Source organism: Streptomyces sp. NPDC021356, from assembly GCF_040641015.1.
Taxonomy (GTDB): Bacteria; Actinomycetota; Actinomycetes; order Streptomycetales; family Streptomycetaceae; genus Streptomyces.
The window spans coordinates 1-115,343 of record NZ_JBFACU010000006.1 but is presented as its reverse complement, the minus strand read 5'-3'; the positions used below and the strand labels follow the sequence as shown (position 1 = coordinate 115,343).

At 72.9% G+C, this 115,343-nt stretch carries 89 protein-coding genes, 4 pseudogenes and 1 riboswitch (1 of these 94 running past the window's edge); of the genes and pseudogenes, 45 read left to right on the top strand and 48 right to left on the bottom strand.

Annotated features, from left to right (window positions below; genetic code table 11):
- Positions 1 to 219: the 3' portion of a bacterial proteasome activator family protein gene (locus AB0G56_RS09835; RefSeq protein ID WP_360966320.1), read on the top strand. Its footprint begins 321 nt before the window's first position; only the last 219 of its 540 coding nucleotides appear in the window; its start codon lies beyond the left edge, outside the window; the stop codon is at positions 217 to 219.
- Between the two features lie 94 nt (positions 220 to 313).
- On the opposite strand, the gene AB0G56_RS09830 is transcribed toward AB0G56_RS09835, so the two are convergent.
- Positions 314 to 2,026 (bottom strand): protein kinase, encoded by a 1,713-nt coding sequence (locus AB0G56_RS09830; RefSeq protein WP_360966317.1) that lies wholly within the window; start codon positions 2,024 to 2,026, stop codon positions 314 to 316.
- Positions 2,027 to 2,435: 409 nt separating this feature from the next.
- Here AB0G56_RS09830 and AB0G56_RS09825 point away from each other — a divergent pair, with 409 nt between their 5' ends.
- Positions 2,436 to 4,082, top strand: a complete 1,647-nt coding sequence (locus AB0G56_RS09825; RefSeq protein WP_360966314.1) for a protein kinase — start codon at positions 2,436 to 2,438, stop codon at positions 4,080 to 4,082.
- Positions 4,083 to 4,219: 137 nt separating this feature from the next.
- Here AB0G56_RS09825 and AB0G56_RS09820 read toward each other — a convergent pair whose 3' ends face one another.
- Positions 4,220 to 5,236 carry a phosphotransferase gene (locus tag AB0G56_RS09820; protein ID WP_360966311.1) on the bottom strand — a complete coding sequence of 339 codons (1,017 nt, stop codon included), beginning with the start codon at positions 5,234 to 5,236 and terminating at the stop codon, positions 4,220 to 4,222.
- A 558-nt stretch (positions 5,237 to 5,794) separates the two neighbouring features.
- Here AB0G56_RS09820 and pdhA point away from each other — a divergent pair.
- The 3 genes from pdhA to AB0G56_RS09805 are packed head-to-tail and all read left to right on the top strand — an operon-like array spanning position 5,795 to position 9,464.
- On the top strand, positions 5,795 to 7,054 hold the full coding sequence (gene pdhA, locus AB0G56_RS09815) for a pyruvate dehydrogenase (acetyl-transferring) E1 component subunit alpha (protein WP_360966308.1): 1,260 nt from the start codon (positions 5,795 to 5,797) through the stop codon (positions 7,052 to 7,054).
- Positions 7,054 to 8,031, top strand: coding sequence for an alpha-ketoacid dehydrogenase subunit beta (locus AB0G56_RS09810; RefSeq protein WP_360966304.1), 978 nt, complete (start codon positions 7,054 to 7,056; stop codon positions 8,029 to 8,031). The genes pdhA and AB0G56_RS09810 overlap by 1 nt, the downstream gene beginning before the upstream one ends.
- Positions 8,032 to 8,051: 20 nt before the next feature.
- The gene (locus tag AB0G56_RS09805; RefSeq protein WP_360966838.1) at positions 8,052 to 9,464 is read left to right on the top strand and encodes a dihydrolipoamide acetyltransferase family protein; all 1,413 of its coding nucleotides are present in this window, start codon (positions 8,052 to 8,054) and stop codon (positions 9,462 to 9,464) included.
- An 83-nt stretch (positions 9,465 to 9,547) separates the two neighbouring features.
- Here the strand turns inward: AB0G56_RS09805 and AB0G56_RS09800 are convergent, their stop codons facing one another.
- Together AB0G56_RS09800 and AB0G56_RS09795 are read right to left on the bottom strand one after the other, a co-directional pair.
- Positions 9,548 to 10,522 carry a Bro-N domain-containing protein gene (locus tag AB0G56_RS09800; protein WP_360966301.1) on the bottom strand — a complete coding sequence of 325 codons (975 nt, stop codon included), beginning with the start codon at positions 10,520 to 10,522 and terminating at the stop codon, positions 9,548 to 9,550.
- A 189-nt stretch (positions 10,523 to 10,711) separates the two neighbouring features.
- On the bottom strand, positions 10,712 to 11,614 hold the full coding sequence (locus tag AB0G56_RS09795) for a D-alanyl-D-alanine carboxypeptidase (RefSeq protein WP_360966298.1): 903 nt from the start codon (positions 11,612 to 11,614) through the stop codon (positions 10,712 to 10,714).
- A gap of 196 nt (positions 11,615 to 11,810) precedes the next feature.
- Here AB0G56_RS09795 and AB0G56_RS09790 point away from each other — a divergent pair, with 196 nt between their 5' ends.
- Complete coding sequence (locus tag AB0G56_RS09790; protein WP_360966295.1) at positions 11,811 to 12,461, top strand: GntR family transcriptional regulator; 651 nt, start codon at positions 11,811 to 11,813, stop codon at positions 12,459 to 12,461.
- Positions 12,458 to 13,774: an MFS transporter gene (locus AB0G56_RS09785; RefSeq protein ID WP_360966292.1), complete on the top strand. Its 1,317-nt coding sequence runs from the start codon at positions 12,458 to 12,460 to the stop codon at positions 13,772 to 13,774. Before AB0G56_RS09790 ends, AB0G56_RS09785 begins: the two co-directional genes overlap by 4 nt.
- A gap of 37 nt (positions 13,775 to 13,811) precedes the next feature.
- Here AB0G56_RS09785 and AB0G56_RS09780 read toward each other — a convergent pair whose 3' ends face one another.
- Positions 13,812 to 14,636: a maleylpyruvate isomerase family mycothiol-dependent enzyme gene (locus AB0G56_RS09780; RefSeq protein WP_360966289.1), complete on the bottom strand. Its 825-nt coding sequence runs from the start codon at positions 14,634 to 14,636 to the stop codon at positions 13,812 to 13,814.
- A gap of 220 nt (positions 14,637 to 14,856) precedes the next feature.
- Here AB0G56_RS09780 and AB0G56_RS09775 point away from each other — a divergent pair, with 220 nt between their 5' ends.
- Positions 14,857 to 15,630, top strand: a complete 774-nt coding sequence (locus tag AB0G56_RS09775) for a carbon-nitrogen family hydrolase (protein ID WP_360966286.1) — start codon at positions 14,857 to 14,859, stop codon at positions 15,628 to 15,630.
- A 7-nt stretch (positions 15,631 to 15,637) separates the two neighbouring features.
- Here AB0G56_RS09775 and AB0G56_RS09770 read toward each other — a convergent pair whose 3' ends face one another.
- From AB0G56_RS09770 to AB0G56_RS09755, 4 genes are all read right to left on the bottom strand, one after another.
- Positions 15,638 to 16,132 carry an LURP-one-related family protein gene (locus AB0G56_RS09770; RefSeq protein ID WP_360966283.1) on the bottom strand — a complete coding sequence of 165 codons (495 nt, stop codon included), beginning with the start codon at positions 16,130 to 16,132 and terminating at the stop codon, positions 15,638 to 15,640.
- A gap of 176 nt (positions 16,133 to 16,308) precedes the next feature.
- Positions 16,309 to 16,563, bottom strand: coding sequence for a DUF6458 family protein (locus AB0G56_RS09765; protein WP_360966280.1), 255 nt, complete (start codon positions 16,561 to 16,563; stop codon positions 16,309 to 16,311).
- A gap of 124 nt (positions 16,564 to 16,687) precedes the next feature.
- Positions 16,688 to 17,986: a M18 family aminopeptidase gene (locus tag AB0G56_RS09760; protein ID WP_360966277.1), complete on the bottom strand. Its 1,299-nt coding sequence runs from the start codon at positions 17,984 to 17,986 to the stop codon at positions 16,688 to 16,690.
- 95 nt (positions 17,987 to 18,081) lie between these two features.
- The gene (locus AB0G56_RS09755; RefSeq protein WP_360966274.1) at positions 18,082 to 19,908 is read right to left on the bottom strand and encodes an acyl-CoA dehydrogenase; all 1,827 of its coding nucleotides are present in this window, start codon (positions 19,906 to 19,908) and stop codon (positions 18,082 to 18,084) included.
- A gap of 144 nt (positions 19,909 to 20,052) precedes the next feature.
- On the opposite strand from AB0G56_RS09755, the gene AB0G56_RS09750 reads away from it, so the two are divergent.
- From AB0G56_RS09750 to AB0G56_RS09735, 4 genes are all read left to right on the top strand, one after another.
- The gene (locus AB0G56_RS09750) at positions 20,053 to 20,532 is read left to right on the top strand and encodes an SseB family protein (protein WP_360966271.1); all 480 of its coding nucleotides are present in this window, start codon (positions 20,053 to 20,055) and stop codon (positions 20,530 to 20,532) included.
- A gap of 355 nt (positions 20,533 to 20,887) precedes the next feature.
- Complete coding sequence (locus AB0G56_RS09745; protein ID WP_360966269.1) at positions 20,888 to 21,427, top strand: hypothetical protein; 540 nt, start codon at positions 20,888 to 20,890, stop codon at positions 21,425 to 21,427.
- A 107-nt stretch (positions 21,428 to 21,534) separates the two neighbouring features.
- Positions 21,535 to 22,512 (top strand): pirin family protein, encoded by a 978-nt coding sequence (locus tag AB0G56_RS09740; protein ID WP_360966266.1) that lies wholly within the window; start codon positions 21,535 to 21,537, stop codon positions 22,510 to 22,512.
- Positions 22,513 to 22,595: 83 nt separating this feature from the next.
- On the top strand, positions 22,596 to 23,621 hold the full coding sequence (locus AB0G56_RS09735) for an AI-2E family transporter (RefSeq protein ID WP_360966263.1): 1,026 nt from the start codon (positions 22,596 to 22,598) through the stop codon (positions 23,619 to 23,621).
- 46 nt (positions 23,622 to 23,667) lie between these two features.
- Here the strand turns inward: AB0G56_RS09735 and AB0G56_RS09730 are convergent, their stop codons facing one another.
- Positions 23,668 to 25,833, bottom strand: coding sequence for a SpoIIE family protein phosphatase (locus tag AB0G56_RS09730; protein ID WP_360966261.1), 2,166 nt, complete (start codon positions 25,831 to 25,833; stop codon positions 23,668 to 23,670).
- Between the two features lie 221 nt (positions 25,834 to 26,054).
- On the opposite strand from AB0G56_RS09730, the gene aspS reads away from it, so the two are divergent.
- A complete protein-coding gene (gene aspS / locus AB0G56_RS09725; protein WP_360966258.1) occupies positions 26,055 to 27,818 on the top strand; it encodes an aspartate--tRNA ligase in 1,764 nt (587 codons plus the stop codon).
- Positions 27,819 to 27,906: 88 nt separating this feature from the next.
- Here aspS and metG read toward each other — a convergent pair whose 3' ends face one another.
- The 4 genes from metG to AB0G56_RS09705 form a co-directional block, all read right to left on the bottom strand.
- Entirely contained in the window at positions 27,907 to 29,622 is a 1,716-nt protein-coding gene (gene metG, locus AB0G56_RS09720; protein WP_360966255.1) for a methionine--tRNA ligase, read from the bottom strand.
- A gap of 169 nt (positions 29,623 to 29,791) precedes the next feature.
- Entirely contained in the window at positions 29,792 to 31,309 is a 1,518-nt protein-coding gene (locus tag AB0G56_RS09715) for a VWA domain-containing protein (RefSeq protein ID WP_360966252.1), read from the bottom strand.
- Between the two features lie 170 nt (positions 31,310 to 31,479).
- Positions 31,480 to 32,487, bottom strand: a complete 1,008-nt coding sequence (locus tag AB0G56_RS09710; RefSeq protein WP_360966249.1) for a hypothetical protein — start codon at positions 32,485 to 32,487, stop codon at positions 31,480 to 31,482.
- A gap of 230 nt (positions 32,488 to 32,717) precedes the next feature.
- Positions 32,718 to 33,170 (bottom strand): hypothetical protein, encoded by a 453-nt coding sequence (locus AB0G56_RS09705; protein WP_360966246.1) that lies wholly within the window; start codon positions 33,168 to 33,170, stop codon positions 32,718 to 32,720.
- 188 nt (positions 33,171 to 33,358) lie between these two features.
- Here AB0G56_RS09705 and AB0G56_RS09700 point away from each other — a divergent pair, with 188 nt between their 5' ends.
- The 4 genes from AB0G56_RS09700 to AB0G56_RS09685 all read left to right on the top strand — a co-directional run bounded on the left by AB0G56_RS09700 (position 33,359) and on the right by AB0G56_RS09685 (position 39,377).
- Entirely contained in the window at positions 33,359 to 34,453 is a 1,095-nt protein-coding gene (locus tag AB0G56_RS09700) for a hypothetical protein (protein ID WP_360966243.1), read from the top strand.
- A 118-nt stretch (positions 34,454 to 34,571) separates the two neighbouring features.
- Positions 34,572 to 34,934, top strand: coding sequence for a hypothetical protein (locus AB0G56_RS09695; protein WP_360966240.1), 363 nt, complete (start codon positions 34,572 to 34,574; stop codon positions 34,932 to 34,934).
- A 4-nt stretch (positions 34,935 to 34,938) separates the two neighbouring features.
- Positions 34,939 to 37,839 (top strand): substrate-binding domain-containing protein, encoded by a 2,901-nt coding sequence (locus tag AB0G56_RS09690; protein WP_360966237.1) that lies wholly within the window; start codon positions 34,939 to 34,941, stop codon positions 37,837 to 37,839.
- A gap of 155 nt (positions 37,840 to 37,994) precedes the next feature.
- Complete coding sequence (locus AB0G56_RS09685; protein ID WP_360966234.1) at positions 37,995 to 39,377, top strand: extracellular solute-binding protein; 1,383 nt, start codon at positions 37,995 to 37,997, stop codon at positions 39,375 to 39,377.
- A 294-nt stretch (positions 39,378 to 39,671) separates the two neighbouring features.
- On the opposite strand, the gene AB0G56_RS09680 is transcribed toward AB0G56_RS09685, so the two are convergent.
- On the bottom strand, positions 39,672 to 39,839 hold the full coding sequence (locus AB0G56_RS09680) for a hypothetical protein (RefSeq protein WP_360966231.1): 168 nt from the start codon (positions 39,837 to 39,839) through the stop codon (positions 39,672 to 39,674).
- Positions 39,840 to 40,083: 244 nt separating this feature from the next.
- Between AB0G56_RS09680 and AB0G56_RS09675 the strand changes: the two genes are divergently transcribed.
- Positions 40,084 to 41,427: a helix-turn-helix transcriptional regulator gene (locus AB0G56_RS09675; protein WP_360966228.1), complete on the top strand. Its 1,344-nt coding sequence runs from the start codon at positions 40,084 to 40,086 to the stop codon at positions 41,425 to 41,427.
- Positions 41,428 to 41,492: 65 nt separating this feature from the next.
- On the opposite strand, the gene AB0G56_RS09670 is transcribed toward AB0G56_RS09675, so the two are convergent.
- Positions 41,493 to 42,332, bottom strand: coding sequence for a hypothetical protein (locus AB0G56_RS09670; RefSeq protein WP_360966225.1), 840 nt, complete (start codon positions 42,330 to 42,332; stop codon positions 41,493 to 41,495).
- 195 nt (positions 42,333 to 42,527) lie between these two features.
- On the opposite strand from AB0G56_RS09670, the gene AB0G56_RS09665 reads away from it, so the two are divergent.
- The gene (locus AB0G56_RS09665) at positions 42,528 to 43,511 is read left to right on the top strand and encodes a nucleoside hydrolase (protein ID WP_360966222.1); all 984 of its coding nucleotides are present in this window, start codon (positions 42,528 to 42,530) and stop codon (positions 43,509 to 43,511) included.
- 30 nt (positions 43,512 to 43,541) lie between these two features.
- Here the strand turns inward: AB0G56_RS09665 and AB0G56_RS09660 are convergent, their stop codons facing one another.
- Positions 43,542 to 44,681, bottom strand: a complete 1,140-nt coding sequence (locus AB0G56_RS09660) for a HoxN/HupN/NixA family nickel/cobalt transporter (RefSeq protein ID WP_360966219.1) — start codon at positions 44,679 to 44,681, stop codon at positions 43,542 to 43,544.
- 29 nt (positions 44,682 to 44,710) lie between these two features.
- Positions 44,711 to 44,895: riboswitch (cobalamin riboswitch) on the bottom strand.
- An 80-nt stretch (positions 44,896 to 44,975) separates the two neighbouring features.
- On the opposite strand from AB0G56_RS09660, the gene AB0G56_RS09655 reads away from it, so the two are divergent.
- Both AB0G56_RS09655 and AB0G56_RS09650 read left to right on the top strand, forming a co-directional pair.
- Complete coding sequence (locus tag AB0G56_RS09655; protein WP_360966216.1) at positions 44,976 to 45,335, top strand: metalloregulator ArsR/SmtB family transcription factor; 360 nt, start codon at positions 44,976 to 44,978, stop codon at positions 45,333 to 45,335.
- 128 nt (positions 45,336 to 45,463) lie between these two features.
- Positions 45,464 to 47,131 carry a glycoside hydrolase family 13 protein gene (locus tag AB0G56_RS09650; protein WP_360966213.1) on the top strand — a complete coding sequence of 556 codons (1,668 nt, stop codon included), beginning with the start codon at positions 45,464 to 45,466 and terminating at the stop codon, positions 47,129 to 47,131.
- A gap of 15 nt (positions 47,132 to 47,146) precedes the next feature.
- Here the strand turns inward: AB0G56_RS09650 and AB0G56_RS09645 are convergent.
- Both AB0G56_RS09645 and AB0G56_RS09640 read right to left on the bottom strand, forming a co-directional pair.
- A pseudogene (locus AB0G56_RS09645) lies at positions 47,147 to 47,702 on the bottom strand (DUF4142 domain-containing protein); the annotation flags it as partial.
- A gap of 37 nt (positions 47,703 to 47,739) precedes the next feature.
- Positions 47,740 to 49,758, bottom strand: coding sequence for an APC family permease (locus AB0G56_RS09640; protein WP_360966210.1), 2,019 nt, complete (start codon positions 49,756 to 49,758; stop codon positions 47,740 to 47,742).
- Between the two features lie 116 nt (positions 49,759 to 49,874).
- Here AB0G56_RS09640 and AB0G56_RS09635 point away from each other — a divergent pair, with 116 nt between their 5' ends.
- Positions 49,875 to 50,774, top strand: coding sequence for an NAD(P)-dependent oxidoreductase (locus tag AB0G56_RS09635; protein ID WP_360966207.1), 900 nt, complete (start codon positions 49,875 to 49,877; stop codon positions 50,772 to 50,774).
- A gap of 7 nt (positions 50,775 to 50,781) precedes the next feature.
- On the opposite strand, the gene AB0G56_RS09630 is transcribed toward AB0G56_RS09635, so the two are convergent.
- A complete protein-coding gene (locus AB0G56_RS09630; protein WP_360966204.1) occupies positions 50,782 to 51,750 on the bottom strand; it encodes a hypothetical protein in 969 nt (322 codons plus the stop codon).
- A 189-nt stretch (positions 51,751 to 51,939) separates the two neighbouring features.
- Between AB0G56_RS09630 and AB0G56_RS09625 the strand changes: the two genes are divergently transcribed.
- The gene (locus AB0G56_RS09625; protein WP_360966201.1) at positions 51,940 to 53,232 is read left to right on the top strand and encodes a serine hydrolase domain-containing protein; all 1,293 of its coding nucleotides are present in this window, start codon (positions 51,940 to 51,942) and stop codon (positions 53,230 to 53,232) included.
- A 56-nt stretch (positions 53,233 to 53,288) separates the two neighbouring features.
- Positions 53,289 to 54,527: a hypothetical protein gene (locus AB0G56_RS09620; RefSeq protein WP_360966198.1), complete on the top strand. Its 1,239-nt coding sequence runs from the start codon at positions 53,289 to 53,291 to the stop codon at positions 54,525 to 54,527.
- On the opposite strand, the gene AB0G56_RS09615 is transcribed toward AB0G56_RS09620, so the two are convergent.
- The 8 genes and pseudogenes from AB0G56_RS09615 to AB0G56_RS09580 form a co-directional block, all read right to left on the bottom strand.
- Positions 54,497 to 54,862 carry a hypothetical protein gene (locus AB0G56_RS09615; RefSeq protein ID WP_360966195.1) on the bottom strand — a complete coding sequence of 122 codons (366 nt, stop codon included), beginning with the start codon at positions 54,860 to 54,862 and terminating at the stop codon, positions 54,497 to 54,499. The genes AB0G56_RS09620 and AB0G56_RS09615 overlap by 31 nt on opposite strands.
- Complete coding sequence (locus tag AB0G56_RS09610) at positions 54,859 to 55,734, bottom strand: hypothetical protein (RefSeq protein WP_360966192.1); 876 nt, start codon at positions 55,732 to 55,734, stop codon at positions 54,859 to 54,861. Before AB0G56_RS09610 ends, AB0G56_RS09615 begins: the two co-directional genes overlap by 4 nt.
- 143 nt (positions 55,735 to 55,877) lie before the next feature.
- On the bottom strand, positions 55,878 to 56,630 hold the full coding sequence (gene narI, locus AB0G56_RS09605; RefSeq protein WP_360966189.1) for a respiratory nitrate reductase subunit gamma: 753 nt from the start codon (positions 56,628 to 56,630) through the stop codon (positions 55,878 to 55,880).
- On the bottom strand, positions 56,630 to 57,268 hold the full coding sequence (narJ, locus tag AB0G56_RS09600; RefSeq protein WP_360966186.1) for a nitrate reductase molybdenum cofactor assembly chaperone: 639 nt from the start codon (positions 57,266 to 57,268) through the stop codon (positions 56,630 to 56,632). The genes narI and narJ overlap by 1 nt, the downstream gene beginning before the upstream one ends.
- Complete coding sequence (gene narH / locus AB0G56_RS09595) at positions 57,265 to 58,896, bottom strand: nitrate reductase subunit beta (protein ID WP_360966183.1); 1,632 nt, start codon at positions 58,894 to 58,896, stop codon at positions 57,265 to 57,267. The genes narJ and narH overlap by 4 nt, the downstream gene beginning before the upstream one ends.
- A gap of 1 nt (position 58,897) precedes the next feature.
- Positions 58,898 to 62,572 (bottom strand): nitrate reductase subunit alpha, encoded by a 3,675-nt coding sequence (locus tag AB0G56_RS09590; protein ID WP_360966180.1) that lies wholly within the window; start codon positions 62,570 to 62,572, stop codon positions 58,898 to 58,900.
- Positions 62,573 to 62,909: 337 nt separating this feature from the next.
- On the bottom strand, positions 62,910 to 63,608 hold the full coding sequence (locus AB0G56_RS09585; protein ID WP_360966835.1) for a response regulator transcription factor: 699 nt from the start codon (positions 63,606 to 63,608) through the stop codon (positions 62,910 to 62,912).
- Between the two features lie 311 nt (positions 63,609 to 63,919).
- A pseudogene (locus AB0G56_RS09580) lies at positions 63,920 to 64,807 on the bottom strand (HAMP domain-containing sensor histidine kinase); the annotation flags it as partial.
- A gap of 406 nt (positions 64,808 to 65,213) precedes the next feature.
- Here AB0G56_RS09580 and AB0G56_RS09575 point away from each other — a divergent pair.
- From AB0G56_RS09575 to AB0G56_RS09560, 4 genes are all read left to right on the top strand, one after another.
- Positions 65,214 to 65,540: a TraR/DksA C4-type zinc finger protein gene (locus tag AB0G56_RS09575; protein ID WP_360966177.1), complete on the top strand. Its 327-nt coding sequence runs from the start codon at positions 65,214 to 65,216 to the stop codon at positions 65,538 to 65,540.
- 116 nt (positions 65,541 to 65,656) lie between these two features.
- Positions 65,657 to 65,992 carry a TraR/DksA C4-type zinc finger protein gene (locus tag AB0G56_RS09570; protein WP_360966832.1) on the top strand — a complete coding sequence of 112 codons (336 nt, stop codon included), beginning with the start codon at positions 65,657 to 65,659 and terminating at the stop codon, positions 65,990 to 65,992.
- Entirely contained in the window at positions 65,989 to 66,837 is an 849-nt protein-coding gene (locus AB0G56_RS09565) for a rod shape-determining protein (protein WP_360966174.1), read from the top strand. The genes AB0G56_RS09570 and AB0G56_RS09565 overlap by 4 nt, the downstream gene beginning before the upstream one ends.
- 34 nt (positions 66,838 to 66,871) lie before the next feature.
- Positions 66,872 to 67,513, top strand: a complete 642-nt coding sequence (locus AB0G56_RS09560; RefSeq protein WP_360966171.1) for a hypothetical protein — start codon at positions 66,872 to 66,874, stop codon at positions 67,511 to 67,513.
- 45 nt (positions 67,514 to 67,558) lie between these two features.
- Here the strand turns inward: AB0G56_RS09560 and AB0G56_RS09555 are convergent.
- Positions 67,559 to 67,672: pseudogene (locus tag AB0G56_RS09555) on the bottom strand (FAD-dependent monooxygenase); the annotation flags it as partial.
- Between AB0G56_RS09555 and AB0G56_RS09550 the strand changes: the two are divergent.
- Positions 67,665 to 67,914, top strand: a pseudogene (locus AB0G56_RS09550) (TetR/AcrR family transcriptional regulator C-terminal domain-containing protein); the annotation flags it as partial. The pseudogenes AB0G56_RS09555 and AB0G56_RS09550 overlap by 8 nt on opposite strands.
- A 48-nt stretch (positions 67,915 to 67,962) precedes the next feature.
- On the opposite strand, the gene AB0G56_RS09545 reads toward AB0G56_RS09550, so the two are convergent.
- The 4 genes from AB0G56_RS09545 to AB0G56_RS09530 all read right to left on the bottom strand — a co-directional run bounded on the left by AB0G56_RS09545 (position 67,963) and on the right by AB0G56_RS09530 (position 72,121).
- Positions 67,963 to 68,943: a hypothetical protein gene (locus tag AB0G56_RS09545; RefSeq protein ID WP_360966168.1), complete on the bottom strand. Its 981-nt coding sequence runs from the start codon at positions 68,941 to 68,943 to the stop codon at positions 67,963 to 67,965.
- Between the two features lie 30 nt (positions 68,944 to 68,973).
- Positions 68,974 to 69,237: a hypothetical protein gene (locus tag AB0G56_RS09540; protein ID WP_360966165.1), complete on the bottom strand. Its 264-nt coding sequence runs from the start codon at positions 69,235 to 69,237 to the stop codon at positions 68,974 to 68,976.
- 469 nt (positions 69,238 to 69,706) lie between these two features.
- A complete protein-coding gene (locus AB0G56_RS09535) occupies positions 69,707 to 70,432 on the bottom strand; it encodes a PaeR7I family type II restriction endonuclease (RefSeq protein WP_360966162.1) in 726 nt (241 codons plus the stop codon).
- A 12-nt stretch (positions 70,433 to 70,444) separates the two neighbouring features.
- Positions 70,445 to 72,121 carry an Eco57I restriction-modification methylase domain-containing protein gene (locus AB0G56_RS09530; RefSeq protein WP_360966159.1) on the bottom strand — a complete coding sequence of 559 codons (1,677 nt, stop codon included), beginning with the start codon at positions 72,119 to 72,121 and terminating at the stop codon, positions 70,445 to 70,447.
- A gap of 269 nt (positions 72,122 to 72,390) precedes the next feature.
- On the opposite strand from AB0G56_RS09530, the gene gltX reads away from it, so the two are divergent.
- On the top strand, positions 72,391 to 73,764 hold the full coding sequence (gltX, locus tag AB0G56_RS09525) for a glutamate--tRNA ligase (RefSeq protein WP_360966829.1): 1,374 nt from the start codon (positions 72,391 to 72,393) through the stop codon (positions 73,762 to 73,764).
- A 7-nt stretch (positions 73,765 to 73,771) separates the two neighbouring features.
- Here the strand turns inward: gltX and AB0G56_RS09520 are convergent, their stop codons facing one another.
- From AB0G56_RS09520 to AB0G56_RS09480, 9 genes are read right to left on the bottom strand one after another with little or no spacing between them, the layout of a single operon-like run.
- Positions 73,772 to 74,758: a glycosyltransferase gene (locus tag AB0G56_RS09520; protein WP_360966156.1), complete on the bottom strand. Its 987-nt coding sequence runs from the start codon at positions 74,756 to 74,758 to the stop codon at positions 73,772 to 73,774.
- Positions 74,755 to 75,369: an HD domain-containing protein gene (locus tag AB0G56_RS09515; RefSeq protein WP_360966153.1), complete on the bottom strand. Its 615-nt coding sequence runs from the start codon at positions 75,367 to 75,369 to the stop codon at positions 74,755 to 74,757. Before AB0G56_RS09515 ends, AB0G56_RS09520 begins: the two co-directional genes overlap by 4 nt.
- A gap of 5 nt (positions 75,370 to 75,374) precedes the next feature.
- A complete protein-coding gene (locus tag AB0G56_RS09510; protein ID WP_360966150.1) occupies positions 75,375 to 77,090 on the bottom strand; it encodes a carbamoyltransferase C-terminal domain-containing protein in 1,716 nt (571 codons plus the stop codon).
- Positions 77,091 to 77,107: 17 nt separating this feature from the next.
- On the bottom strand, positions 77,108 to 77,899 hold the full coding sequence (locus AB0G56_RS09505; protein WP_360966147.1) for a radical SAM protein: 792 nt from the start codon (positions 77,897 to 77,899) through the stop codon (positions 77,108 to 77,110).
- A gap of 17 nt (positions 77,900 to 77,916) precedes the next feature.
- Positions 77,917 to 79,035, bottom strand: a complete 1,119-nt coding sequence (locus AB0G56_RS09500; RefSeq protein WP_360966144.1) for a hypothetical protein — start codon at positions 79,033 to 79,035, stop codon at positions 77,917 to 77,919.
- Positions 79,035 to 80,144 carry a radical SAM protein gene (locus AB0G56_RS09495; RefSeq protein WP_360966142.1) on the bottom strand — a complete coding sequence of 370 codons (1,110 nt, stop codon included), beginning with the start codon at positions 80,142 to 80,144 and terminating at the stop codon, positions 79,035 to 79,037. The genes AB0G56_RS09500 and AB0G56_RS09495 overlap by 1 nt, the downstream gene beginning before the upstream one ends.
- Before the next feature lie 3 nt (positions 80,145 to 80,147).
- Complete coding sequence (locus AB0G56_RS09490; RefSeq protein WP_360966139.1) at positions 80,148 to 81,146, bottom strand: D-2-hydroxyacid dehydrogenase; 999 nt, start codon at positions 81,144 to 81,146, stop codon at positions 80,148 to 80,150.
- The gene (locus tag AB0G56_RS09485; RefSeq protein WP_360966137.1) at positions 81,143 to 82,453 is read right to left on the bottom strand and encodes a glycosyltransferase family 4 protein; all 1,311 of its coding nucleotides are present in this window, start codon (positions 82,451 to 82,453) and stop codon (positions 81,143 to 81,145) included. The genes AB0G56_RS09490 and AB0G56_RS09485 overlap by 4 nt, the downstream gene beginning before the upstream one ends.
- A 44-nt stretch (positions 82,454 to 82,497) precedes the next feature.
- Complete coding sequence (locus AB0G56_RS09480) at positions 82,498 to 82,851, bottom strand: ATP-binding protein (protein ID WP_360966134.1); 354 nt, start codon at positions 82,849 to 82,851, stop codon at positions 82,498 to 82,500.
- Positions 82,852 to 83,225: 374 nt separating this feature from the next.
- On the opposite strand from AB0G56_RS09480, the gene AB0G56_RS09475 reads away from it, so the two are divergent.
- The 4 genes from AB0G56_RS09475 (at position 83,226) to AB0G56_RS09460 (ending at position 93,817) form a co-directional block, all read left to right on the top strand.
- Complete coding sequence (locus AB0G56_RS09475; RefSeq protein WP_360966131.1) at positions 83,226 to 84,671, top strand: carph-isopro domain-containing protein; 1,446 nt, start codon at positions 83,226 to 83,228, stop codon at positions 84,669 to 84,671.
- A gap of 9 nt (positions 84,672 to 84,680) precedes the next feature.
- Positions 84,681 to 85,646, top strand: a complete 966-nt coding sequence (locus AB0G56_RS09470) for an FAD-dependent oxidoreductase (protein ID WP_360966128.1) — start codon at positions 84,681 to 84,683, stop codon at positions 85,644 to 85,646.
- Between the two features lie 611 nt (positions 85,647 to 86,257).
- Positions 86,258 to 88,363, top strand: a complete 2,106-nt coding sequence (locus AB0G56_RS09465; RefSeq protein ID WP_360966125.1) for a flotillin family protein — start codon at positions 86,258 to 86,260, stop codon at positions 88,361 to 88,363.
- 102 nt (positions 88,364 to 88,465) lie between these two features.
- Positions 88,466 to 93,817, top strand: coding sequence for a DNA repair ATPase (locus AB0G56_RS09460; RefSeq protein ID WP_360966122.1), 5,352 nt, complete (start codon positions 88,466 to 88,468; stop codon positions 93,815 to 93,817).
- On the opposite strand, the gene AB0G56_RS09455 is transcribed toward AB0G56_RS09460, so the two are convergent.
- Together AB0G56_RS09455 and AB0G56_RS09450 are read right to left on the bottom strand one after the other, a co-directional pair.
- Positions 93,805 to 94,434, bottom strand: a complete 630-nt coding sequence (locus AB0G56_RS09455) for a phosphatase PAP2 family protein (protein WP_360966119.1) — start codon at positions 94,432 to 94,434, stop codon at positions 93,805 to 93,807. The genes AB0G56_RS09460 and AB0G56_RS09455 overlap by 13 nt on opposite strands.
- A 124-nt stretch (positions 94,435 to 94,558) precedes the next feature.
- On the bottom strand, positions 94,559 to 94,960 hold the full coding sequence (locus tag AB0G56_RS09450) for a MerR family transcriptional regulator (protein ID WP_360966116.1): 402 nt from the start codon (positions 94,958 to 94,960) through the stop codon (positions 94,559 to 94,561).
- A 65-nt stretch (positions 94,961 to 95,025) separates the two neighbouring features.
- Between AB0G56_RS09450 and AB0G56_RS09445 the strand changes: the two genes are divergently transcribed.
- Entirely contained in the window at positions 95,026 to 96,276 is a 1,251-nt protein-coding gene (locus AB0G56_RS09445; RefSeq protein ID WP_360966114.1) for an MFS transporter, read from the top strand.
- Between the two features lie 83 nt (positions 96,277 to 96,359).
- Here the strand turns inward: AB0G56_RS09445 and AB0G56_RS09440 are convergent, their stop codons facing one another.
- Together AB0G56_RS09440 and AB0G56_RS09435 are read right to left on the bottom strand one after the other, a co-directional pair.
- Positions 96,360 to 97,724, bottom strand: coding sequence for an alkaline phosphatase (locus AB0G56_RS09440; RefSeq protein ID WP_360966111.1), 1,365 nt, complete (start codon positions 97,722 to 97,724; stop codon positions 96,360 to 96,362).
- Between the two features lie 162 nt (positions 97,725 to 97,886).
- A complete protein-coding gene (locus AB0G56_RS09435; RefSeq protein WP_360966108.1) occupies positions 97,887 to 99,419 on the bottom strand; it encodes a hypothetical protein in 1,533 nt (510 codons plus the stop codon).
- Positions 99,420 to 99,437: 18 nt separating this feature from the next.
- Here AB0G56_RS09435 and AB0G56_RS09430 point away from each other — a divergent pair, with 18 nt between their 5' ends.
- The 4 genes from AB0G56_RS09430 to AB0G56_RS09415 all read left to right on the top strand — a co-directional run bounded on the left by AB0G56_RS09430 (position 99,438) and on the right by AB0G56_RS09415 (position 106,554).
- Entirely contained in the window at positions 99,438 to 101,930 is a 2,493-nt protein-coding gene (locus AB0G56_RS09430; protein WP_360966105.1) for an AAA family ATPase, read from the top strand.
- Positions 101,923 to 104,331: a benzoate transporter gene (locus tag AB0G56_RS09425; RefSeq protein WP_360966102.1), complete on the top strand. Its 2,409-nt coding sequence runs from the start codon at positions 101,923 to 101,925 to the stop codon at positions 104,329 to 104,331. The genes AB0G56_RS09430 and AB0G56_RS09425 overlap by 8 nt, the downstream gene beginning before the upstream one ends.
- A 432-nt stretch (positions 104,332 to 104,763) precedes the next feature.
- Positions 104,764 to 105,456, top strand: coding sequence for an RES domain-containing protein (locus AB0G56_RS09420; RefSeq protein WP_360966827.1), 693 nt, complete (start codon positions 104,764 to 104,766; stop codon positions 105,454 to 105,456).
- A 696-nt stretch (positions 105,457 to 106,152) separates the two neighbouring features.
- Positions 106,153 to 106,554 carry an XRE family transcriptional regulator gene (locus AB0G56_RS09415; RefSeq protein WP_360966100.1) on the top strand — a complete coding sequence of 134 codons (402 nt, stop codon included), beginning with the start codon at positions 106,153 to 106,155 and terminating at the stop codon, positions 106,552 to 106,554.
- An 85-nt stretch (positions 106,555 to 106,639) separates the two neighbouring features.
- On the opposite strand, the gene AB0G56_RS09410 is transcribed toward AB0G56_RS09415, so the two are convergent.
- A complete protein-coding gene (locus tag AB0G56_RS09410; protein ID WP_360966097.1) occupies positions 106,640 to 108,523 on the bottom strand; it encodes a glycoside hydrolase family 2 TIM barrel-domain containing protein in 1,884 nt (627 codons plus the stop codon).
- 201 nt (positions 108,524 to 108,724) lie between these two features.
- Here AB0G56_RS09410 and AB0G56_RS09405 point away from each other — a divergent pair, with 201 nt between their 5' ends.
- The 6 genes from AB0G56_RS09405 (at position 108,725) to AB0G56_RS09380 (ending at position 114,393) form a co-directional block, all read left to right on the top strand.
- Entirely contained in the window at positions 108,725 to 109,810 is a 1,086-nt protein-coding gene (locus AB0G56_RS09405) for a LacI family DNA-binding transcriptional regulator (RefSeq protein WP_360966094.1), read from the top strand.
- A gap of 132 nt (positions 109,811 to 109,942) precedes the next feature.
- Complete coding sequence (locus AB0G56_RS09400) at positions 109,943 to 110,314, top strand: antibiotic biosynthesis monooxygenase (protein WP_360966091.1); 372 nt, start codon at positions 109,943 to 109,945, stop codon at positions 110,312 to 110,314.
- A 443-nt stretch (positions 110,315 to 110,757) separates the two neighbouring features.
- Entirely contained in the window at positions 110,758 to 112,101 is a 1,344-nt protein-coding gene (locus AB0G56_RS09395) for an extracellular solute-binding protein (RefSeq protein WP_360966088.1), read from the top strand.
- Positions 112,102 to 112,113: 12 nt separating this feature from the next.
- Entirely contained in the window at positions 112,114 to 113,061 is a 948-nt protein-coding gene (locus tag AB0G56_RS09390; protein WP_360966085.1) for a sugar ABC transporter permease, read from the top strand.
- 12 nt (positions 113,062 to 113,073) lie between these two features.
- A complete protein-coding gene (locus tag AB0G56_RS09385) occupies positions 113,074 to 113,946 on the top strand; it encodes a carbohydrate ABC transporter permease (protein ID WP_360966083.1) in 873 nt (290 codons plus the stop codon).
- A 72-nt stretch (positions 113,947 to 114,018) separates the two neighbouring features.
- On the top strand, positions 114,019 to 114,393 hold the full coding sequence (locus AB0G56_RS09380) for a hypothetical protein (RefSeq protein WP_360966080.1): 375 nt from the start codon (positions 114,019 to 114,021) through the stop codon (positions 114,391 to 114,393).
- A 60-nt stretch (positions 114,394 to 114,453) separates the two neighbouring features.
- Here the strand turns inward: AB0G56_RS09380 and AB0G56_RS09375 are convergent.
- The coding region (locus AB0G56_RS09375; protein WP_360966077.1) for a C-terminal helicase domain-containing protein at positions 114,454 to 115,343 on the bottom strand (890 nt) is incomplete at its 5' end.

Here is a 115,343-nt window from a genome sequence, read left to right as displayed (position 1 = left end):
GAGGGAACCCCGAGCGACGCGGAACTGCGCATCGCCCAGGCGCAGTTGGTGGGCTGGCTGGAAGGACTCTTCCACGGGATCCAGACGACGCTGTTCGCGCAGCAGATGGCCGCCCGCGCCCAGCTGGAGCAGATGCGCCGCGCCCTGCCGCCGGGAGTCGGCCACGAGGGCGGCGACGACCCCCACCTGGGCGGCCGGTCCGGGGGGCCGTACCTGTAGACCGTACGCACCACCGCATCGGGCGAGGGCCCGGCAGCTCGGCTGCCGGGCCCTCGCCCGTCGGGAACCGCGGCCGGTCCGGCCGGTCCGGCGGTCAGGACGAGGCCGGGTCGCCCGTCGACACGTTGAGCTGGATCACCGGCATCTTCTTCGGGTCGACGTCCGTGTCGGCCGCGGGGAACTGGCTCATGACCGTGCCCTGGCCGTACGTGTTCTCGTCCTGGTCGATCACCTTCAGCTGCCAGCCCGCGGCCTGGAGGCACTCCTTGACCGAACCGATGTACTTGAACTGGAAGTCCGGCACCCTGATCAGCTTCGGGTCGTTGTAGGACTCCTGCGGCTCCTTGCACGCGTTCACGTCGATCGTCTTCGACGTGTCGGGGCCGCGGTGGCCCTCGACGGCCGCCGAGGAGGAACCGGGGCTCGCGGTGGTGCTGCCGCCGCCGCCTCCGGCGGTGTCGCTGCCGCCGTCCTTGTTCAGCAGGAGCGCGGCGACCAGGCCGACGACCGCGATCACGGCGACGGCCGCCGACGCGATGATCACCGCCTTGTTGCTCCTGCCGCCGCCCGGCGAACGGTCCGGCACGCCGCCCACCGACTGCGGCGGGACGCCGTACGGCGGCGGGGTCGACGCCTGCTGCGGGGCGTACGGCGAGGCGGCGTGCGGGGGCTGGTACCCGGCGTGCTGCCCGGCCTGCTGCTGCGGATAGCCGTACGCCGGCGAGGGGGCGGCCGGACCCGGGGCCGGGGTGCCGTACGGGTTCGGAGCCGGGGCCGGCTGGTACGGCGTCTGCACGCTGCCCTGGACCGGCGGGGCGGTGTCGACCGGCGGGAACACCGCGGAGCCGACCCCCGCGCCGCTCGGCGCGTGGGCGCCCGGGACGATGCTGGGCGGGGCAGCCTGGAAGGACGCCGCCACGCGCAGGCACTCGTCGCGCATGGACTCGGCGCTCGGGAAGCGTTCGTTGGGGTTCTTCTTCAGCGCGCGGGCGACCAGCGCGTCCACCGCCGGGGGCAGCGAACGGTTGACCGAGGAGGGCGCGACCGGCACCTCCTGCACATGCGCGTACGCGATGGCCAGCGGCGAGTCCGCGTCGAACGGCAGCCGCCCGGTGACCAGCTGGAACAGCATGATGCCGACCGAGTACAGGTCGGAGCGGGCGTCCACGCCCCGGCCCAGCGCCTGCTCGGGCGAGAGGTACTGCGGGGTGCCGACGACCATGCCCGTCTGGGTCATCGAGGTGACGCCGGACTGCATGGCACGGGCGATGCCGAAGTCCATGACCTTGACGACGCCGCGCTTGGTCACCATCACGTTGCCCGGCTTGATGTCGCGGTGGACCAGGCCCATCTCGTGGCTGATCTCCAGCGCGGCGAGCACGTCCGCGGTGACCTTCAGGGCCTGGTCGGCGGGCATCGCGCCCTGCCGGCGCACGTCCTCGTCGAGCACCGAGCCCAGCGGCCGGCCCTCGACGTACTCCATGACGATGTACGGCATCGGCGTGCCGTCCCCCGCGGTGGAGCCGTCGGCGGCCAGCGTGTCCTCGCCGGTGTCGAAGACCGAGACGATGTTCGTGTGCGTGAGTTTCGCCACTGCCTGGGCCTCGCGGCGGAACCGCTCGCGGAACGCCGGTTCCCGGCCCAGTTCGGTGTGGAGCGTCTTGATCGCGACCTGGCGGTCGAGCACGGAGTCGTAGGCGAGGTGCACCGAGGCCATGCCGCCCTCGCCGAGCAAGTCGCGCAGCTGGTAGCGGCCGCCGGCCAGCGCCCGCCCCGCGAACCGGCCTTGCGCGCCGTCCTGGCTCATCTTCTGCGTCCCCCATGTGCGCGGCTGTGCGCGACGCCGGCGGCTGCCGCGTCCGCGCGGTCGGCTGTCCGTCGACGGTCCCGGGACCGGACCTGACCTGACCGCATGTCCGGATCTCGATGATCGAAAGTGTTATTCCCGGCCAAGTCTGCCCCAGGGCACCGACACGTCAAGCTCGGTGCCCGTTCCGTGACCGTACGCGAAGGAAGCGTCGCGGAAGCGTTACAGCGGACGTACGACCGGCACAAGGAATTTGCACGACGGCGGCCGATCGCGGTTTGATGGCCGGTCCGTCCCGGACCGGTGCCCGCGGCGAACCCGGACCGTCGGCTTGCGCCGAGCCTGTAGCGTGGCCGACGGAGACCGTGACAACACCGCGCACCGCGGGCAGAAACGACGGCGAGGACTGATGGCACAGACGCAGCGCGCCCAGGGCCCGTCCGACCCCGAGGCGTCTGGCGGCGGCGGTATGTCGGACGCGCCGGAGTTGTGGGGCAACGGCGGCCTGGTCGGCGACGGCCGCTACCGGCTGACGCGCAGGCTCGGCCGCGGCGGCATGGCCGAGGTGTTCGCGGCCGAGGACGTGCGCCTGGGGCGCACCGTCGCGGTCAAGCTGCTCCGCGCGGACCTGGCCGAGGACCCGGTCTCCAAGGCCCGCTTCACGCGCGAGGCCCAGTCGGTCGCCGGCCTCAACCACCATGCGATCGTGGCCGTCTACGACTCCGGCGAGGACCTCGTCGGCGGTCAGTCGGTGCCGTACATCGTGATGGAGCTGGTCGAGGGCCGCACCATCCGCGACCTGCTGCTCAACGCGGAGGCGCCGGGCCCCGAGCAGGCACTGATCATCGTCTCCGGTGTCCTGGAGGCCCTCGCCTACTCGCACCAGCACGGCATCGTGCACCGCGACATCAAGCCCGCCAACGTCATCATCACCGACAACGGTGCCGTGAAGGTGATGGACTTCGGCATCGCGCGCGCCCTGCACGGGGCGTCCACGACGATGACGCAGACCGGCATGGTCATGGGCACCCCGCAGTACCTCTCCCCCGAACAGGCGCTCGGCAAGGCCGTCGACCACCGGTCCGACCTGTACGCCACCGGCTGCCTGCTGTACGAACTCCTCGCGCTGCGGCCCCCCTTCACCGGCGAGACCCCCCTGTCGGTGGTCTACCAGCACGTCCAGGACCTGCCGGTGCCGCCGTCGACGACCTCGCAGGGCGCCTGCCCGCCCGAACTCGACGGCCTGGTCATGCGGTCGCTCGCCAAGGAGCCCGACGACCGTTTCCAGACGGCCGAAGAGATGCGCGGAATGGTCCAGTACGCGCTCCAGATGCTCTACGACCAGGGCGGCCACACCGGCACCTGGAACACCGGCCCGGTGGCCGCGCCCGACGGCCGGCACACCCCGGCGGCCGGTTTCGCCGGCACGACGGTGATGCCGCACCACGGCGACGGCCAGGCCGGCACCACGCAGATCCCGCAGCCGATCCTGCCCGCGGGCTACGGCAACGGCGACGACGGCGGCTTCGAGGGACACGGCAACCAGGGCAGTGGCCGGGGCAAGCTGTGGATCCTCGCCGTGCTGGCCGTGATCGCCATCGCGGCGGGCGTGGCGCTGGCCCTGCAGAGGAGCGGCGACAAGGGCGGTGGCGGCGGCACCGGCACGACCCAGTCGCCCTCGGCCACCCAGTCCGCCGAGGACCAGCAGCCCAGTTCCTCCGCGACCGGCGAGCCGACCGGCCGGCCCTCGGACCACTCGGCGGACACCGGCTCGGGTTCGGGCGGCTCCGGGTGGGACTACACGCCGTCGCACCGGCCGTCGTGGACACCGTCCCAGACGCCGTCGGACGACACGTCCGACCAGCCGTCGGGCGAGCCCAGCTCGCACGAGGTGTCCAGCCCGCCCCCGCAGACGCAGTCCCCGGGCAACGGCGGCAGCCAGGGCGGCAACGGCACGCCGAGCGAGGGAACCGACCAGGGCACCAGCAGCGGCAGCGGCGACACCAACGGGACGTCGGACGGGGCCGCCGGCCCCGGGGGCGACAACAACGGCTGACCGACCCTCACGCGCGCGTGGAGCCTCGACGGGGCGCCACGCGCGCGTGGCGTATCAGCGGGCCGTAGCAACACCCCGCCCCGCCCGCGCCCCCTCCCCGCGCACTGTGCTCGCCGCGTTCACCCCGCTCCCCGCGCTCACTCCGCGAAGGCCCCGCACACCGCGTCGTACTCCCGTGTCCACCACACCACCAGGGCCGACGCGGCCGGGAACTGGGGATCGGCGCGGGTGTCGCCGCGCTCGTAGTGCCAGCGCAGCATCCAGAAGTCGTTCAGGCGTTCCCACCACACGCGGTGCACCGCGGCGGCCAGCTCGGCAGGCGTGGCCCCGGCCGCGCGCCGGTACGCGCGCGCGTACGCCGCGATCTTCGCCAGGTCCAGGGTGCCGCCCGGCCGGACGAAGAAGATCGCGGCCGCCCGTACCGCCTCCTCCGCGCGGGGCTGTACGCCGAGCCGGTCCCAGTCGACGATCGCGGCGGGGGCGTCCCCCTGGTAGAGCACGTTGTAGGGGTGGAAGTCGCCGTGCACCCAGCCCACCGGGCCGCCGGGGGGCGGCCGGCGGTCGGCGTGCTGCTCGAGGAGCGTGCGGCGCTCCAGGAGCCGGTGCCGGGCCAGTTCGTCGAAGGCGTCCGGCGGCCGGTGGCGGTGGACGTGGCCGAGCAGGTCGTCGATCAGGGCGAGCGTGTCGGCCGGGTCCGCGCTGCGGACGGGGTGCGGGCTCGTGGCGGGGCGGGTGCGTCCCTTCGGGGGCATCACGCGCTCCAGGCAGGCGTGCACGGCGCCCAGGAGCGCACCGAGGCGGGCGCACTGGCCGGTGGTGAGCTGGCCGCCGTGCCGGTGCCGGCCGTCGATCCACGGGTAGAGGGCGTAGGCGTGGCCGCCGATGACGGCGACCGTGCGGCCGTCCCGGCCCGCCAGCGCCGGTGCCACCGGGACCCCGAGATCGGCGAGGCGCTGGGTGGCGCGGTGCCGGCGGGCGATCGACGCCGGGTCGGCGGTGTCGGGGTCGAAGTGGTGCTTGAGGAAGTAGCGGCCACGGGTCGTGCACAGGCGGTAGCCGCGGTTGAGCAGCCCCTGGTCGACCGGCTCGCAGGTGACGGCGGAACCGGCGGCGTACTGGCGCAGCAGGGCACTCAGAGGGGGCGCGTGGGGCACAGAGGGTGGTACACATGAGCGCGGCACGCGGCAGATGCTAGGGCAACGGACGGGGCTGTGAGCTGGGGCTTGTCACAGACAGTCGTCAGTAGTCGCTTTCGGTCACAGGAGATCACGGTGCGGTTCTCCCTTCGTCCCGGTTTCAGGGCCCTCGGCCGCCCGGCGGCGTCCTTCGTCAAGAGCGGTTCCGGCCACTCGTGAACTCTTCCCGACTACGGGGTGACCGGGATAACGTGCCGGTGTTCCGGCCCCCTGCAAGGCTGTGACCAGCGGCTGCCCCGAACGCCCGGCGAGGTACTTGGACGTCCAAGCGAAAGTACTTGGAAATCCAAGGAAACACGCAGGTCAGGAGGGGTTTCCCAGAAATGTGGAGCACTGGGTAACGTGACTGTTGCAGGGCGCTCGCCGGGGCACCTGTCACGCCTGTTCCCGGCCGAGTGGCACCCACCCCGTGCCCCGTGGTCCAAAACAGGTGAGCCTCCCCCAAGCTCTGACGAGCAGCGGGGACCCCCAGGCCCACCGGCAACCCCGGGGGGCCGGACCGACGGAGGAGTACACGTGACCGAGGAGAGCACTGCCGCGCGTACACCGCGACGCAGCGCCGGGAGCAAGGCCGGGACGTCCGGCACGAAGGCGTCCGGCACCACGGCCGGCACCACCGGCACCAAGCGCACGACCCGCACCACCAGCACCACCCGCACGACCGCCAAGAAGGGCACGCGAGCCGCGGACGGCGCCGAGCCCGGCCTCGTGCAGCTGCTGACGCCCGAGGGCAGGCGCGTCAAGAACGCCGAGTACGACCGGTACGTCGCCGGCATCACCGCCGAGGAACTGCGCGGGCTGTACCGCGACATGGTGCTCACCCGGCGCTTCGACGCCGAGGCCACCGCCCTGCAGCGCCAGGGCGAGCTGGGCCTGTGGGCCTCGCTGCTCGGCCAGGAGGCCGCCCAGATCGGCTCCGGCCGCGCCCTGCACGACGACGACTACGTCTTCCCGACCTACCGCGAGCACGGCGTCGCCTGGTGCCGCGGCGTCGACCCGGCCAACCTGCTGGGCATGTTCCGCGGCGTGAACAACGGCGGCTGGGACCCCAACAGCAACAACTTCCACCTGTACACGATCGTCATCGGCTCGCAGACGCTGCACGCCACCGGCTACGCGATGGGCGTCGCCAAGGACGGCGCGGACTCGGCGGTCATCGCCTACTTCGGCGACGGCGCCTCCAGCCAGGGCGACGTCGCGGAGTCCTTCACCTTCTCCGCGGTCTACAACGCCCCGGTGGTCTTCTTCTGCCAGAACAACCAGTGGGCGATCTCCGAGCCGACCGAGAAGCAGACCCGGGTGCCGCTCTACCAGCGAGCGCAGGGCTACGGCTTCCCCGGCGTGCGCGTCGACGGCAACGACGTGCTGGCCTGCCTCGCGGTCACCAAGTGGGCGCTGGAGCGCGCCCGCGCCGGAGAGGGCCCGACCCTGGTCGAGGCGTACACGTACCGCATGGGCGCCCACACCACCTCCGACGACCCCACCCGCTACCGCCACGACGACGAGCGGGCCGCCTGGGAGGCGAAGGATCCGATCCTGCGTCTTCGCCGCCACCTGGAGTCCGCAAACCACGCGGACGAGGGATTCTTCGCGGAACTCGACGCGGAGAGCGAGGCGTTGGGAAGACGAGTGCGCGAAGCGGTCCGCGGCATGCCCGACCCGGACCACTTCGCCATCTTCGAGAACGTGTACGCGGACGGGCACGCGCTCGTCGACGAGGAGCGCGCCCAGTTCGCCGCCTACCAGGCGTCGTTCGCGGATGAAGGGGGTCACTGATGGCCGAGAAGATGGCGATGGCCAAGGCCATCAACGAGTCGCTGCGCCACGCCCTGGAGGCGGACCCCAAGGTCCTCGTCATGGGCGAGGACGTGGGCAAGCTCGGCGGCGTGTTCCGGGTGACGGACGGCCTGCAGAAGGACTTCGGCGAGAGCCGCGTCATCGACACCCCGCTCGCCGAGTCCGGCATCGTCGGCACGGCGATCGGCCTGGCCCTGCGCGGCTACCGCCCGGTGGTCGAAATCCAGTTCGACGGTTTCGTCTTCCCGGCCTACGACCAGATCGTCACCCAGCTGGCGAAGATGCACGCCCGCTCGCTGGGCAAGGTCAAGATGCCGGTCGTCGTCCGCATCCCCTACGGCGGCGGCATCGGCGCGGTGGAGCACCACTCGGAGTCGCCCGAGGCCCTCTTCGCCCACGTGGCGGGCCTGAAGATCGTCTCCCCGTCCAACGCGTCGGACGCGTACTGGATGATGCAGCAGGCCATCCAGAGCGACGACCCGGTGATCTACTTCGAGCCCAAGCGGCGCTACTGGGACAAGGCCGAGGTCGACGCCGAGGCCATTCCCGCCCCGCTGCACAAGGCGCAGGTCGTCCGCGAGGGCACCGACCTCACCCTGGCGGCGTACGGCCCGATGGTGAAGCTCTGCCAGGAGGCCGCCGCCGCGGCGGCCGAGGAGGGCAAGTCCCTGGAGGTGCTGGACCTGCGGTCGGTCTCCCCGCTGGACTTCGACTCGATCCAGGCGTCGGTGGAGAAGACCGGCCGCCTGGTCGTGGTCCACGAGGCCCCGGTGTTCTTCGGCTCCGGCGCGGAGATCGCCGCCCGCCTCACCGAGCGCTGCTTCTACCACCTGGAGGCCCCCGTCCTGCGGGTCGGCGGCTACCACGCGCCGTACCCGCCGGCGCGCCTGGAGGAGTCCTACCTGCCGGACCTGGACCGCGTGCTCGACGCCGTCGACCGCTCGCTGGCGTACTGAGGGAGAGGGTCGTGACGACGATGACGGATGGTGCGTCCGTACGCGAGTTCAAGATGCCGGACGTCGGCGAGGGGCTGACCGAGGCCGAGATCCTCAAGTGGTACGTCCAGCCCGGTGACACCGTCACCGACGGCCAGGTCGTCTGCGAGGTCGAGACGGCCAAGGCGGCCGTGGAACTGCCCATCCCCTACGACGGCGTGGTCCACGAGCTGCGCTTTTCCGAGGGGACCACGGTGGACGTGGGCACGGCCATCATCGCGGTGGCCGTCGGCGCCGGTGCGGCCGCCTCCGCACCGGCCCAGGCCGAGGTACCGGCCCAGGCCGCGCCCGAGGAGGAGCCGGAGGCGCAGCCGCAGGGCCGCCAGCCCGTCCTGGTGGGCTACGGCGTCTCGACGTCCGCCACCAAGCGCCGCCCGCGCAAGGGCGCGGCGGCCCCGGCGGACCAGGCGGCCGGCGCGCTCCAGGCCGAGCTGAACGGCCACGGCGCGCAGCCCGCCCCGGCTGTGCCGGCCCGGCCGCTGGCGAAGCCGCCGGTGCGCAAGCTGGCCAAGGACCTCGGCGTCGACCTGGCGACCGTGGTCCCCTCGGGTCCGGACGGTGTCATCACCCGCGAGGACGTCCACGCGGCGGCGGCACCGGCACGGCCGAGGACACCGGAACCGGCCCCGCCCCAGGCCCCGGTTGCTCCGGCGGCCCGGCCCGCCGCGGCACCGGTGCCGTCGTACGACACGGGCCGGGAGACCCGCACGCCGGTCAAGGGGGTCCGCAAGGCCACGGCGGCGGCGATGGTCGGCTCCGCGTTCACCGCCCCGCACGTCACGGAGTTCGTGACGGTGGACGTGACGCGCACCATGAAGCTGGTCGAGGAGCTGAAGCAGGACAAGGAGTTCACGGGCCTGCGCGTGAACCCGCTGCTGCTGATCGCCAAGGCCCTCCTGGTCGCCGTCAAGCGCAACCCGGACATCAACGCGTCCTGGGACGAGGCGAACCAGGAGATCGTGCTCAAGCACTACGTCAACCTGGGCATCGCCGCGGCCACCCCCCGGGGCCTGATCGTCCCCAACATCAAGGACGCCCACGCCCGGACGCTCCCGCAGCTGGCCGCGTCCCTGGGCGAGCTGGTCTCCACGGCCCGCGAGGGCAAGACCTCCCCGGCGGCGATGCAGGGCGGCACGATCACGATCACCAACGTCGGCGTCTTCGGCGTCGACACGGGCACGCCGATCCTCAACCCCGGCGAGTCCGCGATCCTCGCGATCGGCGCGATCAAGCTCCAGCCCTGGGTCCACAAGGGGAAGGTCAAGCCCCGTCAGGTCACCACCCTCGCCCTCTCCTTCGACCACCGGTTGGTCGACGGGGAGCTGGGCTCCAAGGTCCTGGCGGACGTGGCCGCGATCCTGGAACAGCCTAAGCGGTTGATCACCTGGGCCTGACGGCTCCGATCGGCTAGTCTCAGCGACCTGGAGGGGTCGGCCGCAACTATGTCTTGCGACCGGCCCCTCCGCTCGTGTCCGGCTCAGGCCCGGCCGAGCACGTACACGGGAGCGCCGTCCTTCGCCGCGCCGCGCGAACGGATGCAGGCGTGCTTGCGCAGCATCCGCAGGCATTCGTCGACCCGGCGCACCGGCAGGCCCGTGCGGGCCGCGATCGATTCGAGCGGCCGGCGCAGTTCGCCCTCCTCGACGAGCACCGGCGCGATCACCACGGCCACCGTCCACACGTCCTCGGTGACGGACAACCGCTGTCGCCAGTCGGCCAGTACGGACTCGGTGGTGGGGCTGGTGGGGCTGGTAGGGCCTACGCCGGTGGTGCGCGCCGGCGCGGGCGACTGGAGGGCCAGGGTGTCGAGCCGGTCCGCGATGCGTCCCATGGCCTGGGCGATGGCCTGCTGGGCGGCGAGCGTGGCGTGCTGCGCGGCCAGCATCTCCTTCTGCACCGCGAGCGATTCACGCTGTGCGGACGCAATCTCCTCGTCGACCTGGAGGTTGTGCGCCTCCAGCCGGACGATGGCGTCGGCGACCTGCTCCGGCATGGCGTACGCGATCGGCGCCCCGGGGGCGGCGGGCTGCACCTCGGCTTCCGCCAGGGTGTAGGACCCCTCGCGCTGAACGGCCTCGATCACCTCGGCGACCCACTGTTTGAAGGGCGCGCAGGCGGCTTTCGTGCAGGCGTTGACGAGGAGGACCAGACCTTGGAGATCGATGAGATTCAGGTCTCGACGCCACTCTCTGCCTGCGGGAACGCTGAGACCGTAAGCTCCGGTGACGGTCTCGAGAATCTCTCGGTGCTCATCGGGGACATGATCGGAGAGCGCCTGCCTGGAGTTGCTGTGACCCAACCGCTTGCAGACGTCCACCGCCGGGAACCAGTGGGTGCCGTCCGGCATCGTGAGCCGGCGGATCCTCGACCCCGTGGCCGCGTACACGAAGTCACTGATGTCGATCGCCCCGTGCCGCTGGGCCGGCTGGGGCTTCTTGCTGGGTTCGTTCATGTGAACCACCTCCGCTGCGGAAGGTAGAGCGCGCAAATCCGCATATGCGAGCGGAGATCGTGATGTTCACGATTGCGAGGGGAGTTCCCCGATTCCGCTGCGGGGGAGGGCCGGAGTGTGCCTGGCCGGGACGCGAAAGGGGCCCGTCGCTGTTCCGCAGCGGCGGGCCCCCTTTGGTGCGCGGCCTGCTCAGCCGAGGCGCGCGAAGCCGTAGTTCAGGATCCTGGTCGCGTCCGTCGCACGCTGGTTGACGGAGGTGGAGGCCAGGACCGTGCCGATGACGGTCTTGTTGCCCTTGGTGGCGGCGAAGACGAGGCAGTACTTGGCCTCGGGGCCGGAGCCGGTCTTCACGCCGATGGCGCCGCGGTAGCTGCCGAGCAGGGTGTTGGTGTTCGTCCACGTCGCCATCGAGCGGGTGCTGCCCGTCCTGGTGATGGTCTTGGCGCGGTACGACTTGGTCTTGACGATCGAGCGGAACGTGGAGTTGCGCATCGCGCTGCTCGCGATCTTCGTCAGGTCGCGGGGCGTCGAGTAGTTCTTGCCCCGGCCGATGCCGTCGAACGAGTCGAAGTGCGTGTTCTTCAGCTTGAGGTCGTTCGCGGCGGAGTTCATCTTGCCGATGAAGGACTTGACCCGGGCGTCACGGGTCTTGCCGGAGCCGAACTTGTCGGCCAGCGCGTAGGCGGCGTCGCAGCCCGAGGGCAGCATCAGCCCGTACAGGAGCTGACGGACGGTCACCTTGTCGCCGACGATCAGGTGGGCCTGGGAGGCGTTGTTGCGCACGACGTAGTCGCTGTACGCCTTCTGGATGGTGACCTTGGCGTTGAGGTCGAGGTTCCGCTGGGCCAGCACGACCTTGGCGGTCATGATCTTCGTCGTGGAGCCGGTGGACAGCCGGGTGTCGGCCTTCTTCGCGTACAGCGTCGAGCCGTTCGCGTTGTTCATCGCGTAGCCGCCCTTCGCCGCGATCGACGGCGTGGCGACGGCCTGGGCGGGCGCGGCGGTCAAGGCGCCCGCGGCGAGCACGGCCCCGGTGGTCAGGGCGACGGCTGCGGCTCTGCGGAAGCGGTTGGCCTGGATGCCGGTTTTCAAGTGAGATACCCCGATTATGTCGAATGCCCCTATGGTGCGGCCGAGTTGAATGCCCATAAAGGGGGGCCGCGTCTATAGGACACGTAACTAGCACAGTTGGTTGTCCCCGGGACGGGGGAAATTCCGTGAAGTCCGCGGACGGTCCGCATGGTGGACGGCGCACGCCATGCGTACGTGTTGTATCTATGCTGTCGGCATGAGCCTGGCAGTGAAACAGCCTCCCGCCGCCGACCGCGTGTACACCCACGTCAAGCAAGCCGTCCTCGACCGCCGCTACGAGGGCGGCACCCTGCTGACCGAGGGCGAGCTGGCCGAGGCCGTCGGCGTGTCGCGCACCCCGGTCCGCGAGGCGCTGCTGCGGCTGGAGGCCGAAGGCCTCCTCAAGCTCTACCCGAAGAAGGGAGCGCTCGTCCTGCCGGTCTCCGCCCAGGAGATCGCGGACGTCGTCGAGACCCGGCAGCTGGTCGAGGAGCACGCGGCCCGCAAGGCCGTGCCCGCCCCGGCCGGGCTCATCGAGCGGCTGGAGGAGCTGCTGGAGCAGCAGAAGGCGCAGGCCGCCGCCGGCGACCTCACCGCCGCCTCCGTCACCGACCGCTGCTTCCACGCGGAGATCGTCCGCAGCGGCGGCAACGAGATCATCTCCCGCCTCTACGACCAGCTGCGCGACCGCCAACTGCGCATGGGGGTGGCCGTCATGCACTCCCACCCCGACCGGATCGCCAAGACGCTCGCCGAGCACGAGGAGATCCTGGACGCGCTGCGCTCGGGCGACGCGGAGGCGGCCGTCGACGTCGTCCACCGGCACGTCAGCTGGTTCTCCCACCTGGCACGGGGTGAGGTCCGATGAGTTCCACGTCGCACACGACGGCCGCCGTCTCCCTGCCCGGCGACCCGCCGGGCGGCCGGCGGGCCGTGGCCGTGTGGTGCACGGGCGTCGCCGTCTACTTCGTCGCGGTCGTCTTCCGCACCTCGCTGGGCGTCGCCGGACTCGACGCGGCGGACCGCTTCCACGTGGGCGCCTCCGCGCTGTCCACCTTCTCGATCCTCCAGCTCCTCGTCTACGCGGGCATGCAGATACCCGTCGGCCTGCTCGTCGACCGGCTCGGCACCAAGAAGGTGCTGGGCATCGGCGTGGTGCTGTTCACGGCCGGTCAGCTCGGCTTCGCCTTCTCGCCCTCGTACGGCACCGCGCTCGCCTCCCGGGCGCTGCTCGGCTGCGGTGACGCCATGACCTTCATCAGCGTGCTGCGGCTGGGCACCCGGTGGTTCCCCGCCCGGCGCGGGCCGCTGGTCGCCCAGCTCGCCGGACTCGTCGGCATGGCGGGCAACCTGGTCTCCACGCTGGTGCTGGCCCGGCTGCTGCACGGGCTCGGCTGGACGCAGGCCTTCGCGGGCAGCGCGCTGGCCGGCGTGGTGGTGCTGGTGCTGCTGGTCCTCTTCCTGAGGGACCACCCCGAGGGCCACGAACCGGCGCCCCTGCCGCACCAGGGCGCCGCCTACGTCCGCGGGCAGATCGCCGCCTCCTGGCGCGAGCCGGGCACCCGGCTCGGGATGTGGGTGCACTTCACCACCCAGTTCCCGGCGATGGTGTTCCTGCTGCTGTGGGGCCTGCCTTTCCTGGTGGAGGCGCAGGGCCTGTCCCGCGGGACGGCGGGGGAGCTGCTCACGCTCGTCGTCCTGTCGAACATGGCCGTCGGCCTCGTCTACGGGCAGATCGTCGCCCGGCACCACGCGGCGCGGCTGCCGTTGGCGCTCGGCACGGTCGCGGCGACGGCGGCGATGTGGGCGGCGACGCTGCTGTACCCCGGTGAGCGGGCGCCGATGTGGCTCCTCGTGGTGCTGTGCGCGGTGCTCGGCGCGTGCGGACCCGCCTCGATGATCGGGTTCGACTTCGCCCGGCCGGCGAACCCGGCCGAGCGGCAGGGGACCGCGTCCGGCATCACCAACATGGGTGGTTTCATCGCCTCGATGACGACGCTGCTGGCGATCGGTGTGCTGCTGGACGCCACGGGGGACGACTACACGGTCGCCTTCTCCGCCGTGTTCGTGCTCCAGGCGCTCGGCGTCAGCCAGATCCTGAGGCTGCGCGGGCGCGCGGCGCGCAGGGAACGGGAGCGCCTGGTGGCGAGCCGGGTCGAGACCGTGCACGTGCCCGCCTGAGGCGCGGGCCGGCCCGGGCGGCGGTTCCCCGGCGTCCTCAGCGTGTCACCGCGAAGTTCCGCAGGATCGCCGCCGTCAGCTCCGGGTCGCCCTCCGTCTTCACCCGGTCCGTCACCGCCTCCGGTGTGACACGGCCGCAGGCCAGGCGGACGTACGTCTCCCAGTCGAGGGTGAGGGTCGCGGCCGGGCCCAGCGCGGGAGCGGTCTCCAGGGTGCCGCGGCCCTGGATGTCGACGCGGATCGTCCGCAGGAACTCCACCGGCCCGTGCACGTCGAAGACGATCGCCGAACTGCGCGGCGCGTCCGCCCTGACCGCGACGACGTCCGGCAGGGCGTCGAGCAGGTGGTCGCGGGCCACGTACGCGCCGGGCGAGTCGAGGTTTCCGGGGCGTCCGAGGGCGGCGCGCAGGTCCTGCTCGTGCACCCAGATGTCGAACGCCCGGTAGCGCATCGACTCCTCCAGGGTGATCTCCGCGCCCAGCGGGCCGCGCACCTTGGTCCCCGGGTCGCGCGACTCGCCCCGCAGCTGGCGGTTGCGGCGGATGACCGTGTACTCCAGCTCGGACGTCATCTCCGGCGCCGTGTGGTGGCGGCGGACGTCGACCTGCATCTCCATGTAGCGCTGGTGCTCGTCGGTGACGTGGAACAGGTCGCGCGGCAGGGAGTGGATGGGGCGGGGATCGCCGAGCGCCTCGCAGTCCAACCCGATGACGTGCGAGACGACGTCGCGCACGGACCAGCCGGGGCATGGGGTCCGCCGGTTCCACTCGCCCTCCACGAGCGGCTGCACCAGCTCGGATATCGCCTCGACGGAGTGGGTCCAGGCATCGGCGTAGGGCTGGAGGGTGGGATGCAGACTCACGGAACGGGACCCCTCGGCGGTCGGTACACGGTCAGGTTGTGGCGGCATTGCCAGTGGGGAGTGGCGGCGGTCGGCGGGCGGCTCGGACTCCCCCGAACTCTCGCTCCGCTTCGAGCAGGGGGGGATCCCCAAGTTACGCTGCTGTGAGGCACCCCGGCAGTGCTTTCGTGTGACGATCGTAGGCCCGCCGGGACAACTCGATTGCCAGGACGGTGGTAGTGTGCGCGCCTCGCTGATCCAGATCGCCGTGGACGAGGGCGAATCGGTCGTTTCGCGGCGGCGGCGGGCGGCCGCCCTGGTGCGCGAGCAGGCGGGAGCCGACCTCGTCGTCCTGCCTGAGCTGTGGACCACCGGGGCCTTCGCCTTCGAGGCGTTCGCCGGTGAGGCCGAGCCGCTGGACGGGCCGACGCACGAGGCCATGGGGCAGGCGGCACGCGACGCGGGCGTGTGGCTGCACGCGGGCTCCATCCCGGAACGGGACACCGACGGCACCCTCTACAACACCTCCCTCGTCTTCTCCCCCTGCGGTGACCTGGCCGCCGCCTACCGCAAGATCCACCGCTTCGGCTTCGACAAGGGCGAGGCGGTGCTGATGGGCGCCGGGCGCGAGCTGGTGACGGTCGCGCTGCCGGAGACGACCCTGGGCGTGGCGACCTGCTACGACCTCCGCTTCCCCGAACTGTTCCGCGGCCTCGTGGACGCGGGCGCCGAGACCCTGGTGGTCCCGGCGGGCTGGCCGGAGCGCCGCCGGGCGCACTGGACGCTGCTGGCCCGCGCGCGGGCGGTGGAGAACCAGGCGTTCGTGCTCGCCTGCGGAACGGCCGGGACCCACGCGGGAGTTCCGCAGGCCGGTCACTCGATCGTGGTGGACCCGTGGGGCGAGGTGCTGGCGGAGGCCGGGGCGGACGAGGAGGTCCTGAGCGTCGAGATCGACCCCGGCCGGGTCGCCGCGACCCGGGAACAGTTCCCCGCCCTCAAGGACAGGGTCCTCTGAGCCGCCCTCAGGCCTCGTCCCGCTCCTTCTCCGCCAGGTGGATCACGCACACCGCCACCGCGATCAGCAGCGCCGGGTCCGCGTCGTCCCGTACGACGTCGACGCCGTAGGTCTCCACGACGCTCAGCCACCGCCGGGAGATCACCGCCAGCAGCTCCCCGTCGTACTCGACGGCGAACTCCCGGTCGAGGATCTTGCCGCTGACGTCCAGCTCCGTGCCGTCGACCAGGGCGACCCGGTAGTGGTTGCGCAGCAGCGACAGCCGCTTGCGCCGGATCTTCGCCAGCGCCTCCCCGCCCCGCTCGATCACCATCGTCTCCCGCAGGGAGAACATCTTCTGGTGGATGTCGATCAGGACCCGGCCGCGGGCGTCCTTCAGCTCGAAGGTGTCCCGCAGCCGCATGGCCTTGCCGTCGACGAGGAAGACCTTGTCTCCGTGCTCGTCCTCGATCCAGTAGTCGTCACCGATGCCGAGGATCCGGTCGCGTACGAGGAATCTCATGCCCTTACCGCTTCCCCGGCCGGGCCCGGGCGTACCGCAGGGCCTGCGTATACCGCCCGGGGCGGCTCAGGCGTATCGCCCGGTGCGGTTCACCGGTCTCTTGCGAGGAGGCCCCGGCGTTCACGCCGGGGAGGGCGCGCAAGGGATCCCTTCCCTCCCTTCAGGGAGGGGGGCATTCAAACGCCGTAGCCGTCGGTGTAGCCGTCCCGGGGCCCGTGGTGGTGGCGTTCCTCCTCGACGACCGTTGTGGAGGGCGGGACCATCACGCGGCGGCGCCGGGCGATGCTGCTGAACGTCGTGACGCCGATCACGCCCACGATCATCAGGATGACGCCGACCATGTGCAGGTTGACCCCCTGCATGTGCCAGTCGGTCGCGAACGTGAGGATGGCTCCCACGGCGATGAGGATGATGCACCCGCCGAGGCCCATGACTGTCGCCTCCTACTCCGGTGTCAGGTCCGGTGGTTCCGGCCCGTCCGGTCCCTTCCGGTCAACTCCGGGTACCCGCAAGCCGGGTGAGCATGCGGCGGCGACTGCCCATGGGCCCTCGCGCTCAGCCCTCCAGGAACGCCACCAGCGCGTTGGCCAGCAGGAACGGGTCGTCGGCCGCGCACAGTTCGCGGGCGCTGTGCATGGAGAGGATGGCCACGCCGATGTCGACGGTCCTGATGCCGTGCCGGGCCGCGGTGATCGGGCCGATCGTCGTGCCGCACGGCATGGAGTTGTTGGAGACGAAGGACTGGAAGGGGACGCCCGCCTTCTCGCAGGCCGCCGCGAACACCGCCCGGCCCGAACCGTCGGTGGCGTAGCGGTTGTTGACGTTGACCTTCAGGATCGGGCCGCCGCCCGCGCGCGGGTGGTGCGTCGGGTCGTGGCGCTCGGCGTAGTTGGGGTGCACGGCGTGGCCCGTGTCGGAGGACAGGCAGACGGTGCCCGCGAAGGCGCGCGCCCGGTCCTCGTACGACCCGCCGCGGGCGAACACCGAGCGCTCCAGGACCGACCCGAGCAGCGGGCCGTCCGCGCCCGTGTCGGACTGGGAGCCGTTCTCCTCGTGGTCGAAGGCGGCCAGGACCGGGATGCAGGGCAGGTCCTGGCCGCTGGTCGCCACCGCGGCCAGGGCGGCGGTGCCGGCGTGCACGGAGAGCAGGTTGTCCATGCGCGGCCCGGCCATCAGCTCGCGGTCGCGGCCCAGGTAGGCGGGGGCCTCCACGGAGTGGGTCATCAGGTCCCAGCCGGTGACCTCGCCGGCCGGCAGGCCCGCCTCCCGCTCCAGGAAGGCGATGAGGTCGCCGTCGCGGACGTCGTCGCCGAGGCCCCACACCGGCTGGAGGTGGCGCTGCTTGTCCAGCTTGAGTCCCTCGGTGGACACCGAGCGGTCCAGGTGGATGGCGAGCTGGGGGACGCGCAGCAGCGGGCGGTCGACGTTCACCAGGCGGGTGGAGCCGTCGCGGAGGGTGAGCCGCCCGGCCAGGCCCAGGTCGCGGTCGAGCCAGGAGTTCATCAGCGGGCCGCCGTAGATCTCCACGGCGATCTGGCGCCAGCCGTGCGCCCCGGTGTCGGGCAGCGGCTTGACGCGCAGGTTGGGCGAGTCGGTGTGCGCGCCGACGATGCGGAACGGGGTGTGCGGGGCGGCGTCCTCGGGCACGTACCAGGCGATGACCGCGCCGCCGCGCAGCACGAACTTCCCGCCCTTCGTGCCGTCCCACGCGTCCGTCTCGGCGACCTGCCGGAAGCCGGCCTTCTCCAGCCGCTCGGCGGCGTTCGCCACGGCGTGGTACGGCGACGGGCTCGCCGCCAGGAAGGACATCAGGTCGTCGGTGTGGCCGCGGTCGAAGGGCCGGTTCGTACTCATGGGTTCACCTTAACCACGCCGAGGGGCCCGCTCCCGGCGGAGGGAGCGGACCCCTCGGCGGGACCCTCGGCGAAGCCGTGGCGGGGCGACGGTGCCTAGAACGCGGCCTCGTCCAGCTCCATCAGGTCCAGGTCGACGTTCTGGGCCAGCTTGCGGGCCAGGGTGACGCCGGGCAGGACGTTGGCCGCGAAGAACTTCGCCGCCGCGATCTTGCCGGTGTAGAAGGCCCGGTCCTTGGCGGAGGCGGTCTCGAGCTTCTCGGCGGCGATCGCGGCGCCCTTGAGCAGCAGGTAGCCGACGACCACGTCACCGGAGGCCAGCAGCAGGCGGGTGGTGTTCAGGCCCACCTTGTAGATGTTCTTGACGTCCTGCTCGGTGGCGGCGAGGTCGGTCAGCAGCAGGCCGACGACGGCCTCCAGCTCGACGGCGGCCTTGGCCAGGTGCTCACGGGAGCCCGCCAGCTCCTCGCCGCCGGTGGCCAGGGCCAGGAACTGCTTGATGTCCTCGGCGAGCGAGTTCAGCGCGGCGCCCTGGTTGCGGACGATCTTCCGGAAGAAGAAGTCCTGCCCCTGGATCGCGGTGGTGCCCTCGTACAGGGTGTCGATCTTGGCGTCGCGGATGTACTGCTCGATCGGGTACTCCTGCAGGAAGCCGGAGCCGCCGAAGATCTGCAGGGACTGGGCGAGCTGCTCGTAGCCCTTCTCGGAGCCGTAGCCCTTGACGATGGGCAGGAGCAGGTCGTTCAGCGCGTGCTCGGCCTTGGCGTCCTCGCCGTTCGCCTCCTTGACCGCGATCGCGTCCTGGACCGAGGCGGTGTAGAGGACGAGGGCGCGCATGCCCTCCGCGTACGCCTTCTGCGTCATCAGCGAGCGGCGCACGTCGGGGTGGTGGGTGATGGTGACCTTGGGCGCCGTCTTGTCCATGAAGTCGGCGAGGTCCGGGCCCTGGACGCGCTCCTTGGCGTACTCCAGCGCGTTGAGGTAGCCGGTCGACAGGGTGGAGATCGCCTTCGTGCCGACCATCATGCGGGCGAACTCGATGATGCGGAACATCTGGCGGATGCCGTCGTGCTTGTCGCCGATCAGCCAGCCCTTGGCGGGGTGGCGGTCGCCGAAGGTCATCTCGCAGGTGTTGGAGGCCTTCAGGCCCATCTTGTGCTCGACGTTGGTGGCGTAGACGCCGTTGCGCTCGCCCAGCTCGCCGGTCTCGAAGTCGAAGAGGTACTTCGGGACCAGGAAGAGGGACAGGCCCTTGGTACCGGGTCCCGCGCCCTCGGGGCGGGCGAGGACGTAGTGGAGGATGTTCTCCTCCATGTCGTGCTCACCGGAGGTGATGAAGCGCTTCACGCCCTCGATGTGCCAGGAGCCGTCCTCCTGCTGGACGGCCTTGGTGCGGCCGGCGCCCACGTCGGAGCCCGCGTCGGGCTCGGTGAGCACCATCGTGGAGCCCCAGGTCCTCTCGACCGCGACCTTGGCGGCCTTCTTCTGCTCCTCGGTGCCCTCCTCGAAGAGGATGCGGGCGAACGCCGGGCCGGAGGAGTACATCCAGACGGCCGGGTTGGCGCCGAGGATCAGCTCCGCGTAGGCCCAGATCAGGGACGGCGGTGCGGTGGTGCCGCCGATCTCCTCGGGCAGGCCGAGACGCCAGTACTCCGAGTCCATGAAGGCCTTGTAGCTCTTCTTGAAGCTCGCCGGGACCGGCGCGGTGCTGGTCTGCGGGTCGAAGACCGGCGGGTTGCGGTCGGCGTCCGCGAAGGACTCCGCCAGCTCGTTCTCCGCGAGGCGGGTCAGCTCCGCCAGGACGGACTTGGCGGTCTCGGTGTCCATCTCCTCGAACGGGCCGCTGCCGTACAGCTTGTCGCGCCCGAGCACTTCGAAGAGGTTGAACTCGATGTCACGGAGATTCGACTTGTAGTGCCCCATGGCCACGGCTCCCGTTGAGGACTCGGCGAGGCACTGGCTCCTCGCATCCGGTTCACGTACCAACTAGTAACACCGATGATGCTACCCGTCGGTAATAAGAAGCAACCCCGAGCGGGCCATCTGTGACTCAGTACTCTTGCGTCCATGTACGGCTACGACCAGAGCGCGGGCGCGGGCGCACAGCAGGGATACGTCCCGCCGCAGCAGCAGATGCCCGGAGGCGTCGGCGGGTACGGGCAGCAGCCGCCGCTGTATCCGGAGCCGTCCCCTCCGTCGCTGGCCGACGCGGTGCGCGCCTTCACCACCGGGCAGATGGCCGCCGAGGACTTCCAGCAGATCTTCGCCACCTCCAAGGTGTACTGCCCGCGCGGCGACACCCCCGGCTTCCTCGCGCTGCACAACACCCAGCAGCCGGTGATCCCGATGTTCACCTCGCTCAAGGAACTGCGCCGCTACGCCGGCAAGGAGTCCAAGTACTTCGTGATCACTGGCGCGGAGGTGATCGACCTGCTGCCCACCGGGTACGGCTTCGTGCTCGACATGGAGGGCGAGCACCGGATGGTCTTCGACGCGAAGGCGGTCGAGCAGATGGTCGACTTCGCGATGCGCCGCATGTACGGCTGAACCGCTCGTTCCGCCCGGGGGCGCTCCTGGGGTGCCCCCGTGACCTGCTTCGACACCGCGCCGCCGGTCCTGCACGGACGGCGGCGCAGCGCTGCCCGGCTGTGCCCGGGTGAGCTGCTGCTCGACGCCCGGCTGCTGCGCCGCCGCATACCCGTGGCGGCGATCGAACGCGTGCTCGTCGGCGGGGCCGGCGGGCGCACGCTGACCGTCGTGCTGACCGCCGCCGGTGCCGAGCCGCCGGCCGCGTACTCCCTCACCTGCCGCGACGCCGCCGCCGTGCGCGCCTTCGCCGACGCCCTCGGCCGGGAGCTGCCCGCGCGCGAGCGGTGCTCCCCGCCCGGACGGGCCGGAGCAGGTGCGCGAGGAGCGGCTGGAGCGGTGGGCGCCCGTGCCGCGCCGGGGAGCGGGACGGGCCGCCGGGGCGGTCTACGTGCTCGTGGCCGCCGCCCTCCTGGTGAAGGGGGCCGGGGCCGGGGCCGTCTTCGGCTGGCTGGCGGCGCCGCTGGTGATCGCGCCCGCCGTCGTCGCCGTGGCGGGCGGGGCGGGGCTGGTCCGGCGGGTCCGGGTGCTGCGGGTGCGCGGGATCGCGGCGCCGGCCCGGCTGAGGCGCTCCTACGCCGTGCACGGGGGCGACGAGCCGTCCGAGCACCACGTCTACACGTACGTCGACGCCGACGGGCTGACCCGGGAGTGGCGCGGGGCGGGGAACGGGGCCGAAAGGGCGGAGATCCTCTACGACCCCGCGGACCCGGAGGTCGCGGTGTTCGGCCGTGACACCACCGGCCGTCCGGTCGGCGGGACGGCCTTCGCGGTGGGCGTCGGGGGCGTGCTGCTCTTCATCGGCGTGATGCTGGTGGCGCCCGCGGCGGGCGCGCTGACCGGCTGGGGGCGCTGAGCGGCAGAACCGCGTCGTGAGTCCGGGAATGCCCCGGGGCCGTCCTCCGTTGTGGCTGGCAGAAAGTTGAACGCTCAACTAGAGTGAGCGCACAAGGAGGTACCGACATGCCTGCAGTGACCGTCGAGAACCCGCTGGCGCTGCCCCGTGTGGCCGCGCCGGCCGACGCCGTGGCACGCCCCGTGCTCGCCGTCACGACCGCGCCGAGCGGTTTCGAGGGCGAGGGCTTCCCGGTGCGCCGGGCGTTCGCCGGGATCAACTACCGCCATCTCGACCCGTTCATCATGATGGACCAGATGGGTGAGGTGGAGTACGCGCCCGGCGAGCCCAAGGGCACCCCCTGGCACCCGCACCGCGGCTTCGAGACCGTCACCTACATCATCGACGGCGTCTTCGACCACCAGGACTCCAACGGCGGTGGCGGCACCATCACCAACGGTGACACCCAGTGGATGACGGCGGGCAGCGGACTGCTGCACATCGAGGCGCCGCCGGAGTCCCTGGTCATGTCCGGCGGCCTCTTCCACGGCCTCCAGCTGTGGGTGAACCTGCCGGCCAAGGACAAGATGATGGCCCCGAGGTACCAGGACATCCGCGGGGGCAACGTCCAACTGCTCACCTCCCCCGACGGCGGGGCGCTGCTGCGGGTCATCGCCGGTGAGCTGGACGGCCACCAGGGTCCCGGCGTCACGCACACGCCGATCACCATGATCCACGCGACGCTCGCGCCGGGCGCGGAGGTCACCCTGCCCTGGCGGGAGGACTTCAACGGGCTGGCCTACGTCCTCGCCGGGCGCGGCACGGTGGGCGCCGAGCGCCGGCCGGTCCAGGTCGGTCAGACCGCCGTCTTCGGCGCCGGCGGTTCGCTGACCGTCCGCGCGGACGAGAAGCAGGACTCCCGTACGCCGGACCTGGAGGTCGTCCTGCTGGGCGGGCAGCCGATCCGTGAGCCGATGGCGCACTACGGCCCGTTCGTCATGAACACCAGGGAAGAACTCCAGCAGGCCTTCGAGGACTTCCAGAAGGGGCGGCTGGGCTCCGTCCCGGCCGTGCACGGCATGACCGGCAGCGGCCCGCAGGACTGAGCCGCCGCCCCGCGCGGGCGCGAGGTCACCCGGGCGGGCCGTCCGTGCAGGACAGCCCGCCCGGCGCGTGGTCCGCTGGTGGGGTGCGACTGCTGCCCGAGCCCGTCCGGCGCCTCGCTGCCTGGTGCGCCGTCGCGCTGCTCGTCTCCGGCGTGGTGTGGATCGTGGTGCGGCTGTGCGTGGCCTTCCGTACGACGGTCACGCCGGTGCTGCTCGCGCTGCTCGGGACCGCGCTGCTGCGGCCCCTGTTCCGGCGGCTGGTGCGGGCGAAGGTCAACCGCTCGCTGGCGGCCGGGATCACGTGTGCCGCCGTCCTGGTCGTCGTCGGCGGCGTCGGCTACATCGTGGCGCTCGCGCTGATCGACAGCGGGCCGCAGATCGTCTCCTCCCTGGAGAGCGCGGCGAAGTCGCTCGCCTCGCACTTCGGGGCGGCCGGCACCTCGCTCGACGACCTCGCCGGCCATGCCAGGCAGCTGCTGTCCAAGTTCGGCGGGACGGCGGTCTCCAACGTGATCAGCGGGGTCAGCGTGGTCGCCGAGTACATGGCGATGGCGGTGCTGGCGCTGCTGCTCGTCTTCTTCTTCCTGCGTGACTCGGGCCGGGCGCTCGACGCGCTGCGTTCGCTGGCGCCGGGCGGGAGCGCGGACACGGCGGAGGCGATGGCCCGGCGGGCGTTCGCCGCCGTCGAGGGCTTCATGCGCGGGACCACGCTGATCGCGTTCATCGACGCCGTGTGCATCACCGTCGGGCTGCTGCTGCTCGACGTGCCGGGCGCCGTCGGACTGGGCGCGCTGGTCTTCGTCGGGGCCTACATCCCCTACCTGGGGGCGTTCATCTCCGGGGCGGTGTCCGTGCTGGTCGCGCTCGCCGACCGGGGGTTCGCCGTCGCGCTGTGGGCGCTCGGCGTGGTGCTGGCCGTGCAGGTCCTGGAGGGGCACGTGCTGCAGCCGGTGATCCAGAGCCGGACCGTGCAGCTGCATCCGGCGGCGGTGCTGCTGGCCATCACCGCGGGGGCGTCGGTCGCGGGAATCGTCGGGATGCTGCTGGCGGTGCCGCTGACGGCGGCGGCGTCCGGGGTCGCGCACGAACTGCGGCAGCGGTTCTCGTAGCGGCGGCCCGAGGGCCGCCGCGGCCCGGCCCGGGTGCCGGCCGGTCTCACAGCTTGGGGTGCGGGGGCTCGTACAGCTCGAACCAGATGCTCTTGCCCACCCCCCGCGGCTCGACCCCCCAGGCGTCCGCGAGCAGTTCGATCAGGACCAGGCCCCGCCCGGAGGAGGCCAGCTCGCCCGGCCTGCGCTTGTGCGGGAGGTCGTCGCCGGCGTCGGTGACCTCCACCCGCATCCGCCGCTCGCCCCGTTCGCCGCTCACCTCGGCCAGCAGCAGCGCGTCGGTGTCGGTGTGCACGAGCACGTTGGTCAGCGTCTCGGACAGCAGCAGCACCGCCGAGTCCACCTGGTCGGCGGACGACCAGTCGTGCAGCAGCTCCCGCAGCTGCTGGCGGGCCAGCGCGATCCGCTCCGGCTCGGCCTGCGCCACGGTCAGCAGGGTGCGCCGGATCTCCGGCCGGGCGGTGACGGCGCCGCCGTGGCCGCCCGGGAGCCGGCTCAGCAGCAGGACGGCGATGTCGTCCTCGCGGCGGTCGGCGAGCGGGCCGGTGGTGTGGTGCGAGGACGGCCCGTGCACCGCCTGGACGAGCGCGTCGGCCAGCTCCTCGGTGTCGCCGTCGTGCTGCTCCAGGATGGCGCGGATGCGCTGCCAGCCGGTGTCCAGGTCGTGGCCGCCGGTCTCGATCAGGCCGTCGGTGCAGAGCATCATGGTCTCGCCCGGTTCCAGGACGAACCGGGTGGTGGGGTAGTCGGCGTCCGGGTCGACGCCCAGCGGCAGCCCGCCCGCCGTCGGGCGCAGCAGCACCGTGCCGTCCGCCATGCGGATCACCGGGTCGGGGTGCCCGGCGCGGGCGACCTCCAGGATGCCGGTGCGGGGGTCGACCTCGGCGTACAGGCAGGTCGCGAAGCGCAGGTCGGCGAGGTCGTCGTCGGCGCTGTCGGCGCCCTCGTCGATGATGCCGTGCAGGAAGCGGGAGGCGCGGGTGAGGACCGCGTCCGGGCGGTGGCCCTCGGAGGCGTAGGCGCGCAGCGCGATGCGCAGCTGGCCCATCAGGCCGGCGGCGCGTACGTCGTGGCCCTGTACGTCCCCCATGACCAGGGCGAACCGTCCCGCGCCGGCCTTCGTACGGGTCCGGGAGGGGCCGCCGGGCAGCGGGATCACGTCGTACCAGTCGCCGCCGACCTGGAGGCCGCCGCCGGTGGGGACGTAGCGGGCCGCCACGTCCATGCCGGGGACGGCGGGGCCGGTCGTGGGCATCATCGAGCGCTGCAGGCCCTCGCTCAGCGCCCGCTCGGTCTCGGCCGTCCCGGCGCGGGAGAGGGCCTGGGCGAGCATGCGGGCCACCGTGGTCAGCACCGAGCGTTCGTCGGGCGTGAAGGCGACCGGATAGGTGAAGGCGGCCATCCAGGCGCCCATGGTGTGGCCCGAGGCGGTCAGCGGCAGGAACGCCCAGGAGCGGCGCTCGAAGCGCTGGGCCAGTTTCCAGGTGAGCGGGTAGCGGGCCTGGTACTCCTCGGGGGAGGCCAGGTAGACGGCCCGTCCGGTGCGGACCACCTCGGCGGCCGGGTAGTCGGTCTCCAGGGCCATGTGCACGAAGGGGACCTCGTCGCCCTCCTGCTGCCCGTGGTGGCCGATGATCGTCAGGTGGTCGGCCTCCACGCCGAAGACGGCCAGGCCGTCCGGTGAGAAGCCGGGCATCGACAGGCCGGCCGCGACCCGCAGCACCTCCGCGGTGGAGCGCGCCTCGGCCAGGGCGCGGCCCGCGTCCAGCAGGAACGCCTCCCGTGAGCGCCGCCAGTCGCCGGTGACCGCGCTGCGCCCGGCCGGGGAGCCGGGCGTGGGTTCGGTGACCTCCTGGAGGGTGCCGATCAGTTCGTAGGCCTTCTTGCGGGAGTCGTAGGCGGGGCGGGAGCGGCTGCGGACCACGCGGATGATCCGGCCCCGCTCGTCCATGATCCGGATGCGCACCTCGGCGAGGGTGCCTTCGGCGGCGGCGAGCCGGACCACGCCGGTGATCTCGTTCCAGTCGACCGGGTGCAGGCGGGCGCGCACCTGGGCCTCGGTGAGGGTGGCGTCCTCGGCGGGCAGCCCGAGCAGCCGTGCCGCCTCGGCGTCGACCGCGACCAGCCCGGTGGAGGTGTCCCAGTGCCACAGCCCGGTCGCGAGGGCGGCCAGGACGTCCCCCACGGCGGGCAGGGGCTCACCAGTGCGCATTGCCCCACTGTAAGAAGAGGCTCTCGAACACTGCCACCGAAGACGTACGGGCGTGCGGGCCCGGGGCGGCCGCGAACGGGCCGGTGGGGACGCCGGGATCACGGTCGGCGGCGTGGGCCGTGATATGGGGGAGAGGCGATCTCCCCTCGGCCGGTAGGCTGGGTGGGTCCGGGCCGTGCCCGCCCGGTGATCCCCGATCCGCGAAGACTGGATGAACGACGATGCATCGGTACAGGTCCCACACCTGCGGCGAGCTCCGCGCCTCTGACGTCGGCACCGACGTCCGGCTGAGTGGCTGGCTGCACAATCGGCGCGACCTGGGCGGCATCCTCTTCATCGATCTGCGCGACCACCACGGCATCACGCAGCTCGTCGCCCGTCCCGGCACGCCCGCGTACGAGGCGCTGGACAAGCTGTCCAAGGAGACGGTCGTCCGGGTCGACGGCGGCGTTGTTTCACGTGGAACCGAGAACGTGAACACCGACCTGCCCACCGGCGAGGTCGAGGTCGAGGTCGGTGAGGTCGAGGTGCTCGGCGCCGCCGCCCCGCTGCCCTTCACGATCAACGCGGAGGACGGGGTCAACGAGGAGCGGCGCCTGGAGTACCGCTTCCTGGACCTGCGCCGCGAGCGCATGCACCGCAACATCATGCTGCGGACGGCCGTGATCTCCGCGATCCGGCACAAGATGGTCGCGCTCGGCTTCAACGAGATGGCGACGCCGATCCTGACGGCGACCTCCCCCGAGGGCGCCCGTGACTTCGTCGTGCCCTCGCGTCTGCACGCCGGCCGGTTCTACGCCCTGCCGCAGGCGCCGCAGCAGTTCAAGCAGCTGCTGATGATCTCCGGCTTCGACCGGTACTTCCAGATCGCGCCCTGCTTCCGCGACGAGGACGCCCGCGCGGACCGTTCGCCGGGCGAGTTCTACCAGCTCGACGTCGAGATGAGCTTCGTCGAGCAGGAGGATGTGTTCCGTCCCATCGAGCAGCTGATGACCGAGCTGTTCGAGGAGTTCGGCGGCGGCCGTCACGTCACCTCCCCCTTCCCGCGCATCCCGTTCCGCGAGGCGATGCTCAAGTACGGCTCCGACAAGCCGGACCTGCGCGCCAAGCTGGAGCTGGTGGACATCACCGACGTCTTCGCGGGCTCGGAGTTCAAGGCGTTCGCCGGCAAGCACGTGCGTGCGCTGCCGGTGCCGGCGGTCCAGGACCAGCCGCGCAAGTTCTTCGACCAGCTGGGTGACTACGCGGTGTCGCTGGGCGCCAAGGGCCTGGCCTGGGTGCGGGTGGCCGAGGACGGTTCGCTGACCGGCCCCATCGCGAAGTTCCTCACCGAGGAGAACGTCGCCGAGCTGACCAAGCGACTGTCGCTGGCCGCCGGGCACGCGGTGTTCTTCGGCGCGGGCGAGTTCGACGAGGTCTCGAAGATCATGGGCGCGGTGCGGGTCGAGGCCGCCAAGCGCGCCGGGCACTTCGAGGAGGACGTCTTCCGCTTCTGCTGGATCGTCGACTTCCCGATGTACGAGAAGGACGAGGAGACCGGGAAGATCGACTTCTCGCACAACCCGTTCTCGATGCCGCAGGGCGGTCTGGACGCCCTGGAGAACCAGGACCCGCTGGACGTCCTGGCCTGGCAGTACGACATCGTCTGCAACGGCGTCGAGCTGTCCAGCGGCGCCATCCGGAACCACGAGCCGGACATCATGCTCAAGGCCTTCGAGATCGCGGGCTACGACAACGAGACGGTGGAGCGCGAGTTCGCGGGCATGCTCCGCGCGCTCCGCTTCGGCGCCCCGCCGCACGGTGGCATCGCCCCCGGCGTGGACCGCATCGTCATGCTCCTGGCGGACGAGCCCAACATCCGCGAGACGATCGCCTTCCCGCTCAACGGCAACGCCCAGGACCTGATGATGGGCGCCCCGACCGAACTGGACGAGTCCCGCCTGCGCGAACTGCACCTGACGGTGCGCAAGCCGCAGCCGAAGTAGGCCGCGCAACGGCGAGGCGGTCCGGAACCGATGTCGGTTCCGGACCGCCTCGCCGTTTTCGCACCCCGCTCACCGGGGGCGGTAGGCACTACTGCGGCTCGCCGCCGAAGCGCTCCTTGTAGGCGGCCAGGTCGTCCTCGGTGAGCTTGGCGAACAGGACCGGCGGGACCGTGAAGGGGGTGCCCGCGGGCAGCGAGTCCAGGGACTTCGCCTCCTCGGGGGTGACCCAGGTCGCCGTGTCGTCGGCGAGGGCGAACGCGGCGCGCATCGCCTTGGCCGTGGTGGGGATGAGGGGCTCGGAGACCACCGCGTACAGGTGGATCAGGTTCATCGCCGTGCGCAGGGTCAGGGCCGCGCCGTCCTGGTCGGTCTTGATCTCCAGCCAGGGGGCCTTCTCCTCCAGGTAGGAGTTGCCGGCCGACCACAGCGCGCGCAGGGCCGCGGCGGCCTTGCGGAACTGGAGCGCCTCCATCTGCTCCTCGTACTCGGCGAGCAGCCGGGCGATCTCCTCGCCCAGCCGCGCCTCCGCCTCGCCCGGCGCACCACCGGCCGGGACCTCGGCGCCGAAGCGCTTCTTGGAGAAGGACAGCACGCGGTTGACGAAGTTGCCCAGGGTGTCGGCCAGGTCCTTGTTCACCGTGGCCGTGAAGTGCTCCCAGGTGAAGGAGGAGTCGTCCGACTCGGGCGCGTTGGCGATGAGGAAGTAGCGCCAGTAGTCCGCCGGGAGGATCTCCAGGGCCTGGTCGGTGAAGACGCCCCGCTTCTGCGAGGTGGAGAACTTCCCGCCGTAGTACGTCAGCCAGTTGAAGGCCTTGACGTAGTCGACCTTCTTCCACGGCTCACGCACGCCGAGTTCCGTCGCCGGGAACATCACGGTGTGGAAGGGGACGTTGTCCTTCGCCATGAACTCCGTGTAGCGGACGGTGTCGTCGGCCTCGTACCACCACGACTTCCAGTCGCGGCCCGCCGGGTCCTCGTCCGCCCACTCCTTCGTCGCGCCGATGTACTCGATGGGCGCGTCGAACCACACGTAGAAGACCTTGCCCTCGGCCGCCAGCTCCGGCCAGGTGTCCGCCGGGACGGGGACGCCCCAGTCCAGGTCGCGGGTGATCGCGCGGTCGTGCAGGCCCTCGGTCAGCCACTTGCGGGCGATGGAGGAGGCCAGCTGCGGCCAGTCGGCCTCGTGGCGGGCCACCCACTCCTCGACCTCGTGCTGCAGCTTGGACTGGAGCAGGAAGAGGTGCTTGGTCTCGCGGACCTCCAGGTCCGTCGAGCCCGAGATGGCGCTGCGCGGGTCGATCAGGTCCGTCGGGTCCAGCACGCGGGTGCAGTTCTCGCACTGGTCGCCGCGCGCCTTGTCGTAGCCGCAGTGCGGGCAGGTGCCCTCCACGTAACGGTCCGGCAGGAAGCGGCCGTCGGCCGGGCTGTACACCTGGCGGATCGAACGCTCCTCGATGAAGCCGTTCTCCTGCAGCCTGCGCGCGAAGTGCTGCGTGATCTCCACGTTCTCGGGAGAGGAGCTGCGGCCGAAGTAGTCGAAGGCGAGTGCGAAGCCGTCGTACACCGCCTTCTGCGCGTCGTGCGCCTGCGCGCAGAACTCGGCGACCGGGATGCCCCGTTCCTTGGCGGCCAGCTCCGCGGGGGTGCCGTGCTCGTCCGTGGCGCAGATGTACAGCACCTCGTGGCCGCGCCGGCGCAGGTAGCGCGCGTAGACGTCCGCCGGGAGCATGGACCCCACCATGTTGCCCAGGTGCTTGATCCCGTTGATGTACGGAAGGGCGCTGGTGATGAGGTGTCGAGCCATCGCGGGCTGCTCCCAAGTCGCTACGTGGGGTGACGGCGGGCGGCCTCCTGCGGCCGTCCGATTCGTCTACGAACCTTGAAATCGTAGCCGACACGACCGCGCCGCCCGCTTCCCGTTCTACGGGCTGGGAAGCGGACGGCGCGGGGTGTCGTGCGGTGGCTGCGGTGCGTTACGGGCGCCAGGCCGCCAGCACGCCCTCGTACAGCTCCTTGTCCGACAGCTCGCGGGGGGCGGGGCCGGCGTGGAAGAAGGACGCGTTGGCGCTCTTCAGCCTGCGGAGGTAGTCGAAGGCCTTGTTGTCGTGCTCGCCGAAGGCGACGAACGAGAAGAAGACGCCGGGGTGGCTCGCCGCGGCCTCGGTGAGGGCCTGGGTGGCGGGGGTCTTGGCGTCGGGCGCGCCGTCCGTCTGGAAGAGCACCAGTACGGGGGCCTGCGGCGCCCTGCCGTTCTCGTCGAGGTGGGCCAGGACCGCCTCCACGGCGGCGTGGTAGCTGGTGCGGCCCATGCGGCCGAGCGTGCCGTGCACCTCGTCGATCCGGCCCTCGTGGTCGGCGAGGGTGAGGTCGGTGGTGCCGTCCACCTCCGTGGAGAAGAAGGTCACGTGGACCGTGGCCTCGGGGTCGAGGTGCGCCGCGAGGGCCAGGGTCTGCTCCGCGAGGGTCTGCGCGGAGCCGTCCTTGTAGTACGGGCGCATGGACGCGGAGCGGTCGAGGACGAGGTGGACCTCGGCGCGGGCGCCGGTGAGGTCGTTCTTCTTGAGGGCGGCGGTGGCGGCCTTGTAGGCCGGGGCGAGGCCCGGGGCGCGGGACTTCAGGCGGGGGAGGGGGGTGGCGGGTCTGGCGGGGGTTTCGGGGTCCGGGGCGGAAGCGGTGGCGGGTTCGGCCTCGGGTTCGGCGTCGGCCGGGTTGTCGTTCCCACTCGCAGCACCCGTGCGGCTTTCGCCGTCGGGTGCGGGCGGCCCCTGGGGGGCCTCCTCGCCGTCGGCGGCTCGCGGGGGCTCGGGGGCCTGGTCCGCTTCCGCGGACTTCGAGGGCCGCGCGGGCTGCTCCGGCTGCGCCGCCGGTTCGGGCTCCTCGGGGTGTGCCGGTCCGTGCGGTGCTGCCGGGGGTTCTTCCGCCGCCGTCGGTTCCGCCGCCGTCGGCTCCGGCAGTGCCTCCGGCTCTGTCAGTGCCTCAGGCTCTGTGGGTTCCGCCGGTTCAGCCGTCTCCGTCGTCTCTGTCGGCCCCGCCGGTTCAGCCGTCTGTGCCGGTTCAGCCGGCCCCGCCGGCTCAGCCGTCTCCGTGGTCTCTGCCGGCCCCGCCGGTTCAGCCGTCTGTGCCGGTTCAGCCGACTTCGCCGTCTCTGTCGGCCCCGCCGGTTCAGCCGTCTCCGTGGTCTCTGTCGGCCCCGCCGGTTCAGCCGTCTCCGTGGTCTCTGTCGGCCCCGCCGGTTTCGGGACCGTGACGTTGTCGAAGGCCGCTGCCACCAGTTCGTGCTCGTCGTCGACGGGTGTGCGCTGGTCCGGGACGTGGGCGACGGGCGCCGGGGTGGGCTCCGGGGCCGGGGCCGGGACCTTCGGTGTCGGCTCCTGTGCGGGCGCCGGGGCCGCCTCCCGGGTCGTCGGAACCTGCTCCGCACCCTCTGCCTCGGCCGTACGCCCCTTGCGTGACCGGCCGAACGCGTTCCGCAGGCGAGTGAGAATGCCCATGTGCGCAACCCTTCGCGTGAGTTGATCCCGTCAATCCCTGGCCAGGACGGACACGTAAGGTTAGCGGCCCTCGGGGGCGATCCCGGCCACGGGAGAGGGACGGCGGCCGGGACCGTGTCAAGAGCGGCCGGGCGTGGCCTGCCGCACGTGCATGAGGGCCCGCGCGCCCGTCAGGCCTCGACCCGGGTCGGTTCCTGCTGCTGGGGCGGGGTCGCCGCCTCGGGCGCCCGGCCGCGCCGGCCGAGGCGGAGCAGGAGCCGGAGGCGGCCGCGGGGCCGCGGGCCGGCGCCGGGGCGGGACCGGGTGCGTCCCGGGCGGCGGCGGGTGAGCCAGGTCAGGGCGGCCACGGTCAGGCCCAGGGCCACCAGCAGCCAGGAAGTCGTGCGCAGCGTGGACGTCAGGGCGTCGTAGACGGCGCCCACGGCGGGCTGCGAGACCTCCTGGGGCAGGTCGGAGAGGGTCAGGGCGCGGCCCACGGCGAGCGCCAGGGCGAGCAGCGCGCCGCCCAGGGCGGTGCCGAGCGCGGTCGCGGTGACGGCCCGGCGGCGGCGGGCGGCCAGGGCGATGCCGGCGACGGCGAACGCGACGGCCGAGACGGGCAGCCAGAAGCCGGCGACTTCGAGCACGTGGAATCCCTTCCGCATGCGGCCCACGTCCTGGGCCGGGAGCAGGGCGACCTCGGTGTGCTCGACGGGGATGCGGTCGGCGAGCGGCACGTGGTCCTGGGCGAGCTGGGCCTTGACCTGGGCGGTGACCGGGGCGAGGTCGACGGTGACGGGGTGGTCGCGGTCGTCCTGCCCGTCCGGCCCCTCCTGTCCGTCCCGCAGGGCCCGCAGGACGGCGTCGTGGGCGACCCGGTTGCCCTCGTTCCAGGCGGTGCGGAACGCCGAGGTCTGGGTGAACGAGCGGACCGCGTCGTGCACGAAGGGCGCCACGGTCGCGCGCAGCACCCGGGCGTCCGTCTCCCGGCCGATCTCCTCCACGATGCCGTTGCCGACCGTGTCCGCGATCGCCTCGCGCACGTCCGGGTCGGCGGCCAGGGGCGCCATCGTGGTGACGTAGCGGCCGGTGTCGGCGAGCCCGTACGCCGCCCAGGCCGTCAGCGCGCCGAACGGCACGAGGAGGCAGGAGAGGACGATCAGCACGGCCGACAGGCCGCTGCGCAGGCGTCGGGTCACCCTCCCAGCGAAGTCTCCCGGCGGCGGCCGCGCGAGTGGCGCACGGCATTCGGGTGACGACGCAGCGTGGGAGGAGTGGGAGGACAACACAGAAGCGGGAGGACGGAGACGCGGGAGGACGGAGAAGCGGGAGGACCGAGAAGCGGGAGCCGCACGGGCAGAGCCGTGGGTCCCGGTGTGCCGGTCCGGGACCCACGGCTCCGGTTGCCTGCCGGACGGCGAGGGCGGCGTCAGTCGATGCGGCGGCCCTTGGCGTCCTCGTGCGTGTAGACCCAGTAGAAGCAGATCAGGCCCACGGCCACCCCGAAGGCCAGGGACAGGCCGATGGTCAGCAGGACGGACTGCCCGGACTGGTCGTACAGGAACCCGAAGGCCGCGCCGGTGAAGAGGAACCACAGGAAGGCGTGCAGTTCGCGCGGCAGCCGGGAGGCCAGGGTCAGCACGCCCGCCATGAGCAGCGTGAACACGACCGCGGTCACGAAGCCGAACACCAGGTTCCCCACCGTGATCGGCCCGCCGGAGCGCCGGTTGGCGGCGGCCCAGTAGCCGTAGACGAGGCCGATGGCGAAGGGGCCCGCCCACCGGGCGACGAGGTGGGCGCGGGTGTCGAAGATGTCGGGTGTCCTCGGGTGCCGGGCGCGGGTGCCTGCGGTGCGGCCGGACACGGGTGCCGCGTGAACCATGGATGCGCTCCTCTCTCCTCTCCCCCGCCTACCAGAGCACACCTGGGAGGCGGCCCTGGCAAGTCGGACGGGACATCGGCGGGGCATCGGCGGACGCGGATGTTCCACGGTCCGGCACCCGCCCTCGTACCAGCAGCGGTTACGGTGCTGAGGTACGCGACCGACGACCGGATCACCGCGGGGGGACCATGCCCGGAACCGTGCTGCTGCTCGCGGCCTCGCCCGTGGGCAAGGGCCGTCTGGTCGACGCGGCCTCCGTGCTGCCGGTGCTGGCCGCCGTCGAGCCCGCCGTGCTGTCCGGCACCCCGACCGCGAGCGTCGTCGAACTCGCCGACCCGCTGGAGCCGCAGGCCGTACTTTCCCGGCTGCGGGCCGCGGCGGCGGCGCCGGGGCCGCTGACGGTCTTCGTCACCGGCCAGCTCCAGCTCGACCGCCGCCAGAGCCTGCCGCACCTGGCGCTCGCCCGCACCACCGCGGCGACCGTCCGCTACACCGCCCTGCCCTGGCACTGGCTGCGCGAGGAGCTGCGGCTGCGCCCCGACGGCACGACCACCGTCGTGGCGGACCTGTACGCCGACCAGGAGAGCTGGCGGCAGCTGGCCGAGCGCCCCCTGGACACCGGCCGCAACATCGCCGTGTACGGCAGGATCGCGCCGCCGCCCGCCCGACGCGCGGTGGCCGCGCCCGCCTACATGAAGGCGGTGGCGACGATCCTGCGCAGCGGGCACCGGCCGCCGGTGGACGAACTGCACGAGCAGGCGCTGGCGCGGCTGGCCGTGGAGGAGGGGGCCGGGGCCGGGGGGCGCGGGAGTTCCGGCGGTCCCGGTCTCGTGCTCGCCGCGGGTCGGCCGGCGGCGGCCGACCCGCACGCCTCCATCGCGGCCTGGGTGGAGTCCGGGCGGCACGAGGAGGCCGACGCGCTCGCCGCGCGCTGGGAGCAGGACGCCGTACGGGAGCACGGGGCGGCCTCGGAGGAGGCGCTGCACTGGAGCGAGGTCCGCGCCGACCTCGCGATGTTCGCGGGTGACGCGGCGGGCAGCTGCCGTGCCTGGCTGTCCGTCGCCGCGACCCGGCTGGCCATGGGGCAGGGCGCCGGTGCGGCGCAGGTCGAGGCCGCCGTGGACCGGGCGCACCACCAGTGGGGCCACATCCGCGATCCGGAGCGGGCCCGGGAACTCGGGCCGCTGCTGGCCGAGTTGCGCGGGCGGGTGCCCGGCCGGCAGCAGGGCGCGCTGGACCATGTACGGCGCCAGCTGCGGCAATTGCAGACGGCACGGGGCTGAGGGCGGAGCCGGGGAGGGCGGGGAGCTGACGGGGCGCCGGCGCGCGGGTGTGAGGGATCGGTGTCCGACGCGTCCGCCCCCTCCCCAGGGCCCGCGCGCGGTGCCAGAATGATGAGTTATGGCTGAGGGGGAGGGCGTGGCCGGCCGAGGTATCCGGGTCCGGCTGGACGGAAGTGCGAGCAACCGGGACATCGATGCGCTGAAGGCGTGGCTGGAGCGGGAGAACCCGCTGGAGGACCTGGTGGCCGACGGGCGGCTGCGGATCCTCGAACAGCCGCGGTCGGACACGCCGTCCGGGCACATGGGCGCCGGCATGGAGATCCTGCTGGTCCTGGTCGGCGCGGGCGCCGAGGTGGTGTTCGGCGAGCTGCTGGAGCAGACCAGGAGGGCGGTGGCGGCCTGGCGGGAGAACCGCCGCCGGGTGGAGCCCGGGCCGCCCCCCGAGGAGCGCGTCGATCCGGTGAACCCCGGCGGGGAGTAGCCCCGTGAGCCGCTTCGACCCGCGGGGGCGGGTGAATCGGGCGCTGCTGGTCGGCGTGTCGGAGTACGAGCACACGAAACCGGCCGCGTGGGACGGAGTGGCCGGCCAGCTGCCCGCCGTCCGCAACAACGTCAGCCGGCTGCGGCAGGCCCTGCGGGGCGGGGTGTTCGAGGACCGGGAGATCACGGACTGCCGTTCGCCGTCCCACGACGACTTCGGCGAGGACCTGCGCAAGGCGGCCCACGAGGCCGAGGGCCTGCTGCTGTGCTACTTCGCCGGGCACGGCGCCGTGCCGAGCGCGGGCAACGAGCTGTTCCTCCAGATGCGCAACGCGCGCGTGGTCGCGGGCGCGCAGGCGGTCTTCCCCAACGCGACCTCGTTCACCGAGGTGCTCACCGTGCTCGCCGGGAGCGGCGCCGAGCGGATCGTGGTGATCCTCGACTGCTGCTACGCGGGCAACGCGGCCAAGGTGTGGCACGACTTCCCCGGCCGGCAGAAGATCCTGCTGCTGATGAGCGTCCAGTCCAACCGGCTGATCGACTCCGGGGACGACGCGGGGCCGACCCCGTTCACCGGCGCACTCGTCCGGCTCCTGGCGTCGGGCGAGGAACTGTCGCTGCTCGAAGTCTTCGGGCGGCTGCGCGCGGAGATGCTCGGGGCGGGTCTCACGACCGTCTTCGGGGACCCGTGGGAGCCGCAGCTCGCCGCCGCGCCGGACACGGACGTGCTGCTGGCGGGGGCCCGGCCGGTCGATCCGGACCCGGTGGCGCCGGTTCCGCTCCCGGTGCCGGACACGCCCTCGTCCCCGCCACCGCGTCCGACGCCGCCGGCCACGACCCCCTCGACGGACTTACCTCCGCCCCCCTCCCCCTCCCCCTCCTCGTCCCCGTCTCCGTCTCCGTCTCCGTCTCCGTCCCTGCATGCGGCGCCGCCGGACTCGTCCTCTCCCACGCCACCGGGCTCGCCCTCGCGTCCGTCGTCGGACGAGCGCTCGTCCCCGCCGCCGGCGCGGGAACCCTCCCCCGGAGCGTCGCCGGGCCCGCCCCCAGGGCCGCGGGGCGAGCGCGAGCAGCAGCGGGACCGGGAGCCGTCGGAACCCCTGCTCCGGCGGGTGCTCGCCGCCCTGCGCCGTGCCGTCCGCGCACTGATCGGGGCCGTCGGGGCGCTGTTCGGCGCGGTCGTACGGTGGTTCGTGCGGTTCGGGCTGCCGGGCCGGGCCGTGCTGATCGCCGCGCTCGTCATCGCCCTCGCCGGTGTCGGCTACGCCGGGCACCGGTTCATCGGCGCCGGGGGCGCCCACGAGTGCCGGCCGCCCCTCGAACTGCGGGTGCTGACCGACCCCGACCTGGAGCCGGCGGTGCGCACGGCCGCGGACGCCTACCTCACCGCGGGGGCCGACACCGACGGGCACGGCTGCCGCCGTACCGGCATCACCGTCTACAGCGCGGGTGCGAGCGCGGCGGTCACGGCGCTGCGCCAGCAGACCGACGCCTGGCAGGAGCCGCGCGAGGAGGACACCAACCCGCAGCGGGACGTCGGGCCGCAGCCGGACGTCTGGATCCCCGCCTCCATGACGGACGTGGCCCGGGTGACCACCGATCCGACCGGGCGCACCTTCGTCGGGCTGCACCCGGACCCGCAGCCGTTCGCGTACTCGCCGATGGTGCTGGCGGTGCCGGGGAAGACGGCCGGACAGAGCGCGGGGGAGCGCGCCGGGCAGCCGCTGTCCCGGCTGATCGCGGACCTGCACAAGCGGGCCCCGGGCACCGGGGTGCTGCGCGCCGACCCGGAGGTCACCGACTCCGCGCTGCTGGCGACGATCGGCCTCTACGGCGGCGGCGCCGATCCACGCGCCGCCGAGCAGGGCGTCCGCGGTACGGGACCGCCCGCCGCGACGGCCGCCGCCCTGCTGTGCTCGCTGCCGGCCGACCCCGCCGCCGACAGCAGTACGGCCGTCCTCGTCCCCGAGTTCCTGCTCGACAGCGGGGTGGGCTGCGCGCAGCGGACCCGGGTGCCGCGGACCGGCGAGTACCCCGCCGACGTACCGGCGCTCACGCCCACGTTCGTGCGGGTCGGCTGGGACGGCGGGGACCGGGACGCCGCCGACCGGCAGGACGCGGTGGACCGCTTCCACGCGTGGCTCACCGGCCAGGACGGGCTCGCCGCGTTCGCCGACGCCGGTTTCCGCGCCGCCTCGGGCGCCGGGCACGCGCTGCTCGATCCCGGGCCCGCCGGTGCCGGGGTGCTGCGCGACGCCGATCCGCTGCCGGGGGCCGCCGGGCGCGCGGCGATGGACACGGCACTCCAGCGGTACCGCAGCGCGAACGGTCCCGGCCGGGTCCTCTACCTCCTCGACAGCTCCGGTTCGATGCACACGCGGTGGCCGGGGCCCAGCGGCGGGCCCGGCATCCTGAAGCAGTCCCTGGGCGGGCTCGGCACGCAGGACGAGTACGGCGTGTGGGGCGTCTACGACGGCTCCGGCGGCGGCAACCACGACGAGGTGCTGGGCTTCGGACACCACCGCCGCACCGACGCGGAGCACCGTGTCGACGCGGCGGCGCGCGTGCGGGACGCCGAGTCCGATCCGCACGCGGCGCTGCTCGCCGCGCTCGACTTCATGGGGACGCGGGGCGCCGACGACAAGCGGCCGCAGTTGATCGTGTACATCACGGACGACGAGGACGACAACCGGCTGACCGGGAAGAACCTCTCCGAGGTGCTGGAGCGGGCACGGCAGCGCAAGGTGCCGGTGGACATGGTGTCCCTGGTCGGCGGCTCCTGCGACCAGGGCCGGCCGGCCGCGGCGGTCGCCGCGGCGAGCCACGGCCGCTGCCTGGACGTGGGCGAGGACCTCGGCGCCCGTCTGCACGACGAGGTCGCGCGGGTGGGGACGGGGGAGGACTGATGCGGCGGGGACACGACCGGCGTGCGGACCGGCCGCAGGCCCGGTGGGGGGACCGGCCGGTGGTCCGACGGGGGAAACGGCCGGGGGAGCGGGCCGGGGGCCGGTGGGCAGGGCCGCCGTCGCGCGCGACGGGCGGGCGCCGCGCCGTACCCGGGATGCCGGCCGGGCCGCTCCCGCGGGTCGTGTCGGCCGTGCTGGCCCTGCTGTTCGCCGCCACCGCCTGCACCACCGGCGGCCCCGACGCGACGCAGTCGCCCGCCGCCGACGTGCCCGGTGACATCGTCGTCGCCAGCGGCCGTGACGTCACCGGCAAGAACGGCATCCGGCAGCAGCTCATAGACGCCTGGAACCGGCAGCAGGACAAGGAGAGCACCGGCTACCGCGCGCGCCTCGTCGAGCTGCCCGGCTCCGCCGACGAGCAGCGCAGCCAGTTGCTGGGCGCCCTGCAGTCGGGCAGCGCCGACTACGACGTGGTGAACCTGGACGTGACCTGGGTGCCGGAGTTCGCCGAGGCCGGGCTGGTCGCACCGCTGCCGGACAGCACGCTCGACGGTGACGTCATCGGCTCGGTCGCGGCCACGGCGTCCTGGAAGGGCCGGGTCTACGCGGTGCCCTTCAACACCGACGTGGGGCTGCTCTACTACCGGCGCGACTACCTGCGCGAGGCGGGTGTCCAGCAGACCACGCTCGGGGCCGGGACGACCTGGGCGGACCTGCGCGACCTCGCCGACACCCTGGACGCGCACCCGCCCAAGGGCTATGAGAAGGCCTGGACGACCCAGCTCGCCGCCTACGAGGGCCGTACGGTCAACGCCGTCGAGGCGTTCGCGTCCGCCACGAAGGACTTCTCCCTGACGGACGGCTCAGGGCACTACACGGCGAGCCGCCAGGAGCTGATCGACGGCATCGCGGAACTGCGCCGGCGCACGGAGAAGCCGTACACCCTCGACCATGCCTTCACCTCCGACGAGGCCGCCTCGCTCAGCGACTTCGCCGGGGGCCGCACCGCCTTCCTGCGGCAGTGGCCGTACGCCTACGGCACGCTCCACCAGACCTTCTCCGCCGACCAGGTGGGTGTGGCGGCGCTGCCCGGCCGTGCGGTGCTCGGCGGGCAGAACCTGGCGGTGGCCCGCTCCTCGGAACGGGCCGGGAAGGCCGCCCAGCTCATCGCCTACCTCACCAGCGCGCGGAGCGAACGGTGCCTGCTGGACGCCGGGTTCGCCGCGACCCGTACGTCGGCGTACGTGGACGACCACGTGCGGTGTCCGGTGGGCGCGGGACCGACGGCGGCACCCACCGGGGAGAGCACGGACCGGATGCCGCGCGACGCGGGCGGGCGGCCGGACTACGCGCGCGGCATCCTCTACCCCGCCCTCACGCACGCGGTCCCGCGCCCGCGCACCCCCCTGTACGGCGCCTTCACCCAGACCTTCACCACCGAACTGGGCCGGCTGTTCACCCCTGACCCGCCGGACGACGCGGCCCTGGCCGACAGCCTGGACAAGGCGCTGCGCAAGGTGCTGCCGGGCGGCTCGTAGGCCGGGCTTCGGCCCCGCGCCCTGGTCCGCCCCTGGTCCGCGTCCCGACCCGCGCACCATTGTGCGTCCCGGCCCGCACGAGGTCGCGGCTGGGCCCTGCCGTCGAATTCCCGCCTGCCTCGCGACGCCATGCACGTACTCTCGCCGCACCGGGCCCGGACCCGAGTACATCCGGTACGGGGGCCAGGACCCGGCACTCCCCCAAGCTCTTCGAGCAGGGGGGGACCCCCGGAGCACGCGCCTGACGCCGCGCGGCCGCCCTCCGGGCAGACGACGGGAATTCGACGACAGGACCTAGCGGTCCTGGACGGCGACCTGCCGCACGGGATCGGGGTCGGTGGTGCCGGCGGGGCCCGCGTTGGCCGCGGCGACCAGGGCGGCGACGGCGACGAGCGCCGCGCCGACTGCTCTGACATGACGTGCACGGATGCGACCGGGGGGCGCGACAGGGCGTCCGAGCAAGGCGACCGACCTCACAGCGGCAGTGAACGACAGTGGGGGGTTAAGCAGGTTTAACGCTCTCTCCAACCTAGGGGGTGGGAGCGCTCGGCCGGAAGAGGCACAGGAAGGGAACGGCACGGGGGCCGAGGGCGGAACAGGAAGTGAACAAGGGGGAGTTGGCAGGGCTCTCTGGCGTTCGGCCCCGCCTGACACCAAGTCAGGGAAGCGGGTCTTCGTAAGTCCGCTTACTGGCATGATGAACCGCATGGCGAAGCGGGACGACCCGGAGACCATCGGGCGCAGGGTGCAGCGGCTGCGACGTGAACGGGGTATGACACAACGGCAGTTGGCGGAACCCGCGTACACGCCCGCCTACGTCTCCACGCTGGAGGCCGGCCGGGTGCGTCCCTCCGACGACGCGCTGCGGCACCTCGCAGGCCGGCTCGGCGTCGCCTTCGAGGAACTGGCCACCGGCCGCCCCGCCCACCTCGCCACCGACCTGCGGCTGCGGCTGACCGAGGCGCAGCGCACCCTGGCCACCGGGGAGACCGGCAGGGCCGCCGAACTCTACGCCGGGCTGCTCGCCGAGGCCGAGGACCACGAACTCGGCGACATCCAGGCCGACGCGCTCCTCGGGCTCGGCGAGTGCGCCCTGGAGACCGGCGAGCTGGAGAGCGGACGGCAGTACTTCGAGCGCTCCGAACGGGCACTGGCCGACGCCCCGCTGACCGCCCGCGTCCCGGCCCTGCGCGGCCGTGCCGTCTCCCACTACCTCACCGGCGAACTGCGCTACGCCGTCTACCTCTTCGAGTCCACGCTCGACGAACTCAACCGCGCCGGGCTGCACGACCCCGACGCCCTGCTCCTGCTCTACGCGAGCGTCATCGGCCCGTACATGGACATGGGCGCGCACGCGCGGGCGGCGCAGGCGGCCGAGCTCGCCCTCGCGCTGGCCCCGCAGGCGGGCGATCCCGCGCTGGTGGCGCGCATGCACCGGTCGGTGGCCCGCACCCTGCTCGCAGAGGGCCGGATCGCCGAGGCGGACGCCTCGCTCGCCAAGGCCGCCGAGCTGTACCGGCACCTCCAGCTGCGCACCGAACTCGCCAACTGCCACTGGATGCGCGGCTACGTCTGCGCGCAGAACGGCGAACTGGAGCGGGCCGAGACGGAGTTGCGCGCCGCGCTCGACATGCTGACCGCCAAGCGGGCCGGGCTCTACACCCGGCAGGTCGCCGTCGAGCTGGCCGACGTGCTGCACCGGCGCGGCCGGTCGCAGGAGGCCGCGGAGCTGCTGCGGGGCGTGCTCGGCGACCTGTCCTCCGAGCGGGGCGCGATGCACGCCGCCGCCGCGCACCGCCTGCTCGGCATCATCGCCGAGGACGCCCGCGACGCGGAGGCCGCCGAGGAGCACTACGTCCGCGCGCTGAGCCTGCTGGAACGGGCAGGCGCCGCCGGCGACCTGGCCGACCTGTGCCGGCTCCTCGGCGACCTGCTGCGCCGGACCGGCCGGGTCGAGGCGGCGCTGGACGCCTACCGCACCGGTCTGGGCCACCGTACGGCGCCGGGCACGACCACACTGGGGCCGGCGCCGGCGCAGCCGCTGCTGTGACCGGGGCTCCCGGCACCCCGGGCCTCCTGTGATCCGCTGGCGCCGGCCGCCGTCGTGGCCGGAGCTCAGGCCTGGGCGCGGCCTGAGCCGCGGACGGCCGTCAGGCGCTCCACGCCCCGCCGGACCGCCGCGTCGGTGGCGCCGGACGGGAGCGTGCCCGGGGCGCCGTCGGTGAGGGCGAACGCGTCGCCGCCCACGCGTACGGCGACGACGTCCACGGAGAGCGTGGTGACGTCCGCGCCGTCCCCGCCGTCGGACCCGTCCGTGCCGCCGGAGCCGGAGCCGGACCCGTCCGCGCCGTCCGGCGGCCCGGTGAAGGTGACCCGCAGTCCCTGCCGGGCGTCCCCGGCGGCGGGCAGCGCCAGGTCGCTGACCCGCACGGTCTGCACGCCGGCCCGGGTGGTCGTCGCCGTGAACCGGGCGCAGGTCTTCGGCAGGGTGCGCAGCCAGGCGAGCGAACGGTCCACGTCCGCCGGGCGCGGCGAGAGGACCTGCTGGCGCAGCTGGGCCGCGCCGTCGCCGTCGTCGAAACCGGTCACCGCGTACGTCCCCTTGGGGACGCCGAGCGGCTGGTCGGCGTAGAGGGCGTCGAGGAGGCGCCGGCAGTCGGGCGCGGCGGTGGTGCGTGCCTTGAGGATGCCGTCCCGCCAGGTCGCGACGCCCTCGGCCGGCCGCCAGGTGGCACCGAGGTCGTCCTCGGTGAGCAGCGCGGCCTGGGCCTGGGCGGCGGTGAGCGCGGCGGGGGCCGGCGAGGCGGGGCCGGCCGGCCGGGTGGCCGCGGCGGCGGAGGGCGAGGCACCGGCGGCCTGCCCCGCCTGACCGGAACCGCAGGCGGAGACCGCCGGCACGGCGCCCGCGCAGAGCACGGCGGCGGCAAGGGCACGAACGGCCGGGGGACGGGGCATGGGCGGGTCCTCCACAGGAACGGGGCACGGCGCGAACCGGACGGTCCTCCCACGGCACCACCCGGTGGCGCCCCCCACCACCGCGCCGGGCCGTCCGGGTGAGACGAGGGGCCGACGCGGCGCCGGGCCGGCGGCGACGGCGGCATAGGCTCGTGGAGACGAAGCAGCGCACGCATGTCTCCCAGGGAGCCCGCCGTGACCGAGCAGTACACCTCCGACGCCACCCCCGTGATCATCGACTGCGACACGGGCGTCGACGACGCGCTCGCCCTGCTGTTCGCCGTACGCCACCCGGGCCTCGACCTGCGCGCCGTGACCTGCGTGGCGGGGAACACGGACGTGGACCAGGTGGTGCGGAACACGCTGACCGTGCTGGAGCAGGCGGGCGCGCCCGACATCCCCGTGGCGCGGGGAGCCGAGCGCCCGCTGATCGAGCCGGTGCGCACCGCGCTGCACGTGCACGGCAGGGACGGCATGGGCGACCTCGGGCTGCCCGCCCCGGCCCGCCGGCCCGCCGACGTGGACGCGGTGGCGCTGCTGCGCCGCGAGATCCTCGCCTCGCCCCGCCCGGTCACCCTGATCCCCACCGCGCCCCTGACCAACATCGCGCTGCTGCTGCGCACCCACCCCGAGGTGACGCGCAACATCGAGCGGATCGTGTTCATGGGCGGCGCGGTGGCCACCGGGAACGCCACGGCGGTCGCCGAGTTCAACGTCTGGCACGACCCGGAGGCCGCCGCGATCCTGCTGAGCGCCGGGGTACCGATCACGATGTACGGGCTCGACGTGTTCGAGCGGGTGATCGTCCCGGCCGGTGACGTGCGGCGGCTGGGCGCGAGCGCCGAGGCGGGCGAGCGGCTGGCCGGCCGGCTGCTGGCCCACCGCGACCCGGTGACGAGCGAGGAGGACCCGGCGGGCGGGCTCGGTGACGCGGGCGCGGTCTGCGCGGTCGCCGACCCGGCGGGGCTGACCACGCGCCGGCTGCCGGTCGAGGTGAACCTCGCGCCCGGCCCGGCGCGCGGCCAGACGGTCGTCGACCGCCGCCCGCGCCCCGGCGAGGCGGAACTGCACGGCGAGGCGCGCGAGCAGCGGCTGGTCGACGTGGCCCTGGACATCGACGTGGACCGGTACGTGAAGCTGTACCTGGCCACCGTCGAGAACGCGGGCCCGGGCGCGTAGGCCCTGACCCGCCGGGCGGCCGCGGGCGGGCTAGTCGGCTGCCTCCCCCGCTCCGCCCCGCGCCGCCCAGCGCTGCTCGACCCTGGCCGCCTTCCAGTACGCCAGCGCCGCCGCCCACACCACCACGAACAGGATGACGATGACGTAGCCCACGTGGTCGAGGTCGAGTCCGGCGATCCAGCCGGTGACCGTGTCGCTCAGGTCGAGCTTGTCGTGCAGGACGCCGACCAGCTCGATCGTGCCGATGAAGAAGGCGACCGCGATGGACAGGCCGGTGATGGTCAGGTTGTAGAACACCTTGCGGACGGGGTTGGAGAACGCCCACTGGTAGGCGAAGTTCATGAACGTGCCGTCCAGGGTGTCGAACAGGCTCATGCCGGCGGCGAACAGCAGGGGCAGGCAGAGGATCGCGTACCAGGGCAGTCCGGCCGCCGCGCCGGAGCCGGCCATCACCATCAGCGTGACCTCGGTGGCGGTGTCGAAGCCGAGGCCGAAGAGGAAGCCGAGCGGGTACATCTGGCCGGGCCGGGAGATCGACCTGGTGAGGCGGCCCAGGATCCGGTTCATGAACCCCCGTGAGTCCAGGTGGGCCTCCAGCTCCCGCTCGTCGTAGGTGCCCGCGCGCATCGCCCGGAACACCTTCAGGATGCCGACGAGGGCGACCAGGTTGAGGGCGGCGATCAGGTAGAGGAAGGTGCCCGAGACGGTGGTGCCGACGATGCCGAGCGTCTGGTGCGTACGGGAGTCGTCGTTCATCAGGGTGCCCGCGAGCTGGGCGCCGCCCGCCACCAGCGCGGCCATGGCCACCACCACGCTGGAGTGGCCCAGCGCGAACCAGAAGCCCACCGACACCGGCCGCTTGCCGTCGGCCATCAGCTTGCGGGTGGTGTTGTCGATGGCGGCGATGTGGTCGGCGTCGAAGGCGTGCCGCATGCCGAGCGTGTAGGCGGTGACGCCGAGGCCGATGCCGAAGGCCTTGGTGCCGACCTGGTAGTGCTCGGGGACGACGAGCAGGAACAGGATGCCGAAGGCGACGACGTGCAGGGCGGCTATCACCGCCAACAGGCCCGCGGTCTTGAGGGTGTCCTCACGGCGCCAGCGGAAGGACGCCGCCGGGGCGGGCCCTTTGGGGACGGCCGCCGGCGTCGGGGCAGGCTTGGGCAGGGTCATCCGGTATCACGCTCCAGCACCTCGTGGATCACTTCGTGAGCTGCCGTGGCCGGTCTCCTGGCTTAGGGTCCGTACGTCCTCCCTCCCTGCCTTCCCGGTCGTGCGACCAGTGGCCCGGCGGATGCCGGACGGAAGGGGAACTCCCCGATCACAGTGGCGAGGGCCGCGTCGGCTTCGCACCGACTTCCCGAGCACCACGGCCCGCCCACGGTAGAGGGAGGGACCGTCGTCTGCATAGCTGCATACCTGCGCAGGTACGGAAGATCACACATCGGTGCCTGCGAGGATGGGGGCATGCATCTCGTCCCTGCTGACCGCGCGGACCGTCGCACCATCGACGGCCACCGGGTGTGCGACGCCATCGCGGCGATCGGGGAGCCCGGTCACGTCCGCGCCTGGGCGGAGCGCTTCTCGCTGCTGGCCGACCCCAAGCGGCTCGCCCTGCTGCTGGCCCTGCACCGCACCGGACCACTGGCCGTCTCCGACCTCGCCGTCGCCACCGGCATGAACGATCCGGCGGTCTCCCAGGCCCTGCGCCTGCTGCGCGCGGCGGGCACCGTCCAGGGCGAGAAGGAGGGCCGCGTGGTGCGCTACCGCCTGGTGGACGAGGACGTACGGCACCTGCTGGAGCACTGCGCGGCGGACACGGACTGACGCCGGCTCCGGGGTGACGGCGCGCCCCGCCGGCCGCCCCCTGTGCCCCGGTACCACCCCACGTGTTCGCTTTTCCGGGGATCTGGACAGATTCTCTGTGTCGCTCCGACGCACGAAGAGGAGACCGCGTGACCGACCGCACCGACGACGCGCCGCCCGACCTGTCCTCCCGCAGTCCCGACTGGTGGCGGCAGGCCGTCGTCTACCAGGTCTACCCCCGCAGCTTCGCCGACGCCGACGGGGACGGACTCGGTGACATCCGGGGCGTCACCCAGCGGCTGACGCACCTCGCCGCCCTCGGCGTGGACGCCGTGTGGCTCAGCCCGTTCTACCCCTCCGAACTGGCCGACGGCGGCTACGACGTCGCCGACCACCGGGACGTCGACCCGCGCCTGGGCACCCTCGGCGACTTCGACGCGATGGTCACCGAGGCGCACCGCCTCGGTCTGAAGGTGATCGTCGACATCGTCCCCAACCACTCCTCGCACCGGCACCGCTGGTTCCAGGAGGCGCTGCGGGCCGGACCGGGCTCCGCCGCCCGCGCCCGGTACGTCTTCCGCGACGGGCGCGGCGCGCACGGTGAACTGCCGCCCACCGACTGGCAGTCCGTCTTCGGCGGCAGCGCCTGGCAACGCGTGCCCGACGGACAGTGGTACCTGCACCTGTTCGCGCCCGAGCAGCCGGACTTCGACTGGCGCGACGAGGAGGTCCGCGCCGACTTCCGCACCACTCTGCGGTTCTGGTCGGACCGGGGGGTGGACGGCTTCCGCGTCGACGTGGCGCACGCCCTGGTCAAGGACCTCGACGAGCCGCTGCGCGACGTCGGCGACATGGGGGCCACCGGCGAGGACGCGCTGCCGCACGTCGAGCCGGGCAGCCACCCGTACTGGGACCGCGACGAGGTCCACGAGATCTACCGCGACTGGCGCAAGATCTTCGACGCCTACACGCCGCCCCGCACTGCGGTCGCCGAGGCCTGGGTCCCCGACGCGCGGCGCGCGCTGTACGCCCGGCCCGACGAACTGGGCCAGGCCTTCAACTTCGAGTACCTCCAGGCCGGCTGGGACGCCGAGGAGCTGCGCCGCACCATCGCCGCGTCCCTGGCCACCGCGCGGGCCGCAGGTGCCTCGGCCACCTGGGTGCTGTCCAACCACGACGTGGTCCGGCACGCCTCCCGGCTGGTGCTCCCGCCGGGCACGGACGAGAACGCCTGGCTGCTGTCCGGCGGGCACGCGCCCGCCGTGGACGGCTCGGCCGGCCTGCGCCGGGCCCGCGCGGCGACCCTGCTGATGCTGGCCCTGCCCGGTTCGGCCTACCTCTACCAGGGCGAGGAGCTGGGCCTGCCCGAGGTGGCCGACCTGCCCACCGAGGTGCTCCAGGACCCGATCTGGGAGCAGACGGGCCACCTCCGCAAGGGCAGGGACGGCTGCCGGGTGCCGCTGCCGTGGACGACGACCGGACAGTCGTACGGCTTCGGTCCCGGCGGGGCCTGGCTGCCGCAGCCGACGGACTTCGGGGCGTACGCCGTCCAGGCGCAGGACGGGGTGGAGGGCTCGACGCTGGAGCTGTACCGCACGGCCCTGCGGCTGCGCCGCAAGCTGCTCGCGGGCGAGTCGCTGACCTGGGCGCAGGACACCCCGGCCGGGGTGCTGGCGTTCGCGCGCGGCGACGGCTGGCGGTGCGTCACCAACCTGTCCTCGCAGCCTGTTCCGCTGCCGCCGGGCGAGGTCCCGCTGAGCAGCGCTCCGCCGGCGGGCCGCCGGCTGGACCCGGACACCACCGTGTGGCTGTCCTAGCCACCGCTGCTCTCCTCACCCCACCGCCGGGGCGGGGGCCGGGCCCGGTTCGTCGCCGAGGGACAGCGGGTGGGACGTGGCGTTCGGCGGTGGGGTGAGGACGACGGCACCGGCCACGCACCTGGGGCTGTCCGCCGGAGGGGGGCGGCGGGGTCAGGTCGGAGGCGGGCGGTTCGGGCGGGGTGGCCTCCTGGAACAGCACCCGGTCGTAGTCGACCAGGCCGGTGTCCTCCATGACCGTGATGGGGTCGAGGACGGTGGCGTCGGCCTGGTCGGCGAGGGCGCGGGCCAGGCTGTTGCGCGTGGTGGACCGGATCTTGGCGATCGTGTCGAAGATCTGGCCGTGCGTCACCCGCAGGATGTTCGCCATGTCGCTGTCGAACCGCTTGCCGGTGTCGGCGCTGAGCGTGGTCGCGAAGCCCTGCTGCTGCGGGCCGGCCGCGTCGGGCAGGGTGACGCCGAGCATCGGGGCGATCCTGCGGCAGCTCGCGTCGAGGGCCGCGTGCCCGTCGATCAGGTGCTCGCCCGCGGTGACGACGGCCTTGCCGGTGCCCTTCCTCACGGCCATCTGCGCGGACGCGCCGCGAACCTCTCGGCTCGGTGAGGACTCAGGCGCGGCGGTGCGGTTCTCCGCGCCTGACGGAGCCCGGGGCACGCCCCGGATGCCGGCCCGCCCGGCTGGACGAGGTCAGCTGCCAGGGCACGCTGGTGACCATCACGCCGGGCGTGAACAGCAGCCGGCTCTTCAGCCAGAGGGCGGACTGGTTGTGCAGCAGGTTCTCCCACCAGTGGCCGACGACGTACTCCGGGATGAAGACGGCGACCAGGTCGCGCGGGCTCTCCCGGCGCATCGAGCGCACGTACTCCACCACCGGCCGCGCCACCTCCCGGTACGGCGAGTCGATGACCTTCAGCGGCACCTCGATGCCGTGCTCCTCCCACTGCCGGGCCAGGTCCGCCGCCTCCGTCCGGTCGACGGCGACCGTGAGCGCCTCCAGCTGGTCGGGGCGGAAGGCGCGGGCGTAGGCGAGCGCCCGCAGGGTGGGCCTGTGCAGACGGGAGACGAGGACCAGGGCCAGCACCCGGGAGGGCGGCACCAACTGGTCCCCGGCGTCCGTGACGGCCAGCTCCGCCGACGTGGTGTCGTAGTGCCGCCGGATGCCGCGCATGGTCGTCCACAGCACCGCCGCCGCCAGCACCGCGAGCCACGCGCCCTCGGTGAACTTGGTGACCAGCACGATCAGCAGCACCAGCCCGGTCACACACGCCCCGACCGCGTTCACCGCCCGCGCGGTGCGGTACCGCCGCACCGCCGCCGCGGCGCCCGGCCCGCCGCCGGCCCGCAGCTCCCGGTTCCAGTGCCGCACCATGCCCAGCTGGGAGAGGGTGAAGGAGGTGAACACGCCCAGGATGTACAGGTGGATCAGGCTGGTGACGCTCGCCCGGTAGCCCCACAGCAGCAGTCCGGCGACGACCGCGAGCGCCACGATGCCGTTGGAGAAGGCGAGCCGGTCGCCGCGGTTGTGCAACTGGCGGGGCAGGAAGCGGTGCTGGGCGAGGATCGAGGCGAGCAGCGGGAAGCCGTTGAAGGCGGTGTTGGCGGCGAGGACCAGCACCAGCGCGGTCGCCGTCTGCACGACGTACAGGCCCACGCTGTGCTCGCCGCCGAAGACGGCCGCGGCGAGCTGGGCGATCACGGTCCGCTGCGGGTAGTCGTGGCAGTCGCCGGGCAGGCCGGTCAGCCGGCACGGGTCGTCGGTGATGCGCACGCGCGCGATCAGGGCCAGCGCCGTCACCCCGGCGAACATGACGATCGCGGTGACCCCCATGGCCGCCAGCGTCGCCGCCGCGTTGCGCGCCTTGGGCCTGCGGAAGGCCGGCACGCCGTTGGAGACGGCCTCCACCCCGGTCAGCGCCGTGCAGCCGGAGGAGAAGGCGCGCAGCACCAGCATCAGCAGCGCCAGCCCGGTCAGCCCCGCGTCCCCCGGCGCCGGGACCACTCCGTACCCGGCGGTCGGGGCGAGCGGCCCGTGCCCGAGGGCGTGCTGGACGAGACCCGTGGCCACCATGACCAGCACCGAGGCGATGAACAGGTACGTCGGCGCCGCGAACGCCCGCCCCGACTCGCGCACCCCGCGCAGGTTCGTCGCGGTCAGCACGGCGACGAAGCCGAGCGCGAGCGGCACCCGGTGGGCGGCGAGCGAGGGCAGCGCGGAGATGACGTTGTCGACGCCGGAGGCGACCGAGACGGCGACCGTCATGACGTAGTCGACGAGCAGGGACGCGGCCACCACCAGCCCCGCCGAGGGCCCCAGGTTGACCGACACCACCTCGTAGGAGCCGCCCCCGCTCGGATAGGCGTGCACGACCTGCCGGTACGACAGCACCACCACCGCGAGCAGCGCCACCACGGCGAGCGCGATCCACGGCGCGAAACGCAGGTACGCGAGGCCGCCCAGGGTGAGCACGAGCAGGATCTCCTGGGTCGCGTACGCCACCGAGGACAGCGGGTCGGAGGCGAAGACCGGCAGGGCCAGCCGTTTGGGCAGGAGCGTCTCCTGCAACTCCTCGCTGCGCAGGGCCCGGCCGATGACCAGCCGCTTCACGAATCCGGGCAGATTGCGCACAGGCTGAGCCTAGGCCGGGCAGGCGCAGGGGCCGGGGAGGTGGGCGGGCACGGCGTCGCGGGGCGGACGGGAATCCGACGACCTAGGCTCGCGCTATCGACCAGGAAGGGGACGACATGAGCGACACCACCCGCACCGTCGGGGTGCTGGGCACCGGGATCATGGGCGCCGCGATGGCCCGCAACCTCGTGCGGGCCGGGCACGCCGTCCGGGTCTGGAACCGCACCCGCGCCAAGGCCGAGCCGCTGGCGGCCGACGGCGCGCGGGTCGCCGGCTCCGCCGCCGAGGCGGTCCGCGACGCCGACGTGGTCCTGACGATGCTGTACGACGGCGACACCGTGCTGGAGGTCATGCGCGAAGCCGCTCCGGCGGCGCGCGCGGGGGCCGCCTGGGTGCAGTCGACCACCGCCGGTGTGGAGTCCGTCGGCGCGCTCGCGGACCTGGCCCGCGCCCACGGCCTGATCTTCTACGACGCCCCCGTGCTCGGCACCCGGCAGCCCGCGGAAGCCGGCCGGCTGACCGTGCTGGCGGCCGGGCCCACCGAGGGCCGGCAGGCGGTGGAGCCGGTGTTCGAGGCGGTCGGCGCGCGCACGGTGTGGACCGGCGAGGACGGCGCGGCGGGCGGGGCGACCCGGCTGAAGCTGGTCGCCAACAGCTGGGTCATCGCGGCCACCGCGGCCACCGGCGAGGCGCTGGCGCTGGCCAAGGGACTCGGCGTGGACCCGCGGGGCTTCTTCGACCTGATCGCCGGCGGCCCGCTCGACATGGGGTACCTGCACGCCAAGGCCGGGCTCATCCTCGACGGCGCTCTGCTGCCGCCGAGCTTCGCCGTGACCACCGCGGAGAAGGACGCCCGCCTGATCGTCGAGGCGGGCGAGCGGCACGGCGTACGCCTCGACGTGGCCGCCGCGAGCGCCGAGCGCTTCGCCCGCGCCGCCGCCCAGGGGCACGGCGGCGAGGACATGGCCGCCGCGTACTTCGCCAGCTTCGACGAGCCGGGCCCGGCGGCCGGCTGACCGGTCGTCAGCCCAGGCAGAGCACCAGTAGGCACAGCTGCGGGGACGACGGGGACGACGGGGACGAGGGCGACGAGGGCGCGGACGGGTTCGTGGCGGCGTGGCCGGCCGGTGCGGAGCCGGTGGTACCGGAGGTGCCGTGGGGGGAGCCGGTGCCCGGCGAGGTGTGCTGCGCCGGCGCGTCCGGGGACGGCTGCGAGGCCGGGGTGCCGCCGGCGGAGGAGCCGGCGGAGGAGCCGGTGGAGTCTCCCGCGGCCGAGTGCCCGGACGTCTTCGCCGGGCCGTCGGCCGGATGCGTCGTCTCCGGGGCGGAGGGGGCCACCGGCACGGGCGGGAGGGCGGCGTCGGGGTGTACGCCCTGCCGGGTGGTGGAGGACCGGGCGGGGGCCGACCCGGTGGTGGGCGAGGAGTGCCGGACGTGGGCGGATCCGGTCCCGGTCCCGGTCCCGGTCTCTGTCGTGGTGCCGGTACCGGTCACCGGGGTGTCGTGCCGGGCCGGCCGCCAGTCCACGCTGTCCGGGTGCGGGGTGTCCGGCGCGGGGGCCGCCTGCGCGCGGTCGGCGGTGTGCCGGTCCATCGAGGCGACGGTCAGGCCGCCGCCGACCAGGGCCACCGCCGTGGCGACCAGGGCCCGGCGCTGGGTCTTCTTCCAGCGGGCCCGCTGCCGGCGCCGCGCCGCCCGTCCGGGCCGCTGTCGCATGGACGGCGCGTCCGCTGCCACCGGTGGCTCCAGGACGTCCGGGCCGCCCGGAAAAGCCGGGTCTTCCGGTCCGTCCGGAAAAGCCGGAACGTCCGCGGCCGTCGGCGCGCCGGGTGCCGTGAAGGGCTCGGGGGCCGGGTCCGCGGCGGGACCGGGGGCGAACGGGACCGCGGAGTCCGCGGTGGCGTTCGGGGCTATGTCCGGCGCGTACGCCCCGCAACCGGGGCAGACGAGAGCACCGTTGAGGTGCCGTCGGCACGTGGAGCAGTAGTCCATGCGGATCTTCCTGGGTCGGCTGCCGGGCGGCCAGTCACGGTAACAAGCGTCCCGGCGCCCTGTGTGGAGCCTGTGTGACGCTCCTGAGCGGATTCGGCACCCGGCCTCGTCCGCCGGAAGGATGTGGCGCCCCCTCGTGATCGTCAAGGATGACGGGGACATGTTCGGACCCGAGGGAAGGGAAGTCCCTTGCGCATCCGCCGGATCGCCGCCACCACCGTCGCCGCCACCGTCCTGTCACTGACCCCCGCCGCCGTCCCCGCGGCCTTCGCCGAAACCGCCTCCGCCACCCCGGCCGCCCCCGCCTCCGCCCTGGACCCGGCGGCCCTGGGCACCGCGCTCGGCGCCGTGCACGACGCGGGCATGTACGGCATCTACTCCTCCGTCCGCGACGGCGACCGGCGCTGGGCCGGCGCGTCCGGCGTCGCCGACGTGGCGACCGGCCGCCCGGCCCGGCCGGACATGCGGCACCGGGTGGGCAGCATCAGCAAGTCCTTCGCCGCCGTCGCCGTGCTCCAGCAGGTCGAACGCGGCCGGATCCGCCTGGACGCCCCGATCGGCGACTACCTCCCCGGCCTGATACCCGGCGAGCGCGGACGCCGGATCACCGTGCGCATGCTGCTGAACCACACCAGCGGCATCGGCGACTACGTCGTGGGCGCCTTCCCGTCCCTCGCCAAGGGCTCGACGGCCAGCCTGGACGAGGAGCGGTTCCGCTCCGTCCGCCCCGAGGAGCTGGTCCGCCTGGGACTCGCCGCGCCCGCCACCGGAGCGCCCGGCTCCCTGCCCGGCCACTACTCCAACACGAACTACGTCATCGCCGGACTGCTCCTGGCCGAGGTCACCGGCCAGGACCCCGAGGCGTACATCACCCGCCACGTCATCGACCGGGCCGGCCTGCACCACACCTCCTACCCGCGCACCCCCGCGATCCGGGGCCCGCACGCGCGGATGTACGAGAACTTCTACGGTCTGATCGACCCGCCCCGCGACTACAGCGTCTACGACATGTCGTGGGCGTACACGGCGGGCGCGGTGGTCTCCACCACGGACGACCTGAACCGCTTCTACCGCGCCCTGCTCACCGGCAGGCTGATCGGGCCGGCCGCGCTCGAGGAGATGCAGCGCACGGTCCCCGTGGACGGCATGGACTACGGCCTCGGCCTCTACGCCGTCGACATCCCCGGCTGCGGACGCTTCTGGGGCCACGACGGGGCCGTGTTCGGCGCCGGGACCATCGCGCTGTCCAGCCCGGACGGCCGACGGCAGGTGGCGGCCGGCTGGAACCTGATGAAGTACGAGCGCCTGAAGGCGGACGGCACCGGCTTCGAACCGAGCCCGGTCGACGACGCCCTCAACAGTTACGTCATCGGCGCCCTGTGCGGACCGTCGGCCCCCGCACCGCGGTTGCGGGCCGCCGCCCGCACCGTCGTCGACGGCGCCGACCTCTCCTCGCACGCCTGGGCTAGGGTGCTGGGCTGAACCGTACCCGGCCGATCCGCATCTGACTGGGCGGGCATGTGACGGAAGGACGGAACGTGCGGAACGGCGAGAGAGCGGCGGGCACGGCCGGGGACGGTGCGCGGTTCGGCCGTATCGGCCGCTACCCGCTGCGGTGGCACACCGCTCTGCTGACCGGGTGGACCATCCTGTGGTTCCTCGTGGCCGAACGGCACGGGGCCGTGTCCTGGCACTACCTGAGGAGCGGTGAGGAACTGCTGTTCAGCCAGGTGCCGGGCGGCGGCCTCGCGCTGTACGCCAACCACCCGGAACTCCAGATCGGCCCGGTCTCCTTCCTCGTCGCCGCGCTGTTCGGGCCGTTCCAGGCCGCCCTGGGCGAGAACCTGGCCGAGGCCTTCATGTCCGGCCTCGGCCTGTACATGCTGGTGCTGATCGGCCGGACCGCCGCCGAGCACGGCCTGGGCACCGGCACGAACCACAAGCGCCTCCAGCAGCGCGTCCTGGTCGCCGGCGCCGCCTTCATCCCCATGTGGGTGGAGGTCTCGGTGCGTTTCGCCCACCTCGACGACGTGCTGGCGCTGTTCTTCACCACCCTGGCGGTCCGCGCCCTGGTGCGCGGCAACGCCACCGCCGTCGGGGTGCTCCTCGCGCTGGCCGTGGACTCCAAGCCGTGGGCGGTGGGCTTCCTGCCGCTGCTGCTCGCCCTGCCCCGGTCCGACCGGCTGCGCGCGGCGGCCTGGACGGTCGGTCTGGTGGCCGCCGCCTGGCTGCCGTTCTACCTGACCCACCTGGAGACGTTCGCCGCCGCCCGCTTCACCATCCCCAACCAGCCCGCCTCCGCGCTGCGCTGGTTCGGGGTGAGCGACCCGGCCACCCCCTGGTGGGACCGGCCCGCGCAGATGTCCCTGGGGATCGCGCTGGGCGCGCTGGCGGTGCGCCGGGGCCGCTGGGCGGCCGTGGTGGTGCTGGCCGCCGACGCCCGCATCGTGCTGGACCCCAGCGTGTACACGTACTACAACGCCTCCGTGCTGCTCGGCACCCTCATCTGGGACTCCGTGGGGCAGCGGCGGCTGGTGCCCTGGGTGAGCTGGATAGCGCTGATCTCCCTGTACGGCAGCGCCCTGCTGGTGCCCTCGGACTCCGCGCAGGGCCTGATCCGGCTGGCGTTCGCGGTGGGCTCCGCGCTGTACGTGCTGTTCTGGCCGCAGCGTCCGCCGCGCAGCAGGCGCCGCGCGGCGGCCGGACCGGTGCGCCTGCCGGGGCAGCGGCGCGCGCCGGACGGCTCTCAGGCCAGGTCGGTCAGTTCCTCGGCGTAGACCTGGGAGAGCGGCTGCGGGCCCACGTACCGCTGGCAGTTGCACTGCCCCGGCTCGTAGCGCAGCGGTTTCCTGTTCTCGTCCCAGGCGGTGGGCACCTCCACGCGCTCGTGGCAGTGGCCGCTCTGGTCGTGCTTGGCCAGGTGGTGCGTGCACCCGCACACCGGCTCGGGCGGCTGGTCGGCGGCCTCCACGGCCAGCCGCCCGGCCTTCTGCGCCTCCATCAGCTCCAGCTTGCGCTGGTGCCGGTTGCGCAGCGCGGTGCGCACGGTGTCCGCGAACCAGGCGAAGCCGCCGGTCCAGAACAGGATGAGCACCCACCAGATCCAGTTCATCTCTTCCCCGCCCCTCCCCCGGCGCGGCCGCCCGGCACCCGGTCGCCGTGGAGCGCCGGTGCCGCGTCCGCGCACTGCAGCATGGGTTCAGGATATGCAACGGCGGCCCGTGGGACAGGGGGCGCGGCCGAGGCGGCGGCGGGGGCGCGGCGGGGCAGCCGCAGGCGGCGCCAGGCGCGTTCGTGGACCAGGGCCAGGACGATCGCGGCGGCCACGGCGATGAGGTGCTCGCGTCCGGCCAGGTTGGGTCTGACGATCGACTCGACGACCATCGAGCCGCCGGTGAGGAAGAAGACGACCGGAGCGCGGCGGACCACGGAGAGATAGGTGAACAGGCCCACGACGGCCGCCGACGGGCCGGTGTCGAGGACGTGCCCGATCTCCGGGGGCAGGCCGAGGCCCCACCGGCCCGGCCCGATCGCGAGCATCACGCGCACGGTGAAGGTGCCGGCCAGGGTGGCGGCGTAGGAGATGAACAGGGTGCGGGCGCGGCCCAGGGTGAGTTCGGCGAGGGCGAAGGCGAGGAAGAGCTGGGTGATGCCCGCCCAGACCGGCAGGTCCAGGGCGGGCACGTAGAGGGAGACGGGGGTGCGGGCCAGGGCCAGCCACAGCGGCAGGTCGGCCTGGACGCCGCCGACGGCCCGGACCACCGCCTCGCCGGCGGGGTGCTGGGCGACCGCGTGGAAGAAGATCACGCCGAAGGCGGCCACGAAGGCGAGCACCAGACCGGACAGGCCGCGGCGCAGCAACTGCCGTACCGGGTCGACGACCATGGCGTGCCACTCGCCGCGCAGGGTGCGTACGACGAACAGCGCGAGCCGGGGCACCGTGTCCCGCCCGCGCCGTCGGCCGTCCGGCCTGCCGGGTCTCACATCATCGCCCTGTCCGGCTCCACCGGTCTTCCGTTTCGTTGCACCACCGCTCGGCTCCTCGAAGCAGTTCCCACCCAAACGTGCGCACAACCGTATGGACCGGATTCCCGCCCGGCGCGTTGCCCCGCGCCGGGTGATGTGTCTCAGCGCACGGGTGCCCGGCGGGGGCCGCGCCCGGCCGGTGCGGGCCGCCCGGCCGCCCCGCCGCGGGAGCGGTAGACGACGTAGGGGCGGGTCAGGTAGCCGAGCGGAGCGGCGAAGGCGTGCACCAGGCGGCCGAACGGCCACAGCGCGAACAGGGCCATGGCCAGCAGCGCGTGGACCTTGTAGACGAGCGGGGCGTGGGCCATGGCGGTGACGTTCGGGTCGAGGGTGAACAGGCTGCGGAACCAGACGGCGACGCCGAGCCGGTAGTCGTAGGGGTTGGTCAGGGAGGAGGCGGTGGCGGTCAGGCCGGCGAGCAGCACGAGGGTCAGCAGCGGGTAGGTCAGGCGGTCGCTGCGGCTGGTGGCCTGCCGGACGGCGCTCACGCGCAGCCGCCGGTACAGCAGCAGGCCGAGGCCGGCCACGGCGGCGACGCCGGCGGCGCCGCCCATGGTCAGGGCGACGGCGTGGTACTGCTCCTCGCTGATCCGCAGCCGGCGGGTCAGGGACTCGGGGACGAGCAGGCCCATGACGTGGCCGCCGATGACGAGGAACAGGGCGTAGTGGAAGAGGGGCCCGCCGACCGCGAGCATGCGGGACTCGTGGAGCTGGCTGGAGCGGGTGGTGAAGCCGAAGCGGTCGTAGCGGTAGCGCCAGGCGGTCCCGGCGACCAGCACCACCAGCGCGAGGTAGGGCAGGACGCCCCACAGGGCGATGTTCAGGTGCTGCGCGTGCAGGTGGGGAGGTTTCATCAGCGGCGTACTCCTTCGTCGCCCGGCGCGTGCCGGACGGGGTACGGCACGGGGAGGGGCGGGGAGACGGGTGGGGGGAAGGGCAGCAGGTGCGGCTCGGCGGCGGGGTGCGCGGAGCGCGGTGGTGCGGGCGCGGTGGCGGGCAGGGTGGTCAGGACCGCGCGGACCACGTCGGCGTAGGGGCTGTGGTGGGTTTCCAGACCGTGGGCGAGCAGGGCGACGGACGGGCGGTGCTCGCGGAGGAGATCGGTGCCCGGGCCGGGGCAGCGGGCGGCGAACTCCAGCAGGGACGGCAGGTGGTCGGGGAGTTCGCCGGGGGGCGGTTCCCAGCCGTGCTCGCGGTAGCGGGCCTTGAGCGCGGCGAGGGCGGCGCCCCGGCGGCGGGTGTCGCCGTCGGTGTAGTGGGTCAGGTGCAGGGTGCGGCGGCGGGTGCGGTCGAAGGTGGTGACGTAGCCGGCGGCCAGCTCCATCGGGGCGGTGCCGGCCGCCCAGTCGCAGAAGCGCAGCAGCAGGGCCGGGGCCTCGCCGGGCAGCGGGCCGATCGCCTCGGCCACCGTCTCGCGCCGGCGCGCCCAGTCCTCGCCGGGGTGGTCCAGGAGCAGGGCGGCGGCCTGGTGGACCGCGCGGTGCAGGTTCATCCCTCGGCGCTCCCCGCCCCGGACCGGTCGGGGAAGAGGCCGCGCGGCCGGCCGCGCCCGTTCCAGTTGAGCAGGTTGACCCGGCCGCGCAGGGAGGACCGCTCGGCCGGGGCGGAGGCGGCCGGGACCGGTGAGGCGTGGAAGGCCTCGGCGCCGTCCGCGCCGTACATGCCGGGTCCGCCGTCGCCCTCCAGGCTGCACCCCGCGTCGTGGGCGCCGCCCGCGCCGCCGTCGGCGACGTACGTGGTGGGGATGACGTAGCGCTCCTCGTACTTGGCGAGGGCGAGCAGCCGGTACATGGCCTCCAGGCCGCGTTCGTCCATGCCGACGCCGCGGGCGATCGCCGGATCGCGCGGCTCGCCGAGGTTGATCCGGCGCATGTGGGCGCGCATCGCGGCCAGCCGGCACAGGGCGGCCTCCACGGGTGCGGTGTCGCCCGCGGTGAACAGCCCGGCCAGGTACTCCAGCGGGATGCGCAGGGCGTCGATGGCGCCGAACAGGGGCGCCGGGTGCTCGCCGTCGTGGCCGCTGCGGGTGAGCGCGTCGACCACGGGGGAGAGCGGCGGGACGTACCAGACCATGGGCATGGTGCGGTACTCCGGGTGCAGGGGCAGGGCGATGCGGTACGTCGTGATGAGGTCGCGGACGGGGGAGCGGCGGGCCGCGGTGATCCAGTCGTGCGGGATGCCGGAGTCCTCGGCGGCGCGCACCACCTCGGGGTCGTGCGGGTCGAGGAAGCAGCCGAGCTGGGCCTCGTACAGGTCCTTCTCGTCGGCGGTGGCGGCGGCCTCGCCGACCTTGTCGGCGTCGTACAGCATCACGCCGAGGTAGCGCAGCCTGCCGACGCAGGTCTCCGAGCAGACGGTGGGCTCGCCGGCCTCGATGCGCGGGTAGCAGAAGGTGCACTTCTCGGCCTTGCCGGTGGTGTGGTTGAAGTACACCTTCTTGTACGGGCAGCCGCTCACGCACATCCGCCAGCCGCGGCAGCGGTCCTGGTCGACGAGGACGATGCCGTCCTCGATGCGCTTGTACAGCGCCCCGGAGGGGCAGACGGCCACGCAGCTCGGGTTGAGGCAGTGCTCGCAGATGCGCGGCAGATGGAACATGAACGCCTGCTCGTACTCCAGCCTGACCCGCTCGTTCATCGACTTGAGCACGGGGTCGGCGGACAGGTACTCGGGGCCGCCGCCGAGGTCGTCGTCCCAGTTGGGGCCCCAGGTGACGTCGGTGGGGCGGCCGTCGATCAGGGAGCGGGGGCGGGCGGTGGGCAGGTCGTCGCCGAGCGGGGCGGAGATGAGGGTGTCGTAGTCGTAGGTCCAGGGCTCGTAGTAGTCCTTGAGGGAGGGGAGTTCGGGGTTGGCGAAGAGGCGGGCGAGGCGGCGGGCGCGGCCCCCGGAGCGCGGGACCAGCCGGCCCCGCCCGTCCAGGCGCCAGCCGCCCTTCCACCTGCCCTGGTCCTCGTGGCCGCGGGGGTAGCCCTGGCCGGGGCGGGTCTCGACGTTGTTGAACCAGGCGTACTCGGTGCCGGTGCGGTTGGTCCAGGTCTGTTTGCAGGTGACCGAGCAGGTGTGGCAGCCGATGCACTTGTCGAGGTTCATGACCATGGCGACCTGACTCAAGACGCGCATGTCAGTACTGCACCTCCTGGGCGCGGCGGCGGATGACGGTGCGGGCGTCGCGCTGGTTGCCGGTGGGCCCGTAGTAGTTGGGGGCGAAGGAGAGCTGGGCGTAGCCGCCGATGAGGTGGGTGGGTTTGACGAGGATGCGGGTCAGGGCGTTGTGCACCCCGCCGCGCCGCCCGGTGGCCTCCGAGCGCGGCACGTTCACCAGGCGTTCCTGCACGTGGTACATGAACACCGTGCCGGGCGGCATGCGGTGGGAGACGACGGCGCGGGCGACGACGACGCCGTTGGGGTTGACCGCCTCCACCCAGTCGTTGTCGGCGGCGCCGATGGCCTCGGCGTCGGCGACGCTCATCCAGATCACCGGGCCGCCGCGGGCCAGGGTCTGCATGAGCAGGTTCTCCTGGTACTCGGAGTGGATGGACCACTTGGAGTGCGGGGTGAGGTAGCGGACGCTGACCTCCCGCTCGCCGGCCACCGACTCGGCGCTCAGGTCCAGCGGCGGCCGGTAGACGGGCAGTTGCTCGCCCAGCTCGGCCATCCAGTCGTGGTCCAGGTAGAAGTGCTGGCGGCCGGTGAGGGTGTGCCAGGGCTTCTTGTGCTCGGTGTTGACGGTGAAGGGCGCGTAGCGCCGGTCGGGTGCCTCCTTGCCGGACCACTCGTAGCTGGTGCCGACCTGGACGGGCCGCTGCTGGGTGTCGGAGAAGACCACGCGCCGCTCGTGCACGGCCTCGGCGAGCGTCTCGAACCCGGCCTCGGGGCCGCAGCGTTCGGCGAGCCGCTCGAAGCCCTCGGCCGCGATCCTGCCGTTGGTGGTGCCGGACAGAGCGAGGATCGCCTCGCACAGCTTGACGTCGGTGTCGAGGAGGGGGCGGCCCTGGGCGGGTCCGGGGGCGGCGGCGGTGCCGCAGCGGGCGCCGAGCCAGCGCACCTCGGGTCCCGGCCGCACGGTGACGCCCTTGACGGTCACGCCCTGCTGCTCGCACAGCGGTCCGAGCGCGGCCAGCCGGTCGGCGACGGCGGTGTAGTCGCGTTCGACGACGGTGAACTGCGGCAGGTCACGGCCGGGCACGGGGGTGTGGCCGCTCTCCCGCCAGTCCCGCGCGGTGCCGCCGGGCTGGGCGGTCTCGCCCGGGGTGTCGTGCTGCTGCGGGGTGGCCACCAGGTCGTGGGCCACGTCGAGCCGGCCGGCGGCCAGTTCGCTGAACCTGCGGGCCAGCGCGTGGAAGATCTCGAAGTCGGTGCGGGCCTGCCAGGGCGGGCTGATCGCGGGCGAGAAGGCGTGCACGTAGGGGTGCATGTCCGTGCTGGACAGGTCGTGCTTCTCGTACCAGGTGGCGGCCGGCAGCACCAGGTCGGCCATGAGGGTGGTCGAGGTCATGCGGAAGTCGAGGGCGAGCAGCAGGTCGAGTTTGCCGCGCGGTGCCTCCTCGTGCCAGGTCAGGTCCCGGGGCCGGGCCTCGGGCGGGGCCTCGGCCGCGTGCGCGTTGTCGCTCGCGCCGAGCAGGTGGCGCAGGAAGAACTCGTTGCCCTTGGCGGAGGAGCCGATGAGGTTGGCCCGCCACACGGTGAGCACGCGCGGCCAGTTCTCGGGGGCGTCCGGGTCCTCGCAGGCGAAAGAGAGCTTCCCCGCAGCCAGTTGGGACGCCACCCATTCGCCGGGCTCGTGCCCGCTCTCGCGCACCGCGCGGCCCAGGTCGAGCGGGTTCGCGCAGAAGGCGGGCGCGGACGGCATCCAGCCCAGCCGCGCCGACTGCGCCACCAGGTCGGCGGTGTGCCGGCCGGCGAACAGGCCCTTTCCGGTGGACGCGGCGAGCGCGTCGGCGCCGTGGCCGTCGTAGCGCCACTGGTCGGTGTGCAGGTACCAGTACGGGGTGCCCGCGACCTGCCGGGACGGGCGGACCCAGTCGGCGGCGGACTGGAGCTGCTGCCAGCCGGCGTAGGGCCGCACCTTCTCCTGGCCGACGTAGTGCGCCCAGCCGCCGCCGTTGACGCCCTGGCAGCCGGTGAGCAGCAGCAGGGTGAGGAAGGAGCGGTAGATGGTGTCGGAGTGGAACCAGTGGTTGGTGCCCGCGCCCATGACGATCGTGCAGCGGCCCCTGGACTGCTCGGCCGTCCGCGCGAACTCCCGGGCCACCCGCACCACGGCGGCGGCCGGCACGGACGTGATGGCCTCCTGCCAGGCGGGCGTGTGCGGCTGGGAGGCGTCGTCGTAGCCGTCGGGCCACTCGCCGGGCAGTCCGTCGCGGGCGACGCCGTACTGGGCGAGGAGCAGGTCGAAGACGGTCGTCACCCGGCGTCCGCCCACCTCGCGCACCGGCACGCCGCGCGCCGAGCTGCCGCCGCCTTCTGGGCCGTCGAAGCGGGGCAGCAGCACGCGGGCGCTGTCGCCGGTGCCGTCCGGGCGGTGGAAGGTCAGTTCGGGCTCGACGTCCCCGAGGTCCAGGTTCCAGCGGCCCTCGCCCAGCTTGGACCAGCGGTCGCCCAGGGTGCCGTGCGGGACGACGGGCCGCCCGGAGACCGCGTCGAGGAGCACCGGCTTCCACCGGGCGTCCTCCCCCGACTCCTCGTCGAGGCCGAGCGTCGCCGCGGTGACGAACTTGCCCGGCACGTAGGACCCTTGCCGGCGCGGGTCCTCCTCCAGCTCGATCAGGAAGGGCAGGTCGGTGAAGCGGCGGACGTAGTCGGTGAAGTACGGCACCTGGCGGCGCACGAAGAACTCGGTGAGGATCACGTGCCCCATGGCCATCGCCAGCGCCCCGTCGGTGCCGGGGTGCGGGTGCAGCCACTCGTCGGCGAACTTGGTGGCGTCCGCGTAGTCCGGGGAGACCACGACGACCTTCTGGCCCCGGTAGCGGGCCTCGGTCATCCAATGCGCGTCCGGGGTCCGCGTCACCGGCACGTTGGACCCCCACAGCATCAGGTAGGCGGCGTCCCACCAGTCCCCGGACTCCGGTACGTCCGTCTGGTCGCCGAAGACCTGCGGGGAGGCGATCGGCAGGTCCGCGTACCAGTCGTAGAACGACACCATGGGCGCGCCGATCAGCGACATGAACCGGGCGCCGACCGCGTGCGAGGCCATCGACATCGCCGGGATCGGGGAGAACCCGGCCACCCGGTCGGGCCCGTGCTCGGCGATCGTGTGCACATGGGCGGCGGCGGCGATCTCCAGGGCCTCGTCCCAGTCGACGCGCACCAGGCCGCCCTTGCCGCGCGCCGCCTGGTAGCGGCGCCGTCTGGCGGGGTCCGAGGTGATCTCGGCCCAGGCGGCCACCGGGTCGCCCAGCCGCCGGCGCGCCTCGCGGTACATCTCCAGGAGCACGCCGCGCGCGTGCGGGTAGCGCACCCGGGTCGGCGAGTACGTGTACCAGGAGAACGAGGCGCCGCGCGGGCAGCCGCGCGGTTCGTACTCGGGCCGGTCGGGGCCGGTGGAGGGGTAGTCGGTCTCCTGGGTCTCCCAGGTGATCAGCCCGTCCTTGACGTACACCTTCCACGAGCAGGAGCCGGTGCAGTTCACGCCGTGCGTGGAGCGCACCACCTTGTCGTGCGCCCAGCGCTCCCGGTAGGGCGCGTCGTTGACCCCTTGGTCGGTGCGGAAGACCGCCCGGAGGTCGGGAGTGGTCACGGAGCGTCGCAGTATGCGCCCCGCCTGAAGCAGTTGATCGGCGGCCAGGGCCGCCATGCGTTCCGCTTCCTTTCGTGCCGCGCGCCGTCCCACTGCGCTCACATCCCCTATGAAGTCGGCGGCACACCGGCCGGGGGTGGTCATGCCCGGTCGGCCGGTGCTGGTGAGGCAAGCCTTACGCATCGGAACGGTGCGTTCCCATAGGACTACGCAGAGTTGAGGAGAGCTATACGGGCCTTTTCTTTGCGCTTTGCAATAATTGCACCCGACAAGGGTCCGGAAAGCTATGTTTCGAATCGCTTTTCGAGGGGCATACTTCGCCGCCCGTGGTGGCCGGGGCCGCGAGTGGTCATGGGGGCGGTCGTGGCGTGCGGGCGTCCGCGCGCCGGTGGGGTCAGGGCTCGACGAGTCCGGCGCGGATGGCGTACCGGGTGAGTTCCAGGCGGTCGCGCAGGCCGAGCTTGTGCAGCAGGTTGGCGCGGTGCCGCTGGACCGTCTTGACGCTGATGAAGAGGATCTCGGCGATCTCCTTGGACGAGTGCCCCTCCGCCACCAGCTTGAGGACCTCCTCCTCGCGGGGCGTCAGGACCTGGTCGGGGCTCTCCTCGCCGTGCCGGACCCGGTCCAGGTAGTTGCGGATCAGCGCGGTCACCGCGCCCGGGTAGAGGAAGGGCTCGTCGCGCATCGCGGCCCGGCAGGCGGCGACCAGGTCCTGGTCGGCGACGGACTTCAGCACGTAACCGCAGGCACCGGCCTTCAGCGCCTGGAAGAAGTACTGCTCGTTGTCGTGCATCGTGAGCATGAGGATGCGCAGGTCCGGCTTGAGGGAGGCCAGTTCGCGGGTGGCCTGGAGGCCGGTCAGCCGGGGCATGGCGATGTCGAGGACCGCCAGGTCGACCTCGTGGGTGCGGGCCATCTCGATGGCCTCCGCCCCGTCGCCCGCCTCCGCGACGACCTCCAGGTCCGGTTCCTGGTCGAGGATGAGCCGTACGCCGCGCCGGACCAGCGCGTGGTCGTCGGCGAGCAGGATGCGGACGGGGGCCGGGGCGCGGCCGGCGGGGGCGGGGCGCTGCGGGAAACGGTCGTCGGGCATGGTCACGGTCGCTTTCCGGGGACGGGCGCGGTGAGCCGGACCCGGGTGCCGGGGGCGGCCAGGGGGCCGGGGGTGCTTTCGGGGCGGGCGGCATCGTCGGGGGCGGTGGTGCTCTCGGCTCTTGGGTTGCCGAGGCCGATGGCGTCGGCGGGGCTTGTGGAGCCCGCGGGACCGGCAGAGCCCGCGGGACCCGCAGAGCGCGGGGGACCGGCAGAGCGCGCGAGACCGGCAGAGCGCGCGGGAGCCGGGTGGACCGCCGGGGCGGTGGCGCCCGCCGGACCCATGGAGCCCGCCGGGCCCCTCGCGTCGGCGATGTCCAGGGCGGCCCCGATGAGCAGGGCCCGTTCGCGCATCCCGCGGATGCCGGCCCCCTCGCAGGCCGCCCTGATGCCGCGGCCGTCGTCGGTGATGGCCAGCACCACGGCACCCTCGGTGCGGGTGAGGCCCACCTCGATCCGTTCGGCCTCCGCGTGGCGGGCGGCGTTGGTCAGGCTCTCCTGGGCGACCCGGTAGAGGACCAGCTCCGTCTCGGGCTCCAGGGCGGGCAGGTCGGCGTCGAAGCGGCGTACGACCTTCAGGCCGGTGTGGGTGGCGAAGTCGGAGGTGAGCGAGGTCAGGGCGCTGACCAGGCCGAGGTCGTCCAGGACGCCGGGGCGCAGCCGGCGGACCAGCCGCCGCACCTCGTCCAGGCTCTCCCGGGTGATCTCCCGGGCCTGGTGCAGCTCGTCGCGCAGCGGCGGCTCGGCCTCGTCGGCCGCCCGCTTGAGGGCCAGCAGGGTCGCGGTCATGCTCTGTCCCACCTCGTCGTGCAGTTCCTGCGCGATACGGCGCCGTTCGGCCTCCTGGGCGAGCAGGACCCGGGCGCTGCTGGTGGCGCGCTCGTGCTCCAGCCGGTCGAGCATGGCGTTGAACGTGCGGATCAGCTCGGCCACCTCGCCGCCGCCCGCGGCCGGCAGCCGCTGGCCCGGCCGGAGCAGGTCGACGGTGGTCATCAGCTTCGTCAGCCGGTCCAGCGGGGCCAGACCCCAGCGCAGCAGCGCCGCGTTGGCGACGAGCATGACGACGAGGCCGCCGACCAGGATGACGGCCTCGGTCAGCACGACCGGCACGGAGACGGTCACCGGGGCCCACAGCAGCAGCGCGGTGGCCGAGCCGAGCACCACGGCGTTGAGCCCGAAGATCCGCCAGAACAGGGACACCGGGGTCGTTCCTCCTCACCTGACGCGGCCTGCGCACATGACCCGGCCGACGTGGCCCGTATGCCTCCACTGTCGGTCATCGCACGTCGCGGACGGGCCGCGGGCCCTGTCCCGGTCGTCCTGTTCCTGCCGTACGCCTGTGACCCACGCTCTCGGTCGGGGCGTACGCCGTCGAGCCTGCCCCCTCCCGGGCGGGCGCGTCGATGGGTCCTGGCGCCCATTCCAGGGTGAGCGCCCCACCCATGCCCGCCCGGCACCACGTCCGTTCGGCCGCCCCCTCGTTGTGCATCCCGCTACCCGGCGCAAATGGGCTCTGGGACCGATGGGCCCGGAGCGCGGAACGAGCCAGGCTGATGAGTGCACGCCCCCGTCCCCACCCCGCCCTCCTTCGCAGAGAGGACCCGCCATGCCCTCCGACGCCGCCCGGACCGCTCCCCGCCTCGAACGTCTGACCGCCGAGGAGGCCCGGCGGCGGCTCGAACACGCCCGCGGGACCCGGCTGGTCCAGTTGCGGGCGCTGACCGAGACCGGGCAGAGCGCGGACGACCATCTGATGTCCGCGCAGCGGGACGCCATCGGACGGGTGCTCAAGGAGATCGACGAGGCCTTCGCCCGCGTCGAGGACGGCACCTACGGCACCTGCGTGGCCTGCGCCGCCCCGGTCCCCGCGGAGCGCCTGGAGATCCTCCCCTACACGAGCCACTGCGTCGCCTGCCGACGCGGATCGCTCTGACCGCCCGCCTTCACGCCACTTGTCTCCCGCCCTGCCCGAGGGGTGAACCGGTGAACCATCAGAGCATCGCCGACCACGGCGCACGACCGGTGCGTGAGGCCTCGCCCTGCGGCGCGCTGACCGTCGAGGACCTCGCCGCGCTCCGCGAGAACCTGCACGAGCAGCGCCTGTTCCGGCGGGAGCAGTTGCAGCAGATCGCGGCCAGTGCGACCTCGCGCGAGGACGCCCTGCTCCAGCAGCGGGCCGCGGCCCAGGTCGAGGTCCGCGTCCAGCTCGCCGCGTCCGCCCGGATGGTCCTGGCCGACGTGGAGGCGGCCCTCGCGCGCATGGCCGACGGCAGTTACGGCGCCTGCCACCTGTGCCGGGGGCCCATCGCGCGCGAACGCCTGGAGATAGTGCCGCAGGCCCGCTACTGCGCCCGCTGCCAGCAGGTCAGGGAGGCGGAGCGGTGACGGTGGTCCGCAGGCCCTGGCCGGCGCGCCGCCCGTGGCCGATGCGCGGCCCGTGCGTCGGCGTCGCCCTCGACCTGGGCAGCGCGCGCACCCGCGCGTGGGTGGCCGGCCGGGGCCTGGTCCTGGACGTGCCGACGGTGACGTTCCCCGGCGCCGGTGCCGCGTACCCGATCCAGCGGGGCACGATCGTCGACACCCCGGGCACCGCCCGGATGCTGGCCCGCCTGCTCGTCCACCGGCTGCCCCGCTTCGGCCGCCCGCTGGTCGTGCTCACCGCCCCCGTGCTGGACGGTGTCGCCTTCCGCGCCGAGGCCCGTACGGCCGTCCAGGTGCTGCGCCCGCGCGGCGTCCTGACCCTCCCCGGGGCCCGCGCGGTCGCCCTCGGCGCGGGCGCCGACCTGTCCCGGCCGCTGCTCGTCGTCGACGTCGGCGCCCAGCTCACCGAGGTGGTGCTGCTGGCGGACGGCGCGGTCGTCGACGCGCGCCGCACCGCACTCGGCACCGGCGACCTGGACACGGTCGCCCCGACGGAGATCAGCGAGGCGGTGGTCGGCATGGTGAGCGCGATGGAGCGCCAGGACCGTACGACGCTCACCGCCGACGCCCTGCGCCGGGGTGCCCTGCTGGCGGGCGGCGGCGCGCTGCGCCCCGAGATCGTGTACCGCCTCACCGGCCGCCTGCACACCCCTCTCGTACCCGTGGCGGCCCCGCACACGGCGGCCGTCCGGGGCGCCGCCACCCTCCTGCACGCCGCCCACGCCCACCCGTCGGCGGGCGGCCCGGCCCGCTCGACCTCCGGCTCCGGCGGAACAGCCGTTGAAGGTGACTCCGGCGAGTCCCGTTGACACCCGTTGAAAGGTGAAAGGAGGCCAGGCTCCCGTGTCGCCCGGAGGCATCCCCCACGCCCAGCCCCCACCTCCCCCTCCGCCTCCCGGGGAGCTGCCCCGCGTCCGGTTCTGGCGGCTGCGCCGTAACCCGCTGCGCCGCACCGCCGACCTGCTCCAGGCGTGGCTCGGCGTGGGCCTGTTGTTGGCCGTGCTGGCCGCCGCGCCCGCCGCGATGTTCCTGGCCGGGGACATGGCCCACCGCCACTACCGGGACACGGCCGAACGGCAGGAGAACGCCCGCCGCAAGACGCCCGCCGTCCTCGTCCACGGCTCCGCCCGTCACCCCGAACCCGGCTCACCCGAGGCGAGAGGAACCCGCTACCCGGCCGAGGTCCGCTACATGGCCCCCGGCGGACAGGCACGCGCGGCCCGCACCGACGTGCCGCCGGGCCTGCCCGCGGGCAGCACGGTCGAGATCTGGACGGACGCCCACGGCCGTATCACCGCCCCGCCGCTCACCCCCGGCCAGATCCGCAGCAAGTGCATGGGCTGGTCCCTCCTCGCCGCCCTCACGGTCGCGTCACTCGGCGCCCTCGCGTACGCCACCACGGCCCACCTCCTGTGCCACCGCAACCTGACCGCCTGGGAGACGGCCTGGTCGGGCACGGGGCCGTGGTGGAGGGCGTCGCGGTGACCGGCCCCGCCCCCGGTCGCTCGGCAGCCTCGGTGGTCTCGGTGGTCAGGACGGCTGGACGCGGTCGAAGAGGGCGAGGGCCTCGGCGGGGTCCGGGCTCACCAGGCGCTCCAGACCGGCCGCGGTAATCCTCGCCCACTTGCCAGCCCGTGCCCACATCGACACCGCCCTGCGCGCGGTGGAGACCGTCAGCGCTGTATGCCACCGGGGCGATCAGACGCGAGATCGCGAACGTACGCGCCGAGCGCACCACAGGCCTGTCCAAGCGCGACTGGCAGCGCGCCCGTGGCCCCCACGTGACGACCATGCCGGCCACAGGCCGCTTCCCGGCCCTGACCAAGGCCGTCCACGACGGCACGCACGTGGACGCCGAGACGTCTTTCGCGACCGGCTTGGACTGAGTCCTGGACGCGGTGGCGGCCAGGCTCACCCGGCCGCCGGGGTGACACTCACTCCTCGCAGGCGTACGGGCGGCACTCCGCGCAGAACCACTCGTCGTCGGCCGGCCGGAAAAGGCGTGGCTGGACGTGGTCGCCCGCGCACTCCCGGGTCCCAGTCAGCCGGGCCGAGAGGCGGGGAGCGGCTGGAAGGGAGAGGTCGGGTACGGGCACGGGGACAGGGGCCGACCGCTCTTCGAGGGGCGGGACCTCGCGGAGCAAGTAGCGCACCAGACCGCCCGGGCGGTGGACCGGTGCGCCGTCGTCGGGGAGGCCACGCAGGATGTGGGTGCGGATGGCGGCGGGGCTGTGACCGGCCGCGAGCCAGCGGGCGGTGAGCTGGGTCAGCTCGTCGTGCATGCCCCGGGGGATACGGCGGAGATCGGCAGAGAGCCGGGGGAGCGCGGCGACGAAGGCGCGGGCCTGTTCGGTGACGATCGTGCGCGGACCCGAGGGACGGTGGGAGGTGTTTTCTCCCGGGTCTTTCTTCGGATGACCGTCGGTGGACCAACGGGTCGGAGCACCGACGGCCGGATTCGGGGCACTCGGTGCAACCGGCGGCGACGAGGCCTCCGGGGCGGAGGTTGGTGCGGGTGCGGGTGCGGGTGCGGGCTGGGGTGCGGGTGCGGCCTGTACGGGGCCCGTCGTGCCCGTCGTGCCGATCGGCGTCCTCCCGAGCAGCTTGGCCGCCTCGCCGGCGCTCAACGGCACGTTGGAGACCAACTGTTGGGTGACCCAGAGCCCGCCGGGCCCCTGTACCCGGCGTTCGTGCACGAAGCCCTCTTCCTTGAGCTGTCGCTTGGCCCGGTTGAAGGCGGTTGCCCCGATCCGGGCACGTTCGGCGGTGCGCGACAGAGATTCACGCGCCCCCTGAGGGAGGGAGAGCTGCCAGGTCAGCAGGCGTACGGCGTCCGACGACAGCCGGGGATGCCGGATGATGTCGTGCGAGAACTGGGAGAAGGCGCGCGGCGGCGCGATATGGTGCCGGTACATCACGGTGGAAAGCTCGATTCCATCAGTGGTTCAGGCCCTCGCGAACGGGTTGCAGCCGTTGCGGGGGCCGCCTTCTTGCGCCGGTATCGGCACGTCGAAGACCGCGTTGTCGAGGTGACCGTACCGCACGGAGCGTGCGCATATGGACGCGTTGAGTGAAGAAAGCATTCGCTGCGCGACGCCCAGCAGTTCAGCCTTGGCCGCCGCGACCTCCCAGATACGGCCGGAAAGGCTGCGCACCGCACGCGCCTTGGCGTACGGCGCCAAGTCGGTGCGCATCGTCGCGTGGCGCAATCCGACCTCGTTCGGAGTCGGAGTCGGAGCCGGTCACCGCGCTTGCCGGCCCCGCAGGTTTCTTCGCGAGGGTTTACTGGACCAGCTCGATGTGGGGTGGGATGGGTCGGCCGGGCAGGCGTGGAGCTGGGGGTTGTAGCCGCCGACGATGTCGATCAAGGTGAAGTTGCCGTCCCGGGCGCCCAGGGGAGGCGGGGACCAGTTCGCCGGCTCCTCCTCGGAGATCCAGGACTCGCCGATGCCGCCCCATTCCGAGGAGGCGATGGTGAGGAGCGGGACCTCCTCGGTATCGCACTCGGGGCAGGGCCGGCCGACGGGGTCGATCTCGCCCCAGCTGGTCCAGCCGCCGGTTGTACTGCCCGCCGGAGATCCAGTGCTGGGCAGACGGAGCCGTGTGACACAGCACCTGTACGGCTGTTGGGTGCTGTGTCAGTGGCTCCGCAAACACGGGACGGAGTGCGATCCGTGACTATCCGGGGAAGCCAAGGTCCTTGAGGTAGGCGAGTCGCGCGTTTATTGCGGCAGAGAAGTGGCGCCAGTCGAGCTTGCCGACGGGCTCGTGCGGCGTTGGGTCACCGGCCGAAGAGGTGATGTAGCAGGCAGCGTTGTAGAGCCGCTCGGACAGAAGTCTCTGACAGAAGACGCCGAAGCGCTCTTGGTAGGACATTCCCTGCCAGATGCCCTCCACCGGCAAGGCACCCTTGGCTGGCTTGATCGGCCTGCGAGATCCTGCCTCGTCCTGCATGATGAAGAAATATCCGAGCCAGGGTTCCTCTCCCGGATACAGCTCAGCCAGGGCTGCATGGCGCAGGTCAATAGCACTGCCGAGCGCTTCCTCGACTCGGTTGTTGTAGTTGTTGCCGAACGACGGCCCGCCGAGGGCCTTCAGTTCGAAGGCAGCCACCAGGGTGTTCCGATGAACGACGACCAAGTCCCACTGCTTCTGCGGGCGGTAGTAGCCAGGCAGCTCGAGCCCCTGTGACTTGGTGACACGGATGCTCTCTGGCGGATACCCAGCGTCAAGGAAGAACTTCGACAGCAGGACGGCGATGGCATCGAAGTGTTTGCCTCCACGTACGGAACCTGCTGTGCCTGCCCCCACAGCGGCCTTGATCGCCGACTGCTCTCTCTGTAGTTCCTTGGCACCCCAGTACGCCGCGATGGCGTCTTCGAAGTCTTGGCGGGTAACCGTCAAGATCCGTTCCTCCTAGTCAGGCAGCTTGGCGAGTCCGTAGACACGCAAAGCGGCCTCGGTGGCAGCCTCCACATCTCGCTTGCCGAAGGCTTCGGCGAGAGCGGCCTGGTCGCTCTCGCCGATCGCCGCCGGGTCCGGGACGCGGATCTTCCGGAGGTACTGCGCCTGGAATCGGAGGGTGCCCCCTCGCATCTTGACCGCGTACGCCTCCACGAATGCCTCCGCGACCTTGGACAGCAACAGGCCACCGAGTACGCGCATGTCCCAGACGTCCGAGACGATGAAGTACAGGTTGTGGTGAGGGTACAGGCCACCTTCATCGAGGACCGGATGAATCCTCAACTTCATGTCCGGAAACAGCAGCTTCTGGCGACGGGTGAGCTGGTGATCGACCTTGTCGATGGTCTTGTACCAGCGATGAGGCTGCTTGACCGCGACGTAGCGCTTGCGCAGGGCCCCACCGTGCTTCTCGAAGTAAGAGGCGAGACGCGGATACGCGTCGAGGTCGACCAGGTCGCCATCGGCTGTCCAGGGGTTGACCAGGTGTGTGCCGTCCCAGTCGATCGTGCCGCTGGTGGTGTCGCGCACCATGGCCATGGGGAGCAAACGGTCTTCCTCGACGAGATCGGGGTCCTTGGTTAGGAAGATCTTGTCTGCGCCGGTAGCGATGCCGATCCCCACCTTCGTTCCGGTCTTGGTGTCCTCCAAGAGCCGGAAGCGTTCTGTAAGTTCCTCAAGGACCGCGAGCCTGGCTGGCGAAGCAGCTGGCCACGAATCCTCCTCGGGGAACCAATGAGGCATGCGGGCAGCTTGGTACGAAGCCGTGGAGATCGTTGGCGGTTCGCCCTTCAGGTACCAGTCGGTGAAGGCCCGTGCCTGTTGCGCTCCAAAGGAACGATTCGTGTCTGCGGCAACCGCCGCGCCCTGGGGTTTGTTCGAGATGAGGGTGATCGCGGGATAGGCCGAAACCTGTTCGTCGAAGGCGTCGACATCGTGCATCACGAGAGCGAGGTCCATGCTGAAGCGCTCGGTCACCAACTGCCGAAGCCGTCGCCCGTACTGGTTCCGCATCCAGCGGTCAGCGCAGATGAAGCCCAACTGGCCGCCTTGATTGAGGCTGCGCAAGGCCACCTCGTAGAAGCCGATGTAGATGTCGGCTCGGCCTCCCATAGTGGGGCAGGACTGGCGGTAAGCGGTCATCCGGTCATCGGGAACGACTTCGAGACGGATATACGGAGGGTTACCGACGACGTAGTCGGCGCGATGATCGGCGTCCGACTGGAGTAGATAGTCGTCCCGCTTCACCCATGCTTTGGCGACCTTCCTTGCGTCCTCGGAACCCCAGCCCTCCCCCTGCAGCGTTTCCGCGATCAGCGTCCGGCTCTGCTCGACATTCCGGTCCAGCAGGTCGAAGGCGCGGACGGCGGCGATCGCATCTGTGATGGGGCGCTGGTGCGCCTGGCAAGACGCGCTGACTCTGGAGGCGACGACAGTCAAAAATGCGCCGCCGCCGCAAGCAGGTTCCACGAGCTTCAGGTCGCAGAGGCTCTTGTCTGCCGTGTATCCCAGAAGGTCCAGGACGAGCTCGACCACCCATGCACGCGTGAACACCTCTCCGTGCTCCACGGCCTCCTGCAGAGACTCGGGAAGGGAGAGGTCGTCAGTGCTGAACAGCGCGATAGTTGCCACGCAAGGACAGTACCGCCCGCGTCCTTCGGGGCTTCACCTCTATCCACAGTGCGTAGTCATTCAATAGCAGGAATGCGGGATGGGGCGGCAGCGTTTGCCGGGTGCTGGTAGAGGGCCCGGCGCAGCCCCCTCCGAGCAAGATTCAGGGCGGCCGAAAAGCCTTGCTACAGGAGACGGCGGAATGGCTGGGACGGGTGGCAGGCGTCGGTACCCTGGAGCGCATGTCTACTGCCCCGGTTCGCGTTCGTTTCGCCCCGTCCCCGACCGGCATGTTCCATGTCGGTGGTGCACGGTCCGCTCTCTACAACTGGGCGGTGGCGCGACAGTCCGGCGGCAGGTTCGTCCTGCGGATCGAGGACACCGACGCGGCCCGGAACAAGCCGGAGTGGACCGAGGGCATCATCAGCGCGCTCGCGGCGATCGGCATCCATGGCGAGGACCCGGCCTTCGAGGGGCCGTACTTCCAGTCGCACAACGCCGACCGGCACCGGGAAGCGGCTCAGCAGCTCTTCACGGCCGGCCGGGCGTACTACTGCGACTGCACCCGGGAGCAGCTGAAGGAGCGCACGGGGTCGGAGCACCTCGGGTACGACGGGTTCTGCCGGGACCGGGGGCTGGCTTTCGAGGAGGGGCGGGCGCTGCGGTTCCGGACGCCGGACGAGGGTGAGACCGTCGTGGTCGACTTGGTCCGCGGGGAGCCGGCGTTCCCGAACAGCGCGATCGAGGACTTCGTGATCGCCCGTGGCGACGGGTCCCCGGTATTCCTGATCGCCAACGTCGTGGATGACCTGGATGAGGGAATCACGCAGGTCATTCGTGGCGAGGAGCACCTGTCGAACACGCCGAAGCAGCAGCTGCTGTGGGAGGCGCTCGGAGCCAAGCCGCCCGTGTGGGCGCACCTGCCGGTGATCGTGAACGAGAAGCGGCAGAAGCTGTCGAAGCGCCGGGACAAGGTGGCGCTGGAGGACTACCTCGCCGAGGGCTTCCTGCCCGAGGCGATGGTGAACTACCTCATGCTGCTCGGCTGGGGCCCGGGTGACGACCGGGAGATCAGGCCGTACGAGGAGCTGGAGCAGCTCTTCCGGATCGAGGACGTGAACACCGCGCCGGCTTTCTTCGACGTGAAGAAGCTGACGGCGTTCAACGGCGAGTACATCCGCGCCCTGTCGCCGGAGCAGTTCGCCGCCGCCTGCGCGCCGTGGCTCGTCGCCCCGTACGCGCCGTGGCGGCCGGAGGCGTTCGACAAGGACGTCTTCGAGGCGGCGGCTTCCCTTGCACAGACCCGGCTGGCGCTGCTTTCCGAGATCACCAGCTATGTGGACTTCCTGTTCCTCGACGAGCCGGTCGAGGACGAGGCGTCGTGGAACAAGGCGATGAAGGCGGGCGCCGGCGACATCCTGTCGGACGCCCGCGCCGAGCTGGCCGACGTCGCGGACTGGAAGGCGGACGACCTGAAGGCCGTCCTGCTCGCCGTCGGGGAGAAGCACGGGCTGAAGCTGGGCAAGGCCCAGGCGCCCATCCGGGTCGCGGTCACCGGCCGGACGATCGGACTCCCGCTGTTCGAGTCCATGGAGCTGCTCGGCCGGGACCGCGTGCTGGCCCGTCTGGACGCTGCCAGCAAGAAGCTGGCCGCGCAGGCTTAGCCGCTGGTCAGGCGACCTGCGCCAGGAGGTTGCCCCACGCGTCGCCGAAGTAGTTCAGGTCGAACCGGACCAGGGCCTCGTACGCGGCCTTGGCCTCGGTGTGGCGTGCCGCCGCGCGCTGCCGGATCTGTGCCGGGAGGCGGCGGAGGTCCGGGGCCGGCTGGCCAGCCAGCGCGGCGAGGTCGCCCAGGCCGGCCACCGGGCGGATGAGGCAGGGCAGGCCGAGGAGTAAAGCCTCGGCGGCGCAGCGGCTCCAGCCCTCCCGCATCCGCGGGAGGAAGACACCGACGTCACAGGCGCGCAGCAGACGCAGGTACCGCTCGCGCTCGACGTCGTAGTGCGCGCTGTCGAGGCCGATGGTGTTGCTGCCGCTGGTGATCACCCGCAGTCCGGGAACGCCAGCCAGGGCTGCCAAGACCTCCTCGGTCCCCTTCCAGTGCACGGCCTTGCCCGCGTAGACGCCGATCACGTCAGGTGGCAGGCCGAACTCGGCGCGGCACTCGGCCCGGTCGTAACCGCGTGCCTGCTCTACTTCGGCCATGTCGAAGGCGTTGTAGATCACCCGTACGTTGCGGACGCCTCGGGCGCGAAGCTGGTCGGCCCAGTACGGGGCGACGCATACCACGGCGGCGCACTGCGGCAGAACGCGGAACAGCCTCTCCCAGAGTACGGCCTCGATGGGGGCGGAGTCGTGTTGGAGCGGTTCGTAGTGGTGCAGGAGGAACACCGTGCGGGCGCGCATCTCGGGTGTGAACAGCAGCAGGCTCAGGTCGTCCCACACGAAGGTGCCGGTGGTGCCGTGCAGCGCCCGTATGGAAGGGGCCAGGCGGGCGAGGTGGCGGAGCTTGCGCCAGCGGCGGACCCGGTAGGTCCGCTTGTGGTCCGGGACGGTGCGCCATTCCACGTCGTCGGCCGTCACCTCGTGGAGCATCCGTAGGTAGACCCGGCCGCCGGTCCGGCCGACCGGCTCCATCGAGTAGACGACCCGTTTCACGGACGTACCTCCTGTATGTGGTGGACGTACTCGGCGTGCAGTCGCGCGTGCATGGTCTCCAGATGGGGGCCGAGGTCGCGGGCGGCGTCGGCGAGGGGGAGGTGGAAATCGCCCAGGGTCTGGAGGAACCGTCGGTGCCGGTCGAGGTTCGGGGACGCGGCGAGGTCGCGCAAGTTGTGCAGGCGGTCGGCGAGCCGGACAAGGAGGTCTTCGGGCGGGAGCGCGGCCTGCTTCGCGCGCCAGCGGGTCTCGTCGCCGACGGACTTCGTGCGCTGTTCGAGGCGGTGGTCGGCCGTCATGGCACGCAGGCGGGCGGTGAACGGGCCGCCGAGGTGATGGACGAGCAGTGCCTCCGACTCAGGGGCCACCTCCAAGGCGTCATGAAGGAGGGCGAGGAGGAGGGTCAGCGGGCGGCGGACGCCGATCTCCGTTCGCAGGAGCCTGACGACGGCCAGCGGGTGCTCCAGGTATGGCGTGCCCTGGTCGCGGGTGTGGCCGTCGTAGACCGTGAGCGCGAGGCCAGCGGCCACGCGGGCGCGGGGCTGCCCGTCCGGGCTCCACGCGGCGGCACCGAGCACGGTCAGGACGTGGCCGAGGTCGATGGGGTCCATCCGCCTCACCTCGTACGAAGGGACGCGGCACGGGGATCGGGGACGTGATCGGCGAGCAGCAGGGTGTCCCCGACGGCGAGGGCGTCGAGGCGCAGGTCCACCGCCGCTGCCACGGCTTGCTCAGCGGTCCGCAGGATCGGGGTGCCTTTGCGGTTGAAGGATGTGTTCAGCAGCAGCGGCAGTCCGGTGAGGTCGTGGAACTGCTCAAGGAGGTCGCGCAGGCCCTGGTGGTCGGCGGCGACGGACTGGACGCGGGCGGTGCCGTCGTGGTGGGTGACCGCCGCGACGCGGTCGGCTCGGCACCGTCGTACGGTGGCGACACGGTTCATGAAAGGGTCGCCCGCCGACATGAACCATTCCGTGGCGTGCTCGGCGAGGACGGCTGGCGCGAACGGGCGGTACGCGGCTCGCTTCTTGATCGTGTTGAGTCGGTCCCTCGTGGCGGCGTGACCGGGGTGGGCGAGGATCGAGCGATGGCCGAGGGCACGCGGCCCGAATTCGAGCTGTCCCCGCACCCAGCCGACGATGCGGTGCTCGGCGAGCAGCGCCGCCACTGTGGGTGCCAGTCCGAGCCCGAGGTGGGGCAAGGCGTGGTAGCCGGACGGCACCGTCGTCGTGGGCAGCGCGCCCGGATCGGGGCCCCAGGCCGCGTCGGTCGGCACCGGAACGTGCTCCTGCCCGAGCTGGTAGTGCCAGCCGTAGAGCGCGGCGCCCACGGCTGTGCCGGCGTCGTGCGGGGCCGGTGCGACGAAGAGGGTGTCAAAGCCGCTGTCGACGGCCAGCTGGCCGTTGAGGTGGGAGTTCAGGGCGCATCCGCCCGAAAACACCAACGCTGAGGCCCGAGTGAGTCGTTGCAGGTGGCGGGCGATGTGGACGACCGATTCGGCGAAGACCTCCTGGACGGCGGCGGCCAGGTCGGCACGCTTGTGCTCCGGCTGTTCCGCGACGTTGTCGGCGGTCCAAGCCCGGCCATCGAGCAGCAGCGGTGTGCTGCCGTCCGCCGAACCCCACGGGTGGTCGATGCGGACCTCGCCCTCGTCGCCGAGCCGGACCAGTTCGCGGATGTGTGTTCCGTAGCGCTGGGGATCGCCGAAGGCCGCGAGCGCCATCATGCTGCCCTCGGGCTCGTCGCCGGGCGGGATCACCCGCCGGGCGAGGTTCCGGTAGAAGTGCCCGAGGGAGGAGTGGACGCGCCGGGGCCCGACCGGGCCCGGCACGACGGCCGGCATGCCCTGGTGGAGGCGGTCGATGCGATCAGGCCACAGGTCGTACCCGGTGATGCGCTCCCGGCCCGGGCCGAAGTCGGAACCCAGTGAGGAGCCGCCGGCGTCGATGACGAGGCCCGCGGCGTGCTCGTGCCCGGAGAGGAGATAGCCGGAGAGCACGTGGGCCGTGTGGTGGGAGAGGAGGCGGAGGTGTTCGCCGAGCGGGGCGGGCAGGAGGGCGGCGAGTTCCTCCCGCTCCTCGGCCAGCCACCAGCCGGCCGCAGGGTTGGGACGCATGGAGGCGGCCCAGACGGCGTCCACGTCCTCCGGTTCGATGCCGGCGGCCTCCAGGCACCACTGGAGCGCGCAGGTCGGGGCTGTGAGCGTGCCCTTGCGGCTGGGGTGGTTGTGCTTGACGCCGCTCCAGCGCTCCTCTTCGGCCGCGTAGAGGCGGCCGTCGACGACTAACGCGGCGGCCGTGTCGTGGTGGAAGTTCAGTCCGAGGACTGCGGGCATGGTGGTGTACCTCCCGGTCAGACGGTTAGGGCGGGGACGAGTGCGGCGCCGGAGTCGGTGTACTCGTGGCAGCGCAGGCAGAACCGGAAGTGGTGTCTGCGGGGCGCGAACACCTTGGCCGCGAAGTGCTCGTCCCAGATGCTGAACTCGCTGTCGTCCTTCGCCATGGCGTTGAAGCAGCGGTAGCAGGACCCGTCCATCTCGATCATCAGGTGCTGGTCGAGGTAGCGGTCGCAGAGGCCGCGCAGCTCGTTCGCGGGTTGGCCGACGTCGACGTGGTGCACGTGGTTGGTGACATGGATGGCGCCGTACTTCTCGCACAGCGTCCCGAGCTGTGTGAGCCGGGTGGAACTGATGCCTTCCAGGACGCTGTTGACGACCACGGTCTTGCCGGCTTCGCGGAGGCGGGGCACGACGGCGTGCACCTCGTCGTAGTTCCCGTGTTCGTCGTCGCAGCCGATGAGGATCTGGTCGTAGGAGCGGAGGGTCGCCTCCATGATCGGCTTGTTGCGGGCCAGGGTGATGGCGTTCGTGCCCAGGACCATGACCCTGTCCGCCAACCGCGTGCGGGCGGCGTCGCTGAGTGCCGGGAAGTCCCGGTGCACGGTGGGTTCGCCGCCGTTGATGTGCAGCTGCTGGAAGGGGATGGTCTCCAGCCGGGTCAGGATGGTGGAGAACAGCGACAGGGACATGTTCTCGCCCTGGGCGCCGTCGGCGAAGATGCAGAAGTCGCAGTGCCGGTTGCACTTCGTGGTGATCTTGACCTTGGCCGTTTTGAGGGTGCGGGGCACCGGCGCACGCGGGGTCATTGGCGAGACTCCTTGGGTCAGAGGTGGACGTCGTCGGGTGTGAGGCTGAGGAAGTCCTGGACGGTGGTTTTCTGCTGCTGCCAGCGAGTGAGGGTTGCGCGGAGGGTGTCGGCGGTGGTCGGTCCGGTGGGGATCAGCGCCGCCATTCGGGCGGCCAGCCGCTGGGCGGCAGTCGCCTCGTCTGCCGCGAGCACGGTCAGGGTTTGCGCGGCGGAGCGGAGTTCCTTCGCCTCCCGCCGGATCAGGTACTCGGTCGCCACGCCGGGGGGCGGATCGAGGTAGTACAGCCAGCGGGCGACGCGTACACGGAGCATGCCGGCCGTCATCACCCAGTCAGTACGAGCGTGCTCATGCCCTTGGCCGTCTGGGCGGCCCCCGTCAGGAACGCGGCGCATGGCCGCCTCCAGAGCTACATGGGCCGCGCGGAGCAGGTGGCGCGGACTCCGCGGTCGGAAATCGGAGCGGTTCTCTGAGTGTCGGAGGAACAGCTCGGCGTATCCGTCCAGTCCCTCCGGCCGCCACTGGGTGAGGGCCGCCGTCTTTCCGGGGCAGCGGGTACGGGTGGCGAGTGCGGCGGCAGCGAACCAGCACGGGGCGAGGTAGTGCCACGCCACGCAGTGGCGTCGGTACGCGGCGATGTTCTCCACCACGTTGTCCGTGCTGTCTGCGGCCAGCTGGTATCGGCCGCCCATCCGAGCCTGGAGGATTCCCCGGTAGAACCGTTCATCGACCTCGCACCAGGGCGCCATCTGCGCCCGTGACTTCCAGCGCTGGAAGTCCCGCGCGCTGCCGCTGATCAGTGACCAGGTCGCGAGTTCGGGCGCGGAGACGAGTCTCCCGTCCGCCTCCGTCATGGTGAACGCGAAGCCGGGTGGGTGCTCCAGGAGACGTTGGTGGCAGACCTCTCGGCCGACCGCAGTGGCGTGTGCGGCGGCCAGGCGGTGGTTCCACTCTTCCCAGTCCGCAGGTGCCTGGCGCAGGATGACGCGTACGTCGATGTCGGAGTGCGGAGCCAGCAGGTCGGCCGGCTGCCACTTGTGAGTGAGCATCACGGCCCCGACGCCGTGAGCGTCCAGCTCGCCTTCGTACAGAGCGCCGAGCTCCTGGTAGAGAGGCGGAGCGTCGACCACAACCATCACCGCTCCGCGGTGGAGGCGCGGGAGCAGGCGGGGCCAGCTGCCCCCGTGGGGAGGACGGGCAGCAGGGGCACGACCGGGGTGCCTTCCGGGCGCTCCATCCGGTCCCAGCGTAGGTCGTAGTCGACGTAGTGGAAGCCCTGCCAGGCGTCGTTGGTGTTGCGGTCGAGCATGGCCTGGAAGAGGTGAGCGAAGGCGTCGCCGAGGGTGCCGTCGGCGAGGTGGGGCTTCAGGGGGATGTCGCGGTTGTGCAGGATGCAGGGTCGCGCCACTCCGGTGGGCGTGATCTTGATCCGGTTGGCGTCGGAGCAGGTGGCGCAGCTGGAGTTGGAGATGAAGCCGATCGACCCTGCCCAGCCGTCGGGACGGAGGTACTGACCGGGGCTGCGGACGCCCAGCTGGTCCCGGGGGACTTCGCCGGCGTCCGCGAACCACTCGTGGAGACGGTCGCGGACCTCTGCCTCGGTGATGAACTCGGTGTCGAAGAGCGCCTGGGCGGGGCCGATGTTCTGGAGTTCGATCAGGCGGACGGCGACGGGCAGGTAGCGGGCGAGTTGGGCCACGGCGAAGGCGTCGTCCAGGTAGGTGCGCTGAAGGACGCAGTTGATCTTCACTCGCAGGCCGAGGGAGAGGGCGGCGTCGAGGGTGCTCCGGGCGGTGCGCGGGTCGCCGCCGCCCATGATCGCGGCGGACCGCGCCGGGTCGAGGCTGTGGAGGCTGAGGTTGAGGTAGGTCAGGCCGGCGTCGTGGAGCTGTTCGACCTTCAGCCCCCGACGCAGGTTGCCGTGGCTGGTCATGCCGATCGCGGCGTCGGGCCCGAGGCCGTCGGCGAGGCCCGCGATGACGTCGAGGATGTCGGCTCGGAGGGTCGGTTCACCGCCGGAGCAGTGCGCCTTCCTGATCTCCCAGGCCCCGGCCTCGGTGGCGATGGCCGCGTAGTCGGAGGCGGTCAGGGGCCGGTCCTTGTGCCCGTAGTCCGGCATGCACCGGGGCTTGCAGAACACGCAGTCCAGGTTGCACAGCGAGTTCAGGGTGAAGGCCAGATAGGGGTGGTTGCGGCCTGCGGCGGCGAATGCGGCGGCCAGGGCGTCGTGGTCTGCGGTGGGCATTGGTCAGCCTCCTACGAGCGGAGAGCGGGTGGCGGGCGCCTCGGCCAGGCCGTTGAGGGGCTGGCCCGAGAGGTAGCGGTGCAGGTTGTCGGCGAAGAACGCCACCGCCGCGTCCATGTACGCGCGGCAGAACACCGAGCTTTTCGGGGTGAGTACGACCCGGGGGTGGAGCCGCAGCGGATGGCGGGCGGGCAGCGGTTTCGGATCGAACACGTCCAGGGCCGCGCCGCGCAGGTGGCCGGTGTCGAGGGAGGCCAGGAGGGCCGACTGGTCGACGGTTGCCGAGCGGCCGAGGTTGAGGAAGAGAGAGCGGGGCTTGCACGCCGAGAAGAGGTTGTGGTCGAAGTAGCGACCCGTCGCCGAGGTTGCGGGCAGCAGATTGACCACTACGTCGGCGACGGACACCGCCTGGTGCACCGCCGTCGTGTGCACCCACGTGATCCCGCCCTCGGAAGCCGCAGGTGGTGTCCGGCGCACTCCGATGACGTTCATGCCGAAGGCCCGAGCGGCCTGGGCGAGGTGGCGTCCGACGCTGCCGCAGCCGACGATGGTCATCGTCGCCCCCGCCAGGTCGAAGAACTCCTCGGCCAGGTCGTCCTTCCACCAGCCACGGTTCCGCTGGACACGCTCGCTGATGAACAGCCCGCGGGAGAAGCCCAGGACCAGGCCCATGGCGTGCTCGGCCATGGGCCTGCCGTGGAAGCCGTAGGAGCGGGTCAGGACCACCCCGACGGAGCGCGCCTCGGCGACCGGCAGATGGTCGGTGCCGGCGGCCGGGGAAGCGATCCACTTCAGATGTGGCGCGGCGAACAGCCACGAGGGGGCGAATCGCCACCCGAAGTAGACGTGTGCGTCGGCCAGCTGGTGCGGCACGGACTCATCGGTCGCCCTGCGGAACTCGACGCCGGGGAAGGCGGCGGACAGCGCACGCTCGTGCTCGGAGGACAGCCGCCAGAAGGAGTGCGGGGACTCCAGGTTGATCAGCACCACCGGCCGGCTCATCGCGCGCGGCCCTCCACGGTGGCTGACCGCGCCAGCGCCCAAGGGGCGATGCGGTCCATGACGGAACCGACGCTGGCCTCGTAGTCGTGGCGGGAGCGCACCAGGGCCGCCCCGGCGCTCCGGAGCCGATCGCGTTCTCGGGGCAGGACGGTCAGGGCCCGGTGCAGGGCGGACGCCAGGGACCTGGGGTCCTGCGGTGCGGCCGTGAAGCCGGTCTCGCCGTCGATGACGGTCTGAGCCAGGCCGCCGCCCGTGGTCGCGACCACCGGGCCCGCACCGGCTGCGAACGCCTCCAGGGGTATCCGGCCGAAGGGCTCCTCGCGAGAGGGAACGATGACCGCACGCAGGGCCGGGCTGTGCAGCCAGGCACGGATCGCGGGGGTGAAGCGAGTGATCAGAGTCGCGTCCAGATCGTGCGCGCGGATGTGGGCCGCCAGGTCCTGCTGGTACGAGGTGAGATGCTGGTGCTCTTCCGAGGTCACGGCAGCCAGCACCAGGTGAGGAACGGGGACACCGCGTTCCTTCAGCAGGCGCAACGCCTCCAGGAGGTCTTCGAAGCCTTTCGTCGGGACTGCGCGGCCCATGGCGAGAAGGAATCCGGCGCGGGCCTTGAAAGGCAGCGGCAGAGCCGTGGCCGGCCTGACCATCTCCTCACGGATCAACCCGTTCGGGATGCTCACGATGCTCGACCGAGGGACGGCGTAGTTGACGACGAGGTGGCCTCGCATGTGGGAGGAGATAGCCCCGACGCGCGCACCTCGGAGTGTCGCCGCTCGCAGGGCGTCCCGCTCCCAGCGGACGCGGGAGACGTCCTTGGGCCGCGTCAGCGCGGTGGTGGAGCGGGGTATGAGCAGCAGGTCCGTGGTCGGCGACGTGTAGGGCGCGAGCCCGAGGAACGGGATGTCGAGGCCGATGAGGAGGCACCGGCTCGCGTGCGCGGCGATGCGCATGGCCGCCTCGCCCGCCAGGTCGCACAGCTGAACCGAGCCGCGGACCGAGTCCGGCGGCGTGTTGACCTTGGGGATCGTGATGACCTCGGCTGCGGCCTGTCGCAGCATCTGCCGCACCTCGCTGGCCCACCGCTGATCGTGCGCTCCCGCGGTCTCGGGCACGTGCGGGGTGATCACTGAGAGGCGGCCTGTCGGCAGGAGCCGGGCCAGTGTCGTGAGGAAGGCGCGGTTGCTGAAGCCGGAGCCCGACTCCGCGCCGTAGAAGCCCTCGTGGAGAGCGACGACGACCCTGGGCCGATGAGCGGCCTCCGGCACAGCCGTGAGTGAGGGTGGGGAAGTCGCATGGTCGATGCGCACTGTGTGGTGCCTCCTTGGAGGACGGGTTTGGGCAGGCGTGGACATCAGGCGCCGGCGGACGAAGAGCACGGCCTGTGGGCGAGTCGGCACCAGGCACGAGAGCCGTGGGTGCCAGTGGTCAGCGACCAGGCGTCGGCCAAGGCATCGACGATGACCAGTCCCCGTCCTGATTCGGCCTGCTCCTCGGGAGCGGCAGGAGAAGCGGGTGCGGGTCGGGAACAGCCGCCGTCGGTGACGGTGATCTCGACCTCCAGGCCGCCGCTGGCCAGACTCCTGCGGTCGACGCACAGAACCAACGGAGGACTGCCCGAGACGAAGGCGTTCGTCGCGAGCTCCGATCCGATCAGGCGGGCATCGGCAAGTACGTCCGTCTCCGCGCCGCGCAGCGCCAGCGTCACGGCGCACCGGGCGACTTCGGCCGCTTCCGGTCCGTACGGCAGATCCGTGATCAGGGTGGTCGTGCCGTCTCCAGCGACAAGCTTGCGTCCGGGGGCGGAGGTTGGTCGTCCGGCGTCACGGTCCAGAACACCGCCCGGTCGACCTGGGGAGGTGCTCGTGTGCTGTCTCAAGGCCCACCTCTTTCTCCGTCGGCTCGGAAGACGGGCGCCTCCGCCGGGATCCAAGAACACAGGAGAGGGACGGTCAGACAGGACCCGATCAGTGGGTCAACTCGGTCAACTTCCGTGCGGCGGTGGTGAATCGTCCGTCCAGGGGCATCACCATGGGGCCCGCGAAGTGATGGACGAACCACTGGAGCGAAGGGTGGTCGCACGTGGCACCGCAGACAGGCGAGCCCAATGTCGTACTGGCGGGGTGCCTCGACGAACTCGGGTGGAGCCCGAAGGCGCTCGCCCGCAAGCTCAACCGGGTCTTCGGCGCGGGGACGGTGGCCGAGTCGGCGCCGTACCACTGGCGGGACGCCGGCTCCCTGCCGCGCTCGCCATTGCCGATGATGGCCGCCTACGTGCTCTCCCAGGAGCTGGGTAGAAATGTCTCGGTGGCCGAACTCTGGCAGGGCCGTGTGGGCGACTCGTCAGCGCTGGTCCCCGCGGACACGGATCTCGCGCGGCCTTGGACCGCGCAGGGCATGGAGGCGATCGTGGAGGACTGGGTGATGGGAGGGCTCGTCGACCGTCGCCGGTTCCTCGCGATCTCGGGCGCGGGACTCCTTGCGATCGTCGCCCAGTACCTCGACGGCACCGCGGGACGCGGTCAGTACACGCCCCGAATGACGTCGTCGCTCGGCACCGATCCGCTCGTGGACCAGGTCGAGCAGCACCTCCCCATGCTCCAGTTGCTCGATGACGAGCACGGAGGGGCACGTCATCTGCCCTACGTCGGAGCACAGTTCCGGGCCGTCGGGCTGCTGATTCGCGAAGGCGGCCACTCTCCGGCTGCCGCGAGCCGTCTGATCCGCGCGCTCGCGGAGATCGGCCAGCTGGCCGGCTGGATGGCCTTCGACGCGGCCGATCACGGACTGGCGCAGCGCTACTTCGTCACGGCGCTCCGGGCCGCGCATCAGGTCAATGATCTTCCCCTGTGCGCCCACATCCTGGGCGACCTCTCCTTCCAGGCGGCGAGTCGAGGACACCCAGCTGACGCCATCGCCCTCGGTGAGGCCGCCCGCCGTGCGAGTGACGCCGCCCCGCTGGCTGTCCGAGCGTCCGTCCTGTCCCGGCTCGCCTACGCGTACGCCGCCGCCGTCCGTGACAACGACTTCGCTCACACTCGTGGCGCTGCCCGCGAACTGATCGCAAGCCGGGACGGCCGCCAAGAAGAGCCCCGCTGGATGTACTTCCTCACCGACAACCACCTGGACTGCCAGGCTGGTTACGGCCTCATCCAGATGGGTCGTGCACAGCAGAAGGCGGAGAGCGGAAAGAAGAGTCGCCGCTTCCTCGCCCAGGGGACCGAGATGCTCAGGTCCGGGGCGTACGACGTGCCGCGCGGCGACCCAAGCCAGCGCCGAGCCATGTTCGAGGGAGCCTGGCTGGCCCTGGGACACAGCGCGCATGGAGACCTGGAGGCAGCCTGCGAGATCGGCCAGATCGCCGCCGACCGCCTTGATGCCGTCCGCTCGCCTCGCAGCGCGGCGCTGCTCCACCAGCTTGCCGCCGACCTCCGCCGCCGACAGCGCAACCCCCACGTGCACGCCTTCCTGCCAGCCTTGGAGGATGCCCTCGCCCGACACGCCCCATCGACGCAACCCGGCCGTTAGGGTCGGGTCATGACCGCAGGGGAGCGCGTTGTCGTTGTCGGGGCTGGGGTGGCTGGGCTCACCACAGCCGTCGTTCTCGCCGAGACCGGGGCTTCGGTGCACGTTATCGCCGAGCAGGTGCCGGGGGCCACGTCGCTGGCGGCCGGGGCGATGTGGGGGCCCTACCTGGTCGAGCCGAAGGACAAGGTCGACCAGTGGGGGCAACGGTCTCTGGAGGTCTTTCAGGGGTTGGCCGATGACCTGGCCACGGGCGTCCGGCTGACCAGCGGCATCGAGGCGTCCCGCACGGCCGAGGCCGCGCCGGACTGGGCCACCACTTTGCCGGGTTTCCGACCGTGCGAGCGGGCCGAACTTCCGGCCGGGTTCACGGCGGGTTACCGGTTCACCGTGCCACTGATCGACATGCCCACCTACCTCGACTACCTCCTGCGCCGACTGCACGAAGCCGGTGGAGTGGTCGAGCAGCGGTGGCTCGCCTCGCTCGCGGAGGCCGGCACGGCCTCGGCGATCGTCAACTGCGCGGGAGTCGGCGCACGCCACCTGGTCCCGGACTCTGAGCTGCGCCCCATCCGCGGCCAGCATGTCGTCGTCGCCAACCCGGGGCTCACCGAGTTCTTCTCCGAGGACACCGGCCTCTCGCCCGACCTGCTGTGCTTCTACCCGCACGGCGACACCGTCGTCCTGGGCGGGACAGCGATCGACGGTGAGGGCGACCTGGCCCCCGACCATACGGCGGCGGCCGGCATCCTCGCGCGATGTACCGAGGTCGAACCGCGGCTGGCTGAGGCTCGCGTCCTGGAACACCGGATCGGCACCCGACCGACCCGCGCCACGGTCCGTGTCGAGCGGGACCTGCGGAAGGACGGCACCTTGGTCGTGCACAACTACGGGCACGGGGGCGCCGGTGTCACGTTGTCGTGGGGCTGCGCCGAAACTGTCGCAGCCGTCCTAGTCCGGGCCGCGCAAGGCTCGTAAGGCCGCGTCAAGGAATATGCCGAACCTTGGCACCTCCTTGACGCGAACATGGGTAGCACACCGGCACTGAGGCAGGGGCGAACACTGCCGGGGACCGGCAATGCGCTCCGTGCGCGGGTGCGGGCATCATGACGCCAGGGGAGCACTACGGACGGTTTCCGGTGCCGGGCCCCGGCAGTTGCCGGGCCGGGCCCGGGGACCGTACGGGGGAGAGGGGGAACCACGTCAGCGGCCGCACGGCCCGCCGGTGCGCACCGCACGGAACGATCCGCGCGCACCGCACGGGAACGATCCGCGCGCACCGCACCTCGAACAACCCGCCGGCGCCCGACACCTGACACCCGTCCGGGGACGTTCCATGCCGGAACGTTTCCGTGCCGGGTGGTGGATGCCAGGCACCGGGACCGGGACCGGTGGCCGTACGCAAGAGCGGGCGCCGGACCGGCGATGCGGGCGGGGCGCGGTGGGCGGCCGCGAAGAGCGGCGAGCGGACCCGGAACCGGGGATCGGCGAGCGGGCGTCAGAGCTGACACCCGGACGCCGGATCCGCCTCCGAGGGCCGGTGTCGCCGCCCGCACGCCACAACTTCGTTACTCCAGGGGACGTTTGCCATGGTTGTCATCGGCGCGCTCGTCGCGGCCTGTCTGATCCTCGTTCTGCTCGTGCTGTTCGTCTTCTCCCAGCTGTTCCGCAAGGTGGAGCAGGGCAAGGCGCTCATCGTCTCCAAGACCCGCAAGGTCGACGTCACCTTCACCGGGCAGGTCGTGCTGCCGGTGCTGCACAAGGCCGAGGTGATGGACATCTCGGTGAAGGCCATCGAGATCACCCGCTCGGGGCGTGACGGCCTCATCTGCCGGGACAACATCCGGGCCGACATCCGCATCTCGTTCTTCGTGAAGGTCAACAAGTCCGCCGCGGACGTCATCAAGGTCGCCCAGTCCGTCGGCACGGCGCGCGCCAGTCACCAGGACACGCTCCAGGAGCTGTTCCACGCGAAGTTCTCCGAGGCGCTGAAGACCGTCGGCAAGCAGATGGACTTCACCGACCTCTACACCAAGCGCGAAGAACTCCGCTACCACATCATCGAGTTGATCGGCGTCGACCTCAACGGGTACCACCTGGAGGACGCGGCGATCGACTACCTGGAGCAGACGCCGCTGTCCCAGCTGGACCCGGCCAATGTCCTCGACGCGCAGGGCATCCGGAAGATCACCGAGCTGACGGCCGTGGAGCACGTGCGCACCAACGAGGCGCAGCGCACCGAGGAGAAGGAGATCACCCGGCAGAACGTCGACGCGCGCGAGGCCATCCTGGAGCTGGAGCGCCGGCAGGTGGACGCCGAGATCAAGCAGAAGCGGGAGATCGAGACCTCCCGGGCCCGCGAGGAGGCCGAGACCGCCCGGGTCGTGGAGGAGGAGCGGCTGCGTGCGCAGAGCGCCTTCCTGCGCACCGAGGAACAGCTCGGCGTGCAGCGGGAGAACCAGGCCCGCGAGGTCGCCGTCGCCGCGAAGAACCGCGAGCGGGTCATCGCCGTCGAGAACGAGCGCATCGAGAAGGACCGGATGCTGGAGGTCATCGCCCGGGAGCGGGAGACCCAGCTGACGAAGATCTCCGCCGACAAGGAGGTCGAGGCGGAGAAGCGGGAGATCGCCGAGGTCGTGCGCGAGCGGGTGGCGGTGGACCGTACGGTCGCCGAGCAGGAGGAGTCGATCAAGAAGCTGCGCGCCGTGGAGGAGGCGGAGCGCGAGCGGCAGGCCGTCATCATCGCCGCCGAGGCGGAGGCCCAGGAGAAGCTGGTCAAGGACATCAAGGCCGCGGAGGCCGCCGAGCAGGCCGCGACCCACCGCGCCGCCGAGTCGCTGACCCTGGCCGAGGCCAAGCTGAAGTCCGCCGACCTGGAGGCCCGCGCCAAGCTGCGGATGGCCGAGGGCGTCCAGGCGGAGGCCGCCGCCGAGGGACTGGCCGCCGTGCAGGTCCGCGACAAGGAGGCCGAGGTCATCGAGAAGGCCGGCCGTGCGGAGGCCGAGGCCACCCAGGCCCGGATGCTCGCGGAGGCCGAGGGCACCCAGGCGCGGATGCGGGCGGAGGCCCAGGGCACCGAGGCGCGGCTGCGGGCCGAGGCCGAGGGAGCGCAGGCCAAGGCGCTCGCCGAGGCGACCGCGATCGGCGAGAAGCTGAAGGCGGAGGCGGCGGGCCTGACCGAGAAGGCGGCGGCGATGGCCGCCCTGGACGAGGCCTCGCGCGGCCACGAGGAGTACCGGCTGCGCCTCCAGGCGGAGAAGGAGATCCGGCTCGCCGGGCTCGACGTGCAGCGCCAGGTCGCCGAGGCGCAGGCCACCGTGCTGGCGACCGGCCTGGAGCACGCCGACATCGACATCGTGGGCGGCGAGTCGGTCTTCTTCGACCGGCTGGTGAACGCGATCTCGCTCGGCAAGGGCGTCGACGGGTTCGTCGAGCACTCCGCGACCGCGCAGGCGCTGGCCCGGCCCTACCTGGACGGTTCGGCGAGCCTCGCCGACGACCTGGGCCGGATCCTCGGCTCGGTGTCCACCGCCGACGTGCAGAACCTGACCGTGTCCGCGCTGCTGATGAAGCTGATGAACTCCGGCGGCAGCCACGCCGGCCAGTTCCAGCAGCTCCTGGACCGCGCGGGCGAGCTGGGCCTGGCCGACACCCCGGTCACCGCCCTCGCCGTCAACGGCACCGCCCGGGTCTGACGGACCAGGGGGCCCGCGCAGCCGCCGTACGGGGGTCGGCGGCTGCGCGGGCCCCCGCCCACGCTCCACACCACTTGGAAGCCTGCGAAGGGACGCACGTCCATGGCAACCGCCCAGCAGACGGGTTCGTACGGCGCCGTGGACAGCGGCACCTACGAGGTGCTGCGCGACCGGCTGGCCGCCCAGGCCGCGGAGCTGGCCCGCGGTGCCGAACAGCTCAACGCCCGCCGGGCCGGGGAGTTCGGCGCCACCCGGCTCGACCTGACCGGCACCGGGCGGCTGCGCACCGAGCACCCCAGCGTCCCGCGGGACGTCGTCGCCGTCGGCGACCGGCTGCTGTTCGGGTACAACGGCGCGCACGCGAGGCCGGACGACGGCACCCGGCCCGAGCCGCGGATCGGCGACGTCCTCGCCCTGTACGACCGGGACCTGGAGCCGCTGCCCGAGGACGCCGTCCCCGGCCTGCTCGACGATGCGGCGTTCGTCCGGGAGTTCGCGGCCCTGCACCGCTACTACCGGCAGGCCCGGCTGCTGCGCTTGCACCGGGTGGAGGGCCGGCTGCTGGCCGTCTTCCGCACCGGGGAGAAGGCCGACGACATCCGCGTCCTGCGCTGGAACCTGGCCGACGACGGACGGGCCGCCTTCCTCGACGCGCGCGGCGAACGCGACCACGTGCTGCCGCCCGCGCACGACTTCACCTGGACCGCGGCGACGCGCGAGGACCACCGCCTGGGCCGCCACCCGCACGTCTCGGTCGCCGGGGAGATCTACGTCTCCACCGTCGGCGGCACCCTCACCGTCAAGACCGAGGACGACACCGAGACCGGCGAGGGCATCCACAGCGAGCCGGTGGACGAGCCGCTGCAGGCCCTCGCCGACGCCGACATCGCGCACGCGCGCGTGGGCGCGCTGATCCTGCTGCGCGTCCGCCCCTACAAGGAGGACACCCACCGCCACCTGGTCTTCAACACCCTCACCCGCTCGGTCGTCCGCCTCGACGGCATCGGGCAGGCGTGCCGCCGCCTGCCCGAGGACCAGGGCATCGTCTTCCCCGGCGGCTACTGCCTGGCCACGGGGGCGTACAAGACGTACGAACTGGACACCAGCGGCCTGGAGTTCGAGCGCGAGGTGCGCTCGCCCTACGGCGAGGACGTGCTGTACGCCTTCCACGCGCGCGCCGAGGGACGCGGTCTGCTGCTGTCGTACAACACCATCCGCGAGGAGGTCGCGACCCCGCTGACCTGCCACGGCTGGGCGCTGTTCGAGGACGGCGCGCTGCCGGCGCTGCGCGCGGACCCGGCGGGCACGGCCGCGGAACCGGCCCGGGTGCATCCGATCCAGCTGTGGGCCTCCCCGTACGTCTCCGACACGCACGCCGCCGCCACGGCCGGCACCGGTCCGCTGGCCCGCGTCGGCAACGCCGACCTGGTGCGCGGCATCTCCGACCTGCTGTCCATCAGCCGCGCCGTCGCCGAGACCACGCCGACCGTGGAGGTGTACGAGGCGCTGGCCGCCGCCTGCGTGCGGGCCGCCGACACCCACCACTGGCTGGGCGAGGCCGACCTCGGTGACCTGCGGACCCCGCTGGAGGCCGTACGGGCCACCGCCGAGCAGGTGCTGACCGAGTTCCGCACCGTACGGACCCTCACCCTGCGGGCCGAACAGGCGCTGGAGGAGGCCGGCGGACGGCTCGCCGCCGTGGTGCGGCGGCTGCGCGGCGAGGCACCGCGCTCCGCCGCCGCCTGGGTGAGCGGCCTGACCGAACTGCGCCGGGCCCAGGGGCACCTGCTCACCCTGAAGGAGATGCGGTACGCCGACACCGTCCGCATCGACGAACTCGCCGCCGGGGCCGGGAGCGACCTCGCCGTCTTCGGCAAGCGGGCCGTGACCTTCCTCGCCCGCGAGGACGCCTTCGCCGGCCACCACCAGGACGTCGAACGGCTCGCCGCGGACGCCGAGGCGATCGAGTCCGTGGCCGGCGCGGAACCCGTCGCCGCCCGGCTCGACGAACTGGCCGGCACGCTGCGCACGGTCACCGAGGTCGTCGCGGGCCTCGACATCGGCGACGCCACCGTGCGCACCTCCGTCCTGGAGCGCATCGCCGAGGTGCTCGGCGGCGTCAACCGGGCCCGCGCCCTCCTCGACGCTCGCCGCCGCGAGCTGGGCGAGCGGGAGGGCCGCGCCGAGTTCGCCGCCGAGTTCGCCCTGCTCGGGCAGGCGGTCACCGGCGCGCTGGCCGCCGCCGACAGCCCCGAGGCGTGCGACGAGCAGCTCTCGGGCACGCTGGTGCGGCTGGAGGACCTGGAGTCCCGCTTCGCCGAGTTCGACGACTTCCTCGGCGAGCTGACCGCCAAGCGCACCGAGGTCCACGACGCCTTCTCCGCCCGCAAGCAGGCCCTCCTGGACGCCCGCGCCCGCCGCGCCGGGCAGCTGGCGGCAGCAGCCGACCGCATCCTTCAGACCGTGTCCCGGCGTGCGGGCACGCTCGCCGACGCCGACGCGGTCAGCACCTACTTCGCCTCCGACCCGATGGTCGCCAAGGTCCGCCGCACCGCCGGCGAACTGCGCGAACTCGGTGACCCGGTACGGGCGGAGGAACTGGACGGCCGGCTGAAGGCCGCCCGCCAGGAGGCCGGCCGCGCCCTGCGCGACCGCACCGACCTGTACGCCGACGGCGGCCGGACCGTCCGCCTGGGCACCCACCGCTTCGCCGTCACCACCCAGCCCCTGGACCTCACCCTGGTCCCGGACGGCGACGGCCTCGCCTTCGCGCTGACCGGCACCGACTACCGCGCCCCGGTCACCGACCCGTACGTCGCCGCGACCCGCGCCCACGGCGACCGGCAGCTGCCCTCGGAGTCGCCGGAGGTCTACCGCGGCGAGTACCTGGCCGCCCGGCTGCTGCGCGAGCACGGCCCGGCCGCGCTCGCGGCCGCCGACGACCTGCCTGGACTGGTCCGCCGCGCCGCCGGGGAGGCGTACGACGAGGGGTACGAGCGGGGCGTCCACGACCACGACGCCACGGTCGTCCTCACGGCTCTCCTGCCGGTGTACGAGCGGGTGGGCGTACTGCGCCACGAGCCCGCGGCCCGCGCCGCCGCCCAGTTGTTCTGGGCCCACGGCACCACACCGGACGCCCGCTCCGCCTGGACCCGGCGGGCCCTTTCCCTGGCCCGCGCCCGCGACACGTTCGGCCCGGCGGCGGCGAGCGCCGTGAGCGAACTGGAGGAGGAACTCGCGGAGGCGATCGGGGGGTGGACGGCGGGGACCGGGGCCGCCCGGGGGGCCGCGTACGGCGCCGGGGCCGCCCACGGGATCCCTGGTTCCGGCGCGGGCGGTACCGGCGGTCCGGCCGGTGCGGCGGCGGGGCCGGACGGCCGGGCAGGGGCGGCCGGCACGGCCCGGGAGCCGGGGACGGCCGGGCTTCCTGGCGGCCCGGGGGCGTTCGGCGGTGGTGTGCTCGGGGCGGCGGGGGCCGCCGGAGGGCGACTCACCGCGTACCCCGCCGGGGGCGGTGGGGCCGGACGCGTCGGCGGGGCCGGGCTTGTGCAGGCGGCCGGTCCGGCGCCGGGGGCGTTCGGCGGGGGCGGGCCGGGGAATGCCCGGGGGCGGTCGGACGCGCACCCCGCCGGGGACGCGGACGGTGCGCGGACGGCGGCGCGTGCCGCCGCCGCGTACCTCTTCGAGGAGCTGACCACCGGCCCCGACGGCTTCGTCCTCGCCGCCGCCACCCGCACCCTGCTGGACAAGTTCCGCCGGACGGTGGGCGGTTCGGCCTACGACGAGGACCTGGCCGCGCTCGGCGACCTCGCCGCCCGCCGCCAGCTCGCCGGGGCGTGGCTGTCGGCGTACGCCGACTCCACCGGCGCGGAGGCCGTGGCCGGGGACCTGGCCGAGGCGGTGGCCGCCGAGCTCTGCCCGGACCTGCCCCGCTACGAGTCGGACGTCTCCCCGGTGACCGTGGCCGAGGGCCTGCTCGGCACCCACCCGCGCATCACCGGGCGCGCCCTCCCCCTGCGGATCGACGAGTTCCTGGCCCGTACGGAGCGCTTCGCGCTGAGCGACGTACCCGCCTTCCGGGCGCACCAGCGCCGGCGGGCCGAGCTGGTGGCGGCCGAGCGCGTCCGGCTCCGGCTGGCGGAGCACCGCCCGCGCTCCATGGCGGCCTTCGTCCGCAACCGGCTCATCGACGAGGTCTACCTGCCGCTCGTCGGTGACAGCCTGGCCCGCCAGATCGGCACCGCGGGGGAGGAGAAGCGGACCGACACCGGCGGTCTGCTGCTGCTCGTCTCCCCGCCCGGCTACGGCAAGACGACGCTGATGGAGTACGTCGCCGAACGCCTGGGTCTGATGATGGTGCGGGTCAGCGGCCCGGCCCTGGGCCACGCGGTCACCTCGCTCGACCCGGACCAGGCCCCGAACGCCACCGCCCGCCAGGAGGTCGAGAAGATCAACTTCGCGCTGGCGGCCGGCAACAACACCCTGCTGCACCTGGACGACATCCAGCACACCTCACCGGAGCTGCTGCAGAAGTTCATCCCGCTGTGCGACGCCACCCGACGCGTCGACGGCGTGTGGAACGGCGAGCCGCGCACCTACGACCTGCGGGGCAAGCGCTTCGCGGTGTGCATGACCGGAAACCCGTACACCGAGTCCGGCGAGCGCTTCCGCGTCCCCGACATGCTCGCCAACCGCGCCGACGTGTGGAACCTCGGTGACGTCCTCACCGGCAAGGAGGACGTGTTCGCGCTGAGCTTCGTGGAGAACGCGCTCACCGCGAACCCGGTCCTGGCCCCGCTGGCCGGCCGCGACCGCCAGGACCTGGAACTGCTGGTCCGGCTGGCCCGCGAGGACCCGGCGGCCCGCGCGGACCGGCTCACGCACCCCTATGCCCCGGCCGAGCTGGAGCAGATCACGGGCGTGCTGCGCCACCTGCTCGCCGCGCGCGAGACGGTCCTCGCGGTGAACGCCGCGTACATCGCCTCCGCCGCCCGGTCGCAGGACACGCGCACCGAGCCGCCGTTCCGGCTCCAGGGGTCCTACCGCACCATGAACAAGATCGCCCAGCGGCTCAGGCCCGTCATGAACGAGGCCGAGGCCGCCGCCGTCGTCGACGACCACTTCACGGCCGAGGCGCAGACCCTCACCTCCGGGGCCGAGGCCAACCTGCTGAAACTGGCCGAGCTGCGCGGCACGCTCACCCCGGAGCAGGCCGGCCGCTGGGCCGAGCTGAAGGCCGCCGACGCCCGCACCCGGGCGCTGGGCGGCCCCGCCGAGGACCCGCTCGTACGGGCGACGGCCGCCCTCGCCCTGCTGGCCGACCGGATGGCCGCCATCGAGGCGGCCCTCACGGGCGGGGCGGCCCGGCCCGGGCATGCGGCGGCCCCGGCCGCGGGGGCCGGGGCCGAGTCCGGAGCCGAGCCCGGGGCCGGGGGCGCCGCTCAGGGCGTCTGAGCGGCGAGCAGCGGGCGCAGCGCCCCCGCCCGCAGGCGCTGGACCAGCGGGGTGCAGAACCGGAAGGCCAGCAGGATGACGAGGACCGAGACGAGGCTGCCGACCACCGCGCCGACGGCGACGTCGTGCGGGTAGTGCGCGCCGACGTAGACCCGGGAGACGCCCATCGCCACGGCGGCCAGCAGCGCGACGGAGCCCAGCCGGCGGCTGACGATCAGCAGCGCGACCGCGAAGGCGAAGGCGACCGTGGTGTGGTTGCTGGGGAAGGCGTAGTCGTCCACCGGGGGGCACGCCTCGATGAGGAAGTCGTGGGGCAGGGCCCGGCAGGGGCGGGGCTCCTCGAAGACGTCCTTGATGCCGGTGTTGGCGACGTAGGCGATGACGACGGCGAACGGTGTCGCCAGGACGGCTGCCATCACCGAGTTCCCCTGCCGCCGGGCGCCCCACCAGGCCGCCAGCAGCAGGAGCACGAACACGCCCATGCCGATGGAGGAGTAGGCGGCGGCGGTCCCGTTCAGCCAGTGCGTGTGGCGGGCGAAGTCGGTGACGTCGGTGTAGAGGCCGCCGTCGATGGACGCGCCGTCGAGCGCAAGGGCGGTCGGGGAGGAAGTCGTCATCAGGTGGATCTCCGGGCCGGGTTCTCGAGTGCGGGAGCGCCGCGGGGAACGCTCGTGGGTGCAGGAGTGGAATCCTCGTGAAGTCGGGTTGTCCGACAGATGAACGTCTACAGGTTGGTAGACGTTAGCAGCCGGAGGTGTGGTTGCCCGGACGGACGGCTTCCCGCTGCCGGGCGAGGACGGCGTCGACGTACACGGCGATGGCGTCCCGGCTGCGCACCAGGCACTCGATGCGCTGGGTCATCCGGTCCCGTTCGCCCTCCAGTGTGGCGATCGTCTCCGGGGTGGCGTCGGCGACGTGGATGGACCGGGGCTTCTTGAGGCAGGGCAGGATCTGCTTGATGACGCGGGTGGGCAGCCCGGAGTCCAGCAGCCCCCTGATCTGGAGCACGCGGTCCACGCTGCGCTCGTCGTAGTCGCGGTAGCCGTTGGGGGAGCGGTCGGACGTCAGCAGCCCCTGCTCCTCGTAGTAGCGCAGCATCCGGCGCGGGGTTCCCGTACGGTCGGACAGCTCCCCGATGCGCATGTGACCCACCTCATACGATGCCGCGTTGACCCTCACATAGATGTGAAGGCTGAACCCTAACAGGCATGTCAATGTCGCAGATGTCGCAGACCGGCCGACCGACGGACGTGCCCCCGACGGACACACCTCGGAGGGAAACGCACGCGACCGCGCGGCCGCGCGGGAAGCTCCCCCTGTCCCCGCTGCTCGCCCTGGCCACGGCGGCCTTCATGGCCATCCTCACCGAGGCCCTGCCCGCCGGGGTCCTGCCCGAGATGGCCCGGGACCTGTCCGTGGGCGAGTCCGCCGCCGGACAGACGCTCACGGTCTACGCGATCGCCACGGGCCTGACGGCGCTCCCCGTCGTCGCGGCCACGGCCGCCTGGCGCCGCAAGCGGCTGGTGCTGGCGGCCGTCGTGACCTTCGCGGTGGCCAACACGGTCACCGCGCTCTCCTCCGACTACCCGCTGACCATGGTGTTCCGCGCCGCCGCCGGGGTGGCCGCCGCCGTGTTGTGGGCCGAACTCGTCGGATACGCCCGCCGCCTCGCGCCCCCGCACCTGGTCGGCCGGGCCATCGCGATCACCATGGCCGGGGTCCCGCTGGCGCTCTCCCTGGGCATTCCCCTCGGCACCCTCCTCGGCGGACTCGTCGGCTGGCGGGCGACGTTCGCCCTGGTGAGCGTGGTCTCGCTGGGGCTGGCGGTGTGGATCGCGGTGTCGGTGCCCGACCACCCCGGCCGGCGGCCCGGGGCCAGGGAGCCGGTGCTGGGGGCGCTCAGGCTGCCCGGGGTCGTCCCGGTGCTGTTCGTCGTCGCCGCCTACGTCCTGGCGCACAACATCCTCTACACCTACGTCGCCGCGTTCCTGGACGCGCGCGGCATGGGCGGCGCGCGGGACACGGTCCTGCTGGTGCTCGGCGTCGCGTCCGTGGTGGGCATCGCCGTCACCGGTGCCCTGGTCGACCGGCGGCTGCGCGCCCTGACGATCGCGAGCACCGCCGTCTTCCTGGTGGCCGCCGCGCTGCTGACGGCACCCGGCGGCGGCGCGGCCCTGGTGTACCCGGCCGTGGTGCTGTGGGGCCTCGGCTGGGGCGGGGTGTCCACCCTCCTGCAGACCGCGGTGGCCGGGGCGGGCGGCGACCGGGCGCAGCCCCTGCTGGTGACCACCTGGAACTCGTTCATGGCCGTCGGCGGAGCGGCGGGCGGGGTCCTGCTCGACGCGGCCGGGCCGGGGTCCTTCCCGTGGACGGTGCTGGCCCTGCTGGTGCCGGCGCTGCTCGTCGTGGCCGGCGCGCGCACGCACGGCTTCCCCGCCACGCGCGCCCGCGAACAGTGACGGGAACGCGGTGAGCGGGTGCGGGGAGAGGAACCGTCGCTCCTCTCCCCGCACCCGCTCGGGCGGCCCTGGGGCCGCGGGGCTCAGCGCAGGCGCAGCGCCTCGCGCACGGTGGTGAACAGGTCGGTCTGGTCGGTGACGCCGAGGACCCGGTAGGCCTGCGGGCCCTGGGCGGCGATACGGACCTCGGTGCCGGTGTGCTCCTGGGACTGACCCGGCGTGTTGGTCGAGTAGTTGACCTTCAGCTGCCGGCCCTCGTCGGTGACCAGCGTGGCGGACAGGCCGGGCGGGGTGGCGTCCACCGGGACGATCTGGCTGCTGTGGCCGTGGTCGGCGGTGGTCACCACGAGGGTGTCGGGGTGCTCGGCGGCGTAGTCACGGGCCACCTGGACCGCGCGGTCGAACGCGGCGGTCTCGCCGATCTGGCCGCACGGGTCGGCCGCGTGGTCCTGCTTGTCGATCGAGGCGCCCTCGATCTGGAGGAAGAAGCCCTGCTCGGAGCGGCCGTGCTTCTGCTTGGCCTCCAGGAGCTGGATCGCCTTGGTGGCGGAGTCGGCCAGGCTCGGGGTGGCCGAGGGGCGATCGGGGTTGGAGGTCACGCACCGCTGGGGGGCGGTGCCGCCGACGGCGGCTGCCTTGCCGGTCCACTCCACCGGCACGTTGCCCTGGGCGAACAGGCCGAGGACCGGCTTGCCCGCCTTCGCGGCCTTCATCGAGGCGGCGTCGGTGACGACCTGGTAGCCGAGCTTCTGCGCCTGCTGGGTGACGGTCAGGCCCTTGTACCTCCCGTCGGTGACCTTCTGGTCGAAGCGCTGCTTGCCGCCGCCGAAGAGGACGTCCACCTTGTGGTTGACGGACTGCTCGGCGATGGAGCCGGGGCCGCCGGCCTTCAGGGTGTCCCCGGCGCACTTGGCCATGTCGGCCGGGCCCTGGCAGGAACGGTCGGTGACGTGCGAGGCGAGCACCGCCGGGGTGGCGTCGGTGAGTTCCGCCGTGGTGACGCTGCCGGTCGCGTAGCCGTTGCGCTGCGCCAGCTCCAGGATCGTCGGGACGGCCTTGTCCGTGCCCGGCGTCTTGGAGATGCGGCCGTTGACCGTCTTGTGTCCGGTGGCCCAGCCGGTGCCGCTCGCGGCGGAGTCGGTGACGTAGTCGGGGGTGCCGTCGGCGTGCACCGCGTACGTCGTGTAGGCGCCGGTTAGCGGGAACCGGTCCATGTTCAGGCGGCCGGCCGCGCCCACCGTGTAGTCCCGGGCGAGGGTGATCTCGGAGTCCCCCATGCCGTCGCCGATCAGCAGGATGACGTTCTTCGCCTTGCCGCTCTGGACGGCGTGCCGGGCGTGCTGCGCGCCGTCCGAGGCGCCGGCCACCGTGGTGGCCGTCAGGGCGGCGGCGGTGGTGGCGGCCAGCGCGCCGGCGATCGTGAGCCGGCGACGGGTGGGTCTGTGCATGGGAGCGACTCCTTGGAATGTCCGTACGACGGGCAGGGCGTACGGGTGCCTTACGGCTGCCGATGGAGTGCAGCCCACCAGCCGCTGGTGAACCACGGGGAAAGAATTGACCCGGCCTTGGTTGCGCGGGCATGACAGGCGACCGGGGCGAGTGCGGCCGGTTCAGTCCGTACGGTCCGCTCCGGCCGGTGCCGCCAGGACGAGCTGGGTCAGCGGGGTGTCGTCGCCCGAGTCGAGCGTGACCCGGTAGAGCCCCGGCGCCGGAACGGTGACGCGGCCCGCGACGACGTCCTCGCCGCGGTCCCCGGCACCGCCGGCCTCCTCGGTGTACGGGTCGTACTCGGCGTACAGGGCGGTGCTCGCGCGAAAGCCCGCCGGTGCGCCGACCTCCTCGACCGTGCACTCCAGGCCCGCCGGGTCGTCCGCGCCGTGCACCCGCACCGTCCAGTGCGTGCCGGGCGCGACGAGGTCGGGCACCCCGAGCCCCAGCCCGGCCGCGGCCTGCGGCGGGCCGAGGTGCTCGTCCTCCTCCAGGAACGAGGTGACCGCGTCCAGGGCGGCCTGCCCCTTGGCCAGCGCCCCGTGCTGGAGGGCCAGCGGCACCGTGACCCGGGTGAGGGCGGCGGACTCCCGGTGCACGGTGCCGTCGCCCGCGACGTCGAACCGGCGGGGCGCGCCGTCCGCGTCCCGCATCAGCTCCCCGTCGCCGTGGTGCCGGTAGGAGTGCTCGAACGGCTCCACCACGCCCTGGCGCAGCGCCAGCGACTGCACCGTGCGCTGGCTGATGCCGACCACCGCCCGGTGCCCGGGCAGCGTCCGGCCGCGCAACCGGTCGTGGAAGGCCTGCGCCTGCTCGGCGAGGTCCTTGTCCCCGCCGAGGTCGGCGACGTCGACCGCGGTGAGCCGCCGTACGGTCATGCCCTCGTCCAGGCAGGGGAACGTGGGCAGCAGGTCGTGCAGGCCCGGCAGGGTCGCCGCGAGGTCGCGCAGCCGCCGGTGCGGCAGCGGCACCGGCGTGCCCCGGCCCGTGTTGAGGATCAGCGCGGCGGCGGCCGACCCCTGGAAGGGCGTGCCGAGCGTGAGCACGCCCCGGGTGTCCGCCGCGAGGTCGCCGTCCGGGCCGTCGGTGAGCGCGGCCAGCGTGAGCAGCCCGCCCATGGAGTGGGCGACGAACACCAGACGGCCCTCGCGCTCGTCGACGCGGTGCCTGCGGGCCGCCGCGTGCGCCGGGTGCGCGCGCCACCGTTCCAGGTGCGCCCGCGCCGCCCCGGCGAGCAGCCGCGCGTTCACGGCCACCGGCAGCCGCCAGTCGTACGGGAACTCCAGGACCGCCGCCGGGTCGGCCACGCTCCGCGTGACGGTCGCGACCAGGTCGGTGTACGGCTCCACCCCGCGCAGCACGGGACTCCAGGCGGGCGTCGCCAGCAGCCTGCGGGCGACGACGCGGCCGAGGCGCCCCTCGCGCTCCTGCGGCGTCAGGTGCAGCGGGCGCAGCCCCCCGGGGGCGGTCCAGGCCCGCAGCAGCCAGCCGGAGTTCGCGAGCCCCCACACCACCGTGTCCCGCTCGGTGTCGTACAGCTCGCTGCCCATGATGCCCGGGACGACGACCACGGCGTCCTGCGTCGTGTTCGGGGACAGACCGGGCGTGCGGTAGGACCGGTGGGGTGCCGGATACGGGTGCGGCGGTTGGCTCATGAGGGAAGAATAGGGAGCATGCAGCGGGGGGCGGGCGCACTTGCCGGAAGCGGGGACACGTCGTCCGGGGCGCTGCCGGCGGGCGAGCGGGAGCACGGCCCGGACGGTGAACGGGCCGCCGAGCGGCTGCTGGTGACGGTCGCCGTGCGCGACTACGAGGACGACGGCGGCGAGTTCGCCGACGGCATCGACGAACAGCTCTCCGTCCTCGACGAGTGGTGGTGCCCGCCCGGCGCCGGGGAGCCGTTTCGCAAGGTGCCCCAGCCGGAACTGCGCGAACGCCACGACGTGGAACGGTTCCTGCACGAGGCGGGCGTACGCGAGACCCGCGCGAAGGCCCTGGTCCTCTTCGTCACCGGCCACGGGAAACTGGGCGCCTCCGGGACGCACTTCCTGCAACTGCCGGCGACGCAGCCCCGGCGGCAGCTGGCGACGGCCGTGCGCACCAGCGAGATCGTCGCCGCCGCCCTCGACTCCCACGCCGAGCACGTCCTGGTCATCGTCAACACCTGCTACGCCCGGGGCGTCGCCGACGAACTCGTGCGGCTGTACCGGGAGATCGGCCCGAAGCGGCGGCACGGCGGCACCCTGGAGGTGATCGCCACCTGCGACCACGACCAGCTGGTCCACGTACGGCGCTTCCCCTCCGTGCTGCGCCGCGTCCTGGACCGGCTGCGCACCACCGCCCAGATCACCAGCCCGTGGCTGAGCGTCGCCCACCTGATGACCGAGTTCGAGAACGAACTGGGCTCCGACGTCGAGCGGCGCAAGCACCGGCTGCACCGGGTCGTCGAGGGCGCCGGCCAGACGACCCCCACACCGTGCCTGCCCAACCCCGGGTACCGGCCCCCGCGCGAGGTGGTCGCCCCCGCGCGCCGCCAGGTCGCCACGCCCGCGGACGACATCGACGTGTGGCTGGCGCGGGCCAGCGGGAGACCCCAGGAGGACGACCCCGGCTGGTACTTCAGCGGGCGGCGCCGGCTCAACCGGGAGCTGACCGACTTCCTCGGGCGGCCGGGCGGCGTCCTGCTGCTGACCGGTACGGCGGGCAGCGGGAAGTCGGCGGTGCTGGGGCGGGCCGTGACGCTCAGCGACCCGCAGTTCTGCGCCCATCCCCGCTACCGCGACGCCGTCGGCTCGGCCCCGCCCGGGACCGTCCCCGCGGCGGAAGCGGTGACCGTCGCCGTCCTCGCCCGGCAGCACTCCGCCCCCGGCGTGCTCAGGGAACTGCTCCTGGGGCTCGGCATCGAGCCGAGCCCGCCCGGCCCGACGGACGACCCGGTGGAGCGGTGGACCGCCCTCCTCGACGCCCACCTCAGCGAGCCGGGGGACCCGGTGACCGTGGTGCTGGACGGGCTCGACGAGGCGGTCGAGCCGTTCCGGATCGTGCACGGCGTCCTCGCCCCGCTCAAGGCCCACTGCGCGCCCCCGCCCGCCGCCCCCCTCCCGGGCCCCCGCCGCGCCGGCCCCGACCGGCGCCGCCTCAGCCTGGTCATCGGCGTACGCAGCAGCCGCCCACCCGCCGGGCAGGACCCGGCCACGGCGGAACCGAAGGGTGAGGGGCCGGAGGGCGACGGGCCGGAGTGTCACGGACCGGAGGGCGACGGGCCGAACGGTGACGGGCCGAACGGTGACGGGCCGGTAGAGGGCGCCGGTCCGGTGGACGAACGGGATGCCGGTCGGGCGGCCGAAGGGCAACGGGCCGGGAGCCGGGACCCAGGGCTGCTCTCCGCGCTCCGCGCGGTCTTCCCCTCGGCGACGGTGCTGCGGACGGACGGCCCCGGCAGCCGTGACGACATCGCCGACTACGTGGAGGCGCTCATCGGCCCGGACCGCGCCGACCCCGCGGCCGTGCGCAAGGCCGCCGAGACGGTCGCCGACGAGATCTGGCCGTCGTTCCTCGACGCCCGGCTGGCGGGCGAGCAACTGCGGGCCGCCGCGGACCCGGCCGAACTGGTCGCCAGTCCCCAGTGGCGGGACCTGCTGCACGCGGGGACCACCGGGCTGCTCCGCCGCGACCTGCTCCTGGCGGGGGAGGAGGGGCTGCCGCCGGACGTGGCCCTGGCACTCCTGCGGTCCGGCGCGTTCGCCCTCGGGGCGGGAATCCCCTGGTCGAACGTGTGGCCGACGGTGGCCGGTGCGCTGCTGGGCCGGCCGATCGACGACCCGGACCGCATGATCGGCACCCTGCTGAGCGGCGGTCTCGCCGGCTACCTGGCCCACGACCACGAGGACGATCGCCTGGTCTACCGCCCGGCCCACGAACGCCTGGCCGAAATCCTCCGCGACCCCCGGCAGGACCTCCTTCCCGACCCCTCGGAGGAACCCGTCCCGCCGTACGACCCCGCCGCGCGGTACGCATCCGCCCCGCCGCACGGCACCGAGCCACCGGCAGGCGCCGCCCAGCCCCCCGGCCCCCGCCCCCCGGCCGACCCCGGCCTGCCCGACCCCGGCCTGCCCGGCCCCGGCCTGCCCGGGCCCGCCGGCTCCCCGGAGGTGCGCGATGAGTGAGGCCGACGCCGGGGCGGGGAGCGGGGCGTGGGCCGTGGCGGGGGAGGCGCACCGGCTCATCGCCAAGGCGCTCGCCAAGCTCGTCGCCGAGGACCCGGCCGTTCCGCCGCACCCGTACCTGAGCCGGCACCTCGCCGACCACGCCGCACGGGGCGACGTGCTCGACGACGCGCACGTGCCGCTCGCCGTGCTGCCCTGGGAGACCAGCAGGAAGGTCCGCACACTGCTGCGGCGGGCGGGCGACGCCGGGCAGCGACAGGAGTGGCTGGAGGCCTGGGCCGGTATCGAGCCCTTCCTCGGCGACGCCGGCCCGGAGGCCCGGCTCACGAGCCTGCACCTCGCGCACCACGCCGCGACCCGCCGCCGTACGCCGCTGTCGGCCCTGCCCGCGACGGCGCGGCGCCTGGCGGGTTCGCGCCTCACCCCGCTGTGGAGCGACTGGACCGCCGCGGACAACGTCCTCGCCGTCACCGGCACCGTCATCGAGTCCCTGGCCCACACGACGACGCCGGACGGCCGGCACCTGCTGATCACCGGCGACAGCCACGGCACGCTGCGCAGGTGGGAGACGTACGGTGCTCCGGTCGGCGCCCCCGCGCACACCCACGGCGGTGCCATCCAGCACCTGCTGCCCCTCCCGGACGAGCTGCTGGTGTCCGGCGGTACGGACGGGACCGTACGGGTGTGGCACAGCACCCGCGGCCAGCTGCTCGCCGACGCCGTCCACCGCCCCCGCACCTGGGTCAGCGGCCTCACGCTCCTCGCCCCGGCGGACGGACCGCCCCGCATCCTCGTCGCCCACAGCGACGGTCACCTCACGGCGCTGGACCCCGGCACCTTCCACGTCGTGGACACGATCGCCCCCGCCGGCCGGCTCCCGAGCCTCGATGCCGCGCCGGCGATCCTGACCGGGGTGGGTCTGGAGCGGGCGCGGGGCATGGCACTCGCCGTCGTACAGGGCCGCCGCGTGCGCGTGTGGCAGCCGGGGCAGGACCTCGTCCAGCTCGGCGAGCACGCGGACGAAGTACGGGCCGTCGTGGACCTGCCCGCCCCGAACAAGTTCGTGACCTGCGACGACGCCGGGAACCTCGGGTTCTGGGACGTGTCGGCAGCGGGCGGCACGCTGGTGGCGCCGCCGTCCCCCGCCCGGTCGGTCACGGCGCTGGTGGCCGTGCCGGTGGACGGCGAGCCGGCCGTGGTCTCCGCCGGTGCCGACCACGTGCTCCGGGTGTGGAGCCCGCACGCCCTGCGCACCGTCGGCGGCCCGCTCGAAGGGCACACGGCCGCGCCGCTGGCGCTGACCGCCCTGCCGGGGGAGGCGCCGCTCGTCGTCTCCGCGGGCGCGGACCGGACGCTGCGCCGCTGGAGACTCACGGGCCACGGCAGCCGTACGGCGCCGCAGGTCCGCCGGTCGGTCGTCGCCGCCGCCCTGCCCGACGGGCCCGCGAGCGCCGCACCGCTCCTCGTCGCCGTGGCCGACGAGGAGGAGACCACGCTGTGGAACGCGGAGACCGGCGCCCACGTGACCCTGCCCCTGGGCGACGCCACGGTGACGGCCTTCGCGTGGACCACGGCCTGGGACGGCCCCCTGCTGGTCACCGCCCACAGCGACGCGAGCGTCCAGATGTGGTCGGTCGGCCCGCGCGCCGGCCTCGATCTCGCCGGGGCGCCGGCGCGCCGCGGCACCCTGCTGAGCCACAGCCTGCCCGTGCAGACCATGGTGGCCTTCCCGGACGGCGGCGGACGGACCCTGCTGGCCACCGGCGGCGCGGACGGCACCCTGAGCCTGTGGGACCTCGAACGCCAGAGCCGGCTCGCGTGCTGGGACGACCACATGCTGAGCGTCCGGGACCTCGCCGTGGTCCGCACCGGCCCCCGGCCGGTGGTCGTCTCGGCCGGTGCGGACGGCACCCTCCGGCGGTGGGACCCGGTCACCGGACCGGCGGGCGCGCCCGTCCACTGCGGCCAGCAGGGCGTCCACGCCGTGGCCGCCGTACCGGCCGCGCCCGGCGAGCACGCGCTCGTCGCGTCGGGCGGCGAGGACGGGACCGTACGCCTGTGGGACGCCGAGACGCTGCGGCCGGACGGAGACGCGCTGGACGCCGCCGACGGCCCCGTCACGGCCCTCGCCTGCTTCACCACCCCCGCCGGGCGCCCGTACGTGGCGGCCACCGGGCCCAGCGGCACCGTCCACCTGTGGGACGTCACCGCCCGGACCCGGCTGACGCGCATCGTGACCGGCAGCCCCCTCGGCGTGCTCCAGGCACGGCAGGCGGACGGCGCCGAGCCGCAGGCGCATCCGCAGACGTATCCGCAGGGCCGACCGCACGGGAACCCCGTTCTCCTGGCGGCCGGCAGAGCGGGACTGCACCTGTTCGGAATCGACCTGGAGCCCTTCTGAGCCACCGCACATCACCGCGTCACCCCGTGACCGGCCCGCCACAGACGGCCCGACGGTGGCACCCGGCCCAGGCGCCCCGAGACGGACGTGCGCCCTCCGGATGCCTCCGCGCCTCCCCCGCGCGCCCCCGTGTGCGGGCCGAAAACCGCCCCTGCGGAGTGCTGTTGCGGGACAATGATCGCTCGAATGTCCCGTCGGCACATGCACCGCGGCCTCCGGCGGAACACGGGTGGAACACACGGGGCACGTACTTCGCCGGCGGGCGCCCCGGGCAGCCGGCGGTGCGGTCCGACGGCGATCAGCGGCCCAGCAGCGAGGGTGTATGAACGGCACTTCCCAGGCGGCGACCGCCGCCCCTCAGGCGTTCCCTCCCGCAGGCCGCGGCCCCGCCGGCCGTAGCGCGTCCGCCGCCGTGGGGAGGGCCCGCGCGTGATGCAGCAGGCCGACGAACCCCCCGTGACGCTGGTCGCCGGGCCGGAGCGGGGGATGTGGCGGCTGGGCAAGAGGAAGCAGCCGCTGGCCTACAACAGGCTGGAGCCCGAGACGAGCCAGGGTTCCAGCGCCGGCCGTTTCAGCCTGGCCACCTACGGGATGCTCTACTGCGCCACCGACCTGGCCGGATGCTACGCCGAGGCGCTGGCGCACTTCCGGGTCCACCCGAGGATGCGCCGCCTCATCGGCAACGACTGGGACCGCAGGCACAGCACCATGCGGCTGGGGCACCTGGCCTCCGGCTGGCGCGAGGACCACGTCCTCGTCCGGGTCGTCCCGCCCAAGGACGCCCGCTTCCTCGACGTCGACGCGACGGCGACCCGCGAGGTCCTCATGAAGGAGCTGCACGGCGAGCTGAGCGAGTGGGGCGTGGAGAACCGGCTCACCGACGAGCACATCCACGGCGGTGACCGCCGGATCGCCCGCCAGATCGCCGCGTGGACGGTGGCCCAGCGCAACCGCACCGGGCACAGGCTGGCCCAGGGCATCGCGTACCGCTCCGGCTACGGCGGCCGCCAGTGCTGGGCCGTCCTGGAGGACGTCGACCTGGAGGACGCGGAGCGCCGCCCCGTCCGCCTGGAGGACCCGGCGCTCCAGGAGGTCGCGACGGAGTACGGCCTGAGGCTGTTCTGAGGCACGCGCTCTGCTCTGAGGCTGTTCTGAAGCCCACGCTCCGAGGCTGTTCTGAAGCACGCGCTTCCCTGACGCACGAGCCTCTCTGGCGTACGCCCCTCCTGACGGATGCCCGCCGTGACGCCCGGGCCCCTCCTGACGCACGGACCCCTCTGGGCGTCCGCCTCTCCTGGCGTACGCCCTGACGCGCCCTCTCCCGACCTGTCCGACGTGCGTCGCCCGGCCACCCGGCCGTCGCCCGAAGGAGTGGCGCGGCCCGCGCCCGGCCCCGCCCGCGACATCCGGGCCCCTTCCCCGCGGCGACCAGCCGAAACCCCTGGTCACCCTCGCTGCCGCCCGCCCCACGGGGCCTCTCGCGGCCGGTCCCGACCAGGCACGTGGTGGGATTTCCGGGGGGTTCTCGGGGGGAAAGCGGTGGAGTAGCCGACGGGGCGAAGGGTAGACTTCCCTCAAGACACCCAGGGGGGAGCGATGTTGACCAGGCGTCCGTTACCCACCGACGCGCCGCGGCCGACCGTCGAACGGCCGGTCCGTGTGCCCGCGTCCGCGTCCGCCGTCACCTCCTCCCGCTCACGTGTGTCCCCGCGCACCGCCGCACCGCGGCGCACATCCGCGCGTCCTGAGACAGCGTCACTCACCACCCTCCGCCGCGGTGTCCGGAACACCGGGCCGGTGTGCCGAGGAATCGAGGAGATCATGGACACCCTGACCGACCGGGAGAGCCGGACCGACCAGGAGACCGAGGCCACCGCCCACGCCGGGACGGTGCAGGCCTCCACCGCGGACATCGCGCGCTTCCTCCAGGACAATTTCGGCCAGCGGCTGACGGCCTTCATCGCGGGCATCGAGGACCCCAAGCAGGTCGGCAAGTGGTGCAGTGGACAGAACAGTCCCCGCATCGACTCCGAACTGCGCCTGCGCGCGGCCCACCAGGTCTTCCGGATGATCGACCTCGCGGAGAACTGCCACACGGCAAGGGCCTGGATGATCGGGATGAACCCGCAGCTGGAGGACGACTCCCCGATCCAGGCCATCGCCGAGGACCGGCACAAGGACGCCATGGCGGCCGCGCGCTCCTACCTCAAGGGCGACCTCTGAAGGCGCACCGGCCGCCGTTTCGACCGGCCCGGCCGCCGGCGGGACCGCGAGGGCGGACAGGCCCTCGCGGTCCCGCCCCGCGCGCTCAGAGAGCCGGCGCCTCTTCCGCCCCCTTCTCACCGGCCGCACCGGTCTCACCGGCGGCCGTCTCACCCGCGTTCCCGTCCTCACCCGTCACGATGCGACGGATCGTCCCCAGCGGCAGCTTGGGCGTGCCGTCGGTGAAGAGCAGCCCGTTGGTCTCCTGCGCCGTGTCCATGAACTGCGTGTAGCAGAAGCCCGTGACGACGGCGCTGGAGCGCAGCGCGCCGAACAGGCCGCCCAGCAGCTCGGCGTACTGGGTGTCGGAGCTGGTCCGGGTGTAGGAGAAGTCGTCGTTGTCGGCGCGCACCGAGAGCCCGCCGAACTCGGTGATCATCAGCGGCGCGTCCCCGGCGGCGTACCGCTCGACCTGGTGCGCGGTGACCGCCAGCACCCGCCCCTGCGGACCGGGACCGGCCAGCACGGCGTCGACGGCGGCGGCGTCACCGTAGCGCGCGGTGAGTTCCGCGGGGTCGCCGGAGTAGTCGTGCACGCCGAGGATGTCGCTGTCGGTGTGCTCCCACCCCTCGTTGGACAGCACGGGCCGGGTCGGGTCGAGGGCCCGGGTGAGGTTCGCCAGCGCGATGGAGTAGTGCCGCTGCGCGGGATCGTGCGGGATGTCCGAGGCGCCCCAGCTCTCGTTGATCGGCACCCAGGTGACGAGCGACGGGTGGCTGCGGTCGCGCCGCACCAGATCCAGCCACTCCCGGGTGAGCAGTTCCACGGCCTCGGTCCCGAACTCGTACGCGGCCCCCGTCTCGCCCCACACCAGCAGACCGAGCCGGTCGGCCCAGTAGAGGAAGCGCGGGTCCTCGGCCTTCTGGTGGATCCGCACCGCGTTGAAGCCCATCGCCTTGATCAGCTCCACCTCGCGGCGCAGCTCGGCGGTCCCGGAGTTCGCGATCAGGGTGTCCGGGCGGTAGCCCTGGTTCAGGACCGAACGCACGTAGTAAGGGCGGTCGTTGAGCAGGAAGGCGCCGCGGCCGACACCGGCGCTTCGCAGGCCCACGTAGCTGTCCACCGTGTCGAGGACCGCCGAGGTCCCGGCGTCGCGCACGGTCACCCGGGCGTCGATCAGGGTGGGCCGCTCGGGGCTCCACAGCAGGTCCTCGCGGTCGATGCCGTTGCGCAGCGCGGGGACCACCAGGTCGATCCGGCTGCGCGGGGTGCGGACCGCGGTGGTGCTCTCGGCCAGCACCTCGCCGTCGCGGCTCAGTACGATCTCGACGGCCAGCGGGGCGGCGGGGGGCGAGGCCAGGGTGACCTCGGCGAGGACGCCGCGCGCGGGGTCCGGGAGCCAGGCCAGGTCGGTGACGCGCTGGGCGGGCACCGTCTCCGTCCACACGGTCTGCCAGATGCCGGTGGTCCGGTCGTACCAGACCGCGTGCGGCCGGTCCTGCCAGTCCTGCTTGCCGCGCGGCTGCGCGAGATCGGCCGGGTCGTCCTCGGCGCGCACGACGAGCACGTGTTCGTCGGCACCGGGCCGCAGCGCGCCGGTCACGTCGGCGGTGAACGGCGTCTGCCCGCCCACGTGTTCGGCGACCAGGCGGCCGTCCAGCCAGACCTTCGCACGGTGGTCGACGGCTCCGAAGTGCACCAGCGTCCGCTCGCCGACGCCGGCCGCGAGGACCTCGTGCGCCACGCGGCGGCGGTACCAGACCACCCGGTGCGGCGCCCTCTCGCCGATACCGGAGGCGGGAGCCTCGGGCGGGTACGGGACGGTGATCTCCCGGTCGAAGGCGCCGGCCCCGTCCTCGGCGAACCACGCGTCGCGCTCGCCCACGTCGCCGTCGTCGTACCCGAAGTCCCAGACGCCGTCGAGGCTGTGCCACCGCTCCCGCTGCAGGATCGGCCTCGGATACGTTCCGTCCTGCTCGCTCGCCCTCACGACTCCTCCTTCTGCCTTTTCGGCATGCCGCCGCCTTTTCCGGCGGCACCGGTGTCGGCGTTCTCAGCGTTCCTATAATCGAAGCCCTGCCATCATGAGTGATCGTTTGCATCGATGCAAGGGCGGTCGGAGTGCGGCGGCACGGCGCCGCCCCCGGGTGCGGCAGACTCGGGGCCGACTCGACGGGAAGGAGCCCCTCCAGTGGCCAGAGTGCGGATGCGGGACGTGGCCGAACACGCCGGAGTGTCCGTGCGGACGGTGTCGAACGTGGTCAGCGGCTATCCGCACGTGAGTCCGGAGACCCGGGCCAAGGTGCAGCGCTCGCTCGACGAACTCGGCTACCGCATGGACTACATGGCCCGCGGCCTGCGCTCGGGCCGCACCGGGTTCATCGCCCTGGCCGTGCCCTACCTCGCCGAGCCCTATTTCGCCGAGCTGGCCCAGGCCGTCATCCGGGCCGCCGGCCGGCGCGGGATCACCGTGCTGGTCGAGGCGACCGCCGGCGACAGCGAGGTGGAGCGGCGGATCCTGGAGGGCGGACTGACCAACGTCGCCGACGGCGTGCTGCTGAGCGCCCTGACGCTGCCCGCCACCGACGGCGCGGCGGCGCGACCCGACTTCCCGCTGGTCATGCTGGGCGAGCACAGCGTCGGCGACCAGTTCCCGCGGGTCGGCATCGACAACGTGGCAGCCGCCCGCACCGCCGTGGAGCACCTGCTGGAGCAGGGCTGCCGCAGGATCGTCGCGCTCGGCCGCAACGGCAGCGAGAACGGCCGCCAGCGCACCGAGGGCTACCAGCAGGCGATGTCGGCGGCCCGGGTGCGGCGGGTGAACTGGCTGGTCGCGCCGGTCGACGACTGGACCAGGGAGCAGGGCTGCGCCGCCGTGGGGGAACTGCTGGAGGGCGACGGCCCGCTGCCCGACGCGATCTTCGCCTTCAACGACGCGCTGGCCGTCGGAGCGCTGCGGGCCCTGGACGCCTCCGGCGTGCGCGTGCCCGAGGACGTCGCGGTGGCCGGCATCGACGACATCCAGGAGTCGGCCTACACCCACCCGCCGCTCACCTCCATCGCCCCCGATCTGGACGTCATCGCCGAGCGTGCGCTCACCCTCCTGGAGGAACAGACCCAGCGACGCACGGGCCCGCAGGACCCCGTCCGGCCCGGCGCCGAAGGCCCCGCGGGCGCCGAAGATCCCGGTACGGAACCCGCCACGGCGAGGCGGGAGGCGACCCCCTTCCGGCTGGTGGTCCGCGAGTCCTCCCTGCGGCGGCCCGCATCGGCATGAGCGCCGGCCGCCGTCGCCCCGGGCGCTCCCGGCGGCCCGCCCCGTTCCGCGAGCCGGGGGCCCGGGGCCGGTGGGCGGCCGTTTCCGGGAAAGCCGCTGGATCCTCGGGCGCACCCCCCTTACCGTGGCGCCATGAGCGATCACCCGGAAGCGCCTGTCGCACCCGTCGAGGTCCCCGAACCGCCCTACTACGTCGCTGTCTTCACCTCGGTGCGCACCCAGGACCAGAGCGGCTACCGCGAGACCAACGCACGCATGGAAGAGCTGGTGAAGGAGATCCCCGGGTACCTGGGGATGGACCACGCGCAGACTCCCGGCGGTCTGGGCATCACCGTCGGGTACTTCCGCGACGCCGAGGCACTCACGAAGTGGCGGTCCGACGCCGAGCACCGCGCGGCGCAGAAGCGCGGGCGGGACCAGTGGTACCAGAGCTACACGCTGCACGTGGCGAAGGTGGAGCGGAGCTACGGGTTCACACGAGCGCAGAGCCCGCAGAGTTCGTAGAGCCGGTGGGGCCGCAGAGCCGGCAGGGCCCGCAGAGCCCGTAGGGCCCGTGGGGGCCGTGGGGGCCGTAGGGCCGTAGAGCCGGCAGGGCCCGTGGAGCCCTTGGAGTCCGTGGAGCCCGTAGAGCCCGCAGGCCCCGTCGGGGTCGCAAGCCACGCAGAGCCCGCGGGCTCCCTCGGCGCCACGAGCCCGCGCCCCCAGGCTCCGCAGTGTCCGACAGCGGGCTGACCGACCGGAGACGCCCCGGCGGCCGTCCGCCGCCGCAGCGGTCGCCCGCCGCCGCCCGTCGTCCCAGAGGCCGCGCCACCCGTCGCCGGTACTCCGCCCCTGGTGGCCGAACCCGTGCGCAAGGCTACTTTCCGCCGATCTATTGCATCGTTGCAAAACGTGTGCCAAGGTCTGCGCCATCGAGTTCACATCGAGGTGACGAGGTGGATACCCCTATGAGCGGAGCGTTGGCGCGCCGGCGGTTCCTGGCCCTCGGCGGCGGCCTTGCCCTGACCGGAGGGCTCGCGGCGTGCTCCTCCCCGCTCGCGTCCGGCCTGACGGGTTCGCAGCCGAACACCGCGGACGTCATCTTCTGGAACCTCTTCACCGGCGGTGACGGCGCCAACATGGTGCTGATGGAGGACGCCTTCCGGAAGACCCACCCCGGCACCTCGGTCGAGGCGACCATCCTGGGCTGGGGCAACCCGTACTACACGAAGCTGGCCCTGGCCACGGCGAGCGGCACGCCCCCGGACGTAGGCATCGCCCATCTGTCGCGGCTGCCCTTGCTGGCCGCCGCCGGCCTGCTGGAGCCCGTCGAGCGGACCGGGGTCGCGGAGCTGGGCGTCACCGCGGACCGCTTCACGCCCGCCGCCTGGAAGAAGGCGACCGTGGACGGGACGGCGTACGCCGTCCCCCTGGACACGCACCCCTTCGTGCTCTTCTACAACGTGGACCTGGCCCGCAAGGCCGGCCTCCTGAACGCCGCCGGCGACGGCCTCATCCCGCTCAAGGGCAAGGAGGACTTCCTGACCGCCGTGAAGGCGATGAAGGAGGAGGGCGGCGCCCAGTACGGGGCGGTGATGTCGATCACCGCCGACCCGTCCACCGCGTGGCGGTACTTCAGCATGATCTACTCCGGTCTCGCCGGGCCGATCGTCACCGACTCCGGCACCCGGATCAGCATGGACGAGGAGGCGATGCGGGAGACGTTCGCCTTCATGCAGAGCCTCACCGAGGGCGGCCTGATGCCCAGGAGCCTCAACGGCTCCGGCGCGAACGCCCTGTTCAGCACCGGCAAGGCCGGCTTCCTCTTCGACGGCGAGTGGCAGATCCCCTCGTACCGGCTGGTCAAGGGCTTCCGCTTCGACGTCGTGCCCTTCCCGGCGCTGCTCGGCCCCAAGCCGGTGGCGTACGCCGACTCGCACGCGCTGGTCGTCCCGCGCAACGCCGCCCGCTCCGCGGCCCGCACCCGCGACGCGGCCCGGTTCATCAAGAGCCTGCTGGACAACAGCGCCGTGTGGGCGCAGGGCGGCCACATCCCCGCGTGGCTGCCGACCCAGCGCAGCAAGGCGTTCCTCGACCAGTCCCCGCAGCGCAACTACGTGCGGGCCGCCTTCGACGCCCAGTACGACCCCGCCGCCTGGTACACCGGCGCGGGCTCGGACTTCCAGAGCACCGTGGGCTCGACGATCATCGACGTCCTCTCCGGGCGGACCAGCCCCAAGGGCGCGGTCGCCGGCATGCGCGCCGACCTGAAGCGCTACACCACGGCCCGACCGCCGGTCACGATGAAGTAGGAGGCAGCCACCATGACGACCGCCGTCCCGACGCGACCGGCACCCACGGCACCCGCGCTCACCCCGGCGCGCGAGCGTCCGCCCCGCTCCGAACGCCGGGCCGGTGCGCTGCTGAGCGCCCCCTTCCTCGTGATCTACCTGCTGTTCCTGGTCGGCCCGCTGCTCGTGGGCGTGGTCCTCAGCTTCTTCAACACCACCACCGTCAAGGACGGCCTGGGCGACTGGGTCGGCCTGTCGAACTACTCCGAGGTGGTCGGCGACCCGCTGTTCTGGGACGCCATGTGGCACTCGGTGCTCTTCACCCTGCTGACCACCCCGCCGCTGGTCGTCCTCGCGCTGGCCTTCGCCATCCTCGCCGCCCGCATGCCGCGCGGCCGGACCTTCTACCGTCTGGCCTTCTTCGCGCCGTACGTGGTGCCCTCGTCCGTGGTCGCGCTGATCTTCCTGTGGATGTACACCCCGCAGATCGGGCTGCTGCCCAAGCTCTTCGGCGCCGTGGGGCTGCCGGTGCCCGACTTCATCGGCAGCACCGCGGGCGGCTGGACCGCGGTGACGCTGATGACGCTGTGGTGGACGTTCGGCTTCAACTTCGTCCTCTACACCGCCGCGATCCAGGACGTCCCGCCGGACGTCTACGAGGCGGCCGCCATCGACGGCGCGGGGCCCTGGCAGCAGATCCGGCACATCACGGTGCCGCTGCTCGGCCGGACCACGAGCCTGGTGCTGATCCTGCAGATCCTCGCCTCGCTCAAGGTCTTCGACCAGATCTACCTGCTGCTGACCGGCGGCCCGAACCAATCCACCCGGCCGGTCATCGAGTACATCTACGACACCGGCTTCACCTCCTACCGGGGTGGCTACGGCGCTGCCGCCACCATGGTCTATTTCGTCATCATCGTCGCGGTATCAGCGGCCTGGTACGGGCTGCGGCGCCGGCGCGCGGCCGGCTCCGCGGCCTGAGTGGAGGACACCTTGACCACCGTCACCCAGCCGCGGCCCACCACGGGGTCCGCCTCGCCCGCGCTCGACCGCACGAAGCTCTTCAACCGGCTCTGCGCCGTCTGCCTGACCCTGTTCGCCCTGATCTGGCTGGTGCCGTTCGCCTGGGCGCTGATCACCTCGCTGCGCTCCGACGGGTCGATCACCCAGAACCCGACCTCGCCGTTCGCCGGCGGCTGGTCCCTGCACGCGTACTCCTACGCGTGGGACAACTACCCCATCGGCAGCTGGTACCTGAACAGCCTGGTCATCTCGACGCTCGCCGTGCTCTTCACGGTGGTCTTCTGCTCGATGGCGGGCTTCGCGCTGGCGATGCTGCGCTTCCGCGGCCGGACCGCCGTGCTGGCCCTGGTGGGGGCCGGGCTGATGCTGCCGAGCGAGGCGCTGGTGCTGCCGCAGTTCATCGAGTACCGGTCACTGCACCTGCTCGGCACCTTCTGGGCCCTCATCCTGCCCTCGGTCGCGGCCCCGGTGTCCGTCTTCGTCTTCCAGGCGTTCTTCCGCGGCATCCCCCGCGCCCTGATCGAGGCGGCCCGCCTGGACGGGGCGAGCTGGTGGCGGGTCTACGCCACGGTCTGCATGCCCCTGTGCCGCCCGGCCGCCTCCACGGTCGCCATCCTCACCTTCATCACCTCGTGGAACTCCTTCCTCTGGCCGCTGCTCGTCCTCAACCAGACCAAGTCGCAGACCATCCCGGTCGGCCTGGCCTCCCTGGTCAACAACAGCAACATCCAGTACGCCGAGGTCATGGCCTCCTCGGTCCTCGGGTTCCTGCCCCTCATCGCGGTCTTCCTGGTCTTCCAGCGGCAGATCGTCCAGGGCATCGCGACGACGGGCATCAAGTGAGGGCCCGCGCGGGGCGGACGACGGCTCGATCCCGTGCGGGGGCGGGGCGGCCCGCTGCATAGAATCGCCTCCATGCCGAACGCTGATGAGCTGCTCACCGCCGTCGCAGCGATGGTGGAGTCGGAACCGAGCAATCAGATGCCGCTGACAGTGGTCGTCGACGGTGCCGTCATCACCGGCCGACTGGCTCCCGAGAGCATGTGGCGCGAGCGCGTCTCGGAGGTCCTGAGGACGTCGGAGCGGCTGGGCCCGTTCTCCGACGTCTTCACCGGCCACCGGAGTACGGCGCGGTCCGGGCCCGGCGGGATGCCCACGCACCTGCACTTCCACCTCGCGCGGATCGTGCAGGGCACCGTCGGCATCCCGGAGACGGGCGGGATGTACCGGGTGGCGATCAAGGACGTCAGCGCCTGGACCGTGGGCGACCTCAGCTATTCGGAGCAGTGAGGCGCCGGTCCGGCCGGGTGGTGTCCCCGCCCGCCTGTGTGAGGGGGCGGGGGGAGTGCCTCAGGGGCGCCGGCCCGGGCCCGCGGCGGTCTGTCGCCGCGCACCGCGGCGCGGCGCCTCCTCCGCGGGACGGCCCTTGCCCCCGCCACCGCCGTTGCCGCTCCCGCTGCTCCGGCCACCGCCGTTGCCGGTCCCGCTGCTCCGGCCGGCTCCGTTGCTGCTCCCGCTGCTCCGGCCGGCTCCGTTGCCGCTCCTGCCGCCACCGCCCGCGCCGCCGCTGCCGCTTCGGCGACCGCGTCCGCGGGCCGAGGACGGCGCGGCGCGGCGCGGGGCGGGTTCCGCGGGCGGATCCACGATGACGACGGGGACTCCCGACGGCTCCTGGGCGCCCGTGATCCGGCTCAGTTCGCTGTCACCGGCCCGTACCGGCGTGATCTGCGGGCGGATGCCGGCCGCGGCCATCAGCCGGCTCACGTCGCGGCGCTGGTCAGGCGTGACCAGGGTGACGACGCTGCCGGAGGCGCCGGCGCGGGCCGTGCGGCCGCCGCGGTGCAGGTAGTCCTTGTGGTCGCTGGGCGGATCCACGTTGACGACCAGGTCGAGGTGGTCGATGTGGATGCCGCGCGCGGCGACGTTGGTGGCCACCAGCACCGTCACCCGCCCGTCCTTGAACCGGTCCAGGGTCCGGGTGCGCTGGGGCTGGGACTTGCCGCCGTGCAGGGCCGCCGCGCGCACGCCGCTGTTCAGCAGGTGCTTGGTCAGCCGGTCCGCCGCGTGCTTGGTGTCCAGGAACATGATCACCTGGCCGTCGCGCGCCGCGATCTCCGTCGTGGTCCGGCGCTTGTCCGTGTCGTCCACGTGGAGCACGTGGTGCTCCATGGTGGTGACGGCCCCGGCCGACGGGTCGACGGAGTGGACCACGGGGTCGGACAGGTAACGGCGGACCAGCA

Bases quoted from the DNA above. Each gene is read 5' to 3' on its own strand.
- AB0G56_RS09830 (WP_360966317.1), bottom strand. From the start codon at position 2,026: ATGAGCCAGGACGGCGCGCAAGGCCGGTTCGCGGGGCGGGCGCTGGCC.
- AB0G56_RS09825 (WP_360966314.1), top strand. From the start codon at position 2,436: ATGGCACAGACGCAGCGCGCCCAGGGCCCGTCCGACCCCGAGGCGTCT.
- AB0G56_RS09810 (WP_360966304.1), top strand. From the start codon at position 7,054: ATGGCCGAGAAGATGGCGATGGCCAAGGCCATCAACGAGTCGCTGCGC.
- AB0G56_RS09805 (WP_360966838.1), top strand. From the start codon at position 8,052: ATGACGGATGGTGCGTCCGTACGCGAGTTCAAGATGCCGGACGTCGGC.
- AB0G56_RS09800 (WP_360966301.1), bottom strand. From the start codon at position 10,522: ATGAACGAACCCAGCAAGAAGCCCCAGCCGGCCCAGCGGCACGGGGCG.
- AB0G56_RS09790 (WP_360966295.1), top strand. From the start codon at position 11,811: ATGAGCCTGGCAGTGAAACAGCCTCCCGCCGCCGACCGCGTGTACACC.
- AB0G56_RS09785 (WP_360966292.1), top strand. From the start codon at position 12,458: ATGAGTTCCACGTCGCACACGACGGCCGCCGTCTCCCTGCCCGGCGAC.
- AB0G56_RS09770 (WP_360966283.1), bottom strand. From the start codon at position 16,132: ATGAGATTCCTCGTACGCGACCGGATCCTCGGCATCGGTGACGACTAC.
- AB0G56_RS09765 (WP_360966280.1), bottom strand. From the start codon at position 16,563: ATGGGCCTCGGCGGGTGCATCATCCTCATCGCCGTGGGAGCCATCCTC.
- AB0G56_RS09760 (WP_360966277.1), bottom strand. From the start codon at position 17,986: ATGAGTACGAACCGGCCCTTCGACCGCGGCCACACCGACGACCTGATG.
- AB0G56_RS09755 (WP_360966274.1), bottom strand. From the start codon at position 19,908: ATGGGGCACTACAAGTCGAATCTCCGTGACATCGAGTTCAACCTCTTC.
- AB0G56_RS09750 (WP_360966271.1), top strand. From the start codon at position 20,053: ATGTACGGCTACGACCAGAGCGCGGGCGCGGGCGCACAGCAGGGATAC.
- AB0G56_RS09740 (WP_360966266.1), top strand. From the start codon at position 21,535: ATGCCTGCAGTGACCGTCGAGAACCCGCTGGCGCTGCCCCGTGTGGCC.
- AB0G56_RS09730 (WP_360966261.1), bottom strand. From the start codon at position 25,833: ATGCGCACTGGTGAGCCCCTGCCCGCCGTGGGGGACGTCCTGGCCGCC.
- aspS (WP_360966258.1), top strand. From the start codon at position 26,055: ATGCATCGGTACAGGTCCCACACCTGCGGCGAGCTCCGCGCCTCTGAC.
- metG (WP_360966255.1), bottom strand. From the start codon at position 29,622: ATGGCTCGACACCTCATCACCAGCGCCCTTCCGTACATCAACGGGATC.
- AB0G56_RS09715 (WP_360966252.1), bottom strand. From the start codon at position 31,309: ATGGGCATTCTCACTCGCCTGCGGAACGCGTTCGGCCGGTCACGCAAG.
- AB0G56_RS09705 (WP_360966246.1), bottom strand. From the start codon at position 33,170: ATGGTTCACGCGGCACCCGTGTCCGGCCGCACCGCAGGCACCCGCGCC.
- AB0G56_RS09700 (WP_360966243.1), top strand. From the start codon at position 33,359: ATGCCCGGAACCGTGCTGCTGCTCGCGGCCTCGCCCGTGGGCAAGGGC.
- AB0G56_RS09695 (WP_360966240.1), top strand. From the start codon at position 34,572: ATGGCTGAGGGGGAGGGCGTGGCCGGCCGAGGTATCCGGGTCCGGCTG.
- AB0G56_RS09685 (WP_360966234.1), top strand. From the start codon at position 37,995: ATGCCGGCCGGGCCGCTCCCGCGGGTCGTGTCGGCCGTGCTGGCCCTG.
- AB0G56_RS09675 (WP_360966228.1), top strand. From the start codon at position 40,084: ATGGCGAAGCGGGACGACCCGGAGACCATCGGGCGCAGGGTGCAGCGG.
- AB0G56_RS09670 (WP_360966225.1), bottom strand. From the start codon at position 42,332: ATGCCCCGTCCCCCGGCCGTTCGTGCCCTTGCCGCCGCCGTGCTCTGC.
- AB0G56_RS09660 (WP_360966219.1), bottom strand. From the start codon at position 44,681: ATGACCCTGCCCAAGCCTGCCCCGACGCCGGCGGCCGTCCCCAAAGGG.
- AB0G56_RS09655 (WP_360966216.1), top strand. From the start codon at position 44,976: ATGCATCTCGTCCCTGCTGACCGCGCGGACCGTCGCACCATCGACGGC.
- AB0G56_RS09635 (WP_360966207.1), top strand. From the start codon at position 49,875: ATGAGCGACACCACCCGCACCGTCGGGGTGCTGGGCACCGGGATCATG.
- AB0G56_RS09630 (WP_360966204.1), bottom strand. From the start codon at position 51,750: ATGGACTACTGCTCCACGTGCCGACGGCACCTCAACGGTGCTCTCGTC.
- AB0G56_RS09615 (WP_360966195.1), bottom strand. From the start codon at position 54,862: ATGAACTGGATCTGGTGGGTGCTCATCCTGTTCTGGACCGGCGGCTTC.
- narI (WP_360966189.1), bottom strand. From the start codon at position 56,630: ATGAAACCTCCCCACCTGCACGCGCAGCACCTGAACATCGCCCTGTGG.
- narJ (WP_360966186.1), bottom strand. From the start codon at position 57,268: ATGAACCTGCACCGCGCGGTCCACCAGGCCGCCGCCCTGCTCCTGGAC.
- narH (WP_360966183.1), bottom strand. From the start codon at position 58,896: ATGCGCGTCTTGAGTCAGGTCGCCATGGTCATGAACCTCGACAAGTGC.
- AB0G56_RS09590 (WP_360966180.1), bottom strand. From the start codon at position 62,572: ATGGCGGCCCTGGCCGCCGATCAACTGCTTCAGGCGGGGCGCATACTG.
- AB0G56_RS09585 (WP_360966835.1), bottom strand. From the start codon at position 63,608: ATGCCCGACGACCGTTTCCCGCAGCGCCCCGCCCCCGCCGGCCGCGCC.
- AB0G56_RS09575 (WP_360966177.1), top strand. From the start codon at position 65,214: ATGCCCTCCGACGCCGCCCGGACCGCTCCCCGCCTCGAACGTCTGACC.
- AB0G56_RS09545 (WP_360966168.1), bottom strand. From the start codon at position 68,943: ATGTACCGGCACCATATCGCGCCGCCGCGCGCCTTCTCCCAGTTCTCG.
- gltX (WP_360966829.1), top strand. From the start codon at position 72,391: ATGTTCCATGTCGGTGGTGCACGGTCCGCTCTCTACAACTGGGCGGTG.
- AB0G56_RS09515 (WP_360966153.1), bottom strand. From the start codon at position 75,369: ATGGACCCCATCGACCTCGGCCACGTCCTGACCGTGCTCGGTGCCGCC.
- AB0G56_RS09510 (WP_360966150.1), bottom strand. From the start codon at position 77,090: ATGCCCGCAGTCCTCGGACTGAACTTCCACCACGACACGGCCGCCGCG.
- AB0G56_RS09505 (WP_360966147.1), bottom strand. From the start codon at position 77,899: ATGACCCCGCGTGCGCCGGTGCCCCGCACCCTCAAAACGGCCAAGGTC.
- AB0G56_RS09500 (WP_360966144.1), bottom strand. From the start codon at position 79,035: ATGGTTGTGGTCGACGCTCCGCCTCTCTACCAGGAGCTCGGCGCTCTG.
- AB0G56_RS09495 (WP_360966142.1), bottom strand. From the start codon at position 80,144: ATGCCCACCGCAGACCACGACGCCCTGGCCGCCGCATTCGCCGCCGCA.
- AB0G56_RS09490 (WP_360966139.1), bottom strand. From the start codon at position 81,146: ATGAGCCGGCCGGTGGTGCTGATCAACCTGGAGTCCCCGCACTCCTTC.
- AB0G56_RS09470 (WP_360966128.1), top strand. From the start codon at position 84,681: ATGACCGCAGGGGAGCGCGTTGTCGTTGTCGGGGCTGGGGTGGCTGGG.
- AB0G56_RS09465 (WP_360966125.1), top strand. From the start codon at position 86,258: ATGGTTGTCATCGGCGCGCTCGTCGCGGCCTGTCTGATCCTCGTTCTG.
- AB0G56_RS09460 (WP_360966122.1), top strand. From the start codon at position 88,466: ATGGCAACCGCCCAGCAGACGGGTTCGTACGGCGCCGTGGACAGCGGC.
- AB0G56_RS09455 (WP_360966119.1), bottom strand. From the start codon at position 94,434: ATGACGACTTCCTCCCCGACCGCCCTTGCGCTCGACGGCGCGTCCATC.
- AB0G56_RS09450 (WP_360966116.1), bottom strand. From the start codon at position 94,960: ATGCGCATCGGGGAGCTGTCCGACCGTACGGGAACCCCGCGCCGGATG.
- AB0G56_RS09445 (WP_360966114.1), top strand. From the start codon at position 95,026: ATGTCAATGTCGCAGATGTCGCAGACCGGCCGACCGACGGACGTGCCC.
- AB0G56_RS09440 (WP_360966111.1), bottom strand. From the start codon at position 97,724: ATGCACAGACCCACCCGTCGCCGGCTCACGATCGCCGGCGCGCTGGCC.
- AB0G56_RS09435 (WP_360966108.1), bottom strand. From the start codon at position 99,419: ATGAGCCAACCGCCGCACCCGTATCCGGCACCCCACCGGTCCTACCGC.
- AB0G56_RS09430 (WP_360966105.1), top strand. From the start codon at position 99,438: ATGCAGCGGGGGGCGGGCGCACTTGCCGGAAGCGGGGACACGTCGTCC.
- AB0G56_RS09425 (WP_360966102.1), top strand. From the start codon at position 101,923: ATGAGTGAGGCCGACGCCGGGGCGGGGAGCGGGGCGTGGGCCGTGGCG.
- AB0G56_RS09420 (WP_360966827.1), top strand. From the start codon at position 104,764: ATGCAGCAGGCCGACGAACCCCCCGTGACGCTGGTCGCCGGGCCGGAG.
- AB0G56_RS09415 (WP_360966100.1), top strand. From the start codon at position 106,153: ATGGACACCCTGACCGACCGGGAGAGCCGGACCGACCAGGAGACCGAG.
- AB0G56_RS09400 (WP_360966091.1), top strand. From the start codon at position 109,943: ATGAGCGATCACCCGGAAGCGCCTGTCGCACCCGTCGAGGTCCCCGAA.
- AB0G56_RS09395 (WP_360966088.1), top strand. From the start codon at position 110,758: ATGAGCGGAGCGTTGGCGCGCCGGCGGTTCCTGGCCCTCGGCGGCGGC.
- AB0G56_RS09390 (WP_360966085.1), top strand. From the start codon at position 112,114: ATGACGACCGCCGTCCCGACGCGACCGGCACCCACGGCACCCGCGCTC.
- AB0G56_RS09380 (WP_360966080.1), top strand. From the start codon at position 114,019: ATGCCGAACGCTGATGAGCTGCTCACCGCCGTCGCAGCGATGGTGGAG.